Annotated in this window: 113 protein-coding genes and 2 riboswitches (2 of these 115 only partly in view); of the genes, 58 read left to right on the forward strand and 55 right to left on the reverse strand. The window is 71.5% G+C overall.

Features of this window, described 5'->3' with window-relative positions:
- A protein-coding gene (gene aspS / locus ACP7BP_RS00785) for an aspartate--tRNA(Asn) ligase (RefSeq protein ID WP_426241561.1) crosses the window boundary here: on the forward strand, positions 1-1,033 show its 3' portion. It extends 266 nt beyond the left edge of the window; 1,033 of the gene's 1,299 nt are visible here — the last part of the coding sequence; its start codon lies beyond the left edge, outside the window; the stop codon is at positions 1,031-1,033.
- Positions 1,034-1,093: 60 nt separating this feature from the next.
- On the opposite strand, the gene ACP7BP_RS00790 is transcribed toward aspS, so the two are convergent.
- Genes ACP7BP_RS00790 through ACP7BP_RS00810 form a run of 5 tightly spaced genes read right to left on the reverse strand, consistent with a single transcriptional unit; the run spans position 1,094 to position 5,541 of the window.
- On the reverse strand, positions 1,094-2,842 hold the full coding sequence (locus ACP7BP_RS00790) for a VanW family protein (RefSeq protein WP_426241563.1): 1,749 nt from the start codon (positions 2,840-2,842) through the stop codon (positions 1,094-1,096).
- A gap of 10 nt (positions 2,843-2,852) precedes the next feature.
- Positions 2,853-3,209, reverse strand: coding sequence for a DUF6113 family protein (locus ACP7BP_RS00795; protein ID WP_426241564.1), 357 nt, complete (start codon positions 3,207-3,209; stop codon positions 2,853-2,855).
- Positions 3,209-4,120: an N-acetyl-1-D-myo-inositol-2-amino-2-deoxy-alpha-D-glucopyranoside deacetylase gene (mshB, locus tag ACP7BP_RS00800; RefSeq protein ID WP_426241566.1), complete on the reverse strand. Its 912-nt coding sequence runs from the start codon at positions 4,118-4,120 to the stop codon at positions 3,209-3,211. The genes ACP7BP_RS00795 and mshB overlap by 1 nt, the downstream gene beginning before the upstream one ends.
- A 30-nt stretch (positions 4,121-4,150) precedes the next feature.
- Positions 4,151-4,429, reverse strand: a complete 279-nt coding sequence (locus tag ACP7BP_RS00805) for a hypothetical protein (protein ID WP_426241568.1) — start codon at positions 4,427-4,429, stop codon at positions 4,151-4,153.
- Positions 4,426-5,541, reverse strand: coding sequence for an NUDIX domain-containing protein (locus ACP7BP_RS00810; RefSeq protein ID WP_426241570.1), 1,116 nt, complete (start codon positions 5,539-5,541; stop codon positions 4,426-4,428). Before ACP7BP_RS00810 ends, ACP7BP_RS00805 begins: the two co-directional genes overlap by 4 nt.
- Before the next feature lie 26 nt (positions 5,542-5,567).
- Here ACP7BP_RS00810 and ACP7BP_RS00815 point away from each other — a divergent pair, with 26 nt between their 5' ends.
- On the forward strand, positions 5,568-6,680 hold the full coding sequence (locus ACP7BP_RS00815) for a hypothetical protein (protein ID WP_426241571.1): 1,113 nt from the start codon (positions 5,568-5,570) through the stop codon (positions 6,678-6,680).
- Between the two features lie 21 nt (positions 6,681-6,701).
- On the opposite strand, the gene ACP7BP_RS00820 is transcribed toward ACP7BP_RS00815, so the two are convergent.
- The 3 genes from ACP7BP_RS00820 to ACP7BP_RS00830 all read right to left on the reverse strand — a co-directional run bounded on the left by ACP7BP_RS00820 (position 6,702) and on the right by ACP7BP_RS00830 (position 8,784).
- Positions 6,702-7,271 carry an NADPH-dependent FMN reductase gene (locus ACP7BP_RS00820; protein ID WP_426241573.1) on the reverse strand — a complete coding sequence of 190 codons (570 nt, stop codon included), beginning with the start codon at positions 7,269-7,271 and terminating at the stop codon, positions 6,702-6,704.
- On the reverse strand, positions 7,268-7,927 hold the full coding sequence (locus ACP7BP_RS00825) for a class I SAM-dependent methyltransferase (protein WP_426241575.1): 660 nt from the start codon (positions 7,925-7,927) through the stop codon (positions 7,268-7,270). Before ACP7BP_RS00825 ends, ACP7BP_RS00820 begins: the two co-directional genes overlap by 4 nt.
- Before the next feature lie 143 nt (positions 7,928-8,070).
- Entirely contained in the window at positions 8,071-8,784 is a 714-nt protein-coding gene (locus ACP7BP_RS00830) for a DUF305 domain-containing protein (protein WP_426241577.1), read from the reverse strand.
- A 140-nt stretch (positions 8,785-8,924) separates the two neighbouring features.
- Here ACP7BP_RS00830 and ACP7BP_RS00835 point away from each other — a divergent pair, with 140 nt between their 5' ends.
- Positions 8,925-10,460 carry an LVIVD repeat-containing protein gene (locus ACP7BP_RS00835; RefSeq protein WP_426241579.1) on the forward strand — a complete coding sequence of 512 codons (1,536 nt, stop codon included), beginning with the start codon at positions 8,925-8,927 and terminating at the stop codon, positions 10,458-10,460.
- 77 nt (positions 10,461-10,537) lie between these two features.
- Here the strand turns inward: ACP7BP_RS00835 and ACP7BP_RS00840 are convergent, their stop codons facing one another.
- The 3 genes from ACP7BP_RS00840 to ACP7BP_RS00850 are packed head-to-tail and all read right to left on the reverse strand — an operon-like array spanning position 10,538 to position 12,881.
- Positions 10,538-11,329, reverse strand: a complete 792-nt coding sequence (locus tag ACP7BP_RS00840; RefSeq protein WP_426241581.1) for an HAD-IIA family hydrolase — start codon at positions 11,327-11,329, stop codon at positions 10,538-10,540.
- Complete coding sequence (locus ACP7BP_RS00845) at positions 11,326-12,486, reverse strand: cysteine desulfurase-like protein (RefSeq protein WP_426241583.1); 1,161 nt, start codon at positions 12,484-12,486, stop codon at positions 11,326-11,328. Before ACP7BP_RS00845 ends, ACP7BP_RS00840 begins: the two co-directional genes overlap by 4 nt.
- 26 nt (positions 12,487-12,512) lie before the next feature.
- Positions 12,513-12,881, reverse strand: coding sequence for a DNA polymerase ligase N-terminal domain-containing protein (locus ACP7BP_RS00850; protein WP_426241585.1), 369 nt, complete (start codon positions 12,879-12,881; stop codon positions 12,513-12,515).
- Positions 12,882-13,168: 287 nt separating this feature from the next.
- Between ACP7BP_RS00850 and ACP7BP_RS00855 the strand changes: the two genes are divergently transcribed.
- From ACP7BP_RS00855 to ACP7BP_RS00875, 5 genes are all read left to right on the forward strand, one after another.
- Positions 13,169-14,122, forward strand: a complete 954-nt coding sequence (locus tag ACP7BP_RS00855) for an acyl-ACP desaturase (RefSeq protein WP_426241586.1) — start codon at positions 13,169-13,171, stop codon at positions 14,120-14,122.
- 11 nt (positions 14,123-14,133) lie between these two features.
- Entirely contained in the window at positions 14,134-14,667 is a 534-nt protein-coding gene (locus ACP7BP_RS00860) for a flavin reductase family protein (RefSeq protein ID WP_426241588.1), read from the forward strand.
- 55 nt (positions 14,668-14,722) lie between these two features.
- Positions 14,723-14,866: a hypothetical protein gene (locus tag ACP7BP_RS00865; RefSeq protein WP_426241590.1), complete on the forward strand. Its 144-nt coding sequence runs from the start codon at positions 14,723-14,725 to the stop codon at positions 14,864-14,866.
- A gap of 116 nt (positions 14,867-14,982) precedes the next feature.
- Positions 14,983-15,495, forward strand: a complete 513-nt coding sequence (locus ACP7BP_RS00870) for a sigma-70 family RNA polymerase sigma factor (protein ID WP_426241592.1) — start codon at positions 14,983-14,985, stop codon at positions 15,493-15,495.
- Positions 15,492-16,205 (forward strand): anti-sigma factor family protein, encoded by a 714-nt coding sequence (locus ACP7BP_RS00875; RefSeq protein ID WP_426241594.1) that lies wholly within the window; start codon positions 15,492-15,494, stop codon positions 16,203-16,205. Before ACP7BP_RS00870 ends, ACP7BP_RS00875 begins: the two co-directional genes overlap by 4 nt.
- Here ACP7BP_RS00875 and ACP7BP_RS00880 read toward each other — a convergent pair.
- Both ACP7BP_RS00880 and ACP7BP_RS00885 read right to left on the reverse strand, forming a co-directional pair.
- On the reverse strand, positions 16,140-16,559 hold the full coding sequence (locus ACP7BP_RS00880) for a hypothetical protein (RefSeq protein WP_426241595.1): 420 nt from the start codon (positions 16,557-16,559) through the stop codon (positions 16,140-16,142). The genes ACP7BP_RS00875 and ACP7BP_RS00880 overlap by 66 nt on opposite strands.
- A gap of 121 nt (positions 16,560-16,680) precedes the next feature.
- On the reverse strand, positions 16,681-19,014 hold the full coding sequence (locus ACP7BP_RS00885; protein WP_426241597.1) for a CDP-alcohol phosphatidyltransferase family protein: 2,334 nt from the start codon (positions 19,012-19,014) through the stop codon (positions 16,681-16,683).
- An 81-nt stretch (positions 19,015-19,095) separates the two neighbouring features.
- On the opposite strand from ACP7BP_RS00885, the gene ACP7BP_RS00890 reads away from it, so the two are divergent.
- The 6 genes from ACP7BP_RS00890 (at position 19,096) to ACP7BP_RS00915 (ending at position 23,915) form a co-directional block, all read left to right on the forward strand.
- Positions 19,096-20,076, forward strand: a complete 981-nt coding sequence (locus ACP7BP_RS00890) for a zinc-dependent alcohol dehydrogenase (RefSeq protein ID WP_426241599.1) — start codon at positions 19,096-19,098, stop codon at positions 20,074-20,076.
- Positions 20,073-20,477 (forward strand): 6-pyruvoyl trahydropterin synthase family protein, encoded by a 405-nt coding sequence (locus ACP7BP_RS00895; RefSeq protein WP_426241601.1) that lies wholly within the window; start codon positions 20,073-20,075, stop codon positions 20,475-20,477. Before ACP7BP_RS00890 ends, ACP7BP_RS00895 begins: the two co-directional genes overlap by 4 nt.
- Positions 20,474-21,511, forward strand: coding sequence for a glycosyltransferase family 4 protein (locus ACP7BP_RS00900; protein ID WP_426241603.1), 1,038 nt, complete (start codon positions 20,474-20,476; stop codon positions 21,509-21,511). Before ACP7BP_RS00895 ends, ACP7BP_RS00900 begins: the two co-directional genes overlap by 4 nt.
- A 103-nt stretch (positions 21,512-21,614) precedes the next feature.
- The gene (locus ACP7BP_RS00905) at positions 21,615-22,535 is read left to right on the forward strand and encodes a lysylphosphatidylglycerol synthase transmembrane domain-containing protein (RefSeq protein ID WP_426241604.1); all 921 of its coding nucleotides are present in this window, start codon (positions 21,615-21,617) and stop codon (positions 22,533-22,535) included.
- The gene (locus ACP7BP_RS00910) at positions 22,528-23,217 is read left to right on the forward strand and encodes a RibD family protein (RefSeq protein WP_426241606.1); all 690 of its coding nucleotides are present in this window, start codon (positions 22,528-22,530) and stop codon (positions 23,215-23,217) included. Before ACP7BP_RS00905 ends, ACP7BP_RS00910 begins: the two co-directional genes overlap by 8 nt.
- Entirely contained in the window at positions 23,217-23,915 is a 699-nt protein-coding gene (locus ACP7BP_RS00915) for a GTP cyclohydrolase II (protein WP_426241608.1), read from the forward strand. The genes ACP7BP_RS00910 and ACP7BP_RS00915 overlap by 1 nt, the downstream gene beginning before the upstream one ends.
- A gap of 6 nt (positions 23,916-23,921) precedes the next feature.
- Here the strand turns inward: ACP7BP_RS00915 and ACP7BP_RS00920 are convergent, their stop codons facing one another.
- The 13 genes from ACP7BP_RS00920 to ACP7BP_RS00980 all read right to left on the reverse strand — a co-directional run bounded on the left by ACP7BP_RS00920 (position 23,922) and on the right by ACP7BP_RS00980 (position 36,728).
- Positions 23,922-24,287 (reverse strand): hypothetical protein, encoded by a 366-nt coding sequence (locus tag ACP7BP_RS00920; RefSeq protein ID WP_426241610.1) that lies wholly within the window; start codon positions 24,285-24,287, stop codon positions 23,922-23,924.
- Between the two features lie 47 nt (positions 24,288-24,334).
- Positions 24,335-24,766: a VOC family protein gene (locus tag ACP7BP_RS00925; RefSeq protein ID WP_426241612.1), complete on the reverse strand. Its 432-nt coding sequence runs from the start codon at positions 24,764-24,766 to the stop codon at positions 24,335-24,337.
- Between the two features lie 25 nt (positions 24,767-24,791).
- The gene (locus ACP7BP_RS00930; protein WP_426241614.1) at positions 24,792-26,216 is read right to left on the reverse strand and encodes an amidase; all 1,425 of its coding nucleotides are present in this window, start codon (positions 26,214-26,216) and stop codon (positions 24,792-24,794) included.
- A gap of 4 nt (positions 26,217-26,220) precedes the next feature.
- Positions 26,221-26,433 carry a hypothetical protein gene (locus ACP7BP_RS00935; RefSeq protein ID WP_426241616.1) on the reverse strand — a complete coding sequence of 71 codons (213 nt, stop codon included), beginning with the start codon at positions 26,431-26,433 and terminating at the stop codon, positions 26,221-26,223.
- Positions 26,434-26,465: 32 nt separating this feature from the next.
- A complete protein-coding gene (locus ACP7BP_RS00940; protein ID WP_426241618.1) occupies positions 26,466-27,170 on the reverse strand; it encodes an ABC transporter ATP-binding protein in 705 nt (234 codons plus the stop codon).
- Entirely contained in the window at positions 27,157-29,037 is a 1,881-nt protein-coding gene (locus ACP7BP_RS00945) for an ABC transporter permease subunit (protein WP_426241620.1), read from the reverse strand. Before ACP7BP_RS00945 ends, ACP7BP_RS00940 begins: the two co-directional genes overlap by 14 nt.
- Positions 29,034-29,900 (reverse strand): ABC transporter permease subunit, encoded by an 867-nt coding sequence (locus ACP7BP_RS00950; RefSeq protein WP_426241622.1) that lies wholly within the window; start codon positions 29,898-29,900, stop codon positions 29,034-29,036. Before ACP7BP_RS00950 ends, ACP7BP_RS00945 begins: the two co-directional genes overlap by 4 nt.
- A gap of 36 nt (positions 29,901-29,936) precedes the next feature.
- Positions 29,937-31,133, reverse strand: coding sequence for an ABC transporter substrate-binding protein (locus ACP7BP_RS00955; protein WP_426241624.1), 1,197 nt, complete (start codon positions 31,131-31,133; stop codon positions 29,937-29,939).
- A 59-nt stretch (positions 31,134-31,192) separates the two neighbouring features.
- Positions 31,193-32,932 carry a class I adenylate-forming enzyme family protein gene (locus ACP7BP_RS00960; protein WP_426241626.1) on the reverse strand — a complete coding sequence of 580 codons (1,740 nt, stop codon included), beginning with the start codon at positions 32,930-32,932 and terminating at the stop codon, positions 31,193-31,195.
- Between the two features lie 11 nt (positions 32,933-32,943).
- Complete coding sequence (locus ACP7BP_RS00965; RefSeq protein WP_426241628.1) at positions 32,944-34,917, reverse strand: helix-turn-helix domain-containing protein; 1,974 nt, start codon at positions 34,915-34,917, stop codon at positions 32,944-32,946.
- A 504-nt stretch (positions 34,918-35,421) separates the two neighbouring features.
- Positions 35,422-35,796: a YciI family protein gene (locus ACP7BP_RS00970; RefSeq protein ID WP_426241629.1), complete on the reverse strand. Its 375-nt coding sequence runs from the start codon at positions 35,794-35,796 to the stop codon at positions 35,422-35,424.
- Positions 35,797-35,871: 75 nt separating this feature from the next.
- Positions 35,872-36,582 (reverse strand): GNAT family N-acetyltransferase, encoded by a 711-nt coding sequence (locus ACP7BP_RS00975; RefSeq protein ID WP_426241631.1) that lies wholly within the window; start codon positions 36,580-36,582, stop codon positions 35,872-35,874.
- Entirely contained in the window at positions 36,579-36,728 is a 150-nt protein-coding gene (locus ACP7BP_RS00980; RefSeq protein ID WP_426241633.1) for a hypothetical protein, read from the reverse strand. The genes ACP7BP_RS00975 and ACP7BP_RS00980 overlap by 4 nt, the downstream gene beginning before the upstream one ends.
- A 282-nt stretch (positions 36,729-37,010) precedes the next feature.
- Between ACP7BP_RS00980 and ACP7BP_RS00985 the strand changes: the two genes are divergently transcribed.
- Positions 37,011-39,773: an ATP-binding protein gene (locus ACP7BP_RS00985; protein ID WP_426241634.1), complete on the forward strand. Its 2,763-nt coding sequence runs from the start codon at positions 37,011-37,013 to the stop codon at positions 39,771-39,773.
- A 38-nt stretch (positions 39,774-39,811) separates the two neighbouring features.
- Here the strand turns inward: ACP7BP_RS00985 and ychF are convergent, their stop codons facing one another.
- Together ychF and ACP7BP_RS00995 are read right to left on the reverse strand one after the other, a co-directional pair.
- On the reverse strand, positions 39,812-40,888 hold the full coding sequence (gene ychF, locus ACP7BP_RS00990) for a redox-regulated ATPase YchF (RefSeq protein WP_426241636.1): 1,077 nt from the start codon (positions 40,886-40,888) through the stop codon (positions 39,812-39,814).
- Between the two features lie 230 nt (positions 40,889-41,118).
- On the reverse strand, positions 41,119-41,946 hold the full coding sequence (locus tag ACP7BP_RS00995; RefSeq protein ID WP_426241638.1) for a hypothetical protein: 828 nt from the start codon (positions 41,944-41,946) through the stop codon (positions 41,119-41,121).
- Between the two features lie 124 nt (positions 41,947-42,070).
- Between ACP7BP_RS00995 and ACP7BP_RS01000 the strand changes: the two genes are divergently transcribed.
- Both ACP7BP_RS01000 and ACP7BP_RS01005 read left to right on the forward strand, forming a co-directional pair.
- The gene (locus ACP7BP_RS01000; protein ID WP_426241640.1) at positions 42,071-42,589 is read left to right on the forward strand and encodes a PH domain-containing protein; all 519 of its coding nucleotides are present in this window, start codon (positions 42,071-42,073) and stop codon (positions 42,587-42,589) included.
- Entirely contained in the window at positions 42,586-44,091 is a 1,506-nt protein-coding gene (locus tag ACP7BP_RS01005; protein ID WP_426241641.1) for a PH domain-containing protein, read from the forward strand. The genes ACP7BP_RS01000 and ACP7BP_RS01005 overlap by 4 nt, the downstream gene beginning before the upstream one ends.
- Here ACP7BP_RS01005 and ACP7BP_RS01010 read toward each other — a convergent pair.
- The gene (locus ACP7BP_RS01010) at positions 44,048-44,791 is read right to left on the reverse strand and encodes a CDP-alcohol phosphatidyltransferase family protein (protein ID WP_426241643.1); all 744 of its coding nucleotides are present in this window, start codon (positions 44,789-44,791) and stop codon (positions 44,048-44,050) included. The two genes, ACP7BP_RS01005 and ACP7BP_RS01010, sit on opposite strands and share 44 nt — an antisense overlap.
- 44 nt (positions 44,792-44,835) lie before the next feature.
- Between ACP7BP_RS01010 and ACP7BP_RS01015 the strand changes: the two genes are divergently transcribed.
- Positions 44,836-45,624 (forward strand): exodeoxyribonuclease III, encoded by a 789-nt coding sequence (locus ACP7BP_RS01015; protein WP_426241645.1) that lies wholly within the window; start codon positions 44,836-44,838, stop codon positions 45,622-45,624.
- Positions 45,625-45,858: 234 nt separating this feature from the next.
- On the opposite strand, the gene ACP7BP_RS01020 is transcribed toward ACP7BP_RS01015, so the two are convergent.
- Positions 45,859-46,461, reverse strand: coding sequence for a TIR domain-containing protein (locus ACP7BP_RS01020; protein WP_426241646.1), 603 nt, complete (start codon positions 46,459-46,461; stop codon positions 45,859-45,861).
- A 71-nt stretch (positions 46,462-46,532) separates the two neighbouring features.
- On the opposite strand from ACP7BP_RS01020, the gene ACP7BP_RS01025 reads away from it, so the two are divergent.
- The 4 genes from ACP7BP_RS01025 to ACP7BP_RS01040 are packed head-to-tail and all read left to right on the forward strand — an operon-like array spanning position 46,533 to position 49,225.
- Complete coding sequence (locus ACP7BP_RS01025) at positions 46,533-47,429, forward strand: DUF4231 domain-containing protein (protein WP_426241648.1); 897 nt, start codon at positions 46,533-46,535, stop codon at positions 47,427-47,429.
- 25 nt (positions 47,430-47,454) lie between these two features.
- Positions 47,455-47,580: a hypothetical protein gene (locus tag ACP7BP_RS01030; RefSeq protein ID WP_426241650.1), complete on the forward strand. Its 126-nt coding sequence runs from the start codon at positions 47,455-47,457 to the stop codon at positions 47,578-47,580.
- 46 nt (positions 47,581-47,626) lie between these two features.
- Positions 47,627-48,790, forward strand: a complete 1,164-nt coding sequence (locus ACP7BP_RS01035; RefSeq protein WP_426241652.1) for a DNA recombination protein RmuC — start codon at positions 47,627-47,629, stop codon at positions 48,788-48,790.
- Positions 48,791-48,811: 21 nt separating this feature from the next.
- Positions 48,812-49,225, forward strand: a complete 414-nt coding sequence (locus tag ACP7BP_RS01040) for a DUF6542 domain-containing protein (protein WP_426241653.1) — start codon at positions 48,812-48,814, stop codon at positions 49,223-49,225.
- Here the strand turns inward: ACP7BP_RS01040 and ACP7BP_RS01045 are convergent.
- Complete coding sequence (locus ACP7BP_RS01045) at positions 49,185-49,808, reverse strand: L-threonylcarbamoyladenylate synthase (RefSeq protein ID WP_426241655.1); 624 nt, start codon at positions 49,806-49,808, stop codon at positions 49,185-49,187. The genes ACP7BP_RS01040 and ACP7BP_RS01045 overlap by 41 nt on opposite strands.
- A gap of 13 nt (positions 49,809-49,821) precedes the next feature.
- Positions 49,822-50,817, reverse strand: coding sequence for a 4-hydroxy-3-methylbut-2-enyl diphosphate reductase (locus ACP7BP_RS01050; protein WP_426241657.1), 996 nt, complete (start codon positions 50,815-50,817; stop codon positions 49,822-49,824).
- Between the two features lie 88 nt (positions 50,818-50,905).
- Here ACP7BP_RS01050 and xseA point away from each other — a divergent pair, with 88 nt between their 5' ends.
- Positions 50,906-52,156 carry an exodeoxyribonuclease VII large subunit gene (xseA, locus tag ACP7BP_RS01055; RefSeq protein ID WP_426241659.1) on the forward strand — a complete coding sequence of 417 codons (1,251 nt, stop codon included), beginning with the start codon at positions 50,906-50,908 and terminating at the stop codon, positions 52,154-52,156.
- Positions 52,149-52,364: an exodeoxyribonuclease VII small subunit gene (locus tag ACP7BP_RS01060; RefSeq protein ID WP_426241661.1), complete on the forward strand. Its 216-nt coding sequence runs from the start codon at positions 52,149-52,151 to the stop codon at positions 52,362-52,364. The genes xseA and ACP7BP_RS01060 overlap by 8 nt, the downstream gene beginning before the upstream one ends.
- Before the next feature lie 55 nt (positions 52,365-52,419).
- Here the strand turns inward: ACP7BP_RS01060 and ACP7BP_RS01065 are convergent, their stop codons facing one another.
- The 3 genes from ACP7BP_RS01065 to ACP7BP_RS01075 are packed head-to-tail and all read right to left on the reverse strand — an operon-like array spanning position 52,420 to position 53,866.
- Positions 52,420-52,878 carry a pyridoxamine 5'-phosphate oxidase family protein gene (locus ACP7BP_RS01065; RefSeq protein ID WP_426241663.1) on the reverse strand — a complete coding sequence of 153 codons (459 nt, stop codon included), beginning with the start codon at positions 52,876-52,878 and terminating at the stop codon, positions 52,420-52,422.
- Positions 52,879-52,890: 12 nt separating this feature from the next.
- Positions 52,891-53,283: a DUF5709 domain-containing protein gene (locus tag ACP7BP_RS01070; protein WP_426241665.1), complete on the reverse strand. Its 393-nt coding sequence runs from the start codon at positions 53,281-53,283 to the stop codon at positions 52,891-52,893.
- 31 nt (positions 53,284-53,314) lie between these two features.
- On the reverse strand, positions 53,315-53,866 hold the full coding sequence (locus ACP7BP_RS01075; protein WP_426241666.1) for a DUF4245 domain-containing protein: 552 nt from the start codon (positions 53,864-53,866) through the stop codon (positions 53,315-53,317).
- A 108-nt stretch (positions 53,867-53,974) separates the two neighbouring features.
- Between ACP7BP_RS01075 and ACP7BP_RS01080 the strand changes: the two genes are divergently transcribed.
- The 10 genes from ACP7BP_RS01080 (at position 53,975) to ACP7BP_RS01125 (ending at position 63,396) form a co-directional block, all read left to right on the forward strand.
- Positions 53,975-54,370 (forward strand): TOBE domain-containing protein, encoded by a 396-nt coding sequence (locus tag ACP7BP_RS01080; protein WP_426241668.1) that lies wholly within the window; start codon positions 53,975-53,977, stop codon positions 54,368-54,370.
- Positions 54,367-55,122, forward strand: a complete 756-nt coding sequence (modA, locus tag ACP7BP_RS01085; protein ID WP_426241670.1) for a molybdate ABC transporter substrate-binding protein — start codon at positions 54,367-54,369, stop codon at positions 55,120-55,122. The genes ACP7BP_RS01080 and modA overlap by 4 nt, the downstream gene beginning before the upstream one ends.
- 7 nt (positions 55,123-55,129) lie before the next feature.
- Positions 55,130-55,933: an ABC transporter permease gene (locus tag ACP7BP_RS01090; protein ID WP_426241671.1), complete on the forward strand. Its 804-nt coding sequence runs from the start codon at positions 55,130-55,132 to the stop codon at positions 55,931-55,933.
- Positions 55,930-56,970, forward strand: a complete 1,041-nt coding sequence (locus ACP7BP_RS01095) for an ABC transporter ATP-binding protein (protein ID WP_426241673.1) — start codon at positions 55,930-55,932, stop codon at positions 56,968-56,970. The genes ACP7BP_RS01090 and ACP7BP_RS01095 overlap by 4 nt, the downstream gene beginning before the upstream one ends.
- Positions 56,967-57,986, forward strand: a complete 1,020-nt coding sequence (gene glpX / locus ACP7BP_RS01100; RefSeq protein WP_426241675.1) for a class II fructose-bisphosphatase — start codon at positions 56,967-56,969, stop codon at positions 57,984-57,986. The genes ACP7BP_RS01095 and glpX overlap by 4 nt, the downstream gene beginning before the upstream one ends.
- Before the next feature lie 47 nt (positions 57,987-58,033).
- A complete protein-coding gene (locus tag ACP7BP_RS01105; RefSeq protein WP_426241677.1) occupies positions 58,034-58,963 on the forward strand; it encodes an alpha/beta fold hydrolase in 930 nt (309 codons plus the stop codon).
- A 67-nt stretch (positions 58,964-59,030) separates the two neighbouring features.
- Positions 59,031-60,332 (forward strand): extracellular solute-binding protein, encoded by a 1,302-nt coding sequence (locus ACP7BP_RS01110; protein ID WP_426241679.1) that lies wholly within the window; start codon positions 59,031-59,033, stop codon positions 60,330-60,332.
- Complete coding sequence (locus ACP7BP_RS01115; protein ID WP_426241681.1) at positions 60,329-61,270, forward strand: carbohydrate ABC transporter permease; 942 nt, start codon at positions 60,329-60,331, stop codon at positions 61,268-61,270. Before ACP7BP_RS01110 ends, ACP7BP_RS01115 begins: the two co-directional genes overlap by 4 nt.
- 1 nt (position 61,271) lies before the next feature.
- Positions 61,272-62,111: a carbohydrate ABC transporter permease gene (locus ACP7BP_RS01120; RefSeq protein WP_426241683.1), complete on the forward strand. Its 840-nt coding sequence runs from the start codon at positions 61,272-61,274 to the stop codon at positions 62,109-62,111.
- 4 nt (positions 62,112-62,115) lie between these two features.
- Positions 62,116-63,396: an ABC transporter ATP-binding protein gene (locus ACP7BP_RS01125; RefSeq protein WP_426241685.1), complete on the forward strand. Its 1,281-nt coding sequence runs from the start codon at positions 62,116-62,118 to the stop codon at positions 63,394-63,396.
- A gap of 37 nt (positions 63,397-63,433) precedes the next feature.
- Here ACP7BP_RS01125 and ACP7BP_RS01130 read toward each other — a convergent pair whose 3' ends face one another.
- Both ACP7BP_RS01130 and ACP7BP_RS01135 read right to left on the reverse strand, forming a co-directional pair.
- Positions 63,434-64,084 (reverse strand): DUF1707 SHOCT-like domain-containing protein, encoded by a 651-nt coding sequence (locus ACP7BP_RS01130; RefSeq protein WP_426241686.1) that lies wholly within the window; start codon positions 64,082-64,084, stop codon positions 63,434-63,436.
- 29 nt (positions 64,085-64,113) lie between these two features.
- Complete coding sequence (locus tag ACP7BP_RS01135; RefSeq protein ID WP_426241688.1) at positions 64,114-66,489, reverse strand: bifunctional salicylyl-CoA 5-hydroxylase/oxidoreductase; 2,376 nt, start codon at positions 66,487-66,489, stop codon at positions 64,114-64,116.
- A 58-nt stretch (positions 66,490-66,547) separates the two neighbouring features.
- Here ACP7BP_RS01135 and ACP7BP_RS01140 point away from each other — a divergent pair, with 58 nt between their 5' ends.
- Genes ACP7BP_RS01140 through ACP7BP_RS01155 form a run of 4 tightly spaced genes read left to right on the forward strand, consistent with a single transcriptional unit; the run spans position 66,548 to position 69,676 of the window.
- Positions 66,548-67,717 carry an acyl-CoA dehydrogenase family protein gene (locus ACP7BP_RS01140; protein ID WP_426241690.1) on the forward strand — a complete coding sequence of 390 codons (1,170 nt, stop codon included), beginning with the start codon at positions 66,548-66,550 and terminating at the stop codon, positions 67,715-67,717.
- Positions 67,714-68,541 carry an enoyl-CoA hydratase family protein gene (locus tag ACP7BP_RS01145; protein WP_426241692.1) on the forward strand — a complete coding sequence of 276 codons (828 nt, stop codon included), beginning with the start codon at positions 67,714-67,716 and terminating at the stop codon, positions 68,539-68,541. The genes ACP7BP_RS01140 and ACP7BP_RS01145 overlap by 4 nt, the downstream gene beginning before the upstream one ends.
- Positions 68,538-69,290 (forward strand): SDR family NAD(P)-dependent oxidoreductase, encoded by a 753-nt coding sequence (locus ACP7BP_RS01150; RefSeq protein ID WP_426241694.1) that lies wholly within the window; start codon positions 68,538-68,540, stop codon positions 69,288-69,290. The genes ACP7BP_RS01145 and ACP7BP_RS01150 overlap by 4 nt, the downstream gene beginning before the upstream one ends.
- On the forward strand, positions 69,287-69,676 hold the full coding sequence (locus tag ACP7BP_RS01155) for a RidA family protein (protein WP_426241695.1): 390 nt from the start codon (positions 69,287-69,289) through the stop codon (positions 69,674-69,676). Before ACP7BP_RS01150 ends, ACP7BP_RS01155 begins: the two co-directional genes overlap by 4 nt.
- Before the next feature lie 421 nt (positions 69,677-70,097).
- On the opposite strand, the gene ACP7BP_RS01160 is transcribed toward ACP7BP_RS01155, so the two are convergent.
- The 5 genes from ACP7BP_RS01160 to ACP7BP_RS01180 form a co-directional block, all read right to left on the reverse strand.
- Entirely contained in the window at positions 70,098-70,517 is a 420-nt protein-coding gene (locus tag ACP7BP_RS01160) for a hypothetical protein (protein ID WP_426241697.1), read from the reverse strand.
- Positions 70,518-70,558: 41 nt separating this feature from the next.
- Positions 70,559-71,359, reverse strand: coding sequence for a PaaX family transcriptional regulator C-terminal domain-containing protein (locus ACP7BP_RS01165; RefSeq protein ID WP_426241698.1), 801 nt, complete (start codon positions 71,357-71,359; stop codon positions 70,559-70,561).
- A 1-nt stretch (position 71,360) separates the two neighbouring features.
- Positions 71,361-72,962, reverse strand: a complete 1,602-nt coding sequence (locus ACP7BP_RS01170; protein WP_426241700.1) for an AMP-binding protein — start codon at positions 72,960-72,962, stop codon at positions 71,361-71,363.
- A 65-nt stretch (positions 72,963-73,027) separates the two neighbouring features.
- Positions 73,028-74,068, reverse strand: coding sequence for an NAD(P)-binding domain-containing protein (locus tag ACP7BP_RS01175; protein ID WP_426241702.1), 1,041 nt, complete (start codon positions 74,066-74,068; stop codon positions 73,028-73,030).
- Between the two features lie 27 nt (positions 74,069-74,095).
- On the reverse strand, positions 74,096-74,770 hold the full coding sequence (locus tag ACP7BP_RS01180; protein WP_426241703.1) for a hypothetical protein: 675 nt from the start codon (positions 74,768-74,770) through the stop codon (positions 74,096-74,098).
- Positions 74,771-74,908: 138 nt separating this feature from the next.
- Here ACP7BP_RS01180 and ACP7BP_RS01185 point away from each other — a divergent pair, with 138 nt between their 5' ends.
- The 3 genes from ACP7BP_RS01185 to ACP7BP_RS01195 are packed head-to-tail and all read left to right on the forward strand — an operon-like array spanning position 74,909 to position 79,260.
- Positions 74,909-76,903 (forward strand): histidine kinase, encoded by a 1,995-nt coding sequence (locus ACP7BP_RS01185; RefSeq protein WP_426241705.1) that lies wholly within the window; start codon positions 74,909-74,911, stop codon positions 76,901-76,903.
- Entirely contained in the window at positions 76,891-77,538 is a 648-nt protein-coding gene (locus ACP7BP_RS01190; RefSeq protein WP_426241706.1) for a response regulator, read from the forward strand. The genes ACP7BP_RS01185 and ACP7BP_RS01190 overlap by 13 nt, the downstream gene beginning before the upstream one ends.
- A 24-nt stretch (positions 77,539-77,562) precedes the next feature.
- Positions 77,563-79,260, forward strand: coding sequence for a fumarate hydratase (locus ACP7BP_RS01195; RefSeq protein WP_426241707.1), 1,698 nt, complete (start codon positions 77,563-77,565; stop codon positions 79,258-79,260).
- A gap of 162 nt (positions 79,261-79,422) precedes the next feature.
- Here ACP7BP_RS01195 and ACP7BP_RS01200 read toward each other — a convergent pair whose 3' ends face one another.
- The gene (locus ACP7BP_RS01200; protein ID WP_426241709.1) at positions 79,423-80,265 is read right to left on the reverse strand and encodes a hypothetical protein; all 843 of its coding nucleotides are present in this window, start codon (positions 80,263-80,265) and stop codon (positions 79,423-79,425) included.
- A gap of 191 nt (positions 80,266-80,456) precedes the next feature.
- Here ACP7BP_RS01200 and ACP7BP_RS01205 point away from each other — a divergent pair, with 191 nt between their 5' ends.
- Both ACP7BP_RS01205 and ACP7BP_RS01210 read left to right on the forward strand, forming a co-directional pair.
- A complete protein-coding gene (locus ACP7BP_RS01205; protein ID WP_426241710.1) occupies positions 80,457-80,753 on the forward strand; it encodes a zf-TFIIB domain-containing protein in 297 nt (98 codons plus the stop codon).
- Positions 80,754-80,808: 55 nt separating this feature from the next.
- Positions 80,809-81,501 (forward strand): spermidine synthase, encoded by a 693-nt coding sequence (locus ACP7BP_RS01210; protein ID WP_426241711.1) that lies wholly within the window; start codon positions 80,809-80,811, stop codon positions 81,499-81,501.
- Here the strand turns inward: ACP7BP_RS01210 and ACP7BP_RS01215 are convergent.
- Entirely contained in the window at positions 81,480-81,998 is a 519-nt protein-coding gene (locus ACP7BP_RS01215) for an SRPBCC family protein (RefSeq protein WP_426241713.1), read from the reverse strand. The genes ACP7BP_RS01210 and ACP7BP_RS01215 overlap by 22 nt on opposite strands.
- Complete coding sequence (locus ACP7BP_RS01220; protein ID WP_426241715.1) at positions 81,995-82,357, reverse strand: ArsR/SmtB family transcription factor; 363 nt, start codon at positions 82,355-82,357, stop codon at positions 81,995-81,997. The genes ACP7BP_RS01215 and ACP7BP_RS01220 overlap by 4 nt, the downstream gene beginning before the upstream one ends.
- 52 nt (positions 82,358-82,409) lie before the next feature.
- Between ACP7BP_RS01220 and ACP7BP_RS01225 the strand changes: the two genes are divergently transcribed.
- Positions 82,410-83,795, forward strand: a complete 1,386-nt coding sequence (locus ACP7BP_RS01225; RefSeq protein WP_426241717.1) for a class II fumarate hydratase — start codon at positions 82,410-82,412, stop codon at positions 83,793-83,795.
- Entirely contained in the window at positions 83,792-84,502 is a 711-nt protein-coding gene (locus ACP7BP_RS01230; protein WP_426241719.1) for a class I SAM-dependent methyltransferase, read from the forward strand. The genes ACP7BP_RS01225 and ACP7BP_RS01230 overlap by 4 nt, the downstream gene beginning before the upstream one ends.
- Before the next feature lie 3 nt (positions 84,503-84,505).
- Here the strand turns inward: ACP7BP_RS01230 and ACP7BP_RS01235 are convergent, their stop codons facing one another.
- The 5 genes from ACP7BP_RS01235 to ACP7BP_RS01255 all read right to left on the reverse strand — a co-directional run bounded on the left by ACP7BP_RS01235 (position 84,506) and on the right by ACP7BP_RS01255 (position 91,018).
- Complete coding sequence (locus tag ACP7BP_RS01235; protein ID WP_426241721.1) at positions 84,506-85,138, reverse strand: class I SAM-dependent DNA methyltransferase; 633 nt, start codon at positions 85,136-85,138, stop codon at positions 84,506-84,508.
- A 25-nt stretch (positions 85,139-85,163) separates the two neighbouring features.
- Positions 85,164-87,536 (reverse strand): ATP-binding cassette domain-containing protein, encoded by a 2,373-nt coding sequence (locus ACP7BP_RS01240; RefSeq protein ID WP_426241723.1) that lies wholly within the window; start codon positions 87,534-87,536, stop codon positions 85,164-85,166.
- 197 nt (positions 87,537-87,733) lie between these two features.
- A complete protein-coding gene (locus ACP7BP_RS01245; protein ID WP_426241724.1) occupies positions 87,734-88,381 on the reverse strand; it encodes a lytic transglycosylase domain-containing protein in 648 nt (215 codons plus the stop codon).
- A gap of 193 nt (positions 88,382-88,574) precedes the next feature.
- The gene (locus tag ACP7BP_RS01250; protein WP_426243367.1) at positions 88,575-89,816 is read right to left on the reverse strand and encodes a PhoH family protein; all 1,242 of its coding nucleotides are present in this window, start codon (positions 89,814-89,816) and stop codon (positions 88,575-88,577) included.
- A 425-nt stretch (positions 89,817-90,241) separates the two neighbouring features.
- A complete protein-coding gene (locus ACP7BP_RS01255) occupies positions 90,242-91,018 on the reverse strand; it encodes an isoprenyl transferase (RefSeq protein WP_426241725.1) in 777 nt (258 codons plus the stop codon).
- Between the two features lie 67 nt (positions 91,019-91,085).
- Here ACP7BP_RS01255 and ACP7BP_RS01260 point away from each other — a divergent pair, with 67 nt between their 5' ends.
- The 3 genes from ACP7BP_RS01260 (at position 91,086) to trhA (ending at position 92,878) form a co-directional block, all read left to right on the forward strand.
- Positions 91,086-91,604 carry a hypothetical protein gene (locus ACP7BP_RS01260; RefSeq protein WP_426241726.1) on the forward strand — a complete coding sequence of 173 codons (519 nt, stop codon included), beginning with the start codon at positions 91,086-91,088 and terminating at the stop codon, positions 91,602-91,604.
- Positions 91,604-92,065: a DUF421 domain-containing protein gene (locus ACP7BP_RS01265; protein ID WP_426241727.1), complete on the forward strand. Its 462-nt coding sequence runs from the start codon at positions 91,604-91,606 to the stop codon at positions 92,063-92,065. Before ACP7BP_RS01260 ends, ACP7BP_RS01265 begins: the two co-directional genes overlap by 1 nt.
- Before the next feature lie 72 nt (positions 92,066-92,137).
- Positions 92,138-92,878, forward strand: a complete 741-nt coding sequence (gene trhA / locus ACP7BP_RS01270) for a PAQR family membrane homeostasis protein TrhA (RefSeq protein WP_426241729.1) — start codon at positions 92,138-92,140, stop codon at positions 92,876-92,878.
- A gap of 18 nt (positions 92,879-92,896) precedes the next feature.
- On the opposite strand, the gene ACP7BP_RS01275 is transcribed toward trhA, so the two are convergent.
- Both ACP7BP_RS01275 and ACP7BP_RS01280 read right to left on the reverse strand, forming a co-directional pair.
- Positions 92,897-93,811 (reverse strand): DUF1353 domain-containing protein, encoded by a 915-nt coding sequence (locus ACP7BP_RS01275; RefSeq protein ID WP_426241731.1) that lies wholly within the window; start codon positions 93,809-93,811, stop codon positions 92,897-92,899.
- 33 nt (positions 93,812-93,844) lie between these two features.
- Positions 93,845-95,788, reverse strand: a complete 1,944-nt coding sequence (locus ACP7BP_RS01280) for a thioredoxin domain-containing protein (RefSeq protein ID WP_426241732.1) — start codon at positions 95,786-95,788, stop codon at positions 93,845-93,847.
- A gap of 435 nt (positions 95,789-96,223) precedes the next feature.
- On the opposite strand from ACP7BP_RS01280, the gene ACP7BP_RS01285 reads away from it, so the two are divergent.
- The 4 genes from ACP7BP_RS01285 to ACP7BP_RS01300 all read left to right on the forward strand — a co-directional run bounded on the left by ACP7BP_RS01285 (position 96,224) and on the right by ACP7BP_RS01300 (position 101,190).
- Complete coding sequence (locus tag ACP7BP_RS01285) at positions 96,224-97,165, forward strand: DUF2510 domain-containing protein (protein ID WP_426241734.1); 942 nt, start codon at positions 96,224-96,226, stop codon at positions 97,163-97,165.
- Positions 97,166-97,331: 166 nt separating this feature from the next.
- Entirely contained in the window at positions 97,332-97,922 is a 591-nt protein-coding gene (locus ACP7BP_RS01290) for a helix-turn-helix transcriptional regulator (protein ID WP_426241736.1), read from the forward strand.
- Positions 97,919-98,632 (forward strand): ABC transporter ATP-binding protein, encoded by a 714-nt coding sequence (locus ACP7BP_RS01295; protein WP_426241738.1) that lies wholly within the window; start codon positions 97,919-97,921, stop codon positions 98,630-98,632. The genes ACP7BP_RS01290 and ACP7BP_RS01295 overlap by 4 nt, the downstream gene beginning before the upstream one ends.
- A complete protein-coding gene (locus ACP7BP_RS01300) occupies positions 98,629-101,190 on the forward strand; it encodes a hypothetical protein (protein ID WP_426241740.1) in 2,562 nt (853 codons plus the stop codon). The genes ACP7BP_RS01295 and ACP7BP_RS01300 overlap by 4 nt, the downstream gene beginning before the upstream one ends.
- 38 nt (positions 101,191-101,228) lie before the next feature.
- Here the strand turns inward: ACP7BP_RS01300 and ACP7BP_RS01305 are convergent, their stop codons facing one another.
- Positions 101,229-101,828, reverse strand: a complete 600-nt coding sequence (locus ACP7BP_RS01305) for a histidine phosphatase family protein (RefSeq protein WP_426241741.1) — start codon at positions 101,826-101,828, stop codon at positions 101,229-101,231.
- 126 nt (positions 101,829-101,954) lie between these two features.
- Positions 101,955-102,165, forward strand: a riboswitch (cobalamin riboswitch).
- A 52-nt stretch (positions 102,166-102,217) separates the two neighbouring features.
- Here ACP7BP_RS01305 and ACP7BP_RS01310 point away from each other — a divergent pair.
- The 3 genes from ACP7BP_RS01310 to ACP7BP_RS01320 are packed head-to-tail and all read left to right on the forward strand — an operon-like array spanning position 102,218 to position 105,245.
- Positions 102,218-103,078 (forward strand): nitrite reductase, encoded by an 861-nt coding sequence (locus ACP7BP_RS01310; RefSeq protein WP_426241742.1) that lies wholly within the window; start codon positions 102,218-102,220, stop codon positions 103,076-103,078.
- Positions 103,075-103,743, forward strand: coding sequence for a precorrin-8X methylmutase (locus tag ACP7BP_RS01315; RefSeq protein WP_426241744.1), 669 nt, complete (start codon positions 103,075-103,077; stop codon positions 103,741-103,743). The genes ACP7BP_RS01310 and ACP7BP_RS01315 overlap by 4 nt, the downstream gene beginning before the upstream one ends.
- Positions 103,740-105,245 carry a precorrin-2 C(20)-methyltransferase gene (locus tag ACP7BP_RS01320; RefSeq protein ID WP_426241746.1) on the forward strand — a complete coding sequence of 502 codons (1,506 nt, stop codon included), beginning with the start codon at positions 103,740-103,742 and terminating at the stop codon, positions 105,243-105,245. Before ACP7BP_RS01315 ends, ACP7BP_RS01320 begins: the two co-directional genes overlap by 4 nt.
- Before the next feature lies 1 nt (position 105,246).
- Here the strand turns inward: ACP7BP_RS01320 and cobM are convergent, their stop codons facing one another.
- Together cobM and cbiE are read right to left on the reverse strand one after the other, a co-directional pair.
- On the reverse strand, positions 105,247-106,014 hold the full coding sequence (gene cobM, locus ACP7BP_RS01325) for a precorrin-4 C(11)-methyltransferase (protein ID WP_426241748.1): 768 nt from the start codon (positions 106,012-106,014) through the stop codon (positions 105,247-105,249).
- Entirely contained in the window at positions 105,996-107,213 is a 1,218-nt protein-coding gene (cbiE, locus tag ACP7BP_RS01330) for a precorrin-6y C5,15-methyltransferase (decarboxylating) subunit CbiE (protein WP_426241749.1), read from the reverse strand. Before cbiE ends, cobM begins: the two co-directional genes overlap by 19 nt.
- Before the next feature lie 26 nt (positions 107,214-107,239).
- Positions 107,240-107,408, forward strand: a riboswitch (cobalamin riboswitch).
- A gap of 21 nt (positions 107,409-107,429) precedes the next feature.
- Here cbiE and ACP7BP_RS01335 point away from each other — a divergent pair.
- The 3 genes in view from ACP7BP_RS01335 to ACP7BP_RS01345 are tightly spaced (each overlapping or abutting the next) and all read left to right on the forward strand, a layout consistent with a single transcriptional unit that may run on beyond the window.
- Entirely contained in the window at positions 107,430-109,427 is a 1,998-nt protein-coding gene (locus ACP7BP_RS01335) for a magnesium chelatase subunit D family protein (RefSeq protein WP_426241751.1), read from the forward strand.
- Positions 109,427-110,041 carry a cob(I)yrinic acid a,c-diamide adenosyltransferase gene (cobO, locus tag ACP7BP_RS01340; RefSeq protein ID WP_426241752.1) on the forward strand — a complete coding sequence of 205 codons (615 nt, stop codon included), beginning with the start codon at positions 109,427-109,429 and terminating at the stop codon, positions 110,039-110,041. Before ACP7BP_RS01335 ends, cobO begins: the two co-directional genes overlap by 1 nt.
- A protein-coding gene (locus ACP7BP_RS01345) for a cobyrinate a,c-diamide synthase (RefSeq protein ID WP_426241754.1) crosses the window boundary here: on the forward strand, positions 110,038-110,523 show its 5' portion. The gene runs 1,917 nt beyond the window's last position; only the first 486 of its 2,403 coding nucleotides appear in the window; its start codon is at positions 110,038-110,040; the stop codon falls past the right edge of the window. Before cobO ends, ACP7BP_RS01345 begins: the two co-directional genes overlap by 4 nt.

A 110,523-nucleotide genomic window follows, 5' to 3' on the forward strand; every position in this document is an offset into this window, starting at 1 on the left:
CGAGGCGACGGTGACCGCACTGGGCGAGCCGGCCGACACGCCCGCGGTGGAGCTCTGGCGCCCCACCCTCGACACCGGCCTGCCGACCCAGCTCGACCACGCCGCGACCACCTGGCGACACCCGGTGCAGCGGGCGAAGTGGGAGCTGGCGGCCGCGTCGCTGTTCGGCTTCCGCGCGTCGCTCGACGCCACCGGCTTCACCGAGGTGCACTCCCCCAAGCTCGTCGACTCGGCGACCGAGAGCGGGGCCAACGTCTTCGAGGTCGACTACTTCGGCCGGCCGGCGTACCTCGCCCAGAGCCCGCAGTTCTTCAAGCAGCAGTTGGTGGGCATCTTCGAGCGCGTCTACGAGGTCGGCCCGGTCTTCCGCGCGGAGCCGCACGACACCGTGCGCCATCTCGCGGAGTACGTCTCCCTCGACGTCGAGCTGGGCTTCGTGCGCGACCACCGCGAGGTGATCGCGTGCCTGCGCGACACCGTCGCCGGCATGGTCGCGGGCATCCACGAGCGCGCGGGCGACGCCGTCGAGCGGCTGGGCATCACCGTGCCCGAGGTGCCCGCGGAGCTCCCGTTGCTGCACTTCCGCGAGGCCCTGGAGATCGCCGGCGCGCCTGCCGACGAGCCGGACCTGAGCCCGGCCCACGAGCGGGCGCTGGGCGAGTGGGCGATGCACGAGCACGACAGCGACTTCGTCGTCGTGGAGGGCTACCCGACCGCCAGCCGCGCGTTCTACAGCCATCCCGACCCCGACGAGCCGCACTGGTCGCGCAGCTTCGACCTGCTCTTCCGCGGGCTCGAGCTGGTGAGCGGTGCTCAGCGGCTGCACCGGTACGCCGACTACGTCGCCGCGCTGGAGCAGCGCGGCTACCCGCTGGAGGCCTACGCGTCGTACGTCGAGGCGTTCCGGCGCGGCATTCCCCCGCACGGCGGCTTCGCGATCGGCCTCGAGCGCTGGGTGGCGCGCCTGGTGGAGGCCGCCAACATCCGCGAGGCGACCCTCTTCCCGCGCGACCTGCACCGGCTGGCGCCGTAGGTCTGGTGCGCCCTTGGTTTCGAGGCTCGCCGCGCTCGCACCTCAACCGGCGGGCGCGGCTCAGCCGGCTGGGGGCGTCTCAGGCGGCGGCTTGCAGATCACCGTGTCCGAGGGGGTGTACGTCGTGTGGAAGTTCTCCGAGTGGTGGAGCTCGCTCTGCCCGGGCCGGCGGAAGTAGCGCTTCACGTCGACCTCGAAGCCGCCGTAGCCCGTGTTCGGGTAGCAGTCCTCGGTGGTGAGCGTCCGCGTCTTCGCGGGGGTCAGGTTGTAGCGGTCGGAGGTGCTGGTGGTGATGTCCCACGTCTTGGTGGAGTACATGCTCACCGTCACGACCCCCGACGAGCTGGGCGTGGCCGGGGTGACGTTGGCGTAGATCAGCACGCCGTGCGGGGTGTCGTTCTGGAACCTCAGGTCCACCGAGCCCCAGACCACCGTCGCCTCGCGACCCACGGGGTAGCGGTCGATGTAGAAGCTGTGCGGCTTGTGCTCGATGTCCTTGAGGCCGGCGAAGAACATCGCGTTGAACGTCGTGGTGGCCATCTGGGAGACGCCGCCGCCGAGGTCCTCCTTGAAGATGCCGTCGCTGATGACGAAGCCCTTGGTGAAGCCGTTGGCGACGGTGCGCTCGCCGACGGTGTCGTTGAGCGAGAACGTCTCACCCGGCTTGAGGACGGTGCCGTTGACGAGCTCGGCGGCGCGGCCGATGTTGATGTTGCGGTACTCGGCGTACGGGTAGTAGGTCGTGAACGTCGAGATCCGCTCCTTGATGTTCAGCCGGCGCGCGTCCCCGGTGGTGAAGTCGGGCTTGGCGACCGTCGCTGTCACGGCCAGGCTGCGCTGGCCGGACGGAGCCGCGACGAGGCCCAGGAAGGCCGAGTCGATCTGCGCCTGGTCGAAGGTGACGCCGGGCTTCGCGGGGATGACCTTGGGGCGACCGCCGACCAGCGCGACGGTCGCGTCGACCGGGGCGTCGGCCTCGCCCACGCGGCTCTTGACGAGCTCGGCGAGCCGCGCGGCGTCGAGCTGGGGCACGAGCACACCGTCGGCCGGCGCCAGGGACAGCGCTGCGGTGTAGTCGCGCGGGGCGAGCTTGACGACGGAGTCGTCGAAGGTCAGGGTCACCGGCTCGGAGACGGCGGGGTTGGCGAAGGTCGTGAGGGCCTGCTGCACGTCCGCCTCGTCGATGTCGGGAGGTACGTCGACCAGCTCCAGCTCGGCGGTCCCGCCGTCGTCCAGGTAGGCGCCCGTCAGCGCCTCGCGCACGGCGGCCGGGTCGAGCCCGGAGCCGACGCGTGGCTGGCGGGTCCTGACCTCGGCCTCCCGGAACCGCACCGTCCCCTCCCGGGGCTGGGTGCCCATCTCGGCGTTCAGCGTCTCGACCAGCGCGGTCATGGCCGTCTCGTCGACGGTGACCACCGCCTCGAGCTCGTCGCCGCCGGTGAAGTAGTCCCAGAGCCGCGCCGGCGCCCAGCTGTCGCCACCGCCGGCCTCGGCCACCGACGCGTCGTAGTCGACGCCGAGACCCGCCTCGGCCGGCGTGACCGTGCGCGACTGGCCGCCGACCGTGACGGGGATCGGCGCCAGCGCCCGGTCGGCGAGGCCGCGCTCGAGCACGGCGGCGGCCTCCGCCTGCGGGTGGCTACCGATCCGGACCCCGGAGACCGTGGTGCCGCGCGGGACCTTGTCGCCCGTCATCTCGTGCGCGAGCGCGTAGGCGCCGCCGGCGAGGACGGCAAGACCCAGCAGGAGCAGCACGACGACGCGAGCTCCGGCTCTCTCCTTGGCGGGCGCGGGCGGGGTCTCCAACACGCCCGAGAGTCTAGGTGGGCGGGTGCCGATCCTCTGGATCGGCGCGAGGCCTGGCGCCGGGCCTCCCGAGCGTCACCAGCGAGCCGATCACCACCACCAGCGTCGCCACCAGGAGGGCGTAGCCCGGGGTGTCGGAGGCGACCAGGTAGTCGCCCTCGGGCCGCTGCAAGGACGCTGCGCCGACGACGGCGGTCCAGCCGAGCGCGAAGGCGAGACGACCCCACCACCGCCCGGGCAGGCCCACCAACACGCAGGCGCAGGCGGCGAGACCGAGCGCCAGCCCCCACCACCTGGAGTGCACCAGCACCGCGGCGTACGCCGTCGCGGCACCCAGCACGGCCACCGGTAGCGCCAGCAGGCGCACCATCACAGTCCTGCGAAGAGATCCGTCTCGAGACCGTCGTCACCGACCGGGCCGGTGGCCCCCTTGGCGATCCTGAAGAACTCGTCGCCCCAGAAGGCGTGGCCGCTCTCCCTGCCGGAGAAGAAGAAGCCGTCCTGCTGGATCTGGGAGCGGTGGGCCGCGAGCGCCGCCATCTTGCGGTCGACCGCCGAGGAGCCGTCGACGCGTGCGCTGAGCAGCTTGTCAGGGGTGACGAAGGGACCGAGCTCCCCTTCGGGCTCCATCCCCTTGAACGTCTCGGTGTCACCCTTCCCGCGGAGCTCGCGCAGGCTGTCGCGCATCCGGCTCTCGCTCATGGCGGTCCAGTAGACCTTCGCGATGTCGTGCGGCTCGCCGAGGTCGAGGCGGTAGGAAGGTACGGCGGCCAGCTGGGCGGCGTAGGTCGCGACCCGGTGGGCCTGGATGTGGTCGGGGTGGCCGTAGCCGCCGAACTGGTCGTAGGTGACGAGCACCTGGGGGCGCACCTCGCGGATGATGGCGACCAGCAGGTCGGCGGCCACCGTCAGGTCGGCGTTGGCGAAGGCGTTGGGACTGGTCTCGTCGGCGGCGATGGCGTAGCCGTCGGCATGCCACTTCATCCCCGAGTCGCGGAAGTGGCCGGGACCGCCGAGGAATCGGTGGTCGGTGACACCGAGCTCCTTCATCGCGACCTCGAGCTCCCCGCGGCGGTGCTCGCCGAGGGTGTCGTCGCGGTCGGCGGCCATGTGCTCCCACTCGGGCACCAGGATCTCGCCCATCTCCCCGGACGTGCAGGTCACCAGCGTCACGCCGACGCCGCGGTCGACGTAGGTCGCCATTGTGGCGCCCGTGCCGATGGACTCGTCGTCGGGGTGGGCATGGACCAGCAGCATCCGCTGCGCAGGGGCTTCGCTCATGTCGCCAAGCCTAGTGAGGCCTCCCGACGGTCAGCGCGGCCGCTCCGTCCGGCGCGGGGCGGCCGGCAGGTCGAGCGGCACGGCGGCGGCCGGCGGGGCGCCGTCGTCGGCGTCGAGCCACCCGTCGTACTCGTCGACGAGGAGCTCCAGCACGAGCCCGGGCGCATCGCTCAGCACGGCCCAGGGATGGCCCTCGTCGTCGTCCTCGCCGGCCAGCCGCTCGCGGACGGCCGCGGCGTCGTAGCCGTCGCCCGTGAGGCGGGCGACCACCGCGCGGGCGTCGTCCTCGTCGAAGAAGATGCCTCTCACCGGGCCAGTATCTCCTCGATCCGGGGGCGCCTCTCGCGCATGCCGGCCAGGGCCCGGAGCGTGCGTCCCGGCTCACCGACCGCCGCCAGTCCGGCGCCACCGGGGTCGCCGGACTCGATCATGGCGCGGACGCCCTCGGCCGCGGCGGTGACCCGGCTGTCCACGTTGTCGAGCACCTCTCGTCCGGTGAGACCGCCGTAGCCCCCGGCGAGGGCGGTCAGCCGCGCGGCCGCCACGTCGGCGGGGATTGCGCGGAAGAGCGGCACCGCGTTCCATGCCTGGTGGGCCAGCTCCGTGGCAGCTGTCGTGGGGCCTGCCAGGTCCCAGTCGAAGACGCCGCCGACGCGGTCGCCGACGAAGGCGACGTTGTAGGGCGCCAGGTCGTTGTGCCCGATCCGGTCGGTGTCACCGACCGGGAACATCCGCCACGGACCCGGATGGTCGAAGCCGGCCGCGGCCTCGTGGAACTCCCGCGTCCAGGCGGCCAGGTCGCGCAGCCGCGCCGGCGACAACAGCTCGGAGTCGACGTCGATCACCTCGCCGGGCATGAAGTCGAGAACCTCACGACCGCGCTCGTCGATGCCGTGCACCCGGGGCACGCCCCGCAGCCCGGCCTGCGCCAGGTGGTCGAGCAGGGCGTGCACGGCCGGCGTCCACGGGCCGGTGGGACGGCGTACGGTCGAGCCGATCCGCACGACCTGTCCGACGTTGCCGCCGTCGAGCGGCTCACCGTCGAGCAGTCGCTCGCGCACGTCGTCCAGGAAGGGCCGGTCGGCCTCGAGCCAGTCCACGTCGCCGAGCTCCTCGGGCGCCAGCCAGCGGACCTGGTCGTGCTCGGTGGGCACCGGCTCCCCGTCGCCAGGGCGACAGATCGCGACGCGCAGCGTGTACTCCGCGCTGATCCGCACAGTCTGGTCGAGCCACGCTGCGACGGCGACCGCCAGTCCCAGCTCCTCGGCGACCTCGCGCACCAGCGCGCCGTCGGGCGTCTCCCCCGGATCGACCTTGCCGCCCGGGAACTCCCAGCGCCCGGCCGCCTCGGGCGGCGCCGTACGCCGTGCGGCGAGCACGCACCCGTCGCGGATGACCGCCGCGCCCACCACCGTCTGCACGGTTGCACGCTACTAACGTGGCCACCATGTCCGAGCCGGCACCGACCGACGACAGGCCCGAGCCGCCGTTCGGGGTGCACCTGGTGCGCACCGAGGAGAACGTCGCCGAGATCGATGCGCTGGCCGGGGTCCTGGGCCCCCGCGTCGGGGTGGACGGCGTGCTGGACGACCTGAAGTGGCAGGCGAAGGAGTCGCTGCTCGGCCGGCTCCTCGGGCGAGCCGTCTCGCGCGCGATCACCTGGGACGCCTACGACCGGCGCGATCCCCGCTGGTGGCCGCAGGGCATCTCCACCTCCGCCGACGCCAGCGACACCGAGGACATCGCAGGCCGCCGGGTGCTCGTCACGACGTGGTACTCAAAGGCGATCGACGGGGCGTCGTACGGCTCACGCGTGACGTTCCTCGACCTCGAGACGCTGAGGTACCGCCACGTCCTGCTCGTCGTCCCCCGCCTCGACCAGAGCGGCGCGCTGGTGCTCGAGCCGCTGCGGATCCACGCCGGCGGCGTGGTGTGGGCGGGTCCGTACCTCCACGTGGCCGCCACCGCACGCGGCTTCGTGACGTTCCGGCTCGACGACGTCATGCGGGTGCCGGGCGACGACGACCATCCCGACGAGTTCGGCTTCGACGGCCAGCGCGTGGCGTCGTACGGCCACCGGTACGTGCTGCCCCTGCGCTTCGGCTACCGCGCCGAGACCGACGAGGGGCACCTCGGGCTGCGCTACTCGTTCGTCTCGCTCGACCGGCGCAGCGATCCGCCGACGATGATCGCCGGCGAGTACGGGCGCGGCGACGCGTCCACGCGGCTGGCCCGCTACCACCTCGACCCGGAGACGTGGCTCCTCGCGACCGGCGAGGACGGCTTCTCGCGGCCGACCGGGATCGACGACGGCGGCGTGGCGCAGATGCAGGGCGGGGTCGTGGCCGGGGGCCGCTACCACCTCACGGTCTCGAAGGGGCCGTTCGCACCGGGATCCGTGTACGTCGGCCAGCCCGGCCGCTTCCGGCGTCGGCGGTTCGCCACGCCGATGGGGCCGGAGGACATCGCCTACTGGCCGTCGACGGACGAGCTGTGGTCGGTCAGCGAGCATCCGCGGCGCCGGTGGATCTTCGCCATGCGGCGATCGTGGTTCGACTAGGGCGGCTCGCCGCCGGAGCGGTCAGGCGCGGCTGCGCATGCCCAGCATCGTGGTGGTCATCGCGGTGAGCTGGTCGAGCAGCCTGGTGAGCTCCTGGGGGCGTCGCTCGGACGGCGAGAACGTCTCGCCGGCGAAGTCGCCGAACGTCGAGAGCGCGACCTGGCTGCGCACGTCGACCATGTGCACGTTGGCGACGATGGCGCGCCAGTGCTCGACCGCGCGGACGCCGGCGTCGGCGCCGTAGGACACGAAGGCCACGGCCTTGTGGCCCCACTCGGGGTAGAGCACGTCGAGGGCGTTCTTCATCGCCGCCGGCACCCCGTGGTTGTACTCGGGCGTCACCCACACGAAGCCGTCGAACGTGTCGATGCGCTGGCTCCACACGCGGGTCTGCGGAGTCTCGTAGTCGCGGTTGGCGTCACCCGGGACGACCGCCTCGCGCAGGAGCGGCAGGTCGTAGTCGGCGAGCTCGACGAGCTCGAACGTCGCGTCGTCCCGGCCGCTCGCGTGATCGAGGACCCATCGACCGATCTGACTGCCCTTGCGGCCAGGACGGGTGCTCCCGACGAGGATGCCGATGTGTGGACTCATGCGCCGATTCTGGCAGCCCCACGTGCCCTTGCGACGTAGACCCATTCCCGGCCGGGCCGGTCGGGCGCGTCGCGCACCTCCTCGACGTCGAAGCCCGCGGCGGCGAGGGAGCGCTCGATCTCGTCCTGCGTGCGGAAGCGCAGGGTCGAGTCAGAGGTGAGCAGCGCCCCGTCGCTCTCGAAGCGGACGGAGCCCCGGAAGGAGACGTACGGCGGGTCGACGGCGAGCAGGTCGATCCACGACTCGACGCGGCCGACGCCCTCTACGTCGGTCGTTACGCGGGAGTGCTCGGGTGTCCAGTCCTCCCAGGCGCGCCGCGCGGGGTCGCGCGTCTCGAAGACCAGACGCCCGCCCGACCGGACCGCGGCGCGGACGTGCCGCAGGGTGTCGGCCCAGGCTTGATCGGTGAGGAACACCTGCGCGACGTTGCCCGTCATCACCGCCAGATCGACCCGCAGGTCCGCTGGCAGGGCGGCGGCGTCGCCGTGGATCCAGGTCACCCGGTCTGCGCCCAGCTTGCGCTGCGCCACGTCGAGCGAGGCCAGCGCCGGGTCGACGCCCACCACCCCGATCCCCCGCCGTGCCAGCAGGCAGGCGAAGGTGCCGGTGCCGCACCCGACGTCGAGCACCGAGCGGGCGCCGTACTCGTCGACCATGGCGGCGTACGCGTCGAGGTCGCTCCGGTCTGGGTCCAGCGGGTCGTAGACCTCGGCGAACCGGGGCAGGGCGAAGGCCGCGTCGGGCCCGTGGTCGGTGGTCGGGCCGACCGCGACTCGATCAGTGCGCCGGCGCGATGGGCTCAGCGGAGCAGGTCCCGCATGCGCGAGATCTCGGCGAGCTGGGAGGCTCCGACGTCCCCGGCGAGCTCGGCGACGGTGATGTTCTCACCCGATGTCCCCGCGGTCGTCGCCATCTGCAGGGCTCCCTCGTGGTGGCGGATCATCCCCTCGAGGAAGAGCCGGTCGAACCGCTTGCCGCGCGCGGCCGCCAGCTGGGCCATCTCCTGCTCGGTCAGCATCCCCATCATGGGGTCGTGGCCGTGCTCGCCGTGGTCGAACTCGTGCGGGTCGTCGTCGCGCTGCGGGACGTCGAGGTTCCGGTCGGCCAGCCATCCCGACATCATCACGATCTCGGGGCCCTGGGCGGCCCGGATGCGCGCCGCCATGCGGCGTACGCCGGGATCCACCGCGTAGCGGGACGCCAGCTTGGCCATCTCCAGGGCCTGGGCGTGGTGCGGGATCATCATCTGCATGAAGGCGATGTCGGAGTGGTTGAACCCCGACTCCGGCAGCTCGGGCACCGCCGTCGCCGTCTCGGCCGGGTCGCCGGGCGCCCCGGGCAGCAGGATCACCGGATCGTCGGGTGAGCCGGACGCCGTGGGCTTCTCGGAGGATGCAGCGGCCTCCTCGGACGCCCCGGATCCCGCAGCACGGTTGTCGGAGTCGGGTCCGTCGTCGGAGCACCCGCTCACGCCGGCACCCAGCATCACGACGAACGCGGCGAGTGCCGCCACGCAAGGTCGTGCGCGGCGCGGCCGCGACCACACGTTTGGTTGTATTTCATCCCGAGACTTGTATTTCATGGTGGCCGCAGGATACGACATGTCCGTAACATGCGTCACTCGCCCCATTCTCGGAAGGACCAGTGCTGCCCATGTCTCATCCACGCCCCCCCAGCCTCCGCCGGAGGCTCACCCTCGCCCTGTCGGCCGTCGGACTCTCGGTGGCGCTCCTGCCCGCCGTGGCGATGGCCCACGACGGCCACTCCCACGACGCCGAGGAGCAGTCCACGGCCTGCCCGCCGGGGCTCGCCAAGAGGCTCCAGGAGGCGGGCGACCGCTTCGGTCAGGGCTGCGCCATCCCCGGTGGCCCGACCGCGCAGCTCGACGACAGCGACACCACCCTCGAATCCGGGGAGACCGCGAGCAGCCGCAACCTCGACCTGATCGCCAACCTCCCGAAGCGCGGCGCCTTCGCGCCGGAGAGCGCCTACAACTCCGACCTCGCCTTCTCGGGCGACTACGCGTACGCCGGCAACTACGAGGGCTTCACGGTCTACAGCATCAAGCACCCGAAGAAGCCGGTCGAGGTGGCCCAGGTGGTCTGCCCCGGCTCGCAGAACGACGTGTCGGTGTACGGCGACATCCTCGTGCTGAGCGTCGACTCGGGCAGGAGCAACGACAGCTGCGCCAACGAGCCGCTGAGCGCGAGGGACCCGGCGTCGTGGGAGGGCATCCGGGTCTGGGACATCTCCGACCCCGCCGCCCCGCAGTACGTCGCGGCCGTCGAGACGGCATGCGGCTCGCACACGCACACGCTCGCACCCTCGAAGGACGGCGCGAACCTCTACGTCTACGTCTCGTCGTACGGCCCGAGCGCCACGTACCCCGACTGCCAGCCGCCGCACGACAAGATCAGCGTGGTGAAGGTGCCGGTCGACGCGCCTGAGACGGCCTCGCTGGCCAGCACCCCGGTGCTGTTCCCGGACGGCGGCAACCCGGGCGGCAACGGCTCCTCGACGACGAGCGGCTGCCACGACATCACCGCCTACCCCGAGAGGGACATCGCGGCGGGCGCCTGCATGGGCGACGGCATCCTGATGGACATCTCCGACCGGGAGAACCCCGTCGTCACCGAGACGGTGCGCGACACCACGAACTTCGCGTTCTGGCACTCCGCGACCTTCAACAACGACGGGACCAAGGTCGTCTTCACCGACGAGCTCGGCGGTGGCGGTGCGCCGACCTGCAACCCGACCGTCGGGGCGACCAAGGGCGCCAACGGCATCTACGACATCGTCGGCGGCCAGCTTGAGTTCCGCAGCTACTACAAGATGCCGCGGACCCAGGCGAACACCGAGAACTGCGTGGCCCACAACGGCTCGCTGATCCCGGTCAAGGGGCGCGACGTCATGGTCCAGGCGTGGTACCAGGGCGGCATCTCGGTGTTCGACTTCACCGACTCCGCCAACCCCACCGAGCTCGCCTGGTTCGACCGCGGCGCGCTGTCGGACGAGAAGCTCGTGCTCGGCGGCGCGTGGTCGGCGTACTGGTACAACGGCAACATCTTCGCCAACGACATCCAGAAGGGCTTGGACGTGCTGGACCTGAACGACCCCCGCACGAACGTCGCCAAGCGGGTGAAGATGAACGAGTTCAACCCGCAGTCCCAGCCGTCCTACAACGGCTGAGCGAGCACCACGCCAGCACCACCACGGCGTGACGCAAGCGGCCGGGCCCCTCGGGGCCCGGCCGTTCTGCGTCCGCCTCAGCGCCAGTCGACGTCCAGGTCGACGACGTCGGCGATGGAGTCGATGACCAGGGTCGGCCGGTAGGGGAACATGCCGATCTGCTCGGGCCGGGTCGAGCCCGTGCTGACCAGGATCGTGCGCAGGCCGGCCTCCAGGCCACTGACCACGTCGGTGTCCATCCGGTCGCCGACCATCACCGTGGTCTCGGAGTGCGCCTCCAGCTGGTTGAGCGCGCTGCGCATCATGAGCGGGTTGGGCTTGCCGATGTAGTAGGGCTGGCGCCCCGTCGCTGTGCTGATGAGCGCCGCCACGGAGCCCGTGGCAGGCAGCGTGCCCTGTGGGCTCGGGCCGCTCGGGTCGGGGTTGGTGGCCAGGAAGCGGGCGCCGTTCTCGATCAGGCGGATCGCCCTGGTGATCGCCTCGAAGGAGTAGGTTCGGGTCTCCCCCAGCACGACGTAGTCGGGGTCGCGGTCGGTCATCACGTAGCCGATGTCGTGCAGCGCGGTGGTCAGCCCCGCTTCCCCCACGACGTACGCCGTGCCGTTGGGGCGCTGGTCGTCGAGGAACTGCGCGGTGGCCAGCGCGGAGGTCCAGATCGCCTTCTCGGGCACGTCGATGCCGCTGCCGAGCAGGCGTGCGCGCAGGTCTCGCGGGGTGAAGATCGAGTTGTTGGTCAGCACCAGGAAGGACAGCCCCGATGCCTTCAGCGCCTCCACGAACTCGTTCGCGCCGGGGATCGGCGTCTCCTCGTGGACCAGCACGCCGTCCATGTCGATGAGCCACGTCTCGATGGCGCGGTGCGAGGTCATGGGCCCAGTGTGACGGAGCCGAGCGCCGCGAGCAGCCGGTCGACGTCGGCGTCGTTGGTGTAGGCCGCGAGACCGGCCCGCAGCCCGCCCTCGTCGCCCAGCCCCACGTGCCTCGAGGCCTCGACCGCGTAGAAGCTGCCCGCGGGCGCGACCACGCCCTCGGCCGCCAGCGCGCGCTGCACCTCCGCGGGGGCCATCCCGTCGACGGTGAGCAACGCCGTGGGAGTACGCCGTGCGGGCCGGCTGTGCACCGTCACGCCGGGCAGCCCGGACAAGCCGTCGAGTAGGCGGCCCAGGAGCCGCGCCTCGTGCTCCTCGACGGCGGCCATGCCGCCTGGGAGCGCCTCGATGAACGCCACCGCCGCGCTCACCCCGGCCAGCAGCTCGTAGGGGAGGGTGCCGAGCTCGAACCGCTCCGGGACCGCGTCGCTCGACGGCAGCAGCTTGGCGGGACGCAGCGTCTCGAGGAGGGCGGGCGACGCGGCGACCACGCCGAGGTGCGGACCGAAGAACTTGTACGGCGAGCACGCGAGGAAGTCGGCACCCAGCGCGGCCAGGTCGACCGGCGCGTGCGGCACGAGGTGGACGGCGTCGACGTACGCCAGCGCACCGGACTCGTGCGTCGCGCGCACCACCTGGGCGATGTCGGGTCGCGTGCTGAGCAGGTTGGACGCGGCCGTCACGGCGACCAGCCGGGTGCGCTCGCTCAGCAGGGGACCCACGTCGTCGAGCTCGCCCGTGACGGGGTCGAAGCCCAGCCAGCGCACCGTCGCGCCGGTGCGCTCGGCCGCGGTCACCCAGGGCCGGACGTTGGCGTCGTGGTCGAGCCGGGTGACCACCACCTCGTCACCCGGTCCCCATCCCGCGGAGATCGTGCGCGCGAAGTCGAACGTCAGCGCGGTCATGGACCGGCCGAAGACGATCCCGTGGGGGTCCGTCCCGAGCAGCCGGCCCATCGCGGCGCGGGCTCCGGTGGCGGTCTCCTCGGCCAGCCGGTCGGGTGCCGAGACCGACCCGCGCTGGCACAGGCCGGCCGCCATCGCAGCGGCCACCGCCTCGATCACCGGGGTCGGCACCAGGGAGCCTCCCGGCCCGTCGAAACGGGCGAGTCCGCTGGCCAGCGCCGGGAACGAGCGTCGTACTGCCTCAACGTCCATGGCCCCCATGCTCGCACCAGCCGCTGTCATCGTGCGCCGCTTCCCGACGGCTGCTCCTTCGTGCGGTGCACCAGCCAGTCCCGGCCGGTGTCGATCAGGGCGTAGCGGACCGACCCGGCGCGCCCGTGCAGGACGAGGAGCCGGCGTCGTTCGTTGCTGCCGACGTCCTCCCACCAGCCGATGTCGGCGATGGACTTGTGCTCGTCCTCGTAGGTGAGGTGGTCCAGGGCGTGGTCCCCCACAGCGATGGCGAGCCGGTCCTCCGTGCTGCTTGTGGGCAGCCCCCGGGGCACCGCCCACGAACGCAGCACGCCGTCCTCCTCGATGCGGAGGTCGAAGTGCGGACTCGGCTTGCGATGGTCGTGCAGCACGAACGCCGGTCGGTGGGACGCCATGGCGCTCAACCTAGCGACGGGGGCGGGGTGGGGGGCTTGGAGTCACCGGATATCCGGTGACTCCCGGGGTTCGTGCCCTTCGCAAAGGTCACGAACCCCACGACTCGCCCACGAAGGTCGAGCCGGGTTCGCGGTCACCGGATATCCGGTGACTCCCGGGGTTCGTGCCCTTCGCAAAGGCCACGAACCCCACGACTCGCCCACGAAGGTCGGCGCAGAGAGAGGGCGAGCCAGCCCGAGGAGCCGACAGGCGTAGGCTCGACACCAGTCGATATCGAGGAGCCGATGTGCCCAGTTCACCGCACCTGCTCGAGGAGCTCGAGCCCGTCGTGGCCGAGAACCTCGACCGTCATCTGGCGATCGCGCAGGAGTGGCACCCCCACGACTACATCCCGTGGAGCGAGGGCCGTGACTTCGCCTTCCTCGGCGGCGAGGACTACGCGCCCGAGCAGTCCCGGCTCTCGGACACGGCCAAGGCGGCGATGTTCACCAACCTGCTGACCGAGGACAACCTGCCGTCGTACCACCGCGAGATCGCCACCCGCTTCGGCCGCGACGGGGCGTGGGGCACCTGGGTCGGGCGCTGGACGGCGGAGGAGAACCGGCACGGCGTCGCGCTGCGCGACTACCTCGTGGTGACCCGCGGCGTCGACCCGGTCGAGCTCGAGCGGGCCCGGATGGACTACATGACGTCCGGCTACGACTCCGGCGACAAGACCGCCCTGGAGACCGTGGCCTACGTGTCCTTCCAGGAGCTCGCCACCCGCGTCTCGCACCGCAACACCGGCAAGGTGACCCACGACCCGGTCGCCGACAAGCTGCTCGCCCGGATCTCGAAGGACGAGAACCTGCACATGGTCTTCTACCGCAACATCGGCGCCGCGGCGCTCGACATCGCCCCCGACGAGACCATGCGCGCCATCACCGACGAGGTCGTCGGCTTCGAGATGCCGGGCGCGACGATGGCGGGGTTCCGCCGCAGCTCGATGATCATCGCCAAGGCGGGGATCTACGACCTGCGCCTCCACTACGACGAGGTCCTCATGCCCGTGCTGCGGCACTGGAAGGTCTTCGAGCGGACCGACCTAGGCCCCGACGGCGAGCAGGCGCGCGAGGAGCTCGCCGCCTTCCTCGCGGAGCTGGACGCGCAGGCGACCAGGTTCGTCGACCGCCGCGCCGAGAACCGCGCCCGCGTCGCCGCCCGCGCCGACAGCGACGCGACCCCCGACATCGCGTCCTGAGTCGCCGGTCGATGGGCAACGACGCCTTCGACACGCTCATGGGCTCGATGGACAACCCGCTGATCGTCGTCACCGCGGCTGCCGGCGAGGAGCGGGCCGGGTGCCTGGTCGGCTTCCACACGCAGTCGAGCATCGATCCCGAGCGCTACTGCGTGTGGCTCTCGAAGGCCAACCACACCTATCGGGTGGCGCTGCGCGCGACCCATCTCGGCATCCACTTCCTGACGCGGGACGACCTCGCCCTGGCCGAGCGGTTCGGCACCCTGACCGGGGACACCACCGACAAGTTCGCCGGCCTCCGTACCGAGGCCGGGGCCGGGAACGTCCCCCTGCTCAGCGACTGCGGAAACCGGCTCCTGGTGCGCCGGACCACGCTGGTCGACGAGGGCGCCGACCACGTCTGCATCGCCACCGAGATGCTCACCGCTGAGACCGCCGGACCGTTCGAGCCGCTGCGGCTCTCCGAGGTCGGTCACCTCACCCCGGCACACGAGGCCGACGAGCGTCACGATCCGCCGACCGAGCGCGCCGTACCGACCGGGTGAGCGACGCCGAGCCGACATCCTGATCGCAAGTTGGGCGACTGGGTACCGTCCTGCCATGGGCATTCTGCGGAAGGTGGCGATCGTAGGCATCGCCAAGAAGCTGTACGACGAGTCGCGCAAGCCTGAGAACCAGCGGCGGATCAACGAGGCGGTGGCGTCGCTGAAGGAACGACGCGAGCGCTCGCGTCGCCCGCGCTGACCCGGCACCCGACCTGCCGCGGCCGTTCTGGGCGGGCACACCCCTGCCGCGCGTCCCGACGGCGAGGACACTTGAACCGAGACACCCGGCTGCCCGTGTCATGTGCAGGAGGTTCGATGCCCGAGAGCCCGGCCGTCGTGATGCGGCAGCTGCACGACGAGCACGCTGCTGCGCTGTGGGGCTTCTGCCTGCGCCTGACCAGCAACAACCACGCCCAGGCGGAGGACGTCGTGCAGGAGACGCTGCTCCGTGCCTGGCGCAACGCCGCGGTGCTCGAGAAGTCGCGGGGCTCGGTCCGGGCCTGGCTCTTCACCGTCGCCCGCAACATCGTGATCGACGAGTGGCGCACGAAGCGCGCGCAGAGCGAGTTCTCCATGGCCGAGGTGCCCGACGTGGCCCGTACCGGCGACCAGACCGACCAGCTGCTGCTCTCGTGGCTGGTCGCCGAGGCCCTCACCAAGCTCTCCGCCGACCACCGTGCGGTCCTGCTGGAGTGCTACTACCGGGGGCTCTCGGTGGCTGAGGCCGCGCAACGGCTGGGCGTGCCCGCAGGCACGGTGAAGTCACGCACCCACTACGCGCTGCGCGCGCTGCGGCTCGCGCTCGAGGAGATGGGGGTGGGCGCATGAACGCCCCACGGAGCTGCGAGTTCGCCCACCACGACGGGGCCTACGTCCTGGGTTCGCTGTCGCCGGCCGAGCGGTCCGAGTTCGAGCGTCACCTGGCAGGCTGCCAGGACTGCGCGCGCGCGGTGCGCGAGCTGGCCGGGCTGCCCGGCCTCCTCGCCAAGGTCTCGCCGGACGTGCTGGAGTCGAACCACGCTCCGGAGCCGGTGCCGGCGACACTCCTTCCCGCGCTCGTCGGCGAGGCACGCCGCTCCCAGCGACGCCGTACGACGATGCTCGTCGGTCTCGCCGCAGCCGCCGCCCTGATCGTCGCCGGTGGCTCGGCCGCCGTCCTGATCGCCTTCGACAGCGGCTCGCAGCCGGTGGGCCAGTCCGCACCCCCGAGCGCGGCACCGACCGAGGCCATGGACCCGGTCGGGTCGGCGCCCGTGTCGGGACGCCTCGCGCTGACCAGCGTGGCCTGGGGCACGCGGATCGACCTCCTCTGCACCTACGCCCCGACCGAGGAGCCGGAGTACGGCGCGACGTACGCCATGGTCGTGCGCACCCGCGACGGCCGGGCCGAGCAGGTCGCCACCTGGAAGGCGCTCCCGGGCAAGTCGATGCGGCTCCCCGCCGCCACGGCAGCCACGCGCGACGACATCGCCTCAGTCGAGGTGCTGACCGGCGACGGGGTGCCGGTCCTGCGACTGGCCCCGAAGCCGGCGGAGTGAGCGCAGGTAGCCCTCGGCGTGCGCCGCGAGCAGGCCGGCGACGATCGTGACGACCTCTGCGATCGCCGCGGCCCAGGTGTAGAAGCCCGTCCACGACGCGTGCACCCCGAACAGGCCGACGGTCGTGGAGACCACGAACGCCCCCAGCGTGGACGCGCCGAACCCGACCGCGAGCAGCAACGGCACCCAGTGCCGCCAGGTCAGCAGGAGCACCGCGATCACCAGGCCGGCGACCGCGTTGACCATGAACGCCGGCCCGACCACGTCGAGGTCCCGGCTGCCGTCGAACCACAGCTTCAGGTGCACGACGGCCGAGACGAGTGCCCCTGCTGCCGCCAGTAGTCGCATGCGCATGCCGATCTCCGATCCACCACGGGCACCCCGGCCGTCGGGGCTCCACTCGCTACACGGCTGGGATCGACGCGCGGTTCACCGCGCGGTTGATTGGGCGGCTGATTGGGCGGTTCGGGCGCACCTACTGAGGGCGGCCGCCGAAGGCAGAGAAGAAGCGGTCACGGAACGTGTCCATCCGCCAGACCGGGGCGTCCGGGGCTGGCAGCAGGCCGTCCTGCCAGTCCCACGACGAGATCCGCCGCACGACCGCGGGGTCCTGGGCGATCACGCTGACCGGGACGTCGTGACCGGGGTCGGCGCCGCTCACGTAGCTGTGCGGCTGGTGGTCGCCCAGCACGACCAGCACCAGGTCCGGGTCGGGCTGCTGCTCCAGGAACGAGACCAGGGTGTCCATCGTGTACTCGACCGACTCGCCGTAGACGCGGCGCACCGCGTCGGGGTCGCGGAACACGTCCTCGGACTGCTCGCCCTGCTCGGGCATCCCGTTGAAGACCGAGCCGTCCCCGACCTGGTCCCAGGGCACGGGGTGCGGGAGCGGGGTCCACGGGTGGTGGCTGGAGACCAGGTCGATCTCGGCCATGACGGGCTTGCGGTTGCTCGGCGCGAGCTCCGTCCGGCGGAGGTGCTCCAACGTGTACTGGTCGGGCATCGAGGCGTAGCCGAACTTCGGGCCGGCGTAGCCGACGTTGCGGGCGTCGTACATCTGGTCGAAGCCGTAGAAGCGCTTACCCTCCGGCCAGTCCCTCGTGTCGGCAGGGACGTCGGAGACCGTCCGCCAGCCGGCGCTGCCGAACGCCCGGGTGAGTGTCAGCCGGTCGGCGCCGAGCAGCTGCTCGTAGCGCCGCTGGCTGTCGACCCACAGGCCCGACTGCATGGTCGCGTGGGCGAGCCAGCTGGCGGCCCCGAACGTCGGTGAGGTCAAGAAGGCGCTGCGCGAGGAGTAGCCGGCGGCGTGCAGGCGGCGGGTCCCGTCCTGGAGCACGGCGTCGATGCCCGGGGAGAAGGACGAGTCCTGCACGGCGACCCGGCCGTAGCTCTCGACGAAGACCAGCAGCACGTCCTTGCCCCGGAGCCCCTCGAGCAGCTGCCCGGCAGGGGTCGCGCGAGCGTGGTCGGTGGCGATCTCACGAGCGAAGGTGTGCCGGTCACGGAGGTCGGCACGCACGGCCTGCACCTGGTCGACCGCCAGGCCGGCGGCGCCTGTCGAGGCGACCTGGCCGACCGGGCCCACCACCAGGCCCGACACCGCGCACAGGACCCAGACGGTGGTCAGCGCGGTGAGCGCCCGCGCGGTCCCCCGCCGGTGCTCCGCAGCTGCCCGGGTCAGCCGCCGTGCCGACAACGTCAGCACCACGAGGAGCACGACGACCAGGGCACTCGCCACGACGGCGGTCGCGATCGCGGCCGGACGGCCGATCGAGTCGGCCAGGACACCGATTCCGGGCCCGAAGTAGACCCAGTCGCTGACCGGGCTGAACGGCCTGTCCAGCACCGCGAGGAACCCGGCGTCCAGCACCTTCACCACGACCAGGAGCCCCAGCAGCAGCCCGAACACGGACGCCACCCACCGACGCGGGCCGGCCGGCAGCAGCAGGGTCACCCCGACCAGCACGATGCCCTCCAGGGGCAGCCGGACGAGGACACCCGGTGTCATGTCCTGCACGCGGTCGGGCAGCACCAGCGCGAGCCAGACCAGTGCCACGGAGAGGACGGTGACGGTGATGCCGGCACGTGGGCGCCGGAGGGGGGCGACGGCCGGGGCGTCGCGGCGATGGCGGCACTGCCACCACACGTCCCGGCCGAACGACTCCAGGAGCAGGGCGAGTGCGACGGCCAGCGCGGCCTGCGCCCACGCCCGGGGCAGCAGGTCCGCAGCCGCCACGGCGAGCACGACGCCCTGCACCGCCGCGACCACCTTGGCCCAGTAGCGCGGCGGCGTGGGTCGCCGCAGCGAGCGGAGGACCCAGCCGGCGGCGACGTAGGCGTACCTCATCGCGCCGATGGCGAGGACCCAGGCGCCCACCTCCGGGGCGACGTACACGCTGAGGACGGCGATGAGGAAGGCGTCGACCTCCATGTCGAAACGGGCTCCGAGCGGGGTCACCGTCCCGGTCCGCCGCGCGACGTGCCCGTCGACCGCGTCGAGCAGGAGGCCGACCCCGCTGAGCGTGACCAGGGTCGCCACCGGCGTCGGTCTGACGAACGAGTCCGCCGTCAGGGCCGCGACGGAGCAGGCGATCACCGCGCGGACCAGCGTCACGCGCCCGGCCGGCCCGATCCCGAGGACGCCCCTCCGGACCAGGGCAGAGCCGAGGGTCGTGGCGAGGACGGCGCCGCTGAGGACGCCGACGAGCCACCCGACGGCGCTCAGGCCGACCGTCGCCGTCAGGCCCCCGAGCAGCGCGAGGAGGCCCGCGAACCCGATGAGCGGACCGCTGGCTTGAACCCGATGCACCGCGCCTCCGTGTGTAGTAGTACGACGTTTGATACGACGAGGGACCGGTTTCGGTTCATCCGGTCAGGAAGAGGGGGCGCCGTGCCAGCAGAGTTCGCGTTCTGGGTGGCCGAGCCGGGCCGTGGCGAGATCAGGCCGGCCCTTCTGGACGAACCGGGAGCGGGCGAGGTGCGGGTGCGCGCGACCAGGTCCGCCATCAGCCGGGGCACGGAGACGCTGGTGTTCCGGGGTGGCGTGCCCGTCGACCAGTACGCCGCGATGCGAGCGCCCTTCCAGGAGGGCGACCTCCCAGGCCCCGTGAAGTACGGCTACCTCAGCGTCGGCGTCGTGGAGGCGGGTCCTCCGGAGCTGCTCGACCGCACCGTGTTCTGCCTGCACCCGCACCAGACGGCGTACGTCGTCCCGGTCGCAGCCGTCACGGTCGTGCCCGACGGCGTGCCTGCCGAACGGGCCGTCCTCGCCGGCACCGTCGAGACCGCGCTGAACGGCCTGTGGGACGCAGCGCCGCTCCTCGGTGACCGGGTGGCGGTGGTGGGCGCGGGCATGGTCGGGTGCTGCGTGGCCCGGCTGCTGGCGGGCATCCCCGGCACCCGCGTCACCCTCGTCGACACCGACCCGTCCCGGGCGACGGTGGCGTCCGCGCTCGGCGTCGGGTTCGCGGCGCCCGAGGAGGCACCGGACGGCTGCGACCTCGTGGTGCACGCGAGCGCGACCGCCGCCGGCCTGCAGTGCTCGCTCAACCTGCTCGCCCCGGAGGGTGAGGTCGTCGACCTCAGCTGGTACGGCGACACCCGCGTCGAGCTCTCCCTGGGCGGGGCCTTCCACTCCGGGCGGCTGGCGATCCGCTCCAGCCAGGTGGGGGCGGTCGCCCCGGCCCGGCGAGCCCGCCGCTCCCACGCCGACCGGCTGGCCCTGGCCCTGGACCTGCTGGAGGACCCGGCCTTCGACGCCCTGCTGACCGGTGCCTCGCCGTTCCACGAGCTGCCCGAGGTGATGGCTCGCCTGTCCGACGGCACCCTGCCCGCGCTGTGCCACAGCATCACCTACGACGAAGGGGAATGACCGTGTTCCGTGTCAACGTCCGCGACCACATGATGATCGCCCACAGCTTCCGGGGCGAGGTGTTCGGGCCGGCGCAGCGGCTGCACGGCGCGACGTACGTCGTCGACGCGACCTTCGCCGCGCCCGAGCTCGACGCCGACGGGGTCGTGGTCGACATCGGGCTGGCGACCGAGCAGCTGCACGCCGTGCTCGCCGACCTGAACTACCGCAACCTCGACGACGAGGCGGCGTTCGCCGGCACGAACACGTCGACGGAGGCCCTGGCCCGCGCGGTGGCCGACCGGCTCGCCGAGCGCGTGCACGCCGGCGAACTCGGTGCCAGCGCGCAGCGCCTGAGCGCGATCACGGTGACCCTGCACGAGTCCCACGTCGCGTGGGCGAGCTACGAGCGGGGGCTGTGAGAGTCCACGTCGTCGTCCCTCAGGGGGTCGACGACCCCGAGCATCCCAGCGGTGGCAACGTCTACGACCGCCGCGTCTGCAAGGAGCTGGTCGCCCTCGGGTGGGCCGTCCACGAGCATCCGGTGGCCGGTGACTGGCCGACGCCGGCCCCTGTCGCCCTGGCCGCTCTGTCAGGCATCCTGGCCGCCGTCCCCGACCACGAGGTGGTGCTGCTCGACGGGCTGATCGCCTCGGCCGCCCCGGACGCCGTGCTGCCCGAGGTGGAGCGGCTGCGGGTGGTCGTCCTGCTCCACATGCCGATCCGCGACGCCCCCGAACGTGCGGTCCTCTCCGCGGCTGCCGCAGTGGTGACGACGAGCCGCTGGGCACGACGCCAGGTGGTCGAGTGGCACGGCGTCCCCGAGCGACGCGTGCACGTCGCGGAGCCGGGCGCCGACGTGGCCGCGCGCACAGCCGGGTCCCGGTCCGGTGCGGAACTGCTCTGCCTCGCGGCCGTCGTACCGCCCAAGGGGCACGACACGCTGATCGACGCGCTGGCCCGGATCAGCCACCTGGACTGGCGCTGCCGGTGCGTGGGCGCCGTGGACCTCGACCCGGCGTTCGTCGACGGGCTCCGCGAGCGGGCTCGAGACGCCGGGATCGCGGAGCGGGTGGTCTTCACCGGACCGCTCACCGGATCGCTGCTCGACGAGGCGTTCGCGACGACCGACCTGCTGGTGTCGGCCTCGCGGCGAGAGTCCTACGGCATGGCGGTGACCGAGGCCCTCGCCCGCGGCATCCCCGTCGCGGCCAGCACCGTCGGCGGGCTGACCGAGGCCGTCGGCCTGGCCGCCGACAGCTCCCGTCCTGGCCTGCTGTTCCCCGCGGACGAACCGCACGCCCTGGCAGCGCTGCTCGAGCGATGGCTCGGCGACGCCGTCCTGCGGCAGCGGCTCCGCAGATCCGCGGCCGGGCGCCGAGCAACACTGGGGTCCTGGGCACGGACGGCCGGGCAGGTGGCGGACGTCCTGGCCGACGTACGCGTCTCTTGTTGAACCACCCTGCACATAACCACCCTGGACTTGAACCACCCTGCACTTGAACCACCCTGCACTTGAACCACCCGGCAGCCCCGCACGTATCTCAGGCATCCACACCGTGACGAGAGGAGTGGCCATCAGCAGGACGTTCTGGATGTGGACCCGCCTCCTCGGCGGCGCCGCGATCCTCGTCGCGCTCGTGTGGCGCCAGGGCACCGGCCCATTCCTGGACGGGCTGCGGCTGACGACGCCGGCAGCGCTGCTGGCAGCGCTCGTCGTCACTGCCGCGACCACGCTCTGCTGCGCCTGGCGATGGAGCCTGATCGCAGGACGTCTCGACGTGGGCGTGCCGGTCCGGACGGCTTTCGCGGCGTACTATCGCTCGCAGCTCCTCAACGCCACCCTGCCCGCCGGAGTGCTCGGCGACGTGCACCGGGGGGTGCGCCACGGCCGTGAGACGGGCGCGCTGGGCCGCGGGCTGCGGTCCGTTGTCTGGGACCGCGCCGCCGGTCAGGCGGTCCAGGCCGTCCTCGCGCTGGGCGCGGTCGCCTTCCTGGCCCCCGCCCTGCGCACACCCGTCGTGCTCGTCGCCGTCGTCGGGCTGGTCGTGCTCGTCGTCGCGTGGGTCGTCCTGCCGCGCCGCCCGCGGCTGGTCCTCGCCGACGACGTACGCCGCCTGGCGCCGCTGTGGCCGCGCCTGGTCCTGGGCTCCGCGGTCGCCGCGGCCGGCCATGCGGTCGTGTTCGTGGTGGCCGCCCGCACCGCCGGCGTCACCGTACCGCTCTCCCAGGTCGCCCCGCTGGCCCTCGTCGTGCTCCTCGTGTCCGCGGTGCCGGTCAGCATCGCGGGCTGGGGCATGCGTGAAGGCGCCGCCGCGTGGGTGTTCGGCGCCGTCGGCCTGGGCGCCGCGCAGGGCGTGACGGTCTCGGTCGTGTACGGCGTGATGGCGCTCGTCGCGACCCTCCCCGGCGCGGTGCTGCCCGTGCCCCGCGGCGACGGCGCGCCCGCTCCCCGACTCGAGGACGCGGCCCATGGCTGAGCGCCCGTACATCCTGCTGAGCTGCGGGATGTCGCTCGACGGCTATCTCGACAGCGCGACCGACGAGCGCCTGCTCCTCTCGAACGCCGCCGACTTCGACCGCGTAGACGGGGTCCGAGCCGGATGCGACGCGATCCTGGTCGGGGCGTCGACGGTCCGGAAGGACAACCCGCGGCTGCTGGTCCGCGCCCCCGAACGCCGGCAGGAGCGGGTGGCGGCCGGCCGGCCGAGCTCCCCGCTGAAGGTGACGTTGAGCAGGGAGGCCCGGCTGGACCCGGCCGGGGACTTCTTCGCCACCGGCGAGGGCCCGAAGCTCGTCTACTGCCCGGCCGACTCGGTCAGCCGTGCCCGGGACCGGCTCGGGGCGGTGGCCACCGTCGTCGACGGTGGCCGCACGGTGCGGATGCGCCGGGTGAGTGAGGACCTGCACGCCCGCGGCGTACGGCGGCTGATGGTCGAGGGCGGCGGGACCGTGCACACCCAGTTCCTCACCGAGGGCCTCGCTGACGAGCTGCAGCTCGTGGTGGCTCCGTTCTTCGTGGGCGACTCGCGCGCCCGGCGCTTCGTCGGCGACGGGCTGTTCCCCTGGGGTCCCGACCACCGCGCGAAGCTGGTGGAGACCCGCACCCTGGGCGACGTCGTGCTCCTCCGCTACGCCCTCTCGACCAGGTTCGAGGGCTGATGCTCCCCCACGTCCCCGAGGCGGGCATCCGCACCCGGATCACGGTGCCGATGCGCCTGGGCGACGGGTTCGCCACGGTTGCTCGCGTCTTCACCTTCGACGGCCTGGTGGACGGCCGGGAGCACATCGCACTCGGGCTCGGGGCCGATCCCGGCCCTGACGGCACCCCGCTGGTCCGCCTGCACAGCGAGTGCCTGACCGGCGACGTCCTCGGCAGCCAGCGCTGCGACTGCGGCCCCCAGCTGCGCGAAGCGGTCGAGCGCATCACCGAGACCGGCGGGTTCCTGCTCTACCTGCGCCAGGAGGGGCGCGGCATCGGCCTGTACGACAAGCTCGACGCCTACGCCCTGCAGGACCTCGGCCTCGATACCTACGAGGCCAACCTCGCGCTGGGCCACGGCGCCGACGAGCGTGACTACACCGCCGCCGCCCAGATGCTCGACGCCCTCGGCGTGCACCGCCTCCAGCTGCTGAGCAACAACCCCGACAAGGCCGCGCAGCTCGTCGCTGCCGGGCTGACCGTGGCCGCCCGCGTGCCGACCGCCGTACACGTGTCGCCCGCCAACGCCGGCTACCTGGCGACCAAGGCCGGCCGCGGCGCGCACACCCTCGACGTCCCGGGACACGTCAGCCCGACAGAGCGGCCAGGCGCGGTGGGCGTGGTCTCCGACCAGCTCGCCGGGGGCCGCCCGGCCTGAGCCGGGTCAGGCCTCGTCCAGCACCGCCTGGAGGATCTCGGCCTCCTGCCGCAGCGCAGCTGCCCGCTCGGTGTGCGCAGCGGCGTACTCCTCGGACGCGGCCCGGCGCTCAGCGACCTCAGCCACCACGATGTCGCGCACCTGCACCTCCGTCAGCTCCCGGCGGGCCGCGTCGGCGGCCCCCACCCCCAAGCGTGCGCCTTCGACGGCCCCGGCGGCCGGCATGTCGGTCACCGGCTGCGCCCCTGCGTTGTCGATCGCGGCCAGGGCCGAGCGGTAGACGGACACGGCGGCCCTGTCCCTGCTCTTCATCGCCGCCGTCAGGGCAGCGCGGAGCGCCTCGCGGACCGGACTCTCGTGCGACGTCGACATGCGCGTCATTGTGGCGGTCCCGGCCGACGAGCCTCGACCCCGCCTCGTTAGTCGAGGTCGTACGCCGTGGCGTGATGCGGGCGGTAGAGGAGCATGTCGTCGGCTCCCGGGACGTGCATGACGACACCTCGGCCGAACCCCATGTCCTGGGCCGCGCCCGCGAACTCCGCGCCGCGCCCGGCGAGCTCGGCCACCGTGGCGTCGACGTCGTCGCACATGACGGCGATCCAGTGGTGCTTCGGGGCACTCCACTCCCCGCCGTCCCCGTCACCGGAGGTCGGGTGGACACCCAGCTCGCTGCGCCCGGTCCCGAAGATGAGCCACTCCGCCGGATCGTCGCCGCCGGTGCCGGCGCCCCCGACCGCTCCGTCGCCCTGGGCTCCTTCGGACACGAAGGGCCACCGCAGGACGTCCTTGAAGAAGGCCCGGGTCGCCGTCGGGTCGTCGGAGTAGACCATGGTGTGGATCGCGGTGATCATGCCGGCCACGCTAGCGCCACCGGCGTCAGAGGCGGTCGAGGTCGGGACTGCGGTCGTGGAAGTCGGTGCGCGCCTGGTAGGCGGCGCCGACGCGGAACAGGGTGGCCTCCTGGAAGGGGCCGCCGATCACCTGCATGCCGATCGGGAGGCCGTCGTCGTCGAAGCCGCAGGGCACGTTGAGCGAGGGCAGGCCGGTGAGCGAGGGCACTCCCGTGAACTGCATGATCGCCGACAGCATGTCCTCGGGTGCGCCCTCGTCGATCTCGACGAGGACCTCCCCGATGGCCGTCGCGGTGAACGGCAGCGTGGGGCATAGGAACACGTCGACGGACTTGAAGGCGTCGAGGAACTCGGCTCGCAGCAGGGCCCGGTAGCGCTGGGCCTGGATGTAGTGCGTGGCGAGCAGCGTCTCGCCCACCTCGAGCAGCAGGCGGACGTCGTCGCCGTAGTCCTCGGGCCGCTCCCGCAGCCATCGCTGGTGGTAGGCGCTCGGCTCGGCCGCCTCGATGGTGAGCTGCGCCGAGATGTTGCCGTGGATGTGCTTGGCCTCCACCTCCACAACCTGCGCGCCGGCCTCCTCGAGGACCTTCAGGGCCTCGCGGACGGCGTCGTGCACGGGCTTCTGCAGGTGGGCGAAGAAGTAGTCGGGGATCACGCCGATCCGCAGTCCCTCGACCCCGCGGTGCAGGTCGGCGGTGTAGTCCTCGACCGGCGCCCGCGCCGAGCCGGCGTCCTGCGGATCGTGCCCGGCGATGACGTTGAACATGATCGCGCAGTCGGCCACCGTGCGGGCCATCGGCCCGACGGTGTCCATGCTCCAGGCCAGGGGGATGACGCCGGCGTTGCTCACCCGGCCGATCGTGGGCCGCAGCCCGGCGATCCCGTTGATCGCGGACGGGAGCCGCACCGACCCACCGGTGTCGGTGCCGAGCGCGCCGTAGCAGGTGCGGGCCGCCACCGCGACGCCGGAGCCGCCGCTCGAGCCGGCCGGGAAGCGCTCGGGGTTCCACGGGTTGCGCACCGCGCCGAAGTGCGGGTTGGCGGAGGTGCCGCCCCACGCGAACTCGTGCATGTTGGTCTTGCCGAGGATGACGGCGCCCGCACCCTTGAGCCGGCTGGTCACCATGGCGTCGGCGTCCGGCTCCCAGTCAGCGAGGATCTTGCTCCCTGCGGTCGTCACACGGCCGGCCACGGCGATGTTGTCCTTCAGCGCGATCGGGATGCCGTGCAGTGGGCCGAGCCGGTGCCCCGCGGCGATCATCGTCTCCGCGGCCCGCGCGACCTGGAGCGACTCGTCGGCGTACACGGAGATGTAGGCGTGCAGCGGGTCGATCCTCTCGATCCGGCGCAGGCACGCCTCGACCAGCTCCACGGGCGAGAGCTCGCCGGAGGCGACGGCCTCCGACGCCGTCGCGAGGGTGAGCTCGGCAAGGTCGTCATGGGTGCTCATCGGGTCACTCCTGCCCGTCGGTGTGCGGCTGGGTGAAGACCGTGATCGGCATCAGGCGGTCGTGCTCGGGCTGCGACATCTTGCGCGAGAGCTCGTTCGCGGCCGGCAGCCAGGCCGACAGCAGCTCCGCCATCGGAGCCAGCCGGTCGTCGCCCAGCGGGAGGTCGGCCGCGTCGGCGAGGGCGCGCACCTGGTCGTGCGAGATGGCGTCGGTCATGGAGGTCTCCTGTGGGTCTCGGCGGAGGGCGGTCAGACGCCCAGGTACTCGTGCTGCAGGTCGCGGTCGGTGAGCAGGGTGTCGGTGGCGAGCTCGCGCACCACCTGGCCCTTGTCGACCAGTACGGCGCGCTCGGCCACCCGGCCGGCGAACTCGAGGTTCTGCTCGACGATCACGACGGTGATGCCGCGCTCCTCGTTCACCCGCCGGACGTGCTCGGCGATCTGGTCGACGATCGATGGCTGGATGCCCTCTGAGGGCTCGTCGAGCAGCAGCAGGCGCGGGCGCATCACCAGCGCCCTCGCGAGCGCCAGGATCTGCTGCTGTCCGCCGCTCAGTCCGGCGCCCGGCAGCTTGGCCTTCTCGCGGAGCACCGGGAACTCGTCCATGACTCCCTCGACCAGCTCGGCGACGTCCTTGGCGCCCGTGCCGTAGACCGCGACGCGCAGGTTGTCGAGCACGCTGAGTCCGGGGAAGATGTCGCGGCCCTGCGGCACGTAGGCGATGCCGCGGCGAGCGCGCCGGTGCGCCGGCTCCCGGGTCACGTCGACGCCGTCGAGCCGGATCTGCCCTCGCTGGGCCTTCACCTCGCCCACCAGCGCGCGCAGCAGCGTGGTCTTGCCGACGCCGTTGCGCCCGAGGATGGCGACCCGGTCGCCGTCCTCGACCGTGAGGCTGAGGTCGTTGAGCACGGCGCCTGCGCCGTACCCGGCCGTGAGGCCCTCAACGTGCAGCATCGCTCCGCGGCCCTCTTCCCAGGTAGGTGTCGAGCACGCGCTCGTCGCGGCGCAGCTCCTCGATGCTGCCACTCGCGAACAGCATGCCTTGGTGGAACATGGTGACAGGGGCGTCGAGCTGACGCAGGAACTCCATGTCGTGCTCGACCACCACGACCGTGGTGTGCTCGCCTACGGCCCGGATCAGGTCGACCGTGCGGCTGGTCTCCTGCCGCGACATGCCTGCCGTGGGCTCGTCGAGCAGCATCACCGCGGGCGCCCCGGACACCACCATGCCGATCTCGAGCCACTGGTGCTCGCCGTGGGAGAGCTCGGAGGCGTCCAGTCCCGCCTTGCCCTCCATGCCCAGCCAGGCGAGCGCCCGATCGGTCTGCTCCTCGGCCTCCCGGACGTCGCGGGTCATCGCGTACGCCGCGAGCCACAGGTTCTCCCGGACCGTCAGCTGGCCGTAGTAGCTCGCCACCTGGAGCTTGATGCCCAGCCCGCGCCGGGCCCGGGCGTCGGGGCGCAGCCGGGTGACGTCCTCGTCACCGAGCAGCACCCGCCCCGCCGTCGGCGCGTAGCGGCCCGCGAGCAGGTTGAAGCAGGTGCTCTTGCCGGCGCCGTTCGGCCCGATCAGAGCGCCCACCGAGCCTGCCGGCACCTCCAGCGACACGTCCCGCAGCGCGTGCACCCCGCCGAACCGCTTGGCCAGCGCGGTCCCGGTGATGCTCTTGGCGACACCGTCCGGCCGCGCTGACATCAGGGCCTGTAGGTGGTCCTCGCGGGAGCCGGCGCGCGGGGCGGGCGCAGGCGTTGGGCCGGCCAGCCGGATCCGGTGCACCAGCTGCGTGAGCAACCGGACGAGCGCGGGGACGACGCCGCCGGGCAGCAGGAGGACCACCGCGATCATCACTCCACCTAGCACGATCGGCGTCCACGAGCCGCCGGCACCACCCAGCGTGGTCGAGAGCCCCTGCACCAGGATCACGCCCACGAACGCGCCCAGCAGCGAGCTGCGGCCGCCGACGAGCACCCAGATGGCCACCAGCGCGGCCTGCGAGAGCGTGAACACCGACGGGTTCACGAACAGGCCCCACGCCGCGTAGAGGCCGCCCGCGAGGCCGGCGATCGCGCCGCCGATCGTGAAGGCGACCAGCTTGTAGCGGCGTACGTCGTAGCCGAGCAGCTGCGTGCGGAGCTCGTTCTCGCGGGTGCCGGCGAGCACCCGTCCGAACGGGCGGCGGAGCAGCACCCGGATGCCGAGCGCGACCGCCACGGCGAGGATGGAGGTGAAGACGAACATCTGCTTGCTGCCCAGCCCGATCGGGTCGCCGAGCATCATCGGCGGGATGCCGGTCATGCCGTTGTAGCCGCCGAGCAGCGCGTCGCCGACGTGGTACTTCGGGTCGGCGGTGCCCGACATGACGGTGAGCAGCACCAGGGTCACCGCCAGGGTGATGATGGCGACGTACACGTCGCCGACGTTGCCGTAGAAGATGAAGTAGCCGAGCACCGCCGCGACCAGGGCGGCCACCGCCGCCGCCACGACCAGCGCGCTCACCGTCTCCCCTGTGCTGGGCGAGATGTTGATGGCGGCCGCGCCGAAGGCGTAGGCGCCGATGCCGAAGAACGCCGCCTGGCCGAAGCTGAAGATGCCGCCGTGACCCCACACGAAGGTGAAGCTGAGCGCGAGCAGCCCGTAGACCGCCCAGAGCGTCCACTCGTAGGCGCGGTAGTCCGGCACCACGGCCGCGACCACCAGCACTCCGGCCACCAGCGCGACCAGCCAGCCCAGCTCGGACGGCAGGCGACGCAGCACGCCGGGGCGACCCCTGCTGCCGGTGTCGCTCTCCACGTCACCGGTCACCGGCGTCGCGCCGCTCACAGCTGCCGTCCGGTGCGGCCCGAGATGCCCGTGGGCAGCACCCGCAGGAGCACGATCGCGACCAGCAGCAGGGCGGCCGTGCCCAGGAACGCCGTCATCGTGTTCGAGACGACGGAGTCCACGGTGCCCAGCAGGCCGGCCGACGCCGCGGTGCCCGTGAGCACGCCCGGCCCGCCGACCACCACGGTCATGAAGGCCCGGCCGACGTAGGCCTGGCCCATGCCCGGTACGACGCCCGCCACCGGCGCGAGCAGCGCGCCCGCCGCGCCGGCGAGCATGGCACCGAACGCGAAGGTCAGCATGTTGGTGACCTTGGCGTTGATGCCGACGGCCGCCGCCATGGCCGGCAGCTGCGTCACCGCGCGCGCCTTGGTGCCGTAGCGCGTGCGCGTGAACACGAGGTACACCAGCGCCAGCATGAGCACCGCCACCGCGATCAGGACGAGGTTGTACTGCGAGATGGAGTAGTCGCCGACCCGGGTGCTGCCGAGCGGGGTCGGCAGCCCCTGGGTCGCCGGGCCGTAGATCAGGACCACTGCCTGCACCAGGATCAGGCTGAGGCCCCAGGTGGCGAGCATGGTGGCGGCCAGCCGGCCGTAGAGGAACTGGATGAGCAGCCGCTCGACCACCAGCCCCACCACGCCCACGCCGAGCGCGGCCGCCACCATCGCCAGCCAGATGTCCAGACCCGCCCGGTAGCCGGTCAGGGTGAAGAAGGCGCCGAGCATGAGGAACTCGCCGTGGGCCAGGTTGATGATGCCCATCATCCCGAAGACGACCGCCAGGCCGATCGAGATGATGACCAGCACCGACACGGTCGTCAGCAACGACACCGCCATGTTGGTGAGTTGGTCTGCGTGCATCGACGAGCTCCTCGTTCTCCAGCAGTCAGGCGGTGGTCAGGGGGTGAACTGCTCGTTGGTGTCGGGCTCGCTCACCAGGTCGCACACGCTCTGTTCGAACGACGGCGGCACGGCCTCCTCGGTCGACAGCACCTTGAACGAGTGCTCGCTGGTGGCCTCGCCGATGCTGATGTTCTGGACGACGTGGTGCGAGGGGCCGTCCATGGTCACGGTGCCACCGGGGCCGTCGTAGGAGATGCCCGACTCCAGGGCGTCGATCACCTTGTCACGGTCGAGCGTGCCCGCCTTCTCCACCGCGGCTGCCCACAGGTGCCAGCCGTTCCACACGGCCACGGCCGAGTCGGTGATGTAGGGGTAGTCGTCGCCGTACTCCGCGTGCCAGGCGTCGACGAACGTGGTGTTCGCCTCGGACTCGATCTCCTGGAAGTAGGGGAAGGCCACCGTGATCCCCTCGGCCTCGCCGGCCAGCACGACCTGCTCGTTGCCCAGCCCGAAGGTGGGCGAGGCGATCTTGATGGTGTCGTTGAGCCCCGACGAGGCGAACTGGCGGTAGAAGGCGATGTGGTTGCCGCCGACCAGCAGCGAGATCACCACGTCGGGCTTGGCCGACTGGATGCCGTTGATGATCGACCCGAACTCCGAGCTCTCCAGCGGCACGAACTCGGTGCCGACCACCGTCGCCCCGGCCTCCTCGGCGTACTTCTTCACCCAGGAGGCGGAGATCTGGCCGTAGTTGTAGTCGGCCGCCACCACGTAGACCTTCTTGCCGAAGTTCTTGACCGCGTAGGGGATCAGCGCCGCCAGCTGCTGGGAGGGCACCACACCGGCGTTGAAGGTGTTCTGGTCGCAGACGCCGCCCTCGTACTGCTCGTTGTAGAAGTACAGCGTCTTGGTGCGGTCGACCACGGGCCGGATCGCCTCGCGGGCAGCGCTGGTGACGCCGCCCATCAGCACGGAGACGTGCTCCTTCTGGGCAGCCTCGTTCGCGAACTGCGTGTACTTGGCGTTGTCGGACTGGGCGTCGTACGACACGAGGTCGAGGTCGCGGCCGAGCACGCCGCCGTTGTCGTTGATGTCGTCGATCGCGAGCTTGGTGGCGTCGGACATCGCGGTGCCGTAGATGTTCAGCGGTCCCGTCTCGTCCAGGATGCTGCCGACCTTGATCGGGCCGTCCCCGTCGTCGGCGGCGGAGCCGCCTCCTCCGCACGCGGCGGTGAACAGCAGTGCTGCCACGGCCAGTGCTGATCCGGTCCCGCGAAGCAGGCCTCTACGGCCGGCCGGTGTCGATGTCCTCATGGCTGGGTCCTCTCGGTTGTCTCTTCGGTCTCCGTGGTGATCGACCGGCTGTCGGCCTCACCGTCGTCGTGCTTGTCTCGGTCCCGGACTCCGAGGGGAGGTACGTGGTGTGCCTGCACGCCGGACCGGGAGCGACGGAACTGCTGCTCGCGGTACGCCGCCAGCTGTGGCGCCAGGCGTTGCTTGAGCTCGAGCCGCTTGGCCTTGCCCGTGACGGTGAAGGGCACGTCGTCGCCCTGGATCACGACCTTGGGCGTGCGCGCGTGGTCGAGGTAGCGCGCACAGTGCGCGAGGATCTCCTCGTCGCTGACCGGCGCGCTGGCCACTACGTAGGCGGCCACCTCCTCGCCGTAGTAGCGGTTCTCGAAGGGGACGGCGAGGGCGAAGTCGACGGCCGGGTGACTGCGCAGCACCGCGTCGATCTCGAGCGGGGAGATGTTGGTGCCGCCGCGGATGATCAGCTCCTTGATTCGCCCGGTGATGAAGAAGTACGGCGGCTGCTCGCCGTCGCGGATCCAGAAGCCCTCGTCGCCGCTGCGGAACCAGCCCCCGCGGAATGCCTCGGCGGTCGCGTCGGGCAGCCCGGCGTAGCCCTCCATGACGACGGCGCCCCGCATCACCAGCTCCCCGCGCTCGCCCTCACCGACCGGCGAGCCGTCGAGGTCGTGCACCTCCACCTCGACGTGCGCGAGAGCCGGGCCGATCGAGGGAGCGCCGTACGCCCGGTGCCAGTGGCGCCGCGCGTCATCGTCCATCCGGTCGGTCAGGGTAACCACCGCGGTCGTCTCCGACAGGCCGTAGAGGTGGCGGACGGGCACGCCGAACCGCTCCTCGAACTCCATGACCGTGTCGACCAGCAGCGGACCAGCACCGCAGAGGACCTCGGCGAAGTCTTCCGGTGCCGTGCCACCCGCGCTCAGCAGGAACTCCAGCAGCGAAGGCACCATGCTGGACACCGTGGCCCCCTCGGCCTCGACGTCCTCCCAGAACCGCTCGCTGCGGAACCGGTCGCACAGCACCGTCGTGAGGCCGGCGTACCACGGCAGCAGGCTGCTGATCACGAGCCCGTTCACGTGGTGCACCGGCAGCACCGTGAGCACCCGGGTGTCGTCGGACCAGCCAAGGCGACGGTGGAGAGCGTCGCAGTCGGTCAGCAGGTTGCGTGCCGTGAGCACGACGCCCTTCGGCTGCCCGGTCGTGCCGCTGGTGTAGACCCGCAGGGCCGGCACGTCGAGCCCGGCCCCCGCCGGGGCGGCGACGTGCACGGGGCCGGGCTCGGTCTCGGGCTGGGGCAGGTCGTCGGTGCTCCGCAGCGGCACGGCCGTGGCCTCGGCCAGGGCGCCTGCGTGGTCGAGAGCGGCCGCCGAGTGCACGAGCAGCCGGGCCTGGGAGTCCTTGATGATGAACGACTGCCGCTGCACGTCGTCACCGGGGTTCAGCGGCACGCAGCAGGCCCCCATCACCCAGGCGGCGTAGGCGACGCGGAGCGCCCCGGCCGTGTTGCCGGCCAGGGTGGCGACGGTCTCGCCCTCACGGACGCCGCACGACGACAGCCAGCCGGCCGTGGCCAGCACGCTGTCTCGCCACTCCCCCGCCGTCCACTCCCGGCGGGTGCCGGCGAGGTGGTCGAGCTCGACGAGGAAGACCCGGTCCGCCGCGCCGGTCCGGTCGAGGAAGAAGTCGGCGAAGCCGGCCCACGGGGGGGCGAAGTCGTCGACCTGGTCTCTGGCGCTCACAGGCGCTCACGCTAGGAGTCAGGGGTGGCCCACGACACGTGAGAACTCCCAGCATCCTGAGGTTCGGGTGGAGGGATCTCCACATGAGCCTCGGGCGCGGCGCGCAGACGCTCCATGCGCAGCGCGAGGCGCAGCTCCAGCGTGCGGTCGCCGGTGCGCCAGTCGTCGCCGAGGATCCGGTCCAGCCGGAGCAGCCTCTGGTACAGCGTGTTGACGTGCACGAACAGCCGCTCGGCCGCGGTCGCGACGTTGGACTCGGACGCGAAGTAGACCTCGAGCGTGTGCAGCAGCGAGGTGCCGCGCTTCGCGTCGTAGCGGCGCACGGCGCCGAGCTGGGTGTCGATGAACGCGCGGGCGTGCTGCTCACCGGCCTCGCTGAGCAGCAGCCCGTAGATGCCCAGGTCGTCGGTGGAGGCACCCTCGCCCGCCCGGCCCAGCGCCACCAGCAGGTTGGCCACCCGCCGGGCCCGGTCAGCGTGGTGGGCCACCTCCCGCAGGTCGGTCAGCATGCCCGAGGTGCCGACCGTGACCTGCAGCGGCCGCAGGCGTGCGGCCACCGTCGCCGCCCACTCGTCGGAGCGCTCACCCGGCAGCAGCATGACCACCCGGTCGGCGTAGGAGGTGACCAGGCCGCCCCAGGACCGTACGGCGCTGCCCGCCTCGGCCTGCAGGCGGTGCGACACCGAGCCGCTCGCGGGCACGGCCGCGACCACCACCATCGGCTGGTCGAGGTCGACCGCCAGCAGGCCCGCTCGCCGCCGGATGGCCTCGAGATCGTGCGGGGAGGAGATCAGCAGCTCGGCGAGGATCTCTCCCCGCACCCGGTTGTCGGCCTCGTCGATCGCGCGCCGGTTGAGCAGCAGGAGCGACATCACGCTGGCCGTGCGCTCGAGCGCGCGCAGGTCGTCGTCGAGCGCCTCCCCGCCCGCGAACACGATCCACCCGAACCGCTCGGAACCTGCCACCACCGGGAGCAGCACCCCGGTGCGCCCGGCCAGCTCGAGGCTGGTGGAGGGGTACGGAGCGTTGCCGGACTCCACGAGTCGCAGGGCCTCGTCGAAGATCGGCGCCGGGTCCTCGCCGCCGGCGGACGCCCGCGCCAGCTCGCGCGCCTGGTCGTCGATGACGAGCAGCCCGCCGCCGATGACGCTGACGACGGCGTCGGCGAGGTCCTGCAACAGGCCACCCCGGACCACCAGCGCCATCAGCCGCTCGTGGAGCTCGACGGCCTTCTCCAGGCGGAGGTTGTTCGCCTCGATCACGCCGTGGGCGCGCGAGAGCGCGCCGAGGGCCTCCTGGGTCTCCTGGAACAGGGAGGCGTTCTCGATGGCGATGGCGGCGTGATCTGCCAGCGACGACAGCAGCGAGACCTCGCCCTGGGCGAAGTCTCGCTCCCCGCGCTCGGCGGCGAAGAGGACACCGAGCAGCCGGTGGCCCACACGCAGCGGCACGCCGAGGATGGCCACCAGCTGCTCCTCGTCGACGATCCCGTCGATCACGTGCAGGAAGCGCTCGTCGAGCAGATAGTTCCGGGTCCAGTGCGGTGCCAGCCCCTGCGCGACGCGACCGCCGAGACCCACCCCCAGGGGCAGCCGGATCTCCGGGAAGTGCGGGCTGATCGTGCCCTCGGTGACGCGCATGAACGTGTCGCCGCGCTCGGGATCGACGAGCATCAGGTAGGCGACGTCGGTCTGCAGCAGCTGCCGCCCGCGGCGCACGATGGCCTGCAGCACGCCCTCCACGTCGCGCACCGACGACAGGTCGCCGGCGGTCTCGAAGAGCGCCTGGAGCTCGCGGGCGCGTCGCCGGTGCCGCTCCACCATCACCCGCAGCTCACGCAGGGTGTCGAGCTCGGCCCGCGCGGACTCCCGTTCCTCCTCCGGAAGAGTCTCCACCGCCCGCGCGCAGGCCAGCACCGCGCCGTCGAGCTCTTCGGCGCCGGCCTCGTCGAGCAGCCTCTCCAGGAAAGTCTGGACCGGTCGCATGATCCGTCAGCCTAGGCGTCGCCCCTGACCGGGTCGACCTGCGGCGGCGTCGTGGAACGCGGGGCCCGCGGCGGCAGAGCGTCCACCCTCTGCGGCCTCACAGGGCGGCCTCACAGGGCGGCCTCACAGGGCGGCCTCACAGGGCGGCCTCACAGGGCGGCCTCACACAGGAGAGCGGGGCTCCCGCGATCTCGTGCTTCCGCCGAGGTCGACGGTCGGCTGCACGGGCGGCGCGCAGTGGCCCGCCCCCGACCGACGCGGCGGAGGTCCCCTTGGGGCAAAGACCTGTCCTCACAGGTGGACGCTCACATCCATGCGGTGCCACTCGAGATTGAGCGCGTCGCTGCCCACCAGCTGCTCGCCCTGGGCGTCCGTCAGCCAACTGCTTCGTGCGTCCAGGTCGGGCCGGTTGCCCAAGCCCAGAGGCCAACCCCAGGCAGCGACGCGCCCTCAGGCCGACGTCAGTGCGTCACATGAGGATGCCGCTCGGCCCCGGCCAGTGCCTCACCCGCCGAGCACGAGCGCCTGCAACGATCCGGCCTTGAAGCGGCGTACCTCCTGCGGCCAGCCGCACCCTTCCGCCACCCTCCCCGCCCACATGCGAGCGGACTCGTCGTCGGGCACGTCGACGATGGTCAGCCCACCGAGCCACTCCTTGGTCTCCGCGAAGGGCCCGTCGGTGATGACCAGCTCGCCACTGGTGGCGTCCGCGCTCGCCGCCTCCTCGAGCTCCTCGACCAGTCCGCCGGCGTAGAGCAGGACGCCTTGGTCCTGCATGTCTCGGACTACGGCAGTGGACGGCTCGACGCGGCCCTCGAACCACGCCTCGTCGTGGTCGCCGACCCACTGCTGGTTGAAGTAGATGAGGTACTGAGGCATGTGCTCCCCTTCGTCGGGGCAGACCTGATGTCCGCCACTACCTACGCTACGAACGGCAGTGGGCCGATACGACACCTACGTGGGAGCAAGTTCGGCGTCACGCGCCTCCCTCGGCTTGCTTGCTTCATGTCCCGATCCCCCGGCGACCTCGTCGTCCTCGATCGCACCAGCGTGCTGGATGGCCGCAGCACGGACGGCGCCTCGGTCGACCCCGGACGGCGGGTCGAGCGGGCGGAGTCTCCCGCGACCCTCGAGCAGGCCGTCGTTCAGGTGCAGCCGGATGCCGAGCCTCGTCAGCAACACCACGGATGCTGCGTTGTCGGGCTCGACGACGACCTCCAGCCACTCGACCCCGCTCGCCCGCGCGACCGTGGTGACGGCGTCGACGAGGACCGACCCGACTCCGCGCCCCTGCTCGGCGTCGACGACCTCGAAGGCCAGCTCGGCCGTGTCGCGGCCGGTCCGGACGTACCGGCAGATGCCTGCCGGTCGCCCTGCGACGAGAGCCAGCCAGGCCACGTGATCGCGGGCGTCGACGTTGGCGAGCACTCGTCGGGCGTAGCCCGGCAGCCGCGGCATCGACGTCAGGTACCGCTGTCGTCGCGACCGCGGCGACAGACCGTCGAACACGGCTTCGAGGGCCTCAGTCTCACCCGGGCGGAGCGGTCGCAGGACGACCGCTCCACCGTCAGGAAGCCGGGCGTCGAGGTGGCTCCACGCTCGGGTGGAAGGACCCGACAAGGTCATGAGCATCGACGTCACCTCGATCCGTCCAGTCGAGCTCATCGAGGTGTCCCTCGTAACCTCCAGCGCGACGTGCGCGCACGCGCCAGCTCCAGCTCGCGTGCCATCAGCCGCTCGGGATGGTGCGCGATGGTGTGGAGCTCCCGCCCACGGGAGCTGGCGAGTACGGCGTTCAGGTTGTTGTGCATCAGGACCTCCAGGTCGATCGGTTCGTGACCAGAGGTTCGACGACGATCCTTCCCGGAGCCTTCCCCGGGATCGGGACCGCGCGGAAGGATCGAGGCAGCCCGGGGAAGGTGCGATCGCCCTCCCCTCGAGGCGGCGAGCATCTCGACGACCTTGACCGCTCACGCGCGGGGCGTCACCGTGAGAGTGCGGGCCCTCCGGGTCCACCCGCTCGGACCCCGGAAAGCGGTCGAGCCCGGGCGACTCGCGAGCGTAGAGTCGCCGCGCAGGCGCTGGGAGGCGGGATGCAGGTCGCCATCAACCTTCTCGGTGGGTTCTCGGTCGTCGTGGACGGCCGGCCCGTCCCCGCCCAGGCATGGACCCGGCGTCACGCGGCCGCCCTGGTGAAGGTGCTCGCGCTGCGCCCGGGACGGCGACTGCCCCGCGAGCAGCTGATGGACATCCTGTGGCCGGAACTGCTCCTCGACCAAGCGGCGCCGCGCCTCCACAAGGCCACCCACTACGCCCGGACGGCGCTGGGCGTGCAGAGCGCTGTGGTGCTCTCCGGTGACGCCGTCACGCTCCTCCCCGAAGCCCAGGTCGTGATCGACGCGGAGCTCTTCGACCGGGCCGCGGCGGCCGTCGACCCCTCGGCTGCCGCACCGGCGATCGAGCTCTACACGGGCGACCTGCTGCCCGACGACCTGTACGAGCCCTGGGCGGACGCGGAGCGTCAGCGCCTCCGGATGCGCTACCTCGGTCTGCTGCGGGCGACCGGCCGATGGTCCGACCTCCTCGCTGCGGAGCCATTGGATGAGGAGGCACACCTGTGTGTCGTCCGCCAGTACGTCGCCGACGGTGACCGGGGCCAGGCCCTGCGCCACCTCGACTCGATGGCGCAGCTGTGGCGCGACGAGCTCGGTGTCGAACCAGGAGCCGCGGCCCGAGCACTGCTGGCGCAGGTCCGGGCCATGCCTGCGGTCGATCCCGGCAGGCTCACCCCCAACCGGAGGGCCACGCGCGTGCCTCGCCCCCCGACCCGCACCGTGGGACGCGATCGCGACGTGGGTCGGGTCCTCGCCCTGCTCGACCGGCACCGGCTCGTGACGCTGCTCGGCATCGGAGGAGTCGGCAAGACGAGGCTGTCAGCGGAGGTCGCCCATGCCTACGTCGACTCGACGTCGCAGAGAGCCTGCTACGTCGACCTCACGAAGGTGCAGGACCCGAGCCTGGTCCCGGAGCTCATCGTGCGGGAGCTCGGCATTCGTGCCGGCGAGAACCAGAACGTCGTCCAGATGCTCGAGGAGGCGCTGCACCAGCAGTCCCTGCTGCTCGTGCTCGACAACTTCGAGCACGTCGTCGAGGCAGCGGACCTCGTGGGCGAGATGGTCAGCTGGTCCGGCGACCTGCGGGTACTGGTGACCAGCCGCGCACGCCTCCGCGTTGCCGGCGAGCAGGTCTTCGAGGTGCAGCCCCTTTCCGTCGACCCTGGCCGCGATCGGCATGGTCTCGCTGATGCGGTGGCTCTCTTCGAGCAGGTGGCGACGGCCGTCGACCCGCGGTTCGAGCTCGAGGAGCACCTCCACGACGTCACGGCGATCTGCAGGTCCGTCGACGGTCTTCCGCTCGCTATCGAGATCGCCGGCGGGCACCTCCGCACCCTCCCGCCGCCGCTCCTCCGTCAGCGCCTCGCCAGCCGGCTGGGCTCTGCGACAGCGGTGGGACGGGACCTTCCGGACCGCCAGCAGACGATCCCGGCGACGATCGACTGGAGCCTCCAGCTGCTCGGGCCGGCCCAGCAGCGTCTGTTCGCCCGCTTCGCCGCCTTCAAGGGCGCGGTGCCGCTCGAAGCCGTCGAGGCGGTGTGGGACGACGGCGACGTGGTCGATCCCCTCAGCGTGCTGGTGGACCACAGCCTCGTGCGCCGGACGACCGGCAACCGCAACGAGCCGCGCTTCGCCATGCTGGCGCTCGTGCGTGAGCACGCCGCCAGGCTGCTCGAGGAGGACGAGCGGAAACTGGTCGCAGCGGCGCACGCTGCGTACGTCGCGGCGTTCGTCGAGGACCTGTACGAGCGCCGGTGGACCGACGCGGCCGGTCGGTGGCTCGACGACATCACCGAGATGCTCCAGGAGGTGCGCGCCGCCCACGACTGGGCACGGCGCACCGGCGACCGGCCGCTGACCGCTCGCATCACGGCCGCGCTGGGCGCCTACTGGTTCCTCGAGGGCCACCACGCCGAGGGCCAGCACTGGGTGGGCGAGATGCTGTCGGGCGAGGAGGATCTCGATCCCGCGGTGACGGCCCGCATCCGCCTGGCGGCAGGGTTCCTGGCCTTCCCACGGAGTCAGCCCGAGGCCCGGGACCACTGGCAGCGTGCCACCGAGCTGTTCCGCGCCCTCGGCGAGACCCGGCTGCTCGCCTACGCACGTGCCGTCGAGTCCGCGACGTACCTGGCGGAGCCCGACCAGTACGAGCTGGCCATGCAGATCAACGACGAGGCGCTGGCGCTCGGGCGCAGCGTCGGAGGCCCAGCCCTCATCGCGCAGGTCCTGAACATCCGTGGCGAGCTCACCCGCGTCGCCGGCGAGGACCGGCTCGCGCAGGCGGCGTACGAGGAAGGGCTGCAGATCTCCAGCGCCCTCGACGACGAGATGTACGTCAGCGTGTTCCTCTCGAACCTCAGCTATCTCGCCGACCACCGTGGCGACTTCGAGGAGGCACAGCGACTGACCCGCCGGGCCCTCCGGATCTGCTGGTCACTCGGTCGGCGACTGATGGCGGCCTGGACGATCTCGCAGCTGGCCGGCCCCGAGCACGGCTTGGGCCGGTCGGAGCGCGGAGCAGTCCTCATCGGGGCCTCGGACGAGGCGCTGCGGGTCCTCGGTGCTCGGCGCCACCCCGGCGACGTGCCCGAGCACGCCCGAGTCGTGAGCGAGATCAGGACGGCGGTCGGTGACGAGCGGTACGAGCAGCTCTACGCCGAGGGCGCCCGGTTGTCACTCGACCAGGCGCTCGAACTGGTCCTCGACGAGCAGGACGACCGGCAGACGTCGCCCGCGCCCTGACGTCCCTGGCCCGGACTGAGCTCGGAGGGCGCGCCGGTTCACACGTTGAAGCGGAACTCGACGACGTCGCCGTCGGCCATGACGTAGTCCTTGCCCTCCATGCGCACCTTGCCGGCCTCCTTGGCCTTGTTCATCGAGCCGGCCGCCATCAGGTCGTCGAAGGAGACGATCTCGGCCTTGATGAAGCCGCGCTGGAAGTCGGTGTGGATGACCCCGGCGGCCTCGGGCGCGGTGGCGCCCTTCTTGATCGTCCAGGCCCGCGTCTCCTTGGGGCCGGCGGTCAGGTAGGTCTGGAGGCCGAGGGTGTCGAAGCCGACGCGGGCCAGCGTCTCGAGGCCGGGCTCGTCGACGCCCATCTCGGCCAGCATCTCGCGGGCCTCTTCGTCGTCGTCGAGCTCGACCAGCTCGGCCTCGAACTTCGCGTCGAGGAAGATCGCCTCCGCAGGGGCGACCAGCTCGCGCATCCGCTCCTTCAGGGCATCGTCGGAGAGCTCGTCGGCGTCGCAGTTGAAGACGTAGATGAGCGGCTTGGCGGTCAGCAGGGAGAGCTCGCGCAGGAGCAGGCGGTCGATCTTGGTGGAGCTGATCGGCGTACCGGCCTCGAGCGCGGCCATCGCCTCCCGGGCGGCCTCGAGGTTGGCGACGAGCGACTTGTTGCCGCGCGCCTCCTTCTCCAGCCTCGGGATCGCCTTCTCCACGGTCTGGAGGTCGGCGAGGATCAGCTCGGTCGAGATCGTGGAGATGTCGCTGGCCGGGTTGACCTCGCCGTCGACGTGGGTGACGTCCTCGTCACGGAAGACGCGGGTGACCTGACAGATGGCGGCCGACTCACGGATGTGGGAGAGGAACTTGTTGCCGAGCCCCTCGCCCTCCGAGGCGCCGCGGACGATGCCGGCGATGTCGACGAACTCCACCGTCGCGGGCAGCACCTTCGCGGACCCGAACACCTCCGCCAGGCGCGGCAGCCGGTCGTCGGGCACGCCGACGACGCCGACGTTCGGCTCGATGGTGGCGAACGGGTAGTTCGCCGCGAGGACGTCGTTCTTGGTCAGCGCGTTGAAGAGGGTCGACTTGCCCGCGTTGGGGAGTCCGACGATGCCGATGGTGAGTGCCACGGGCGGTGAGTCTAGGTCTGCTGGCGACCCGCGACCCAATCACCCGGACGCCGAACGACCCCGCGGCATGGGGTCCGCGGGGTCGGTTCGGTGATCACGTCCGGTTCCGGGATGGGGCCAGGACTCGGGTCTTGGGCCAAGCCAAGCCGAGGAGCGACCGCGTGTACGCCGAACGCTGCCTCATGTCTGTGCACTGCAACTATTGGCAGAAGCGTGCACCGGGTCGCACCTCAGGGGCCGTAGAGCGCCCGGACCCCCGTGCCGTCCGTGGCACTGAAGGTCAGGTCGGCGCTCGACCCGTTGCACTGCGGGTAGTGCATGATCGAGGCCGAGTCATACGGCGTCAGGGGGCGCCAGCTGTAGTCCTCGAAGCAGGCGCCGGCCTCGGGCCGGGTGTGCTCGTGCCGGAAGCCGAGCGCATGGCCGAGCTCGTGGCCCAGCACGTTGCCCGGCGACCAGCCCGAGAAGAAGATCGAGTCGTCGACCAGCACGTTGCGCTCGAAGTCGCCGCTGCTCGGGAAGAAGGCCCGGGCGATGTACTGCGACGTCTGCACCGGCTCGACCGGGAAGAGCACCGAGTTGTTGCTCGTCACGCAGTTGCTGTCGGCCGACGGGACGTAGGTGAAGTTCACCCCGGACGAGGCGCTCTCCCACAGTCCTGCGCCCTCGGCCATCGCCGCGACGATCGCGTCGTGGTCGGCGTCGAACGCCGTGCTGACGCAGTAGGTGAGGTTCTGGGCCTGGCCCGCGCTCCAGCGGTCGTCCGCGCCAGCGACGGTGTTGACGACGAGACCGCGCACCTTGTGCCGGTTGGTCTTGCCGGGCTTGTCGAAGACCTGCCGGTAGAAGGTGCGCAGCGAGTGCGTGCTCGAGATCGGCTCGTCACCGTTGACGAGGTACTGACCGTCGGTGTCCTGGTAGGTCGACCGCTCGAACTTCTTGAACGAGGGCGCCTTGTCCTTCGCCGGGGCCGCATCCGCGACCGTCGCCCCGCTCAGCGCCAGGGCCGAGACCCCGACCAGGGCGGTGACGATCCTGCTGATCCTGCTACGTGTCATGAGAGTTCCTCCGGTTGCTTGCGGACACCGCCGATACAACTGGTCCAGACCAGTGGTACGCCACCGTTGACACGGGCCAGGTTCGTGCGATGCGACAACATGCAAGTTCTGGAAGGCTCCAGCCATGACCGACTCAGCGGCCGCGACGACCTTGCGAGAACCAGCCCACCAGGTGAGCCCCCGGGCGGTGCCCTATTGGCGCCTGGGGGCGGCGATCGGCGCGCTGGTCCTCGTCGCGCTCGCGGTGGCGGCGTACGTCGTGCTGCCGATGGTCCTGGACGACGACCGGCCGTGGTGGGCGACGCTGCTGCTGGTGGTGCTGGTGCTGGTGCAGGTGGCGTACGTCGCGGTGATGCCGAGCATCCGGTTCCGCGTGCACCGTTGGGAGGTCACCGGGACCGCGATCCACACCCGCTCCGGCTGGATCAACCGGGAGACGCGGATCGCGCCGCTGTCGCGCGTGCAGACCGTCGACTCCCAGCAGGGCGCGCTGATGCGGTTCTTCAAGCTCTCCACCCTCGTGGTCACGACCGCCTCCGCCGCCGGGCCGCTGACCATCGTCGGCCTCGACCAGGAGGAGGCCAAGCGGGTGGTGGCCGACCTGGTCGCGATCACCGGCGCCGGCGAGGGCGACGCCACGTGAGGTCCGAGTGGCAGCGCCTCGACCCGCGGCTGCTGGTGATCGGGCCGGCACGCGCCCTGCGCCAGTTCCTCGTGCCGGCCGTCATCGCCATCTTCGGCGTGAGCAGCTCAGGCGGGCTGGACTGGTGGTGGTCGGTGCCGATCGCGCTGGTGCCGGTGGCGATCGGACTGCTGCCCTGGCTCACGACCCGCTACCGGATCACCGAGACGGCCCTCGAGCGCCGCTCGGGCTGGCTCAACAAGAAGGAGGTCACCGCTCCGCTCGACCGCGTACGCAGCGTCGACCTGGAGAGCTCGCTCCTCCACCGGATCCTCGGCGTGACGACCGTCAGCATCGGCACCGGTGTCGACGAGACCCGCATCAAGCTCGACGCCATCGCCCAGGGCGACGCGGCCCAGCTGCGGCACCAGCTCCTGGCGGAGGGCCGGGTCACCACTCCAGCAGACCCGGCGGAACACGTGGTCCCGACTCCCCCGGACCGGCCGACCCCGCCGGGCCAGGAGCCGGAGGTGCTGGCCACGATCGACTGGTCGTGGCTCCGGTTCGCGCCCTTCAGCCTGTCCCGGCTCGTCATCGTCGCCGGTGCGCTCGGCGCGCTGTCACAGTTCGCCGACGACCTGCCGTTCCTCGACGGCGAGCATCTGTCCAGCGCCTGGGAGTGGGTCGTCTCGTTCGCCATCCCGCTGGTCGCCCTCGCGCTGTTCGTCGGCGCCCTCATCGCCTGGGTCATCATCTCCGTGACCGGCTACGTCGTGCAGTGGTTCGGCCTGCGCCTCACCCGCGAGCACGGCACGCTGCACCTCACCGCCGGCCTCCTCACCACGAAGTCCATCAGCGTCGAGGAGGCTCGCGTGCGCGGGCTCGTGCTCGACGAGCCCCTGCTGCTGCGCCTGGTCGGCGGCGCCGAGCTGTCGACCCTCTCCACCGGGGTCGCGAACGGCGTGACCGAGATCCTGCCCCCGGCTCCGGTCGAGGTCGCGCGCCGCGTCGGTGCCGACGTTCTCCCAGGGGCGGAGCCTCTCGACGTGCCGCTGCGTCGGCACGGTCCGCTGGCCCGGCGACGCAGCTACAGCGGCTCGCTCTACCTCCCCGCGCTCCTGGTCGTCGCCGCGGTGGTCGCGACCGTCGTCCTCGACCTGCCCTGGTGGCCCGCGGTCGTCCTGGCCGTGGCCGTCGTGGGCCTCGGCGTCGTGCTCGGCGAGTCGGCGTACCGCCACCTCGGGCACGCGCGTACGACGCAGCACCTGGTCTCGGGGGACGGGACCACGACGCGACGGCGCACGGTGCTGGACGCCGACGGCATCATCGGCTGGGTCGTCGCCCAGACGTGGTTCCAGCGGCGCCTCGGGCTCGCCACCCTGGTCGCCACGACGGCGGCCGGCGCCGAGAGCGTACGGATCGTCGACGTGCCGCTGGAGCGGGCGATCGAGGTCGCCGACGCGGCGACCCCGGGGGTGCTCAGCGCGTGGCTGCCGGGTCTGCAGGACGATCCGACGAGCTGAGCCGGCGCGAGCGGTGGGCCGTCTTCGCGGTCAGCCACAGGCTCACCACGACGTAGTAGACCGGGTAGGCCAGCGAGACCAGGATCAGCGCCGTCGACGGGTCGGGCAGCTGCGCGACGATCACCCCGAAGACCGCCAGCCAGGCCGCCGAGAAGGTCATGTTGAGGTACCACAGGTCCTCGGTGCGCGACGGGTAGAGGTACTTCACCGGCACGAACACCAGCACCGTGAACACCAGCAGCAGCACGGTCGTGGTGGTGACCGACATGGCGGCCACCACGACGTAGAACGCGACGACGTTCCAGTAGCTGGGGAAGCCGAGGAAGAAGTGGTCGTCGGTCTTCGCGTCGGAGCGGCAGAACTGGTAGCACGACGCCACCAGGGGCAGTGACGCCACGACGCCGCCCCACGCACCGTCGGGAAGGTAGCCGTTGGCCCACAGCAGCACCATCGGCGCGAACGCGTAGGTGAGGTAGTCGACGATGTTGTCGAGAAGGGCGCCGTCGAGCTGCGGCACCACCTGCTTCACCCGGAAGTGCCGGGCCATGAAGCCGTCGGTGCCGTCGACGAACATCGCGACCAGGAAGAGCCACAGCACGGTCTGCTCGTCGCTGCGATAGGCGTAGTGCACCATCAGGAGGGCCAGCACCGAGCCGACGGCGGTGTAGGCGTGCACCGACCAGGCGGCGAGCTTCTCCATGGGCACCACGCTAGTGGTCTGCCGGCCGTCGTTAGGGTGACCGGGTGCGTCTCGCCACCTGGAACGTCAACTCCCTCCGCTCTCGCATCGGCCGCGTCGAGGCGTTCCTGCAGCGGCACGACGTCGACGTGCTCGCCCTGCAGGAGACCAAGGCGCGCGAGGACCAGCTGCCGCTGATGGGTCTGCAGTCGATGGGGTACGACGTCGCGGCGGTCGGGACCAACCAGTGGAACGGCGTGGCGATCATCAGCCGGATCGGGCTCGACGACGTCCGTGTCGGCTTCGACGGGATGCCGGGGTACGGCGACCCGGTGGCGGCCGAGTCGCGAGCCGTCGGGGCGCTCTGCGGCGGCGTACGCGTCTGGTCGGTCTACGTGCCCAACGGCCGCAAGCCCGCCGACCCGCACTACGTCTACAAGCTCGACTGGCTCTCCCGGCTGCGGGAGGCCTCGGGGTCCTGGCTGGGCGAGGACGCCGCGATGGCCGGCGACTGGAACGTCTGCCCGACCGACGAGGACGTCTTCGACCCGGCGCAGTTCAGGAACTCCACGCACGTCACGCCACCCGAGCGCGCGGCCTTCCAGGCCTTCCTCGACGAGGGCTGGGCCGACGTGGTGCGTCCCTTCGCGCCCGGACCGGACGTGTACACGTACTGGGACTACTACCGGCAGCGCTTCGAGCGCAACCGCGGGCTGCGGATCGACTTCGTCCTGGGCTCGCCGTCGTTCGCGAGCCGGGTGACCGGCGCGTTCATCGACCGCGACGAGCGGGACCCTGACAAGTACGCCGGAGCACCCTCCGACCATGCGCCGGTCGTCGTAGACGTGACATGACAAACCCCGGCACTCTCGGGGAGTTGCCGGGCAGGCACCTTCCAGGGTTCCGGGGCCGGTGGACCTCATGGAGTCGGTGCAGGTCAGGCACACCGGTGGAAAGTTCCGGGGGCATCCGGACATGACAAAGCCCCGGAGGCTCTGAGGCTCATCCGGGGCCTAGTCAGGCTATGGCAATACCTGGGACCGGTTCATTTGGAAGAGACGTTCGTGCAGGTCAGACCGGCCGCCCGCTCATGGGCAGCTGGCGCTCCTCACGCGACGAGCCCGCGTGTTGTCGATGAGTGATGCCCGCGCGGTCCGCGCGCGGAAGGCGTCGTCAATCCAGGAGCGAAGCGACGCCTTGGACCCCGGGTGCACGTAGTACCGGGCGTAGCCGATGTCGTTGCTGTTGGAGTCGCGTTCGATGTTGTCGTTGACCCGCGCCTGCAGCGTGATCGACTTGCCCGAAACGCTGGGCAACTGAACGGCAAGGAGGCCGTTGACCTTGCTGTGTTTGCTACTCCGCAGTGACGAGTAAACCTCCCAGTCCACGTAGCGTCGAGCCCACGTGCAAGAGCCGAGCAGGACGAGCGTGACACTGGAGTCCCCCAGGTACTTGGTCCGAATCTGGTCCATGATGTAGCCCGTGTCCTCGCTGTCGATGAAGTCATCTTCATCGGTTACACCAATGGTCTTGGCGATGAACTCGGTCCCGAAGTCGTCGAGGAACTGCGTTACCTCGTCGGTGTCTGCAGCGTGGTAGGACACGAAGCACTTGTGTCGCGTGCTGTCGACCTTGCGTGCTGCGGCCTTAAGAGCAACCTCCTGCACTCGCTGCTGCTGCCAATGACCCATCCGAACCCCCCTTGTAGTTGGTGGTGGCACGGTAGCGCCCCGCGCCGACACTCTGCGTGCATGATGTGGACATGCCCGCCCTCCGCAAGGTGACCGACGACGACATGCCGCAACTGTTTCAGGCTGCCGACAAGTCATCGCTCAACGCGCAGACCGCTTTCGTGGACGGAACCAGACTGCGCCTCGGGTTGGTCGTCCTCGCTGCCGCCCTCGGAGTGACCGCCTGGCGAGTAGGGGCATCGAACATCGACGTTCTCGCAGTCGCGTCCACGCTTCTCTTCGTTGGGGCACTGCTAGTCGAAGGGTTTCTCTGGAAGAGTCGCCCAGACAAGACATGGTATGACGCGAGAGCAATCGCAGAGTCTGCAAAGACATTGGCTTGGAAGTATGCCGTAAGGGGGGAGCCTTTCAACGACCCGGACATGTCGGAGGAAGACACGACGCGAAGTCTTCTCGACAGGCTAAATGGAATCCAGAGGCAGTACAGCCACGTTGGCCTAGAAGCCGTCAACGTACCTGCCGTAAGTCAGTGGATGAGGGAGCAGCGTCAGGATTCTTGGAGCGAGCGCAAGGAGGTTTACCGAAGACTACGATTGGTTGACCAGAAGGATTGGTACGCAAAGAAGGCCAAGTACAACAAGGAGCGCTCTACACAGTGGCGTGTCGCTCTCGTCGCGACTGAGTTCTTGGGAGTCGTCGCTTCGCTTCTTTCTGCGTTCTCGGAGTCCGTGCCCCTCTTCGGACCCGCTTTAGCGGCACTCGTGGTGGCTGTTGTGGCGTGGCTGGAGACGAAGCAGCACGACTTCAACGCACGTGCGTACTCCGCAGCAGTGTCCGACCTCGCACAGGCAGAAGCCAGGTTGGACATTGCCGAGGACGAGGCCGCGTGGGCCCAGGAGGTCGAGAACGCCGAAGAGGCCATCAGCCGCGAGCACACGCTGTGGCTGGCATCCCGCAACGAACCATGAACCACGCCCGCTTCGCCTCTTCGGCATGACGAAGCCCCAGCGCTCTCGGGGAGTCACCGGCGCGTTCATCGACCGCGACGAGCGGGACCCCGCCCAGGGCACCGGGTCCCCGTCGGACCACGCGCCCGGGGTCGTCGACCTGTCGGACTGAGCAGACTGTCGGGCCGACTGTCGGTGGGCCCGGTCATGCTCGGGCCATGGAGATCGTGACGCTGTTCCTCACCCTCGCCGTCGGGCTCGCCCTCGGGGTGCTCGTCGGCCACCTGTGGACCCGCAGCCGAGGCGTCGACCAGGCGACCACGGCGCTCGAGGCGCGGGCGGCCGACCAGGCCGTCGTCGCGCAGGGGCTCGACCGGCTGCAGCGCCAGCTCGGCGACCTCGAGCGCGAGCGGGCGCAGTGGCAGGGCCACTTCGACGCGCAGGTCGACAGCATGCGCCTGAGCACCGACACGCTGCGCCGCGAGACCTCCTCGCTCTCGACCGCCCTGCGCAAGCCCCAGGTGCGGGGCCGGTGGGGCGAGCTGCACCTGCGCCGGGCCGTCGAGCTCGCCGGCCTCGTCGACCGGTGCGACTTCACCGAGCAGGCCCGGCTCGCCGGCGGGGCGCTGCGTCCCGACCTGGTGGTCCGGCTGGCCGGCGGGCGCTCGATCGTCGTCGACGCCAAGGTGCCCCTCGACGCCTTCCTCGACGCCACGGCCACCGACGACGAGCTCCGCGCCCACCACCTCACCCGGCACGCCGCCCAGCTGCGCCACCACGTCAACAGCCTGGGCGACAAGGCCTACTGGAAGGCGCTCCCGGAGTCGCCGGAGTTCGTGGTGATGTTCGTGCCCGCCGAGGCCTTCCTCTCGGCGGCACTCGACGCCCAGACCGACCTGCTCGAGTACGCCGCGGAGCGGCGCGTCATCCTGGCCACGCCCACCACCCTGATCGCCCTGCTCCGCACGGTCGCGCACGGCTGGTCCCACGAGCGGCTGGCCGACCAGGCCGCCGAGGTGCAGCGCCTCGGCCGCGAGCTGCACGAGCGGCTGGCCACGATGGGCGGCAACCTCACCCGCCTCGGCCGCTCGCTGACCGCCGCCGTGGGCGCCTACAACCAGGCCGTCGGCTCCATCGAGGGCCGCGTGCTGGTGACCGCCCGCAAGTTCAGCGAGCTCGGCGTGACCGACGACGCCCTCGAGGAGCCGGCACAGGTCGAGGTGACCACGCGCAGCCTGGCCGCGACGGAGTTCTCCCGGGACCTCCGGGCGCTGGGGCGCGACGCCGACCCCCTCGACGACTCGCTGGACCTGTCGTGGGGCGATCGCGACCACCCCGAGGCATCAGGCGACGACACGGCGCGGCGTGCGAGCGGAGCCTGAGCCCCGCCGTACGGTGACCGCGTGAGCCAGACCCGCTCCTTCCCGACCGCCGGAGTCGAGCCGGGACGCCACGTCGTGGCCCTCGGACTCGCCGCCGTCCTCACCGTGGTGGTCGTCAACGTGCTGCTCGTGGGCGAGCTGTCGCTGTTCTTCGACCTGTGCTTCGTGGTGCTCTGCCTGGCCCTGGCGCTCGCCGTCCGGGCCCGAGACTTCTTCACCGTCGGCGTGTTCCCGCCACTGATGATGGTCGGGGTCTTCACGCTGATCGGTCTGACCGTGCCCCGCGCGATCGCCGAGGAGCACGACGGCGTCGTCCAGGCCGTGGTCAGCGGGCTGGCCCACCACAGCGGTGCGCTGGTGGCCGGCTACGCGCTGTGCCTGGCCACGCTCGCCTTCAGGACTCGAAGCGAGAGGGATCCCCGGCCCCGACCCTGAGCACCTGGGGCTCGCCCTCCGACCAGTCGACGACGGTGGTGGGCTGTGCGGAGGTCTCCCCCGCCTCCACCACGATGTCGACCTGGTGGTCGAGGTCCTCCTTGATCTCCCAGCCGATGGTCCGCGCCTCCTCCTCCCCGGGCAGGATCAGGGTGCTGGTGAGGATGGGCTCGCCGAGCTGCTCGAGGATCGCGCAGACGACGACGTGGTCGGGGATCCGCACTCCGACCGTCTTCTTCTTGGGATGCATCAGCCGGCGCGGCACCTCGCCGGTCGCCGGCAGGATGAACGTGTAGGGGCCGGGCACCGCCGCCTTGATCGCCCGGAACGCCGAGTTGTCGACGTGCACGAACTGACCGAGCTGGGCGAAGTCCCTGCACATCAGCGTGAAGTGGTGGCGCTCGTCGAGGTCGCGGATGCGGAGGATGCGGTCCCGCCCGTCGCGGTTGCCGAGCTGGCAGCCCAGGGCGTAGCCCGAGTCGGTGGGATAGGCGATCAGCGCGTCGTCGCGCAGCGCCTCGACGATCTGGGCGACCAGGCGCGGCTGCGGGTTGTCGGGGTGCAGGTCGAGGAAGCGGGCCATGGCGTCGAGTCGGTCAGGCCCGCTGGGCCAGGCGCAGGTCGCGACGCAGCTCGGGCGGCAGGGCGAAGATGAGGGACTCCTCGGCGCTGTGCACGGCCTGGGCGTCGGGGTAGCCGCGCTCGGCGAGGTAGGCGAGCACCCCCTGCACGAGCTCCTCCGGCACGGAGGCTCCCGACGTGACGCTGACCTTCGCGACGCCGTCGAGCCAGGCCTCGTCGATCTCCGAGGCGTCGTCGACGCGGTACGACGCCTTGGCGCCGGCCTCGAGGGCCACCTCGACCAGCCGCACCGAGTTGGAGGAGTTGCCGGAGCCCACGACGATCACCAGGTCGGCGTCGTGGGCGATCTCCTTGACGGCGAGCTGGCGGTTCTGGGTGGCGTAGCAGATGTCGTCGCTGGGCGGGTCGAGCAGAAGCGGGAAGCGCTCACGGATCGCGGCGACCGTCTCGAGCGTCTCGTCGACCGACAGGGTGGTCTGGGAGAGCCAGGCGACCCGGGCGGGGTCGCGGACCACGATGGAGGCGACGTCGTCGGGCGACTGCACCAGCTGGATGTGCTCGGGCGCCTCGCCGGCGGTGCCCTCGACCTCCTCGTGGCCCGCGTGCCCGATGAGCAGGATGTCGTAGTCATCGGACGCGAACCGCCTGGCCTCGTGGTGGACCTTGGTCACGAGCGGGCAGGTCGCGTCGATCGTCTTGAGGTCGCGGGTCTCGGCCTGCCGGTGCACCTCGGGCGAGACGCCGTGGGCGGAGAACACCACGGTGGCACCCGTCGGCACCTCGTCGAGCTCCTCGACGAAGATCGCCCCCCGTGACTCGAGGTCGGCGACGACGTGCTTGTTGTGGACGATTTGCTTGCGCACGTAGACCGGGGCGCCGTACAGGTCGAGCGCCTTCTCCACGGTGATCACGGCCCGGTCGACGCCGGCGCAGTAGCCCCGGGGCGCGGCGAGCAGCACGGCCTTGGCCTGTTCGGCGCTGAGGACGGCGGGCACACCCAGGTCGGTCATGGATCCGAGTCTAGGTGGGCATGCCGGCCCGGCGAAGTCGAGACCGTGCCGCGGCCGGGTGTCCTCGCCCACCCGTAGGCTCACCGCCGTGGCCCTCGAGACCTCTCCGACGCAGCCGGCCCCGGTCCGGCAGATCGCCAGCGCGATCTCGTCGTGGATCGACCGGTTGGGCAGTGTGTGGGTCGAGGGCCAGATCGCCCAGGTCACCCGCCGGCCCGGCGTGCAGACCGTGTTCATGACCCTGCGCGACTCGGTGGCCGACATCTCGGTCACCGTGACGTGCGCGCGCAGCCTGCTCGACAGCCTCGACCCGCCGCTGGTCGAGGGCGCCAGCGTGGTGATCCACGCCAAGGCGTCCTACTACCCCAACCGCGGCACCCTCTCCCTGCAGGCCCGGGAGATCCGGATGGTCGGCCTCGGCGAGCTGCTCGCCCGCCTGGAGCGCCGGCGCCAGCTGCTGGCCGCCGAGGGCCTCTTCGCCCCCGAGCTAAAGCGCTCACTGCCGTTCCTGCCCGGCTGCGTCGGCCTGGTCACCGCACCGAAGTCCGCGGCTGAGCGTGACGTCATCGACAACGCCACGCGCCGCTGGCCCGCGGTCCGCTTCGAGGTGGCGTACGCCGCCATGCAGGGGCCGCGGTCGGCGAGCGAGGTGATCGAGGCGGTGGAGCGGCTCGACCGGCACCCCGAGGTCGACGTGATCGTCATCGCCCGCGGCGGCGGGTCCCTCGAGGACCTGCTCCCCTTCTCCGACGAGGCCCTGATCCGGGCCGTGCACGCGATCCGCACCCCCGTGGTCTCCGCGATCGGCCACGAGCCCGACCAGCCGCTGCTCGACCTGGTCGCCGACGTACGCGCCTCGACCCCCACCGATGCGGCCCGACGCCTGGTGCCCGACGTGGTCGAGGAGCTCCAGGGGGTCGTCTGGGCGCGCGGTCGCATCCGCACCCTGATCGGCCAGTGGCTCGACCGGGAGCAGGGCGGTCTCGACGTGCTGCGCTCGAGGCCGGCGCTCGCCGACCCGCGCACCCTGCTCGATGCCCGCGTCGACGAGCTCGGCGCGCTGCGCGAGCGGGCTCGGCGCTCGCTCTCCCACCGCCTCGACCGGGCCGCCGACGACATCGACCATCACCGGGCGCGGGCCCGCTCGCTGTCCCCGCTGGCCACCCTGCAGCGGGGGTACGCCGTGCTGCAGGACGCCGACGGTCACGTCATCACCTCCATCGCCGGCGTCGCCGCCGGCCAGGCCGTATCGGTGCGCGTTTCCGACGGCCGCGTCCACGCCACCACCGACCGGGTCGAGACGCTCGACCACCCATCCGAGGGAGACACCCATGGCTGACACGTCCGCACCCGACCAGCTCTCCTACGAGGACGCCCGGGAGCAGCTGGTCGAGGTCGTGCGCACCCTCGAGGCGGGCGGCACCACCCTCGAGGAGTCGCTCGCGCTGTGGGAGCGCGGCGAGAAGCTCGCCACGGCGTGTCAGGCCTGGCTCGACGGCGCGCGCAAGCGCCTCGACGAGGTCGTCGAGGGCGACGCGGGCGACTGAGGAACGGTCGCGCTCGGCGCTACCGGGCCGACGCGGGCGCTCCCCGACCTTCGGGTCACGGGCGGACGTCGACCCGCTCGTCGTACGGCGAGTCGGGGTCGAGGATGGAGTGCTCCCGGACCCGCGCCCGGTACAGGCGGAGGCGGGCCTCGCCGGACACCCGCTCCGTTCCCCAGGCGGGCATCCCCTGGCGCTCCGCCTTCCGGGAGAACACCGCCATCCCGCTTGCGAGCGACGTCGGGTCCTGCACCTGCTCGCAGTCGGCTCGCATGTAGACGGCCTGCCCGGCTCCCGGGGTGGCGGTCGAGTCGAACACCACCATGCCGATCTGCGGGCGCGCCGCGATGTTCTGCGAGTGCCGCGCCCCGGGGAAGGAGACCCAGAAGAGCTCTCGGTAGTCCTCCTGCGCGAACCACACCGGCGAGGCCCACGGCATCCCGGTCGCGTCAGCAGTCGCGAGCACCACGTAGGAGGAGTCGTCGAGGATCGAGCGCGCGAGGTCGACGTTCGTCATGCTCGGGACGCGCTACTCCGGCTCGTCGATCGTGTGCATCGCGGCCTCTTCGGCGCTCGCGCCGGCGCCGTCGATGCCCTCGTCCTCGGCGTACAGGTCGTTGTAGGGGCTGTCGCCGCCCTGGTCGGGCGACGCGAGCCGACCGGTGCGCTGGGTGCCGACCTCACCGCCGACGTCGCCGTCGAGAATGTCGGCGTCCGCCTCGGCGTCGGCGTCCTCCCAGACCTCGGGCTCCTCCTGGGCCATCCGCTCGTCGAGGGTCTCGCCCTCGATCTGCTCGGCGGTGGTCACGCCCTTGGCGGTGACCCCGCGATACCGCTCCGGGGGCGAGATGCCCTCGTCGAGGATGTCGTCGACACCCCGGTCGTCGAGCGTGTCTTCGGGCTGCAGCTGGTCTCCGCTCATGTTCGAGACCGTACGCCGCCGGCGGGCGCCGTCAACCGGCGAGCGCGTCCTGGGTGAGCCGCTCGAGCAGCTCGCGCACGTCGTCGACGCCGGCCGACCCGTAGACGAGGACCGTCTCGCCGTCGACGTCGGCGGCGTACCCCACGTCGCCGCCCTGGTCGGTCCAGGTCTCCCACGACGGTGCCAGGCTCCCCGGCGCCGAGACGGGGTCGCCCTGCGTGGCCTCCTCGTCGACGTAGGCCTCGACCAGGTCGTCGGCCGACTCGTCCTCCTGCCGTACGCCGACGAAGTCGCCCCGGTCGGTGAGCATCCCCAGCCCCCAGACCGGGTGGTCACCGGGCACCGAGTCGATGCTGGTCACCCGCCACCCTCCGGGCAGGGAGGGCGGGTAGGCCACCTGGCGGCCGGCCCCCTGGAGGTTGCGCACCGCCTCGAGGTAGTCGACCGTCTCGGGGCTGGCCTCGAGGTCGTTGCGATTGAGCGCGCGCAGGCCCACGAACCCCAAGATGGCGATCACGGTGACCAGCAGGGCACCGACCATGCCGGCGGCTGAGCGCTGGTACCGACCCGGCTTCTCACTCACGCCGGCCATCCTCTCAGGACGGTCCCGCCGGCCGACCGGGAGCCCGGGAGTCCGTCTTCGCGGGGGGCCGCTGCGGGAAGTGTTCCGCACATGCGGAATACTTCACGCGTGCCCACCTACAGAATTGCGGAGGCAGCAGACCTCCTGAGCGTCAGCGACGACACCGTCCGCCGCTGGCTCGACAACGGCCGGCTGCCGGTGCTGCCCGGCGACGGCCCCTCCCGCATCGACGGCATCGCGCTCGCCGAGCTGGCCACGTCGCTGGCCGACTCCCCCGACCGCGAGCGCACCCGCGCGGCAGCCGTCAGCGCTCGCAACCGGCTGCACGGCATCGTCACGGCCGTCCGCAAGGACACGGTGATGGCGCAGGTCGAGCTGGTCTGCGGGCCCTACCGGATCGTCTCGCTGATGAGCAGCGACGCCGCCACGGAGCTCGGTCTCGAGCCCGGGGTGCGCGCCTACGCATCGGTCAAGTCCACCAACGTGATCGTGGAGGTCCCGTGAAGAGGCTCGCTGCCGCCCTGGCCCTGCCCCTCGTCTTCGGCCTCCTCTCCGGGTGCTCCGGTGACGACGGCGGCGACGACGGGAGCGGGAGCGGCAGGCTGACCGTGCTCGCGGCGGCATCGCTGACCGACGTCTACGAGGAGATGGCGACCGGCTTCGAGAAGGCCACGGGCGCCGAGGTCACCTTCTCCTTCGGCTCCAGCACCGACCTCGCCCAGCAGGTCGCCGACGGCGCACCCGGTGACGTCCTCGCCACCGCCGACCAGACCTCCATGCAGGTTGCCGAGGACGCCGGGGTCACCGGGGACGTCGAGACCTTCGCCACCAACGTGCTGACGATCGTGACCCCGCCCGACAACCCCGCGGGCATCAGGAGCCTCGACGACCTCGAGGGCGCTACCTGGGTGCGGTGCTCCGACGAGGCGCCCTGCGGCCGGGTCGCCCTGGCCGTCCTCGAGGCCAACGGCGTCACCGCCGAGCCGGCGAGCCTGGAGGACGACGTGCGCGCCACCCTCGACAAGGTGACGTCGGGCGAGGCCGACGCGGGCCTGGTCTACGCCAGCGACGCGGTCGCCGCGGGCGACTCGGTCGCCACCGTCGAGATCCCGGGCGCGGAGCACCAGCTGACGTCGTACCTCACGACCACGCTCGAGCAGGGCAAGGACGCCGACCTGGCGCAGGAGTGGGTCGACTACGTGCTCTCGGACAAGGGCCAGGCAGCGCTCGCCGACGCCGGGTTCTCCGCGCCGTGAGGCACCGATGAGGGACAACCTCGGCCGGGCGCCGGCGCTGCTGGTGGTGCCGGCCGCCGTCGCGACGCTGCTGCTGACCGTGCCGCTCGTGGCGATGGTGGCCGCGACCGACTGGCCGGACCTGCCCAGCCAGCTCCGGTCGGAGCCGTTGCGCGAGGCGCTGTGGCTGTCTCTGGTGACCTCCACGGCGGCGGTGTCCATCTGCCTGGTCTTCGGCCTGCCGCTGGCCTGGGTGCTGGCGCGGGTCGACTTCCGGGGTCGCGGCGTGCTGCGCGCGCTCGTCACCGTGCCGCTGGTGCTGCCGCCGGTGGTGGCGGGGGTGGCACTCCGGACGGCGTTCGGCCGGACCGGCTTCCTCGGGGAGCCGCTGCTCGACGCCACCGGCTTCGGCTTCCCGTTCACGACCTGGGGAGTGGTCCTGGCCCACGTGTTCGTCTGCATGCCGTTCGTCGTGATCAGCATCGAGGGGGCGCTGCGCTCGACGAACCCGGAGTACGACGCCGCCGCGGCGACGCTCGGCGCCACCCGGTGGACCACCTTCCGCCGGGTCACGGTGCCACTGGCGCTGCCCGGCATCGTGGCCGGCGCGGTGCTCGGCTGGGCGCGTTCACTGGGAGAGTTCGGTGCGACCATCACGTTCAACGGCAACTACCCCGGGACCACGCAGACCATGCCCACCCTCATCTACGTCAAGCGCCAGTCCGACCAGGACGCCGCGCTGGCGCTGAGCCTCGTCATGCTCCTCGTCTCGGTCGTCGTGCTCCTCGCGCTGCGCGACCGCTGGCTCGGCACCCGGATGGCCGGCGCGTGAGCGACCACCCGACCGGCACCGGCCTCGACGTCCGCGTCGAGGTGCCGGGCCGGGTGCGTGCGTCCTTCACGGCCGCGGCCGGTGAGGTGATCGCCGTGATCGGGCCCAACGGCGCCGGCAAGTCGTCGCTGGTGCGCGCCCTCGCGGGCCTCGCGCCGGCCGAAGGGCACGCGCGGCTCGACGGCACCGACCTCCTCGCCGTCCCGGCCCGGGAGCGCAGCGTCGGCCTGGTCTTCCAGGGCCAGCTGCTCTTCCCGCACCTCAGCGCCCTCGACAACGTCGCCTTCGGGCCCCGGGCCCGCGGCGTGCCGCGCGCCGAGGCAGACACCGACGCCCGGGTCTGGCTGGACAGGTTCGGGGTGGGCGAGCTCGCCAGCCGCAAGCCGCGCCAGCTCTCCGGCGGCCAGGCGCAGCGCGTGGCGATCGCCCGCGCGCTGGCCACGAAGCCCCGGCTGCTGCTGCTCGACGAGCCGCTGACCGGTCTCGACGTCAAGGTCGCGATGGCGCTGCGCATCGAGCTCGGCCGCCACCTGTCGTCGTACGACGGTGTCACGCTGCTGATCACGCACCACGCCATCGACGCGCTCACCCTCGCCGACCGGGTGGTGGTGCTCGACGGCGGCGAGGTGGCCCAGGTCGGTACGCCGGCCGAGGTGTCGCAGCGTCCCCGCACCGAGCACGTCGCCCGGCTCGTCGGCCTCAACGTGGTGCGTCACGAGGACGAGCTGATGAGCTTCACGCCCGACGCGGTGGCGATCTCCCTCGAGGAGCCCGTCGGATCCCCTCGCCTGCGCTGGCGCGGCGTGGTCGCGGACGTGTCGCCCCACGGCGACGCCGTACGGCTGCTCGTGCATGCCGAGCCTGACCTGATCGCCGACGTCACGCCAGCCGCTGCGACCGAGCTCGGGCTGACCCCGGGCCGTGCGGTCTGGCTCTCGGTCAAGGCGACCTCGGTGCGCCGCTACCCGGCGTCGGCCGGGGTGTCGCCGGACGGGCCCTCCACCAGGCCGCAACCCGGCGATAGCATGCGGCCATGAGCCCTAAGGACCTCACGGTCGCCCCCCAGTCGCCGGACCGCAACCTGGCCCTCGAGCTGGTGCGGGTCACCGAGGCCGCGGCCATGGCTGCCGGCCGCTGGGTGGGGCGGGGCGACAAGAACGACGCTGACGGCGTGGCCGTCCACGCCATGCGCGTGATGATCTCGTCGATCGGCATGAACGGCACCGTGGTGATCGGCGAGGGCGAGAAGGACAACGCCCCGATGCTCTTCAACGGCGAGAACGTCGGCGACGGCACCGGTCCCGACTGCGACGTGGCGGTCGACCCGATCGACGGCACCACCCTGACGGCCAAGGGCATGGCCAACGCCATCTCCGTGCTGGCCGTCGCGCCCCGCGGCACGATGTACGACCCCTCGGCCGTGTTCTACATGGAGAAGCTGGTGACCGGGCCGGAGGCGGCCAGCGTGGTCGACATCCGCTACCCGGTCGCCGAGAACATCCACCAGGTCGCCAAGGCGAAGGGCTCGCGCCCCGAGGACGTCACGGTCGTCGTCCTCGACCGGCCGCGGCACGCTCGGCTCGTCGAGGAGATCCGGGCCACCGGCGCCCGCATCAAGTTCATCACCGACGGCGACGTGGCCGGCGCCATCATGGCCGCCCGACCCGACACCGGCATCGACCTGCTGCTGGGCGTCGGCGGAACCCCGGAGGGGATCATCTCCGCCTGCGCGATGAAGTGCCTCGGCGGCGTGATCCAGGGCCGCCTGTGGCCCCAGGACGACGCCGAGCGGCAGCGGGCCATCGACGCCGGGCACGACCTCGACCCCGAGCACGTCCTCGCCACCGACGACCTCGTCACCGGCGACGACTGCTTCTTCGTCGCCACCGGCATCACCGACGGCGAGCTGATGCGGGGAGTGCGCTACCGCCCGGACGGCGCCACGACCCACTCGCTCGTGATGCGCTCGCGCAGCGGCACCATCCGCTCGATCACCTCCGAGCACCAGCTCAGCAAGCTGCGCAGCTTCTCCGCGATCGACTTCGACAGCTAGTCCGGCGGGAGGGTGCCCCGCCCGGCGCCGTCGTGTTGACTGGCTCCATGTCCTCGACGTCCTCCCGGCAGCCGGACACCACGGTCTCCGAGGAGCTGTTCGCCCCGGTGAGCGCCGCCGTGGAGCTCTGCTACCAGACCTACGGCGACCCGGACGCCGATCCCCTGCTGCTCGTCATGGGTCTCGGCGGGCCGATGACCTGGTGGGACCCGGAGCTGTGCCGCCGGCTCGCCGGCCACGGGTTCTTCGTGATCCGCTTCGACAACCGCGACACCGGCCGCTCCACCAAGGTTCCCGGCCGGGTCACCCGCGCCCAGCTGGTGCGGGCGTTCGCCGGCCGCCCCGTGCGCGCGCCGTACTCCATGAGCGACCTGGCCGACGACGCGTTCGGCCTGCTCGACCACCTCGGCATCGAGTCGGCGCACGTGGCCGGCGTCTCGATGGGCGGCATGGTGGCGCAGACGATGGCGGTCGAGCGACCCGCCCGAGTGCGCTCCCTGACGAGCATCATGTCGACGACCGGGCGGCGCACCGTGGGCTGGCAGAGCCCGCGTCTGCTGCCGATGCTCATCGGCAACAGGAGGGCCGGGCGCGAGGCCTACGTCGCGTCGAGCGCGGCGACATGGGCGATGATCGGCTCGCCGGCGTTCCCCGTGGACCAGGCCGACGCCAGGGCGCGCGCCAAGGAGACCTTCGACCGCGGCTTCTCGGCCGCCGGCGTGCTCCGCCAGATGCTGGCCGTCCTCACCCAGCCGAACCGCACCCGGCGGCTGGGTGAGGTGCGGCTGCCGACCCTGGTCGTGCACGGAGCGGCCGACCGCATGGTGCACGTCTCCGGGGGCCGGGCGACCGCCGCGGCGGTGCCGGACGCGGAGCTCGTCCTCATCGACGGGATGGGCCACGACCTGCCGCCCGAACTCTTCGACACGTTCAGCGACGCGATCCGGCGCACGGCCGACCGCGCCGCACCCGGGTGATGCGCTCATGGTTGCCAAACGTCCCAACTAGGGATAGACGTGACCTAGACCACAGGAGGGAGTTGGCATGAGTAGACCCATGCACCGAGGAGGGGTACGGCGCTCGTTGGCGGCCGGCCTGAGCCTGATCGGCATGGCCGGACTGCTGGCGGCGTGCGGAGGCGACGGCAGCGGCAAGCCGGTACTCAACTGGTACATCAACCCCGATGGCCAGGAGACGCTCGGCCAGCTCGCCGACCAGTGCAGCACCGACAAGTACGACGTGGAGCTGCAGCTTCTCCCCACGAGTGCGACCGACCAGCGCACCCAGCTGGCCCGCCGGCTCGCGGCCGAGGACAGCTCGACCGACCTGATGAGCCTCGACCCGGTCTTCGTGCCCGAGTTCGCCAACGCCGGCTGGCTAGCCGAGCTCGACAGCTCGATCGTCGATGACGACGTCCTGTCGGGCGCGGCCGACACGGTGATGTGGGAGGACAAGGTCTACGCCGCCCCGCAGTGGGCCAACACCCAGCTGCTCTGGTACCGCAAGTCGCTCGCCGAGGCCGCCGGCCTCGACATGTCGCAGCCGGTCACCTGGGACCAGATCATCGACGCGGCCGACTCCGAGGGCGGCACCGTCGGCGTCCAGGCCAACCGCTACGAGGCCTACGTCGTGTGGATCAACGCCATGGTGATGGGCGCCGGTGGCGACATCATCAGCGACACCGAGGCCGGTCGCGACGCGAAGGTCGACATCGACTCCGACGCCGGCAGGGAGGCGGCGGCGATCATCAGCAAGCTCGCCGACTCCAGCGCCGCCCAAGCCGACTTCACCGTCTCCAACGAGGGCACCAGCCTCGGCCAGATGTTCCCCGAGGAGGGTCCCGGCGAGTTCATGACCAACTGGACCTTCGTCTACAAGAACTACGAGGGCCTGGTCGGCGACTCGCTCGACGAGGAGCAGTTCAAGGACCTCGGCTTCGCCCGTTACCCCGCCACCGTCGAGGGCGAGCCCTCGAGGCCGCCGATCGGCGGCATCGACATCGGGGTGGGTGCCTACTCCGAGGATCTCGACTTCGCCAAGGAGGCGGCTGCCTGCATCACGAGCCCGGAGGCGCAGTCGGCGCTCGCCGTCAACGAGGGCCTGATGCCTGCACGTGGCTCGGTCTACGACTCCCCCGAGCTGGCCGAGGCTTACCCGCCCGAGCTGCTCGAGCTCTACCGCACCAGCATCGAGGACGGCGGGCCGCGCCCCAAGAGCGCGTTCTACAGCCAGATCTCGAGCGCGGTCCAGTCGGTGTGGCACTCGCCCACAGCCGTCGATGAGGACACCCCTGCGGAGTCTGCGAAGTTCCTGAAAGACGTGCTGAGCGGAAGGAGTCTCCTGTGAGCACGACCGTGACGGCCCCCAGGAAGAGCGAGAAGGCGCCGAGGGTCGATCCCAGCGACCGGACCCGGGCCGAGAACAGGCTCGGGATGAAGCTGGTCGCCCCGGCGATCGTCCTGATGCTGCTGGTGACGGCGTTCCCGATGCTTCGGGCGCTGTACCTCAGCCTCTTCAACTACAGCCTCACCGCTCCCGACGACCGTGAGTTCGTGGGCCTCTCCAACTTCCTGACGGCACTCACCGACAGCCTGTTCTGGCGAGACACCGCCAACACCGTGCTGATCATGGTGGTGACGGTGGCGATCGAGCTGGTGATCGGCTTCGCGTTCGCCATGGTGATGCACCGGGTGATCTTCGCCCGGGGCATCATCCGTACGTCGATCCTCATCCCCTACGGCATCATCACCGTGGTCTCCGGCTTCGCCTGGCAGTTCGCCTTCAGCAACTCCAACGGCTTCGTCAACAGCTGGCTGCCACTCATCGGGAACGACTTCAACTGGTTCGGCGAGTATCCCAGCGCGATGATCGCCATCATGGTCTCCGAGATCTGGAAGACCACTCCGTTCATGTCGCTGCTGCTGCTGGCCGGTCTGGCCCAGGTCTCGGAGGACATGATCGAGGCCGCCCAGGTAGACGGTGCCTCCTGGTGGCAACGGCTGTGGAAGGTGATCCTGCCCAACATGCGGTCGGCGATCATGGTGGCCGTCCTCTTCAGGGCCCTGGACGCCTACCGGATCTTCGACAACATCTTCGTGATGACGGCGGGTGCGCAGGGCACGGAGTCCGTGTCGTTCCTGACCTACCGGCAGGTGATCGAGCAGTTCCAGCTCGGGATCGGCTCAGCGCTCTCGGTGCTGCTGTTCCTCTCGGTGCTGGTGATCGCGTTCGTGATCGTCAAGGTGTTCCGCGTCGACCTCGCCGCGGCCCGACAGGAGGGATGACATGAGCACGAAGAACCGCGTCGGCACCGTGATCGGCGCCATCTTGATTCTCGTGTGGTGCCTGCTGCCGGTCGCCTGGATCATCTCGCTCTCCTTCAAGTCGCCGGAGGCCATCACCACCGGCAGCCCGGGCTTCCTCCCGAGCGACGGCGGCGGTGCGGGGTGGCAGAACTACTCCGACGTCCTCGCCGACGACCAGTTCCGAAGGGCGATCATCAACTCCATCGGCATCTCGCTGATCGCCACGCTGCTGTCGGTCATCATCGCCACCCTGGCGGCGTACGCCATCGCCCGGCTGGAGTTCACCGGCAAGAAGTTCGTGCTCACGCTGGCCCTGGTGATCGCGATGTTCCCGGTGGTGTCGCTGGTGGGCCCGCTGTTCGACATGTGGCGCACCTTCGGCATCTACGACACCTGGCCCGGCCTGATCATCCCCTACATGTCCTTCACGCTGCCGCTGGCGATCTGGACCCTCTCCGCCTTCTTCCGCGAGATCCCGTGGGAGATGGAGCAGGCCGCCCAGGTCGACGGCGCCACGTCGTGGCAGGCGTTCCGCAAGGTCATCGTCCCGTTGGCCGCGCCGGGTGTCTTCACCGCCGCGATCTTGACCTTCTTCTTCGCGTGGAACGACTTCGTGTTCGGCATCTCGCTGACCTCGACCGAGGCAGCACGACCCATTCCGGCAGCGCTGTCGTTCTTCGTCGGCGCTGACCCGTTCAACCGGCCGGCGTCCCTGCTGGCCGCGGGAGCCGTCGTCTCGACCATCCCGATCATCATCATCGTCCTGCTGTTCCAGCGAAAGATCGTCGCGGGTCTCACCAGCGGCGCAGTGAAGGGTTGAGGTCATGGCTGCCATCACCATGCAGAACATCGTCAAGAAGTACGGCGACGGATTCCCGGCCGTGAATGACGTCAGCATCGACGTGGCCGACGGGGAGTTCATGATCCTCGTCGGGCCGTCGGGCTGCGGGAAGTCCACGCTGCTGCGGATGATCGTGGGGCTCGAGGACATCACCTCGGGCGACATGGTCATCGGCGACCGGAAGGTGAACGACCTGGCTCCGCGCGACCGCAACCTCGCGATGGTGTTCCAGAACTACGCCCTCTACCCGCACCTCACGGTCTACGAGAACATCGCGTTCCCGCTCCGGCTCGCGGGTGCCTCCGACAGCGAGGTCGACGAGAAGGTGCGCAAGGCATCGAAGACGCTGGAGCTCGACGAGCACCTCGATCGCAAGCCCGGCAACCTGTCGGGCGGTCAGCGGCAGCGGGTGGCGATGGGTCGGGCGATCGTCCGCGACGCCGACGCGTTCCTCTTCGACGAGCCGCTGTCCAACCTCGACGCCAAGCTCCGCGGCCAGATGCGCACCGAGATCTCGCGGCTGCAGAAGCGGCTCGGCATCACCACGGTCTACGTCACCCACGACCAGACCGAGGCAATGACGCTCGGTGACCGGGTCGCTGTGCTCAAGCGGGGCGTGCTCCAGCAGCTCGCGTCGCCGCGCGAGCTCTACGAGAACCCCGGGAACCTCTTCGTCGCCGGCTTCATCGGCTCCCCGCCGATGAACTTCGTGCCCGCGGAGGTCGACGGCACGTCGGTCAAGCTGCCGTTCGGCACGGTCACCATCCCGGAGGAGCGGGCCAAGAACGCCCAGGGCAAGGGCCTGCTGATCGCCGGCATCCGCCCCGAGCACTTCGAGGACGCCTCGGTGGTCACGGGGGGCAAGCCGGGCTCGACGTTCAAGGCCAAGGTCGACGTCGTCGAGTGGCTGGGCAACGAGGCCTTCGCCTACATCCCCTTCGAGGCGCCGCCGGAGGTGCAACAGCAGCTCGACCAGCTCGAGAAGGACCTGGACGGCGAGGCGATGCGCACGCAGGTCGTCGTCAGCCTCGACGGTGCCAGCAAGATCAGCGAGGGTGACGAGGCGGAGATCTGGGTGGACGCCACCAAGATCCACCTCTTCGACCCGACGACGGGCGAGAACCTCACCGTCGACCGCGAGCGGGCCGGGCGGATCCCCGGCGAGGAGGACCCGCAGGCGAAGGAGCACGCCGAGAAGATGGCCGACCAGGGCGAGCAGGTGCACTCGGCGGCCGAGGAGTCGAACCCCGACGCGACACGCTGATCGGGGAGGGACGACGTCCCTCGCGAGCTGACGAGGCCTACCGATGGCCGCCGTGCAGGAACCTGCGCGGCGGCTTCGGTGGGCCCTTCCGCAGCACGGTGACGGCGCCCATCAGGGCGATCCCGCGCACCCGCACGATGGGCGAGTCGGGGGTGATCTCGGGCGGGACCTTGTCACGCGCCTTGTCGAAGGCGCCCATGATGCCGACTCCCTCGACGATCACGTGGGTGTGGGCGTTGACGATGATGTCGATGCCGCCCCACACGGTGCTCGCGGTGATCACCGTCTCGTGGCTGGTGAAGACCGCCTCCCGCAGGTCGATGTCGACGCCGCCCATCAGCGCGAGCGCCGTGTGGGTCGGCCCGACGGTCCAGGCACCTCGCCGCGCCACGCCGCTCATCACCGCGAACGACGTGGAGTACGTCGGCGCGGCCAGGCCCCCGGGGACCGGTCGCGGCACCGGCGCGCTCGCCGGCCGGGGCACGACGTGGTGCGGGTGGGTAGGGAGGTCCAGGGTAAGCGGCACGAGGTCGCCGTACGTCTTGGCCGACCACGTGGCCTCGAGCCGCTCGTCGAGCTCGTCGAAGTCGAGCCGCCCGTCGCCGGCGGCCTCGCGCAGCACCTCGGCCACCCGCTGGCGGTCGGCGTCGGAGATGCGCATCTGGGACGGTTCCGGTGTCTCCCCCATGGCGTCAGGGTAGTACCCGCGTTCACCTCTCACAGCGGTTGCCAGCGCCGGTGCCGGGTGCCCTGTCCGCCCTCCCGGATCAGCTGCAGGCGGGGGCGGGGTCCGTCGGTGCGCCCGGTCTGCGGCTTGCGGCGGCCGGGCAGCCACGGCAGCGGCCACGGTGCACCGGGTCCGTCGTAGTCCTGCTCGACGGCGGCGTGCAGGGTCCAGGAGGGGTCGTAGAGGTGCGCCCGGCCGATCGCGCAGAGGTCGGCGCGGCCGGCCATCAGGATGGAGTTGACGTCGTCGAAGGAGGAGATGACGCCGACCGCGAGGGTCGGGACCCCGAGGCGGTTACGGATCGCGTCGGCGTACGGCGTCTGGTAGGACCGCCCGAACTCCGGGCGCTCGCGCGAGGTGACCTGGCCCGTGGAGACGTCGATCGCCGCCGCGCCCGCGTCGACGAAGGCCCGGGCGACCTCGAGCGACTCCTCCAGGGTCTGGCCGTCGTCGACCCAGTCGGTGGCCGAGATTCGCACGGTCATCGGCCGCTCCCGCGGCCACACCTCGCGGACCGCGCTGAACACCTCGATCGGGAAGCGCAGCCGGGAGTGCACGTCGCCGCCGTACTCGTCGCTGCGCCGGTTCGTCACCGGCGACAGGAACGCCGAGAGCAGGTAGCCGTGCGCGCTGTGCAGCTCCAGCAGGTCGAACCCGGCGTCGGCGCCGCGCCGGGCGGACTCGACGAACTCGTCGCGGATGGCGTCCATCTCGGTGCGGGTCAGCTCTCGCGGCACCTGGTTGACCCCCTCGCGGTAGGGCACGGGGGACGGCGCGACCACCTCCCAGTTGCCGTCGTCGAGCGGCTGGTCGATGCCCTCCCACATCAGCCTCGTCGAGCCCTTGCCGCCGGAGTGGCCGAGCTGCAGGCCGATCTTCGCGGCAGAGTTGGTGTGCACGAAGTCGGTGACGCGGCGCCAGGACGCCTGCTGCTCGTCGTCCCACAATCCCGTGCAGCCAGGGGTGATCCGGCCCTCCGGGGACACGCACACCATCTCCGTCATCACCAGCCCGGCGCCGCCGAGCGCCTTGCCGCCGAGGTGTACGAGGTGGAAGTCCGACGGCAGGCCGTCGACGGCGACGTACATGTCCATCGGGGAGACGACGACCCGGTTGACGAGGTCGAGCTCCCCGATCCGCGCGGGCTGGAACATCGGTGGGCAGGGGTCGGGGCTGCCGATGTGCCCGGCGAACCACTGGTCGCAGCGGGCCACGAACTCCGGGTCGCGCAGCCGCAGGTTGTCGTAGGTGACCCGCCGGCTCCGGGTCATGATGTTGAAGGCGAACTGCAAGGGCTCCTGGTGGACGTACTGCGGAAGGTTCTCGAACCACTCCAGGCTGGCCTGCGCGGCACGCTGGGTCGAGAGGACGACCGCCTTGCGCTCCGCCTCGTACGTCGCCAGCGCGGAGCCGAGGTCGCCGTCACCCTCCTGGGCAGCCTCGTGGAGGCAGGCCGCCAGGGCGAGGGCGTCCTCCATGGCGAGCTTGGTGCCGGAGCCGATGGAGAAGTGCGCCGTGTGCGCGGCGTCGCCCATGATCACCACGTTGTCGTGCACCCAGCGCTCGTTGCGGACCGTCGTGAAGCTGATCCAGCGGGAGTTGTTGGCCTTCACCTGGTGGCCCTCCAGCACGTCGGCGAAGAGCTCGCGGATCCGGTCGATCGAGGGCTCGTCGGACTCGCCCGGTGACCACGTGCGGTCCGCGAGCTCGGCGAAGCCGGCCTTCTCCCACACCGCCGAGGTCATCTCGACGATGAAGGTGCTGCCCGTGGCGTCGTAGGGGTAGCCGTGGATCTGCATCACGCCGTACGGCGTCTGCGCGACGTAGAACTTGAACGCGTCGAACACCTTGTCGGTGCCGAGCCAGATGTACTTGGCGTCGCGCTCCTCCAGCGTCGGCTCGAAGACGTCGGCGTACCTGCTCCGGACCGCGGAGCCGAGCCCGTCGCAGGCAACCACGAGGTCGTGGGTGTGGGCCAGCTCGTCGACGTCGGGTGCCTCGGTGCGGAAGTGGATGGACACGCCGAGCTCGCGACATCGCGCCTGCAGGATCTCCAGCAGCCGCTTGCGCGACATCGCCGCGAAGCCGTGCCCGCCGCTGGAGACGACCTCCCCCTTGAAGTGCACGTCGATGTCGTCCCAGATCGCGAATTCACGCTTCATCTGGGCGTAGACGTGCGGGTCGGCGTGCTCGATGCCCCCGAGGGTCTCGTCGCTGAAGACGACGCCGAAGCCGAACGTGTCGTCGGCGGCGTTGCGCTCCCAGACGGTGATCTCGTGCCGCTGGCCCAGCTGGCCCGCCAGCTGCTGGGCGAGGGCACCGAAGTAGAGGCCGCCCGGCCCGCCACCGATCACCGCGATGCGCATACGGATCAACATATTGCGTTCTTGACGGAAGTTGTCAAGGCGCAATACGGTCGCAGACATGAGGAGCGGCCTCACCGGCGAGCAGGAGCAGTACGTCGCCCGGATCCGCGCCGTCGCCACCGGCCACCTCCTCGCCGTGCCACCCGTGCACGGCGCCGTCAACCGGCCGCTCCTGCGGGCACTGGGCGATCACGGCCTGCTGCGCGGTCTCTTCGGTGGTGCGCCGAACGAGCCTCCCCGTGACGCCGCCGCCCTCCAGCTCTGCTTGCTGCGCGAGACCCTGGCCGCGATCACCACGGAGGCCGAGACGGCGCTGGCGCTGCAGGGGCTGGGCAGCTACCCGATCCTCCAGTCCGGCTCCCCCGAGGTCGTCGAGCGCTGGATCCCGGGGGTGGTGGCAGGCACGACCGTGCCCGCCTTCGCGCTCTCGGAGCCGGGCGCCGGCTCCGACGCCGCCGCGCTGTCGCTGCGGGCCGAGCCCGACGGCGCCGGCTGGCGATTGCGCGGCGAGAAGACGTGGATCTCCAACGCCCCCGACGCCGACGTCTACTCCGTCTTCGCTCGCACGACCGAGGCAGCAGGCGCCCGCGGCGTCACCGCGTTCGTGGTCGCCGGCGACACCGAGGGACTGTCCGGCGAGCGCCTCGAAATGGTGGCGCCGCACGCGATCGGCCGGCTGGTCTTCGACGGGGTCAGGGTCGGCCGCCAGGACGTTCTCGGCGAGGTCGACCGGGGTTTCGCCGTGGCGATGCGCACCCTCGACCTCTTCCGGCCCAGTGTCGGGGCCTTCGCGGTGGGCATGGCGCAGGCCGCTCTCGAATCGGCGCTCGACTGGGCGCTGGCCCGCGAGGTGCACGGAGACCTGCTGATCCGCCAGCAGTCCGTCGAGCACACCCTGGCGGAGATGGCCACCCGCATCGAGGCGAGCCGGCTGCTCGTGCGGTCCGCCGCCACGACGTACGACAGCGGCGCACCGGCCGCCGAGATCACCCAGAGCGCGGCGATGGCGAAGCTGTTCGCGACCGAGAGCGCCCAGTGGGTGGTCGACCAGGCCGTGCAGCTGCACGGCGCGCGCGGGCTGCAACAGGGCCACCTGCTCGAACGGCTCTATCGTGAGGTGCGGGCGCCGCGCATCTACGAGGGCGCCTCCGAGGTGCAGCGCACCATCATCGGCCGAGGACTGGTCCGGGCCCGTCAGCAGGCCCGTCAGCAGGGAGGACAACCGTGACCCGCTACCGGGGCAGCGTGCCCATCACCGACGAATGGCAGCACTTCCGCTTCGAGGTGGGCGACCGGGTCGCGACCGTTACGCTCGACCGGCCCGAGAAGATGAACCCGCTGACCTTCGAGTCCTACGCCGACCTCCGCGACCTGCTGCACGAGCTTCCGCACCGCGGCGACGCCGACGTGCTGGTGATCCGGGGCGAGGGTCGGGGCTTCTGCGGCGGCGGTGACGTCAACGAGATCATCGGCGAGCTCATCAAGATGGACCCGCGGGACCTGATCGGCTTCACCCGGATGACGGGCGACGTCATCAAGGCGATGCGCGAGTGCCCGATCCCGATCGTGGCCGGCATCCAGGGCATCGCGGCCGGCGCGGGGTCGGTCATCGCGATCGCCAGCGACTTTAGGGTCTGTTCCACCTCGGCGCGCTTCGCCTTCCTCTTCACCAAGGTCGGGCTGTCGGGCGGCGACATGGGCGCGGCGTACCTCCTCCCCCGGCTGGTCGGGGCCGGCCGCGCGACCGAGCTGCTCATGCTGGGCGACACCATCGACGCGGAGACCGCCGACCGCTACGGGCTCGTCTCGAAGCTGGTCTCCGACGAGGAGCTCGACGACGCGGTGACGACACTGGCGCGCCGGCTGGCCGACGGGCCGACGCTCGCCTACGCACAGACCAAGTCGCTCATCACCCGCGAGCTCGACATGCCCATCGGGGCGGCGATGGAGCTCGACGCGATGACGCAGGCGCTGCTGATGACGACCAGCGACCACGCCGAGTTCCACGCCGCGTTCAACGAGAAGCGGCCACCCGACTGGACCGGTCGATGAGCCCGGTGGCCATGGTCACCGGGGCCTCCCAGGGCATCGGCCGGGCCTGCGCGGAGGCGCTCTCCGCGGCCGGCCACCGGGTGGCGCTGGTCGCCCGGTCGGAAGGCGCGCTGCGCGAGGTGGCCGGCGTACTGCCGGGAGAGTCGCTGGTCCTGCCCACCGACGTGACCTCGCCCGAGCAGCTGGACGCCGCATTCTCCGCAGTCGAGGAGGCGTGGGGACCCGTCGAGGTCCTGGTCGTCAACGCCGGCGCGGCCATGTCGGCACCGCTGGTGAAGACCTCCGACGACGACTGGCAGCGGATGCTCGACCTCAACCTCACCGCGCCGTTCCGGTGCCTGCGCCGGGCCCTGCCGTCGATGACGGCGACCGGGTGGGGCCGGGTGGTCGTGATCGCCTCGACCGCCAGCAAGCACGGCGGTGCCCGCATCGCGGCGTACACCGCCAGCAAGCACGGCGTGCTCGGCCTCGTGCGCACGGCGGCCTCCGAGGTCGCGCGTTCGGGGGTCACCGTCAACGCCGTCTGCCCGGGCTACGTCGACACCCCGATGACCGACGAGTCGGTCGCACACATCGCGTCCGGGACCGGGCGCAGCCCCGAGGACGCCCGCGCGCTGCTCGCCGACATGCAGCCCATCGGCCGACTCGTGACGCCCGAGGAGGTGGCGGCGGCGGTGCTGCTGTGCGTCGACAACGGGGCGATCAGCGGCCAAGGCCTCAACGTCGACGGAGGAGCCGTGCAGTCATGAAGCGTGTCAACCCGCCCCAGCTCGCCACCCCGTCGGGCTTCTCGCACGCCGTGGTCGCCACCGGCACCACCGTCTTCCTGGCCGGCCAGACCGGCATGGCCGCCGACGGCACGATCGTCCCCGGTGGCGTGGTGGCCCAGTTCGAGCAGGCGCTGACCAACCTGCTCACTGCGCTCGACTGGGCCGGCGGGTCACCGGCCGACCTGACCTCGCTCACGATCTACATCGTCGACATGGACGACTACCGCGCCCACGCCCGGGACATCGGCGCCGTCTGGAAGCGGGTTGCCGGCGCCGACTACCCGGCGATGGCCGGCATCGGGGTCGCGCGGCTCTGGGACGCCGACGCGGTGGTGGAGGTGCAGGGGTTCGCGGTGCTTCCGTGATCGTCCGCGACGGCAGCGGCCGTCCGACGCGCCCGGCAGGCCCTCGCGGGTTGATCACTCGTCCGACCATCCGCGGTGTTTGATCAAACGCTCGGCCATCCTGGTTGAACGCCCGTTCGCGGTGGCTCCGTGTTCGTCCGCGACGGCAGCGGCCATCGGACACACCTGGCAGGCCCTCGCGGGTTGATCACTCGTTCGATCAACCACGGTGTTTGACCAAACGCTCGACCATCCTGGTTGAACGCCCGTTCGCGGTGGCTCCGTGTTCGTCCGCGACGGCAGCGGCCATCGGACACACCTGGCAGGCCCTCGCGGGTTGATCACTCGTTCGACCAACCACGGTGTGTGTTCAAACGCTCGACCATCTTGGTTGAACGACCGTTCGACCACCCGCGTCTTGGTCGAACGATTGATCACCGCGCTAGGCCTGGTCCTCCGGTGCCGACGGAGGCGCGGGCGGATAGGCAAACCAACCGACCGAACCAGGGTGCTGCCGTGCCCGCTCGGCCAGGTAGGCGACCCGCTGCTCGTCCATGGGCTCCACAGGCAGCCGTTCGGTGGTCGACGGATGAAGGTCGTACGTGTCGTAGACCAGGAAGGGCACCCCCGGCTCCAGAGCGAGCAAGGCATGCTGCACATGCCGGGCAGCACCAGAGAAGGCGCCGTACGGGATGGTGACCAGCTCGTCCCACTCATCTCGCGTCATCACGATCTGCACGGCCCGGCTCGGGCCGTCGGAATCCGGGAGAGTGACCTCGAGCCGGCCAGGGGCCACCTCCCTCGCGGTCCCGAGCGCGTTGAGGAACTCCAGCAAGCGCTCCCACAGCCGGTCGTACTTCATCCGTCCAGTGTCACCCAGACGGCGAGTGCCGGTCGCCTGAGTCATCCGTGCACGATCGGATGCGCATGGTCATGCGCGTCCTCGCGCAGCCGCGCGTCGAGCCCGGTGAAGAGCTCGCCCGCCTCGATGCCGGGCCAGTCGGCGGGCAGGTGCTCGAGCGGCAACCCGGGGTCGAGATAGGGCAGCCGGCGCCACGCGGTGAGCATCGGCACGTAGGTGGCGAAGGCCTCGGCCGGTGGCAGCTGGCTGCGCCTGCGGAACGCAGGTCGCCAGGCGGCGACGAACTCGGCGTACAGCGCGGTGAGGGCGTCGACGTCCCACCACTCGCGCATCCGGGCCGCCACGTCGCCGGCACCGAGGTAGTCGCTGCGGAACAGCTCGGTGTACGCCGTCAGGCCGGCACGCTCGAGCGCGGCCACCGCCTCGTCGTACAACGTCGCGGGGGCGACCCAGACCCCGGGGGCGACGGTGCCGAAGCCGAGGCTGGCCAGCAGGGATCGCAGCGCGTGGCGGCGTTCGCGCTCCGACTCCGGCACCGAGAACACCAGCACCAGCCAGCCGTCCGCCGCAGTGGCCCGCGGACGCGACCAGATCCGGTGGTCGCCCTCGCGCAGCACCTCCAGCGACGACGGCGAGAGCGCATAGCCGGCTTGGCCGTCGCGCCGCGACGACTCCAGGACGCCCCGTCGCTTGAGCCGCGACACCGACGACCGCACCGCCGCGGAGTCGACGCCGAGGTCGGCCATCAGCGCGATGAGCGAGGCGACCGAGAGCCAGTCGCCCTCCTCGCGCGCGTAGAGACCGTAGAGCGACAGGATCAGCTGCCGTGGAGGAGCGTCCACCTCAGCCGCCGGTCCGGAGCCGGAAGCGCTGTAGCTTGCCGGTCGCCGTACGCGGCAGGGCGTCGACGAACGCGATGGCGCGGGGGTACTTGTACGGCGCGATCTCGGCCTTCACGAACGCCTGCAGCTCGTCCACCTTCTGCTCGTCCCCCGCCACCCCCGCGGCGAGGACGACGAACGCCTTGACCAGCGAGCCGCGGGCCTCGTCGGGCACGCCGATCACCGCGCACTCGGCCACCTCGGGATGCTTGAGCAGCGCCTCCTCCACCTCCGGAGCGGCGATGTTGTAGCCCGACGAGACGATCATGTCGTCGCTGCGGGCCTGGTAGAAGAAGTAGCCCTCGGCGTCGCGGGTGAAGGTGTCGCCGGTGACGTTCCAGCCGTCCTGCACGTAGACCCGCTGCCGGGGGTCGTCGAGGTAGCGGCACCCGGTCGGCCCCTTCACCGCCAGCCGCCCCGGCTCCCCCGGAGCCGCCTCCCGGCCGTGCGGGTCGAGCACGGTCGCGGTGTAGCCCGGCACCGCGCGGCCCGTCGACCCGGGCACGATGTCGTCGCCCGCCGCGGACACGAAGATGTGCAGCATCTCGGTCGCGCCGATGCCGTCGATGATGCGCACCCCCGTGGCGTCGAGGAAGGCCTGCCAGACGGCCGCGGGGAGGTGCTCCCCTGCCGACACAGCTGCCTTCAGCGACGGCAGCGTCGCACCGGCCACGAGCATCGCCTTGTACGCCGTCGGCGCGGTGAAGCAGGTCGTCACACCGAAGTCGTCGATGATCCCGGCGAGCTCGGCAGGCGTCGCCCTCTCCACCAGGACCGTCGACGCGCCCGCGTGCAGCGGGAACAGGAGCACCCCGCCCAGCCCGAAGGTGAACGCGTACGGCGGCGTGCCGGTGAACACGTCGTCGGGCGACGGCCGCAGCACGTGCCGGGAGAAGGTGTCGCAGATCGCCAGCACGTCGCGGTGGAAGTGCATCGTGGCCTTGGGGCGCCCGGTCGTGCCGGAGGTGAACGCCAGCAGCGCCACGTCGTCGGAGGAGGTGGCCACGTCGTCGTACGTCGCGGGCTTGCCGGCCATGAGGGCAGCCAGCCCCTCGGCGCCGCCGTACCCCACCACCCGGACGTCCGCGCCGGCCAGGCCCTCGGTGCCGTCGAGGAACCGCTCGTCGACCAGCGCCAGGTCGAGGCGGGCGATCTCGTGGATGGTGGCCAGCTCACCGGGACGCAGGAGGGGCATCGTGGTGACCGCCACCGCCCCAGCCTTGAGCACGCCGAACCAGCACGCCGTCAGCCACGGGTTGTTGGGTCCACGCAGCAGCACCCGGTTGCCCGGCACGATCCCGAGGTCCTCGACGAGCGCCCGGGCGACGCGGTTGGCGGCGGCCAGCAGGTCGGCGTAGGTCCAGGTGGTCGCGCCCGGCGCGTGCAGGCACGGACGGTCGGCGCCGTGCCGGGCGATGACGTCGTCGAGCAGGGCCGTCGCGCAGTTCAGCCGGTCGGGGTAGTGCAGCTCGGGCAGCTCGAAGACGAGCTCCGGCCACTGGTCCGCCGGCGGCAGGTGGTCCCGGCAGAACGTGTCGACATGGGCGGACGGCAGCAGGTCCATCCCGGCAACGTATGGTGCCTGTCCAACGACCGTCAAGAGCGCGACATACCGCGACGTGGTGTCGCTCAGGCGACGCGTGCCGGCAGCTGCCGGGAGACCGCGAGCGCCGCCGCGCGACCGGCCCGGTTGGCGCCGATCGTGCTCGCCGAGGGGCCGTAGCCCACCAGCTGCACCCGGCGGTCGGCAACCGCGGTGGTGCCGTCGAGCTGGATGCCGCCGTGCACGGACCGCAGGTGCAACGGACCCAGGTGCGCGACTGCCGGCCGGAAGCCGGTCGCCCACAGGATCGCGTCCAGCGGCTCGAACGAGCCGTCGGCCCAGCGGACCCCGTCGGGCTCGATGCGGTCGAACATCGGCCGGCGGCGGTAGGCCCCGAGCCTCTCCGCCTCGCGCTCCTGCTCACGCAGGGCCAGTCCGGTGACGCTGACGACGCTCGCCGGCGGGAGGCCGCGGCGTACCCGCTCCTCCACGAGAGCCACCGCGGAGCGACCGGCCTCGGGATCGATCTCGTCGGTGCGCCACACGGGAGGCCTCCGCGTCACCCACACCGTGTCGGCCACCGGGGCGAGCTCGCCGAGGAACTGCACCGCCGACGCCCCGCCGCCGACCACCAGCACCCGTCTGCCCGCGAAGTGCTGCGCGCCCGGGTAGTCGACGGTGTGCAGCTGCTCACCGGCGAACGTCTCGATGCCCGGGTAGTGGGGCAGGAAGGGCCGGGTCCAGGTGCCGGTCGCGTTGACCAGCGTGCGGGTGGTCCAGGTGCGGTCGCCGGCGCGCACGACGAGCAGCTCGCCCTCGCTGGTCACCCGGTCGACCGCCACCGGGCGCACCACCGGCAGGTCGTAGTCACGTTCGTAGGCGGCGAACCACTCGGGCACTGCCTCGTTCGCGCGACGCCGGCCGCGGTCCGGTGCGGGGCCGTCGGGCAGATCGGCGACGCCGTGCACGTCGTCCATCGTGAGCGAGTCCCACCGGTGCTGCCAGGCCCCGCCGGGCGTCTCGTTCGAGTCGAGGACCACGTGGTCGACGCCGAGCCGTCGAAGGTGGAACGACGTCGACAGACCGCCTTGACCCGCTCCGATGACGATCGACTCGTACGTCTCCACATGGGGGCAACGCCGCGTCCAGCCCGGCTATGCCCGGGCCGGCCGCGCGGCCAGGGCCACCCAGCCCAGGCCGATGAGGGACACCACGGCAGCACCGGCGATGAACGAGGTGAGCGGTCCGGGCGCAGTGAGCATCACCGCCGCACCGCCGACACCCGTCAGCACCGCGGCGGCCCGAGGCACGATCCGGCCCCGGTAGAGGCTGAAACCCAGGAGCGCCCAGCCGGCGGCCCCGAGAATGAGCATCAGGTAGGAGACCCCGCTCTGGGGTGCGCTGTAGGCCTGGTCGAGGAGCTCGACCATGGCGGGGCGCTGCCCGTGGAGCCGGGCTGCCTGTCCCACGATCACCAGCTGGTCCGCGAACATCGCCAGGCCGAAGGCCCCGGCGGTGGCGAGACCGGTCCCGACCGCGGCGACCCGCGGCAGGTGTTGCCGGGCCAGCAGGCCCACCACCATCGCGGCACCGGCGAAGAGCACCGCGCTGGCCAGGGTCAGCATCGCCCCGATGTCGTTGCGCAGCGTGGAGCCCGCGATCTCGCCGAGGAAGCGAACGTTGTCCGGCTGGTCACTGTCGTCCTGGTACCACGGGGTCAGCAGAAGGCGGGCGAATACCGCGACCGCTGGTGCCGCCACCAGCAGGGCGGTCTGCCACCCGGTGAGAGGTCGTACGACGCTCCTGGGCGTCTCTGTCGTCTGCAGCATGGCAGTGCCTTTCGTGAGGGAGAACCGTCCCGATCCACTGTCGGCGCGACGTGACACAGCCACATCGGGGCGGTCCCCACGAACGTGATCAGGGCAGACCCTGAGGCGGATCCCGGCCATCGGTGCCACCATCGGTGAGTGGCCGCACCGGCGCGCAACGTCATCGCCGTGGCGGCGATCCTCGCCGCCACCGGGACGCTGCTCGCCGTGGTCCTCTGGCTCGAGCGTGCACTCGACCGCGCCGGCCGCCCCGATCTCCTCAACATCGACCTCGAGGCGGTCCCGCTGCTCGCCACCGTCGCGAGCGCGGCGGTGGTCGGCGCGATCCTCGCGATCCGTCGCCCGGAGCACCCGGTGGGCTGGCTCTTCCTGGTCCTGGGCGCCAGCATCGTGGCGAGCGGCGTCCTCGACGGCTATGCGTTCTACGGGGCGGTCGCCCGCCCCGGCGCACTGCCTGGGGCCGACATGGCGGCCGTCGTGGGCGACGGCGCCTTCATCGCCTGGTTCGCCCTGCTGACCTGGATCCTGCACCTGACGCCCACCGGCTCGGCGATCTCGCCACGCTGGCGTCGGGCTGCGATCCTCTCGACGGTCGCGTCGGCGCTGTGGTTCGCGAGCTCACTGGCCTGGCCCGAGGAGCTCGAGCCGCCCATGAGCGGAGTCCGCAGCCCATGGGCCCTGGGCGACCAGGCCGCGCCCGCCCTGGAGGTGGTGCGCGGTCTGCTCGGCGCGATGAGCGCCGCGGGGTTCGCGCTGGCCGGGATCTCGCTGCTCGTGCGCTTCCGACGCTCACGGGGCAGCGAGCGGCGGCAGCTGCTCTGGTTGGCGGTCGTCGTGGTGCCGCTGCCCGCCTTCGTGGCCCTGGCCTTCTACGCGTCGCCCGACCATCCGCTGCTCCTGAGCCTGGCGGTCGGCGGGTTCATGGGCCTGCTCCCGATCGCGACCGGGCTCTCGGTGGCGCGCTACCACCTCTACGACGTCGAGCGAGTCCTCAGTCGTGCCGTCGCCTACCTGTTGTCCTCGGCCGTGCTGGCGCTCACCTTCGTCGTGGTCGTCGTGGCCACCGGCCGCTTCTTCGGCGAGCGAGCCGGCGACTCCTCGGTCCCGGCCGTGGTCGCGACACTCGCCGCGGTCGTGGTGGCCGCGTCGGCGTACCGCGGCTTCCAGGAGGCCGTCGACCGGCGCTTCGACCGCCGCCGGTTCGACGCGCTCGCGCAGGTGCGCGACTTCGTCCGCGACCCGGACCCGGACACGACCGTCGAGCAGGTGCTCCGGCGGGCGCTGCGGGACCCCACCCTCACGGCGGCCTTCTGGGTCGAGGACCGGACCGCCTGGGTACGACCCGACGGTGCGACTCTCGAGCCGGGTCCCGATCAGGTCGAGGTACGCCGCCAGCAGCGGCCGATCGCCCGCATCGCCTACGACGCCGGCCAGGTGGCTCGCGGTCTGGCGGAGTCCGTGTGCGCCGAGGCGACCCCTGAACTGGAGAGCGCGATGCTGCGGGCCAGGATCAGCCTGCAGCTCGCCGAGGTGCGCGAGTCCCGCGCGCGCATCGCGGCCGCCCACGTCACCGAGCGCCGCCGCCTGGAGCGCAACCTCCACGATGGCGCGCAGCAACGGCTGCTCGCACTCGCCTTCGAGCTGCGGGCGGCACAGGTCAACGGACACCGGGACCGACTCGCGCAGACGGTGGACGCCGCGATCGACGAGCTGCAGGCGGCCGTCCTGGAGCTGAGGAGCCTGGCCAACGGGCTGAACCCCGCGGTGCTCGACCACGGCGGCCTGCCCGCGGCCCTCGAGGAGCTGGCCGGCCGGTTCCCGGTGCAGCTGAGCCTGGACGGCGTCACCCGGCGCTTCCCGGCCGAGATCGAGGCCACCGCGTGGTACCTCGCCTGCGAAGGCGTCACCAACGCGGTGAAGCACTCCGGGGCCGGTCGGATCTGCCTGCTCCTGGCCGAGACGGACGGCGCGCTGCGCATCCGCGTCAGCGACGACGGACGCGGTGGGGCCGACGCCGACGGGCAGGGCCTGCGCGGCCTGGCCGATCGCGCCGAGGTGGTCGGGGGCACGTTCCTGGTGCGGTCCGGGCCGGGCGGGACCACGCTGACGGGAGACCTGCCGTGCGGGTCGTGATCGCCGACGACTCGGTGCTGCTTCGCGAGGGGCTGGCCCGGCTGCTCGCCGAGGCCGGCATCGACGCCGTCGAGCTGGTCGGAGACGGCGAGCAGCTCGAGCGCGCGGTCGCGGAGCACCGGCCCGACGTGGCGATGATCGACATCCGGATGCCGCCGACGTATACCCACGAGGGCGCGCGGGCAGCCCAGGCGATCCGCCGGACCGACCACCGCGTGGGCCTGCTGCTCCTGTCGCAGTCACTGGAGACCAGGTACGCCGCCGAGCTCGCCCGCGAGCACCCGCGCGGCTTCGGCTACCTGCTCAAGGACCGGGTGCTCGACGTCGCGGTCCTCGTCGACGCGGTCGAGCGGGTGGCCACCGGCCAGACGGTGCTCGACCCCGACGTCGTCGCCCACCTGCTGGGCCAACGGACCCGCAGCGGCCAGGTCGCGATGCTGAGCCACCGCGAGCGGGACGTGCTGGCGCTGATGGCCGAGGGCTGCTCCAACGTGGCGATCGGCACGAGGCTCGCGCTGACACCCAAGACCGTCGAGAGTCACATCGGCAGCATCTTCAGCAAGCTCGGCCTCGCTCCGCAGGACGCGGGCCACCGCCGGGTGCTCGCTGTGCTCGCCTGGCTCCAGCAGGAGTGACGCCACCGCGTACGCTGACCCACCGTGACCGCACCTGTCTCCGGCCCCGAGTTCCGCTATTCAGACCTGCTGCCGATCGGCGCCGACGACACGCCGTACCGGCTCGTCACGGCCGAGGGCGTCTCGACCTTCGAGGCCGACGGGCAGACTTTCCTCAAGGTCGACTCCGAGGCGATCCGGCGGCTGACGGCGGAGGCGATGCACGACATCAGCCACTACCTGCGGCCCGCCCACCTGGCCCAGCTGCGCAGGATCATCGACGACCCCGAGGCCTCGGGCAACGACCGGTTCGTCGCGCTCGACCTGCTCAAGAACGTCAACATCTCCGCGGGCGGCGTGCTGCCGATGTGCCAGGACACCGGCACCGCCATCGTGATGGGCAAGAAGTCCGAAGGCGTGCTCACCGGTGCCGACGACGGAGAGGCGATCAGCCGGGGCGTGTACGACGCCTACACGAGGCTCAACCTCCGGTACTCGCAGCTCGCGCCGCTGACGACGTACGACGAGAAGAACACCGGCACCAACCTGCCTGCGCAGATCGAGCTCTACTCCACGCCGCAGACGTCCGGGAAGCCGGAGTACAAGTTCCTCTTCATGGCCAAGGGCGGCGGGTCGGCCAACAAGTCCTTCCTCTACCAGGAGACGAAGGCCGTCTTGAACCCGACGCGGCTGATGGAGTTCCTCGACGAGAAGATCCGCTCGCTCGGAACGGCCGCGTGCCCGCCGTACCACCTGGCGGTCGTCATCGGCGGCACGTCGGCGGAGTTCGCCCTGAAGACGGCGAAGTACGCCTCCGCGCACTACCTCGACAACCTGCCGACCTCGGGGTCCATGAGTGCCCACGGGTTCCGCGACGTCGAGCTGGAGCAGCAGGTCTTCGAGCTGACGCAGTCGTTCGGGATCGGCGCGCAGTTCGGCGGGAAGTACTTCTGCCACGACGTGCGCGTGGTGCGGCTCCCCCGGCACGGCGCCTCCTGCCCGGTCGCCATCGCGGTGTCGTGCTCGGCCGACCGGCAGGCGCTGGGCAAGATCACGCCGGAGGGGGTCTTCCTCGAGCAGCTGGAGACGGACCCGGCGCAGTACATGCCCGACGCCGGCCTCGCCCACGACATCGCGGGCGGCGAGGTGGTGAAGATCGACCTCAACCAGCCGATGGCCGACATCCTCGCGGAGCTGAGGAAGCACCCGGTCAAGACCCGCCTCTCGCTCACCGGGCCGCTCGTCGTGGCCCGCGACATCGCGCACGCCAAGATCAAGGAGCGGCTCGACGCGGGCGAGGAGATGCCGTCGTACCTCAAGGACCACCCGGTCTACTACGCCGGCCCGGCGAAGACGCCCGAGGGCATGGCGTCGGGGTCGTTCGGCCCGACCACGGCGGGCCGGATGGACTCCTACGTCGAGCAGTTCCAGGCCGCCGGCGGCTCGATGGTGATGCTGGCCAAGGGCAACCGCAGCAAGCAGGTCACCGAGGCGTGCCACGCCCACGGCGGGTTCTACCTCGGCTCCATCGGCGGACCGGCCGCGCGGCTCGCCCAGGACTGCATCAGGTCGGTGTCGGTGCTGGAGTACGAGGAGCTCGGCATGGAGGCGGTCTGGAAGATCGAGGTCGAGGACTTCCCGGCCTTCATCGTGGTCGACGACAAGGGCAACGACTTCTTCACCGACCCCGGCGGCGCGGTGACCGTGCCGATCACTGGGATCCGGGTGCGCTCAGCCCAGTAGCCCACGGGGCGTCATACGGTGGGAGCCGCCGGTGGCTCCGTCCGTATGACGTCGTGGGGGCACGCGATCACGCGGCTCCCGTCAGGCCGCCGGCACGCAGGGCCGCCTCGATCTGGGCGAAGAACTCGTCGGGCTGCAGTCTCAGGCCCAGCAGCGGAAGCCTCAGAACAGTGTCGCCGGCGAGGGCGAGAGAGTCTGGCGCAGCGCGTCACCGACGACGTTCTCGGCCCAGGCGTGGTGAATGCCGTCGATCTCGACCACCACTCCGAAGGCCGGCCAGTAGAGGTCGAGGTAGTAGCGCCGTCGGGCGTCGCGCCTCAGCACCTGTCGCTCGAGGGCCGGGAGACCACGCCGACGCAGCTCGGCGCCGACGTCGAGCTCGCCGAGGGCGCGGCCCCCGTCGAGCAGGTCGTTGACGACGGCGTGCAGCAGAGCCCGCCGCCTGTCACGCCTGATGCGCAGCAGCTCGGTGCCGATCTCTGGCGGAGTGGCCAGCCCCTGCTGCACGACGAGCGTCACGACGTACGTCGCCTCCCGGTCTGTGCGCGCCCAGAGGCCGGCGCACACGGCGGCGACGGCGACACGGGTGCGGGGAATCCCGAACGGCACCAGGTCGTCCGACGACCAGCGCCGTGTCTGTCGGATGTCGTAGCGGCGGTTGCGACGAACCCTCGCGCCACGGGGCACGCTCACCCGGACGCGCTCGGACTCGAAGCGCGCGAGACCGCTGGCCAGGAGCGAGCTCACGCCGTCGAGACACGCTCGCGGGCCACCCTGGAACACCGCTGCCCAACGATGGCCCACCGCATCGATCCGGTGGTTGTGCAGGCACACGGACTGGTCGCCCACGAGCTGCCATCGTCCGGCGCGCACGTGACCGCGGATCTCCCAGCGGGTGATGCCCAGGGCGTAGAGCTGGCGTCGCGACGCCAGGTGGCCTTGGTCGCCGGCCAGCCGATGTGCCGCGCGGTGGCGGGCATCGCGATGGCGCGGTGTCGTCGACATGCACGTCACGGTGGCGCGCCGGCACGGCGATCACCACCGCCGAACTAGCGCCTGTGGATAACCCGCGCCCGCAACGTCATACGGACGAAGCCACTCGCGGCTCCGACCGTATGACGTCCGCGGGCGGCCAGCTCAGGGAACCTGGTCCGGTCGCGCGTCGTTGGACCGGGAAACTCCCAGGAGGACATCTGATGCAGTGCCCGACCGACGGAACCACCCTGACCATGAGCGAGCGCAGCGGCATCGAGATCGACTACTGCCCGCAGTGCCGCGGCGTGTGGCTCGACCGTGGGGAGCTCGACAAGATCCTCGAGCGCTCGATGGACCAGGCACCCGCCGCGCCGGCCCCCGCGGCGCCGCCCGCCCCGTCGTACGAGCGGGAGCGCGACGAGCGGCGTCACCAGCAGGACCGGCGCTACGCCGACCCCTACCAGCAGCCCTACCGCAAGAAGAAGAAGGAGAGCTGGCTCAGCGAGATCTTCGACTGAGCCGGCCGGCGGGACCCACGTCGCCGGCGCGGGGGCGTCCCGATAGCGTCGGAGCATGTCTGTGGAGTACGCCGAGATCGCGCGCGCGGAGTCCGAGCGCGGCGAGCTCGTACTGCGATCGCGCCGTGAGGACGACGGTCCGGCCGTGCTGGAGCTGCGCGCCAACGGCGTCTTCGTGATGGACACCGCCGAGACCACCAGCGAGGTGGCGCTGGCGACCGCCGCGCTCGAGCTGGTGGACGACCCGGGCCAGGTGCTCGTGGGCGGCCTCGGCCTGGGGTACACCCTCCAGGCCGTGCTCACCGACCCGCGCGTCGAGAGGGCCACGGTCGTCGAGATCGAGCAGGCGCTCGTCGACTGGATGCGCGACGGCACGATCAGGCACGGCCAGACGATCCTGGCCGACGCCCGCGCCCACGTGGTGGTCGCGGACGTGTCGATCGCGCTGGCGGAGGCCGCGGAGGCGTCGTACGACCTGGTGCTCCTCGACGTCGACAACGGTCCGGGATACCTCGTGCACGAGACGAACGCCGCGCTGTACGAATCGCCCTTCCTGGGCCTGCTGCGGCGCATCGTGCGCCCCGGCGGAGCCGTGGTGATCTGGTCGGCGTCCGAGGCGCCCGATCTGGAGCACAACCTCGGCGAGGTGTTCGACGACGTCGAGACGCACTCCTACGCGGTCGACCTGCAGGGCCGCGAGGACTGCTACTGGCTCTACGTCGCGCGTCAGGAGAGCTCGGCGCGGTAGTGCTCGGCGAAGGCCGGGTAGTAGTCGCCGAAGTCGACCGCCGTGACCTCGCCGCCCGTCTCGGCCGTCACCAGCCGGTCGAGGTAGTAGTCCCAGCCGGGGCCCACGCTCTCGGCCACCTCGACCGTGGTGACCTCCTGGCCGAACACCAGCGTGGTCACGCCGTCGGTCTCGGCCAGGTCGAGGATCAGGTGCCACACGGTGCCGCCGACCTCGGTCAGCGACCTCAGCTCGAGACGGCTCGGCGCCTCGCACGCCTCGATCACGTAGGCCTCGGCGCCCACGTCGTCACCCTCCGCGGTCATGAAGAAGTCGACCCGCCCGTCGGCCGGCTCGCCCGACCAGGTGCCGATCCAGCGCTGGAGGCGCTCCGGCTCCGTGACCGCGGCCCAGACGTCCTCGATCGGCGCGCGGAAGACGCGCTCGAAGACGATGTACGCCGTGCCGTCGCGCTCGTCGCGGCGGCCGGTGGCCCTCGGGGTGATGGGGGTGCTCATGCCGACTCCTCGGTCGATGCGGTCGCGTGCTTCTCGGTGGAGCGCTCACGCACGGTGCGGCGTACCTCGAGGTCGAGACCGTCGAGCGCCGACTCGCCGAACCGCGGCTGCTGGCCGAGCCCCGCCAGCCAGGCCGATACCGGAGCCAGCCCGGACGGTGCGAGGCGGTAGTGCCGCTCGCGGCCCCGCTCCTCCGCAGCCACCAACCCGGCCTCACCGAGCACCCGGAGGTGGCGGCTGATCGCCGGCCTGCTGATCTCGTGGTCGGCCGCGAGGTCGACCACGCGGGCGGGACCGCGGGCGAGCCGCTGCACCAGCTCCCGGCGGACCGGGTCGCCCAGTGCTGCGAACGCATCCATGCGCTATTGGTAACCGTTCAGTTACCAGTATGTCAAGGGTAGCCTCGGCGAGATGAGCGACGACTTCCGCACCGAGCACGACAGCATGGGCGAGGTCCAGGTGCCCGCCGCCGCCCTCTGGCGGGCCCAGACCCAGCGCGCCGTGGAGAACTTCCCGATCAGCGGCACCACCCAGGAGCCCGCACTCATCCACGCGCTGGCCCGGGTGAAGGCCGCCGCGGCGCGGGTGAACGCCGACCTCGACGTGATCACCGCCGAGCGGGCGCGCGCCATCACCGACGCGGCGGCCGAGGTGGTCGCCGGCGACCACGACGCGGAGTTCCCCCTCGACGTCTTCCAGACGGGGTCCGGCACCAGCACCAACATGAACATGAACGAGGTGCTCGCCTCCCTGGCCGCTCGGGCGGGCACGGAGGTCCACCCGAACGACCACGTCAACGCGTCCCAGTCGTCCAACGACACGTTCCCGACCGCGATCCACGTGGCTGCCGCGCTGTCCGTGCGCGACGAGCTGTGGCCGGCGCTGGAGACGCTCGAGCGCTCGCTGTCGGCGAAGGCCGAGGAGTTCGCAGGGCTGGTGAAGTCCGGCCGCACCCACCTGATGGACGCCACGCCGGTGATGCTCGGCCAGGAGTTCGGCGGGTACGCCGCCACGGTGCGCTACGCACGGGAGCGACTGGACGCCGTACTCCCCCGGGTGCGCGAGCTGCCCCTCGGCGGCACCGCCGTCGGCACCGGCATCAACACCCCGCCCGGGTTCGCGGCCGCGGTCATCGACGCCCTGAACGCCGACACCGGCGAGAGCTTCACCGAGGCCCGCAACCACTTCGAGGCGCAGGGCTCGCGCGACTCGCTCGTCGAGCTCAGCGGCGTGCTGCGCACGATCGCCGTGGGCCTCACCAAGATCTGCAACGACCTGCGCTGGATGTCGTCGGGCCCGACCACCGGCCTCGCCGAGATCCACCTGCCCGACCTCCAGCCGGGGTCGAGCATCATGCCCGGCAAGGTCAACCCGGTGCTCCCGGAGGCGACGCTGATGGTGTGCGCCCAGGTGGTGGGCAACGACGCGACCGTCGCGTGGGCCGGGGCCGCGGGCAACTTCGAGCTCAACGTGATGATGCCGGTGCTGGCCCGCAACCTGCTCGAGTCGGTGCGCATCCTGGCCACCACCTCGACGCTGCTCGCCGAGCGGTGCGTCGACGGCATCACCGCCGACGCCGACCGGATGCGCACCTACGCCGAGTCGTCGCCGTCGGTCGTGACGCCGCTCAACAAGCACATCGGCTACGAGGCGGCCGCCAAGATCGCCAAGCAGGCGCTCGCCGACGGTGCGACGATCCGCGAGACCGTGATCGCGCTGGGCTACGTCGAGCGCGGCGAGCTCACCGAGGCGCAGCTCGACGAGGCCCTCGACGTGGAAGGGATGACCCACCCGTGAGCATCAGCGATCCCGCGCACGTGCGCGAGCAGTACGCCGACGAGAGCAGGCTGCAGACCCGGCGGTCCGTCTGGCAGCCGTCTGCAGACGGCCGGGACCCGATGGTGGAGGCGCTGGCTGCGGTCGAGCGAGCACTCCCCGGCGGCACCGGCGACGTGCTCGACGTCGGCTGCGGCACCGGCGAGCAGGCAGAGCGGATCGCCGCGCTGCACGGCGTCGGGCTGAAGGCCGTCGACTTCTCCGACCGGTTCGTCGAGCTGACGGCGGCACGCGGCGTGGACGCCCGCCAGGCCGACATCTCCTACCTCCCCTTCGACGACGACACCTTCGACGTCGTCTACGCCGGCTGGATGCTCTACCACGTCCGCGACCTCGACCGGGGGCTCGCGGAGGTACGCCGCGTGCTCCGGCCGGGCGGCACGTTCGTGGCGGTCACCAACGGCGACGATCACCTGGCCGAGCTGCGGATCGAGGCGGGCGGACGCCCCGCCGTGACGGGGTTCAGCAGCGAGAACGGCGAGGAGATCCTCTCCGGCCGCTTCGGCGACGTACGTCGGCAGGACATCGAGACCCGTGCGGTCTTCCCCGACCATGCGGCGGCGCAGGCCTACCTCGACTCCTCCGGTGAGGGGTTCGAGGGCCGGCTCCCGCACTTCGAGGGCGAGCGGGAGTACGCCGGGCACGTCACGGTGTTCGAGGCCCGCTGAGGCTCAGGAGCGTCGCGCCATCAGGCTCCCGTGCGGGAACCTCTCCCCCTCGTCCGCCTGCCTCGACAGCCGCGCCGTCTCCACGATCCCGGCCGTGCGCAGCAGGTCGGAGACGAGTCCGACCGGCCATCGGTACGCCGTCGTCACCTTGTGGTCGAAGGCTTGGGTCGCGTCGTCGTCCGCGGCCTGGAACGCGATCAGCAGCCGGCCGCCCGGCCGCAGCACCCGGCTGATCTCGGCGAAGACGAGGCGCACGTGCTGCGGCGGCGTGTGGATGATGGAGAACCACGCGAGCACTCCGTCCAGGCTCCCGTCCTCGATGTCGAGCGCTGTGAGCGTGCCTTCGTCGAAGCGCACGCCCGGGTGCCGCCGGCGTGCGGTGGCCACGAAGACGGGAGACAGGTCGACGCCGAACGCGTCGAGCCCGCGCCCGTGCAGGTGCGCGGTCCAGTGCCCGGGACCGCAGCCGAGGTCGGCGACGCGGCTCCCGCCGTCCGCCACGACGAGGTCGGCGAAGGCGGTGACGACGGCCCGGTCGACCGGATGCGCGGCGGACACGTCGGCGAACAGCTCGGTGTAGGCGTCGGCCAGCCGGTCGTAGGCGTCCCGGACGACGGGCTCGTGAGGAAGCGGCACCGCGGCACCGTACCCGGCGCGCCCCTCAGGCGCCGACGTACGCCGCGAGGTGCTGGCCGGTGAGGGTCGAGGAGTCGGCGACGAGCTCGGCGGGCGTGCCCTCGAAGACGATCCGGCCACCGTCGTGTCCGGCACCGGGCCCGAGGTCGATGATCCAGTCCGCGTGCGCCATCACCGCCTGGTGGTGCTCGATGACGATGATCGACTTCCCGGACTCGACGAGGCGGTCGAGCAGGCCGAGCAGGTTCTCCACGTCGGCGAGGTGGAGACCCGTCGTCGGCTCGTCGAGGACGTAGACGTCGCCCTTGCCCGCCATCTGGGTCGCCAGCTTGATGCGCTGCCGCTCGCCGCCCGACAGCGTGGTGAGGGGCTGGCCGAGGGTGAGGTAGCCGAGCCCGACGTCGGCGAGGCGGTCGAGGATCTTGTGCGCGGCGGGCGTCTTCGCCTCGCCGTCGGCGAAGAACCGCTCGGCCTCGTCGACCGACATCGCCAGCACCTCGGCGATGTTCTGGCCGCCCAGGGTGTACTCCAGCACGGAGGCCTGGAACCGCTTGCCGTCACACTCCTCGCAGGTGGACTCGACGGTGGCCATGACGCCCAGCTCGGTGTAGATGACCCCGTTGCCGTTGCAGCTGGGGCAGGCGCCCTCGGAGTTGGAGCTGAACAGCGCCGGCTTCACGCCGTTGGCCTTCCCGAACGCCTTGCGGATCGGGTCGAGCAGTCCTGTGTACGTCGCCGGGTTGCTGCGCCGCGAGCCGCGGATCGCACCCTGGTCGATCACGACCACGCCCTCGCGGCCGTCGACGGAGCCGTGGATCAGTGAGCTCTTGCCGGAGCCGGCCACACCCGTGACCACGCAGAGCAGGCCGAGCGGGATGTCGACGTCGACGTCCTGCAGGTTGTGCGTCGACGCGCCGCGGATCTCCATCGAGCCCGAGGCGGGCCGCACCGACTCCTTGAGGGTCGCCCGGTCGTCGAAGTGCCGACCCGTCGTGGTGTCGCTTCCCCGCAGCTCCTCGACCGAGCCCTCGAAGGAGACGGTGCCGCCCCCGGTGCCGGCGCCGGGACCGAGGTCGATGACGTGGTCGGCGATCGCGATGGTCTCGGGCTTGTGCTCGACGACGAGCACGGTGTTGCCCTTGTCCCGCAGCTGCAGCAGGAGCTGGTTCATCCGCTCGATGTCATGGGGGTGCAGGCCGATCGTCGGCTCGTCGAAGACGTAGGTGACATCGGTGAGGGAGGAGCCGAGGTGGCGGATCATCTTGGTGCGCTGTGCCTCGCCGCCCGAGAGCGTCCCGGCCGGGCGGTCGAGCGACAGGTAGCCCAATCCGATCTCGGCGAACGAGTCGAGGACGTGTTGCAGGCCCGTGAGCAGCGGCGCGACCGACGGCTCCTCGAGCGCCCTGATCCATTCGGCCAGGTCGCTGATCTGCATCGTGCAGAGGTCGGCGATGTTCTTGCCCTTGATCCTCGACGAGCGGGCCTCCTCGCTCAGGCGGGTGCCGTCGCACTCGGGGCAGGTCTGGAAGGTGATCGCGCGTTCGACGAAGGCACGGATGTGGGGCTGCATCGCGTCGACGTCCTTGGAGAGCATCGACTTCTGGATCTTCGGGATCACGCCCTCATAGGTGAGGTTGATGCCCTCGACCTTGATCTTGGTGGGCTCCTTGTAGAGGAGGTCGTGCATCTCCTTCTTCGTGAACTTGCTGATCGGCTTGTCCATGTCGAAGCCGGCGCCGCTGAAGATGCGGCCGTACCAGCCGTCCATGCTGTAGCCCGGGATCGTCAACGCACCCTCGCCCAGCGACTTGGAGTCGTCGTACAACGCGGTGAGGTCGAAGTCGGAGACCGAGCCCATGCCCTCGCACCGCGCGCACATGCCGCCCAGGTAGACCTGGTTCTGCACGACGGCCTTCTCGACCCGGCCGCCGGCCTTCTCGGTGCTCATCACGCCGCTCGCCTTGCGCGTCGGGACGTTGAAGGAGAAGGCGGTCGGGGGCCCCACGTAGGGGTCACCCAGTCTGCTGAACAGGATCCGCAGCATCGCGTTGGCGTCGGTGGCGGTGCCGACCGTCGAGCGGGGATTGGCACCCATCCGCTCCTGGTCGACGATGATCGCCGTCGTCAGGCCCTCGAGCAGGTCGACGTCCGGCCGCGCCAGGTTGGGCATGAAGCCCTGCACGAAGGCGCTGTAGGTCTCGTTGATCATCCGCTGCGACTCCGCGGCGATCGTCGCGAACACCAGCGAGCTCTTGCCGGAGCCGGAGACGCCGGTGAACACCGTCAGCCGGCGCTTGGGGATCTCGACGCTGACGTCCTTGAGGTTGTTCTCACGCGCGCCCTGCACGCGGATCAGGTCGTGGGTGTCGGCAGGGTGCGGGCCGGTCGCCGTGCTCATCGGGTCTCCATCCGTCTCGTGGCCTCGTCGGGCGGAAGCTCGCGGTCGCCCGTGCTGAGGGTGGCGTCATGGTAGTGCTCGCCACCCCCGGGCATGGCCGCATCCGCGCCACCACGATCACGCTACGGGCGACCCGAGGGCAGGCGCTTCTCGATTCCTGACCGGTCTCGGAACGTCACGAGTGACGTCCAGCCGGGTCAGTACCAGCCGTTGCCCTGCTTGAAGCCCCACGCGTTGCAGGGGGTGCCGTAGCGAGAGGCGATGTAGTCGAGGCCCCAGCGGATCTGCGACTCCGCCGACGTCATGTAGTCGGGCGGCAGGTCGTGGGTCGCGGTGAGCGCCTGGGGGATGCCGTACGCCGACGAGCTGGGGTTGTCGGCCGTCACGCGCCAGTTGCTCTCGCTGACGTAGAGCGAGTCGAGGCAGGAGAACTGCGAGTCGTCGAAGCCGTACTCCGCCAGCAGCGCGCGGCCGATGTCGCGCGGGTCGGCGTCGGACAGGTCCTCTGTGCGGGTGGTCACCGGGCCCTGGACCCGCGAGAGGGCGGCCTGCTTGGCCGGGACGGCGGCCGCGCGACGGTCGGAGCGGGTCACCACGCCGTGCGTGGCGCGCTCGCTGAGGCGATCAGCGGTGGCGGCGTCGGGGACGGCGTCGGTGGCCGCCAGGTCGGCGGAGGCCCGCGAGACCGCGGGCTGCTGGGCGAGCACCCCGCTGGCGACGCTGATGCCGGTGGCGACCACGGCAGCGCCCGACAGGACGGCGGTGGTGCGGACGACGCGGGCGCGGGCGTTCTTGGCAGAGGAGCCGGGGGCGCGGTGCTTGGGAACGTACTTCGTGGACGACACGACTCTCACAGGGGTTGACGACGTGCGGAGGAGACCGGGTGTGCAGCCGAACGGACGCCGAGATCACGAAACGGTCACGGGCCACCATGCATGAGACCCGGGGTCCGTGCAAACCGAACACCACGATTCGGCCTGGGAAGTTCGTCCCAGGCGTCGCACGGTTCACACGGACCACACGGGCCTCAGGTGTCACTCAGAGTGTGACGTTCTCCAACATCTCGGTGACCAGGGCGGCGATGGGCGAGCGCTCCGACCGGGTCAGCGTCACGTGCGCGAAGAGCGGGTGCCCCTTGAGCTTGTCGACGACCGCGACGATCCCGTCGTGGCGGCCGACCCGCAGGTTGTCGCGCTGCGCGACGTCGTGGGTGAGCACGACCTTGGAGCCGGCGCCGATCCGCGACAGCACGGTGAGCAGCACGTTGCGCTCCAGCGACTGGGCCTCGTCGACGATCACGAACGCGTCGTGGAGCGACCGGCCCCGGATGTGGGTCAGCGGCAGCACCTCGAGCATGCCGCGGTCCATCACCTCGTCGATCACCTCGCGCGAGGTCAGCGCCCCGAGCGTGTCGAAGACCGCCTGGGCCCAGGGCGACATCTTCTCGTTCTCCGAGCCGGGCAGGTAGCCGAGCTCCTGACCGCCCACGGCGAAGAGCGGGCGGAACACCACGACCTTCTTGTGGTGCCCGCGCTCCATCACCGCCTCCAGGCCCGCGCACAGCGCCATGGCCGACTTGCCGGTGCCGGCCCGGCCACCCAGCGAGACGATGCCGACCTCGGGGTCGAGCAGCATCTCCAGCGCGATCCGCTGCTCGGCGCTCCGGCCGTGGATGCCGAACGCCTCCCGGTCGCCGCGCACCAGGTGCACCCGCTTGTCGGGTCCTACCCGCCCCAGCGCGGTGCCACGGTCGGAGATCAGCACCAGCCCGTTGTGGCAGGGCAGGTCGCGGGCCTCGGCCAGGTCGGCCACGCCGTCGTCGTACAGCTCGTCCAGCACGTCGGAGCCCACCTCGAGCTCCGCCATCCCGGTGTAGCCCGTGTCTGAGTCGCTGATCGACTCGGCGCGGTACTCCTCGGCGTCCAGGCCCACGGCCGACGCCTTGATGCGCAGCGGGAGGTCCTTGGAGACGAGGGTGACCACGTGGCCCTCGTCGGCGAGGTTCTTGGCGACCGCGAGGATGCGGGTGTCGTTGTCGCCGAGCCGGAATCCCGACGGCAGGGACGCTGGGTCGGTGTGGTTGAGCTCGACGCGGACCGAGCCGCCCTCGTCGCCGATGGGGACGGGCTCGTCGAGCCGGCCGTGGATGATGCGCAGCTCGTCGAGAGCACGCAGGGCGGAGCGGGCGAAGAACCCCAGCTCAGGATGGTGCCGCTTGCCCTCCAGCTCGGTGATCACGACCACCGGGAGCACCACCTCGTGCTCGGCGAACCGGCGCATGGCACCGGGATCGGCCAGCAGCACGCTGGTGTCGAGGACGTACGTGCGGCTCTTGCGAGAACTGCGCTTGACCTGCTTGGTGGCAGCCACGACTCTCACCCTCACGGCACCGTGCGCGCACTCCTCGCCCGGCCCTAGTTCACGCTGACGGACCGGGAGCTTCCCCTACACGATGACCTGCACGATGACCTGCGGGACACCAGGTGGGACGAGACCCGAAAGCCGGAGTGCCGGCTCCCCCAGGACGCATGGGAACGGCTGCCCCAGCGGCGTCCTGCGTAGTCGTGAGCTTTCACGAACGAGCCTCCCGATGAGGCGAGCTTCCCCACTCGCCGTTGGCCTGAACGTACGCCGGGGGTGGTTGGAATTCGGGCGACACGCCCGAACCCGAGGTGAACGGGGGAGGTCGGTTCGACGGGGTGCTCTCAGGAGCCGAAACGGCGCTCCCGCTCGGCGTACGCACGGACGGCACGGAGGAAGTCGACCCGCCGGAAGTCGGGCCAGTAGGCCTCGCAGAAGTAGAACTCGCTCTGTGCGCTCTGCCACAGCAGGAAGCCGCCGAGCCGCTGCTCCCCCGAGGTGCGGATCACCAGGTCGGGGTCGGGCTGGCCCTTGGTGTAGAGGTGCTGGGCGATGTGCTCGACGTCGAGGGTCTCGGCCAGCTCCTCGATCGGGGTGCCCCGGCCGGCGTGCTCCTGGAGGAGGGAGCGTACGGCGTCGGCGATCTCGCGCCGGCCGCCGTAGCCGACCGCCACGTTGACGAGCATCCCGTCGACGTCCTGGGTGGACTCGGCCGCCAGCTTGAGGCGCTCGGCGATCGGTGCCGAGAGCAGGTCGAGCGCACCCATCGGGTGCAGCCGCCAGCGGCGCTGCTCGGCGAGGGTCTCGACCGCGTCGGCGATGATCGGCAGCAGCGCGTCGAGCTCGCTCGCTCCCCGGTTGAGGTTGTCGGTGGAGAGCAGCCACAAGGTGACGACGTCGACCCCGACCTCCTCGCACCAGCCGAGCAGGGGCTCGATGTTGGCCGCCCCGGCCCGGTGGCCCTGCGCGGTGTCGGCGCCGACCGCCCGGGCCCAGCGCCGGTTGCCGTCGAGCATCACCCCGATGTGCTTGGGCATTCGGTCGGCGGGGAGCCGCCGGACGACGCGAGCCTCGTAGGCCGGGTAGAGCACCCGTCGTACCGCGTCCTTCCAGTTCGCCACAGGTCGATGGTAGAGGAACACGGCGCGCCGCCGACGCCGTCACCGGACCACGCGGCAGGCTGCGGCCGTGGACGACGACACGACCAGCGACCTGCCAGACACCCCACCCGGTCGGCGCAGCCGCTGGGCGAGGCGGGTCGGGCTCACCCTGCTGGCGCTGATCCTGCTCGCGGCAGCGGTCGGGTTCCTCGGTCCGCGGTCGGCGGACAGCTCCGACAGCGCCGGCGGGCTGACCCTCGACGTCACCTATCCGCAGATCACCCGCGCCGGTCAGCCGTCCCCGTTGAGCGTCACGGTGACCGACGAGGCCGGGTTCGGCGACACCGTCCGGATCCGGTTGTGCGACGAGTTCTTCGACGAGCTGGACTTCCAGGCGTGGTACCCCTCGCCGTCGGCCGAGACCGCGGACGGTCCGTGGCTCTACTACGAGTTCGACCCGCCGCCGAGCGGCAACCGCTTGGAGGTCACCCTGGACGCCCGCACGGCCCCGGGCCACCTCGGTGGGCGGCTGCCGTGTGACATCGCCGTCCTCGAGGGCGACCAGCCGGCGGCCGAGGTCTCGTTCACGGCCTGGAGGCTGCCCTGATGGACCTGGTCATCCGCTCCCTCATCGTCTTCGCGTTCCTGTGGCTGGTCGTCCGCATCTCCGGTCGGCGCGAGGTCGCCCAGCTCTCCGCCTTCGACATGATCCTGCTCGTCACCCTCGGCGACCTCGTCAGCCAGGGCGTGGTCCAGGAGGACTACTCCGTCACGGCCGCGCTCATCGCCGTCACGACGTTCTCGGTGGCGAGTATGGCGCTCGCCTGGCTCGGCATCCGGTTCCCGTTCACGGGTCCGGCGCTGGCTGGCCGCCCACGCGTGGTGGTCAGGGACGGCGAGCCGCTGCTCGACGTGCTCAAGGGCGAGCGGATGACCATCGACGACCTCCACGAGGCCGCCAGGGAGAAGGGCATCCGTCGCCTGCGCGACATCGAGCTGTGCGTGCTCGAGACCGACGGCGCGTTCTCGTTCTTCACCTCCGAGCCCAGCGACGACTCAGCCGGCTGACACCACGACCACGAGACGAGATGCCTTCGGCGTACTGCTGACTCCCTGGGTCCGCTCCCGTACGTTGGCGAGATGAACGACTCGTTGCGCAACCGGCTGGACGGCGTCCACGGGCGCGTCGACGACGCAGCGGACGCGCTCGGCGAGGCCCTCGCCGAGATCAAGCCCCGGCTGCGTGGCTGGTCCCACGCCGTCGTCGCACCGCTCGCCATGGCGGCCGGGATCGTGCTTGTGGTGCTCTCCCCCAACGCCACGACCCGGCTCGGGTCGGCCGTCTTCGCGGGCACGGCGATGGTGCTGTTCAGCGTCTCCGCGATCTACCACCGCGGCAACTGGTCACCGCGGGTGCACGAGCTTCTGCGGCGCTTCGACCACTCCAACATCTTCATGCTGATCGCCGGGACGCTGACGCCCTTCGCCCTGCTGCTCCTCGACGGCGCGGAGCAGTGGACCATGCTCGCGATCTCCTGGGGTGGAGCGTTCGCCGGAGTCGGGCTCAAGGTCTTCTGGGGCACCGCACCACGCTGGCTCGACGCGCCGATCTACATCGTCCTGGGCTGGGCGCCGGTGTTCTTCTTCGGCGACTTCCTCGCCGGTGCGATGGACTACGGCGACACCGTGGGCACTGCTGTGATCACCCTGGTCATCGTCGGCGGCGCGCTCTACACCCTGGGTGGCGTGGTCTACGGGACGAAGTTCCCCGATCCGTCACCACGCTGGTTCGGCTTCCACGAGGTGTTCCACACGTTCACCATCCTGGCGTTCGTGACGCACTACGTCGGCGTCTCGCTGGCGACGTACTCCCTGCGCTGACGCCCGCCCCGGGACCGGCTAGCTGCTCAGCGCGACGGTGACGCCGACGGCCACCACCACGACCACGGCCGCGAGCGCGGCGGTCGCAGCCGGCCAGCGCGTGGCCGCCCGCTCCACCACGACGTAGGCACCCGCGACGACCGCCAGGGCGAGCGTGACGTGCAGGAGCACCGCCAGCAGGACCCCGACGATCGCCCCTGCCTTCCAGAAGCGGCCCCACAGCAGACCCAGCGCGACCGGGATCGCCACGGCGCCGGCGAGGCCGCCGAGGAGCTCGGCCCACCACGGCCGGTCGCCCATCCACGGCAGCGCGAAGGTGCCGGGCCAGCTGACGTCGAACAGGTCGGCCGTGGCGCTGTATCCCAGCACCGCGATGCAGACCACGGTGACCGTGACCGCCGCGCGATGGCGCCAGGTCGTCGCCGACGACCAGGGCAGGTCGCGACCCACCATGAGCGTGGCCAGGGTGACCGCGGACCACACGATCCAGCGGCGTACGAGGCCGGTGCCGGTGTCGGCCATCGCGTCCCGGAAGATCCGGTCGGCCTCGACGCGGTCGACGTGGTGGCCCTGCGTCGAGACGTAGGACTCGGAGCCGGCGTCGCCGTCCACGACGAGCCCGTCGTGGAGGAGGGCGGCGGGAAGGTGCGCCCCGGTCTTGGGCACCAGCCAGGTGAAGAGCGCGGGCACCGAGGTGAGGTCGGTGCGGAAGGTGCGGGAGTCGGCCGGCACCAGCAGCTCGCCAAGATGGCGGTCGTCGTAGGCGATGCGGCGCTCCATGGCGAACGACTCGAGCCCTGCGTCGGTGTGTCTCTCCAGCACGATGCGCGGACCGCGGCGGCGGTCGGGCGGCAGCTCCGAGGTCTGGGCGTCCCCCGACGCGCCCCCGTCGTAGAAGCGACCCACCTGCCGTTGCACCCGAGCGATCAACACCCGGTCAGCGTGGCACAACCGACCGACAGCGGGTCAGCCGAACAGGTCGTCCGCCTCGGTGACGGGTCGCTCGCAGACCATGCCCCGGCAGACGTACGCCGCGGGCCGGCCGTCGACCTCCACCCGGCCCTCGAGGAGTGGGATGCCCGGCGTGCCGGGCTCGGCGACCACCACCACGGCGCCGGGCCGGCGCAGGGCCCGCTCGGTCAGGGCGTCCCGCGTGGGCCCGGGACGCCCGACGACCGCGATCTCGAGCGGGCCGTCGAGCATGCTCTGGGCAGCGGCGAGCGACCAGCCGGCGAAGCGCGGCGCCCGTTCCATCAGCACGGCCACGCTCGCCAGCGCCTCCTCGGCGGCCTGCCGGTGCCGCCCCGACCCGGTGAGCGCGGCGTACGTCGACAGCGCGTGCACGGTGCTTGAGAGGCCCGACGGGCTGGCGTTGTCGGAGGGGTCGCGGGGCCGGGCCACGAGCGCCTCGGCGCCGGCCGCGGTGTCGTGGAACCCGCCGTCGTCGGCCCGGAAGTCGCGCAGCGCCACCTCGAGCAGCCCTCCGGCCACGTCCAGCCACTCCGACTCGGCGGTCGCGGCGGCCAGGTCGAGGAGGCCGTGCGCCAGGGCGCCGTAGTCCTCGAGGACGGCGGCGTGGCGTCCGACCACACCGTCGCGGGAGACCCGGCGCAGGCCGCCGTCGGTGAGATGCACGTCGACGAGCAGCCGGGCCGCGGCTCGCGCGGCGTCGACGTACTCCTCCACGCCGAGCAGGCGTCCCGCGGCGCACAGCGAGCTGATGGCCCAGCCGTTCCAGGCCGCCACGACCTTGTCGTCCCGGGCGGGGCGGACCCGGGCGGCCCGCGCCTCGAAGAGGGCGCTGCGCACCCGCTCGAACCGCTCGGCGTCGTCAGGGTCGCGCAGCAGCTGAAGGGTCGACGCGCCGTGCTCGAAGGTGCCTGCCGCGGTGACCTCGAAGGTCGCTGCCGCCCACTCCGCGTCGTCGGGGGCCAGCGCCTCGGCGAGCTGGGCCGGGGTCCACGCGTAGAACCTGCCCTCCACCCCCTCGCTGTCGGCGTCGAGCGCGGAGGCGAAGCCGCCCTCGGCGGTGCGCAGCTCGCGGAGCAGGAAGTCGGCGGTCTCGCGGGCGACCCGCTCCCCCAGCGGCCCGCCCCAGCGGGCGTAGACGCCGAGCAGCAGGGCGTTGTCGTAGAGCATCTTCTCGAAGTGCGGCACCACCCAGTCGCGGTCGACGGCGTAGCGCGCGAAGCCGCCGCCGAGCTGGTCGTAGATCCCCCCGCGCGCCATCGCCTCGCACGTCGCGTCGAGCATCGGCGAGCCGCCCCTGCGCAGCAGGAACTCCAGCACCATGCTGGGTGGGAACTTGGGTGCGCCGCCGAACCCGGCCGACTGCGTGTCGAAGTCTCCCGACAGGGCGGCGTGGGCCCGGTCGAGCACATCGGCGTCCACCGCGCCCGGCGCCATGGCCGACTCGCGGCGCAGGTGCTCGCGGATCTGGTCCGCCGTGCGGCGTACGTCGTCCCCGCGGTGGGCCCACGCGTCGGAGAGTGCCTCCAGCACCTGCCGGAAGGACGGCTGACCGTGCCGCGGCCGGTCGGGGAAGTAGGTGCCGGCGAAGAACGGAGTGCCGTCGTGGCCGAGCACGCAGGTCATCGGCCAGCCGCCGTGGCCCGTCATCGCCGTGGTCGCCGACATGTAGACCGCGTCGACGTCGGGACGCTCCTCGCGGTCGACCTTGACGCTGACGAAGTGCTCGTTGAGGTACGCCGCGGTGGCGTCGTCCTCGAAGGACTCGTGAGCCATCACGTGGCACCAGTGGCAGGCTGCGTACCCGACGCTCAGCAGCACCGGCACGTTGCGGCGCCGGGCCTCCTCGAACGCCGCGGGCTCCCACTCCCACCAGTCGACGGGGTTCTCCGCGTGCTGGAGCAGGTACGGGCTCGTTGCCGAGGCAAGGCGGTTGGCCATTCCTGTGACTCCTCATGAGTGGCACGTGCATCAGATTGTCTTGAGGGATGCACGCAAGTTATGTGCATTGCTGCTACGGGTCTCTCTGCGGCCCAATGGCACCAGCCTAGGAGGCGGTCTTGTGGCCGCACGCTCTCAACCGAAGCTGCTCGCTCAGGACGTGAGCGTCACCGACTTGCGCACCCAACCCAAGCGACGGCGGCGTGCCGGTTGAACGGGCTACGCCCACGCCGTGAGCGGCGTCGAACCGGCGCTCCGGGTACGCATCGGGCATCACCAGCACTGTGCCGACTTCGACCGTGTCGCCAGGTGGAACCCCTTCAGCGGTTCGGCGGTTGCGGGCGACATGGCGGTTCTGCAGCTCAAATCAGACTGTTGACCACCATTTCCATGGAAGCCCTCAGTTCTGTCGAGTCCCGATGTCAAAATGCCGCCATGAGCGAGCAGACCCCCGCGGGGTGGTACCCGGACGCCCAGGGCACGACGCGGTATTGGGACGGAAGCGCGTGGACGGAGCACACCCACGACCGTGGCGCGGGTGCCGCCGTCCCGACGGCCGACAAGAAGGACGGTGCGTTCGCCAAGCTCAAGAAGGCTGCCGCCGATCGGTCAGCCGAGAAGAGAGAAGCAAAGGAAGCTCGGGACCGGAAGTGGGCTGAGGACGTAGCCGCAGCCGGCGCGCTCGTCACCAGCGGCACCTTCGGGATGTCGACTGTCGAGATCTATGAGGGTGGCTACGTCCGCGTTGCGTCTGGTGAGCAACCCGAGCGGCCGACAGCCGCGAATGTGCGGTCGCAGATGGCCGCGAATCTGAGCGGCGGTGGCATCAACGCGAAGAGGCCGTACGAAAAGTTGCGGTCGATCACGTTCACGCCAGCCGATTCGGATCAGGGCTCATACGGCGGCTCCGGTCTCGAGAGTGCGGTCGGCCCTGCCGTTGCGGGCCTCCTCAAGGGCACGAAGCATCTGATGAAGACCAGTGCACCTGGATTGGCGGCTGCCGGGATCGCACACATCGCGAGCGCCGGGTCTCGAACCTCGTACTTGACGATCGCGACGGACCGTCAGATCTACACGCTCTCCAACCAGATCCCGAACAGCGTGGGGCTCAAAACCGCCAAGAAGGGCCACGTCGACGTCGGATTGGCGCTCGAAGCCGCGGGCAACACCGCTCTCGGCATCGACAGTTCCTCGACCGCGGACACTGGAGCAGCTGCGCTTCCGCCAGCGACCCAGCCTGAGGCAGCAGTTGCGGCTCAGCCATCCGCTCCGAGTCTGGCGGACCGCCTCCGCGAACTCGCCACCCTCCACCAGGAAGGGATCCTGTCTGAGGAGGAGTTCGCGAGCGCCAAGGCCAAGCTGCTCAGCGGACTCTGATCGCCGGCTCCACGGGGCCCGGGTGACGACCGACAAGTGAGCCCGGCCACGGCCCGTTCAGGAAGTTTGCCGCGACATGGGGAGTGGCTGACACGAGGCCAGGAGAGCAAGGGTGCGAATCCCGCGCCCCTTGCCACCGTGATACTCGGTATGCATACTCAGTATCATGAGCATTCCGAACGGGCTCCTCGCCCTTCTCGACCAAGGCCCGATGCACGGCTACCAGCTCCGGGCGGAGTTCGAGCGTGCCACCGGCGCGACCTGGCCGCTCAACGTCGGTCAGGTCTACTCCACCCTCACGCGTCTCGAGCGCGACGGACTGGTGGTGGCTCAGACCACCGACGCGGAGGGGCGCCAGCGCTACGGCCTCACGGCACGGGGCCGCGAGTCGTTGGCCGCGTGGTTCGCGAAGCCCGTCACCATCACCGATCGACCGCGCGACGAGCTGGCGATCAAGCTGGCGCTGGCGGCGCTGTCTCCCAGCCTGGACGTCCGTTCGATCGTCCAGGTCCAGCGGGTCGCCACGATGCAGCGCCTGCAGGAGCTCACGCACCTCAAGCAACAGGGCGACCCGGACGACCCCGACGGCCTCGCCTGGTCGCTGGTGCTGGACAACCTGCGCTACATGGCAGAGGCCGAGTTGCGCTGGCTGGACCACTGCGAGGTGGTGCTCGTCAGGGCCGGACGCACGTCGGCAGGGTCGAGGACCGCGCAGGGCGAGTCCGCAGCCGCCACGGTCGAGAAGGCCGTCCGATGAGCGCTCTCGAGGTGGTGGACGTCGACCGGATCCACGGACGGGGCAACTCGGCCGTCCATGCGCTGCGCGGCATGTCGATCCAGGTCGAGCGCGGCGAGCTGGTCGCCGTGATGGGCCCCAGCGGGTCCGGCAAGTCGACGCTCCTGAACCTGGCAGGCGGCCTCGATCGCGCCACCGCCGGCAGCGTCAGGGTCGACGGGGTCGAGCTCGGGGAGCTGTCCCCGAAGGAGTTGGCCAAGCTGCGCAGGCACCGGGTCGGCTACGTCTTCCAGGACTTCAATCTGATGCCGAGTCTCACAGCGGCGGAGAACGTCGCACTCCCCCTCGAGTTCGACGGGTTGCGCCCCCGGGACGCTCGACGGGTCGCCGAGGAGGCACTCGCGGAGGTGAGTCTGCGCGACCTCGCGGACCGGCTGCCCGAGGACATGTCCGGTGGACAGCAGCAGCGGGTGGCCATCGCGCGGGCCATCGTCGGGGACCGGACGCTGATCCTCGCCGACGAGCCCACCGGCGCCCTCGACTCCGAGACCGGGGAGCAGGTGATGCGGCTGCTGCGCGAGCGATGCGCTCGCGGTGTGGCCGCCCTGCTCGTGACCCACGACGCGGGCCACGCCGCCTGGGCCGACCGGATCGTCTTCCTGCGTGACGGTGCCGCCGTCGACGACACCGGCACCCGGCCCCGGGTCGAGTCGCTGCTCACCGAGGCATGAGCACCCTGTTCCGCTGGCACCCGGCCCTGCGCATGGCCTGGCGCGAGATGCTGGCGCGCCCGCTCCGGGCGGTTCTGCTCACGGTGCTCGTGGCTCTGCCCGTCGGCATCGCCGTCGTGGCGTCCGTGGTCTCCGGCACCAAGGACTATCACTCCGCCAACTCGATCTATCCGGTGCTCGGCGATGCCGACGCCCGGCTCACGGTCACGGAGTGGCCCGCTGTGCGGCTCTCGAGCTTCGACCAGGGCCGGCAGGTCATGGCGTCCAAGGCCCGTGGCCTCGACTCGACCCAGAAGCGGGACCCGTCGGCGGTGGACGTCGAGGTGCTGCTGCCGTCAGGGTCCCGGACGACGCGCGTGGGCTCGTCGTACGTGGATCTGGCTCTGGGTGGACGAGTCAACGCGTTCGTCTTCGATCTCGACGACCCGCTCACGCGCGGTCTGGCCAGGCTCGAGTCCGGGCGGGCTCCTGCCAACGCCGACGAGGTCGGCATCAGTGCCCTCATGGCCGATGAGCTCGGCCTGCTCGACGAAGGAGTGCTTCGCGACGACGCGGTGCTTCGGCTCACCGATCGGGAGCTGCGGGTCGTGGGGCTGGTGGAGCTCCCCGGCCACAGTGGCTCCGCCGGCGCCGTGGTTCTTCCACCCGCGGCCTCAGCAGGTGCGCCGACCAGTGTCGAGTACCTCGTCGACCTGCCCGACCTGAGCACCCCTCAGGCGAAATCACTGCAACGCACGCTGGCCTCCGCCGGAGTCTCCGCCCAGATGCGCGACGCGATGCTGCATCCGAGCGCCTGGCCGAGCCGGAGTCACTCATCGCCGCCGGTGATCAACGCGACGGCCATCGCCGTGGGCGCGCTCGTGATCGGGCTCGGCCTGATCGAGGTGCTGGTGCTCGTCGGCTCGGCCTTCGCGGTCGGGGCCCGGCGCCAGAGTCGAGTCCTCGGGCTGGCCATGACGTCCGGCGGCACTCCGGCCGACGTACGGCGGATCGTGCTCGCCCAAGGTGTCTGGATAGGCCTCGCCGCGACCGCGCTCGGTGCCGGCCTCGGGGCTGCGCTCCTCGTCCTTGGCCGAGACCTGGTCGGGCGGCTGACGGGCGCTGTCATCTATGAGTACAATGTCTCGGTCGCCGCCGTGGTGGCCGTCCTCGTCCTCGGCTTCGCCTCGGCCGTCCTGGCAGCCGCCATCCCCGCCTGGGGAGCCGGACGGCTCACCGCGGCCGAGGCTCTCGACGGACACATCGCCGCGGGCACAGCCCGCAGCCACGGGAGGCGGCTCCGGGCTCCCGCGCTGGGCCTCATCGCAGGTGGGATCGCGGGTCTGCTCGCGTCGGGCTTCTGGATCGCCGACGTGTACGCCGACCAGCCGGCGTACGCCACGCCCGTGCCGATCGTCGCCGGCGGCCTGAGCGCCCTGGTGCTTCTCGTCGGCGTCGGTCTGCTGACACCTTTCCTCGTCGACTGGTGCGCCACCACCGCGAGCCGCGGTTGGCTGCCCTGGCGGCTGGCTTCCCGCGACGCGGGCCGGCACCGCGGGCGCACCACCGCCGCCGTGTTCGGCATCGGGATCGTCGTGGCCGGCGCCGTGCTCGCGGGCTTCGGGGTGTCCGCCAACGCAGCCTTGGAGGGCACCTACCGCCGCGGCATCCCTCAGGGCACGGCTTCGCTCGAACCGTCGCCCGATCAGCTGCGCGACCCGGCCGCCACCGCTCGGGTCATCCGGGCCATACGCGACGTCACCGGCGCCGAAGGCCTGGCCATGTACCGGGAGGTGCTCTTCGAGAAGAAGCCTGTCCTCGTGCGCCGAGTGGGAGCCGCGATCGTCGTCGACGAGGCCTATCTCGAGGTCGCAGACATCTCGGCTGCCGCGCGTCGGGCCTTCGCCGACGGCAGCGCACTGGTCGCCAGAGCGTGGGACAAGGGAGATCAAGTCACCCTGGTCGCTGGCCCCGGGCGTGCGCCGATCCTCGAGCGGGACGTGCCCGCCGTACGCGTTCGTCTCGGGTTCAGTCCCCCGGGCACGATTCTCATCTCGGCGCAGACGGCCACCCGACTCGGCCTCAGCACCCGGCCCGGGTACTCGGCGATCGTCTACGGCGACGAGCCGCTGACCCCGCAGGCGGTCGAGCGGCTCGGCTACTACGGGATCAACGCGTACACCGAGGAGTCCGACGTCGCCCTGAACCAGCGCGTGCTCCTCGGTGGTGTCGGCGGAGTCCTGGTGCTCACCTGCCTGGTGGTGGGCATGATGGTGGCCCTCGCCTCCTCCGAGAGCCGAGGCGATGCGGCCACCTTGTCGTCAGTCGGTGCGCCGCCCTGGGTCCGCCGGGCCATGAGCGCGGCCCACGCGCTGTTCGTCGGCTGCCTGGGCGCTGCCCTCGGCCTCTTCCTCGGCACGGCGGGAGGCGTGACCCTGTTCCAGGTGATCGGGACTCGCGGCACTCCCGGCCCCTGGCTGGCCCTCCTCGTGTTCGTGATCGGCGTGCCATTCTTCTCGGCGGTGGTCGGTTGGCTGGTCACGCCGACCCGCCTCACCCTCAATCGCCGCACGGGCTGAGAGACGACCGATCCCCGGGACGATGGCACTGGTGGGCCTCACGACCGAGAGCGATCGTCTCCCCGGGTCAGCTGCTCCCACCCGCCGTCTGCGTGCACCCGGAAGACCGCGCCGTTGGGCACGGTCACCCATGGAGCCGTCACCGGGCTCAGGCCCGCGACCTGAGCCAGTGCTGCCCGGATCGCGTCGCCGTGACTGACGAGCACGGTGGTTGGCCCGGACCCGACCTCAGCCAGTACGGCGCCGATCCTGGTGTGCAGCGCAGCAACGGACTCACCACCGGCCACGGGCAGAGTCGGGTCCGACCAGTCGTGCTCGGCCGCGACCGCCCACGTCTCGTCGTACCCGCGACCCTCGAGGCGGCCCAGGCCCTGCTCCCGCAACCGTGAGTCGGGTTGGGCGACGACACCCAGGCCGGCGCCGATGATCTCGGCGGTCTCGACCGCGCGCGCCAGGTCACTGGTGACGAGCCGCTCGATACGTTCCTCGCGGGTGGTGAGGTCGGCCGCGAGGATTTCGGTGGCAGCACGCGCGTGGTCGCGTCCGACGTCGGTGAGCCGCGGGTGCGGCGTCTGACCCTGGGTGAGCCGACGTACGTTCCACTCCGACTCACCGTGCCGGACGAGGTAGTAGGTCACCGGGGTCGATCCTCCGCGCGGGGTCGAGGAGCAGGGACGAGACCAGCCCGCCCGCGTCCGGCGCAGCACGTCACCGCACACCGTAGGCAGTGGCACGCCGCTGGCGGCGAGGGCCCCGCCGTTGGTTGGTACCCTCCTCACGCCAGTCGACCCGCACGAGCATGTGGGGGTCAGGGAACCCGGTGAGACTCCGGGACTGACGCGCAGCGGTATGGGTGACGGACGGAACGTGATCGCGGGGACGCTCTCGCGACAGCCACTGGACCGAGAGGTCCGGGAAGGCGTTCCGCACCGGATGATCCCGAGTCCGAAGACCTGCTGGCCCCTGCGGCGAACCGCCGCCGGGAAGCGAGGACTCCGCGTACGAGCCCTGACCCCGGAGGACAGCAGTGCCGACCACCTCGAGCCTTCGGTCCCGACCCGATCTCTGCCCCGGTGTCCTCCGCCCGTGGTCAGCCGACGACGGCGCCCTCGTCCGGCTCCGACTGGTCGGCGGGCGGCTGGCCCCGGAGTCGCTGGCAGCCCTGCGCGACGTCTCCGGTGAGTACGGCGACGGCGACATCCACCTCACCCGCCGCGCCAACCTGCAGCTGCGCGGCCTCCCCACTCGCGCCGGCGACCTGCTCCCCGACGTGGTGCGGTCGATCGAGGCCACCGGGCTTCTCCCCTCCAGGACCCACGAGCTCGTGCGCAACGTCATGGTCTCCCCCCAGACCGCGCTCAGCGGCGGCCGTGCCGACCTCCGACCGGTCGCTGCCGAGCTCGACGCCCTGTTGTGCGGGACCCCGCGGCTGGCCCGACTGCCAGGACGGTTCCTGTTCGTCCTTGACGACGGCCGGGGTGACCTCGTCACCCGACCGACCGACCTCGGCCTGGTGGCACTCGATGCCACGAGCGCACAGCTGCGCGTCGGGTCCACCGGTTGGGGGCCGGTCGTCGAGCTCGCCTCGGCCGCTCGAGCGCTGACCGACCTGGCCCTGCGCTTCCTGGACGAGCGGGGCGACGGTCCCCGGGCGCCCTGGCACGTGGACGAGGTCGCGCGACCCCTGGTCGCCCCCCGACCACCCGAGGCGGCGACCGCAGTCACCTGCCCGGCACTGCCGTTTGGATCCGTGGGAGGTGGCGAGCACGTCGCTGCTCCTGGAGGTGTCGTCGACAGCGCTCTCGCCCGCCTGCTCGTCGGGCATGACCGGGAGCTCGTCGTCACACCGTGGCGAGGCGTCCTGGTCCCGTCAGAGGAGGCCCGATGAGCGAGCTGGGGCGGCCCCCGCGCCGGTACGCCTACATCGACCACGGCCCATCGATCTACGTCGAGTCCTTCGCGACCATCCGGCGGGAGGCCGACCTCGAGGCGATCCCCGACGGCGCCGAGAAGATCGCGGTCCGGATGGTCCACGGGAGCGGTCAGGTGGACCTCGTGCCCGACCTGGTGATCCATCCGGGACTGGTCCCGGCCGCCCGACGGGCGCTCTCGTCGGGGGCGCCGATCCTCACCGACGCACGGATGGTCGCCATGGGCATCACCGCGGGGCGGCTGCCGGCCGACAACCAGGTCCTCTGCCTGCTCAACGACGAGCGCGTGCCCGGCCTGGCCGCTGCGTGGGACACCACGCGCACCGCAGCGGCCGTCTCGCTGTGGGAGCCCCACCTGGACGGGGCCGTGGTGGCGATCGGCAACGCCCCCACCGCGCTGTTCCACCTGCTGGAGATGCTGATCGCCGGTGCCCCCCGGCCCGCGGCGATCGTCGGCTGCCCGGTCGGGTTCATCGGTGCAGCGGAGTCCAAGGAGGCCCTCGTCTCCTTGCACGACGACCACGGCATCGACGTCCCGTTCGTGACGGTTCGCGGGCGCCGCGGGGGCTCGGCGATGGCGTCGTCGGCGGTCAACGCGCTGGCCCAGGAGGACGAGGCATGACCGGGCACTTCTACGGAGTCGGACTCGGCCCCGGAGACCCGGAGCTGATCACCCTCAAGGCGGCCCGGCTGATCGCCGCGGCCGATGTGCTCGCCTACCACGCCGGGGTCGGCAAGCAGTCCCATGCGCGACGCATCGCCGCGGGCCTGATCCCGGCCACGGCCGTGGAGGAGGAGCTGCGCTACCCCGTCACGACCGGGCGTACCGAGCATCCGGGTGGCTACGCCGGAGCGATGGCGGAGTTCTACGAGGAGTCGGCCGCGCGCCTGGCGACGCACCTCGAGGCGGGGCTGACGGTGGTGCTGCTGGCCGAGGGCGACCCGCTCTTCTACGGCTCCTTCATGTACATGCACGACCGTCTCGCGGATCGGTTCCCGACCGAGATCGTCCCCGGTGTGCCCGCGTTCGCCGCCGCCACGGCAGCCGTCGCGGCACCGCTGGTGCGGCAGACCGACGTGCTGACGATCTTGCCGGGCACGCTGCCAGAGGCCGAGCTCGCGCGACGGCTGGCCGACACCGACGGCGCCATCATCATGAAGCTCGGCCGCACCTTCCCGGCCGTCAGGTCGGCACTGGCGCAGGCGGGCCGGCTCGAGCACGCGCTCTACGTCGAGCGGGCCTCGATGCCCGAGCAGCGGTGGCTCCCGGTGGCGGACGTGGATCCGGCGAGCGTGCCGTACTTCTCGCTGATCGTGGTGCCGGGCGACTCGCTGCACCAGGAGCCGACGGGGCGACGAGGTGACGCTCAGCCAGCGCCGGTCGAGCGCCCCGCTGCGGAGCTGCTGGTGGTGGGGCTCGGTCCTGGTCCGGACGGGTGGATCACTCCCGAGGCGACCGCCGCCCTCAGCGAGGTGGACCACGTGGTCGGCTACGCGGCGTACGTGAACCGGGTGCCGCAGCGCGCCGGGCTCACGCGGCACGCCTCCGGCAACACCGTCGAGCTCGAGCGGGCCCGGCTCGCTCTCGACCTCGCACTGCGCGGGGAGAGGGTCGCCGTCGTCTCCGGCGGGGACGCCGGGGTGTTCGGGATGGCCTCGGCCGTCCACGAGGCCGCGGACGACCCGGCCTACGATGGGGTGACGATCCGGGTGCTGCCGGGGTTGACCGCGGTGCAGGCCGTCGCCTCCCGGGCGGGCGCCCCCATCGGCGCGGACTTCGCGGTCGTCAGTCTGTCGGACCGGCTCAAGCCCTGGCCGGTCGTCGAGCGCCGGCTGCGGGCCGTCGCCGAGGCCGACCTCGTGCTGGCGATCTACAACCCGGCGTCGCGCTCCCGCACCGACCAGATCGTGCTGGCCCAGAAGCTGCTGCTCGAGCACAGGTCCGCCGACACGATCGTGGTCGTGGGTCGCGACGTCGGTCGCCAGGAGGAGTCGCTCGTCGTGACGACGCTGGCCGAGCTCGACCCGGGGACGATCGACATGAAGTGCCTGCTCATCGTCGGTGCGTCCAGCACCCGTCGTACGGCGTCCGGGGGCGTGTGGACACCGCGGTTCGTCGACTGAGTCAGGCCGTGGTCGAGCGGTCCCGCGCCGGGTCGTAGAGGTAGGAGTCCCCACCACCACGAGGATCCAGGGCTCGCCCGACCATGATCACGGCCGCCTGACGGAGGCCCGCCTGCTCGACCTGCTCGACGATGTCGGCGACCGTGCCGCGGAGCACGACCTCACCCGGCTGGCTGGCCCGGAAGACCACGACCACCGGGCAGTCGTCACCGTAGTCGGCCCCCAGCTCGCTCATCACCTCGCGGATCCGGGTGATCGCCAGGTGGATCACCAAGGTGGCACGCGTCCGCGCGAAGTGCCGCAGGGCCTCGGTCTCGGGCATCGCCGTCGACCGGGCCTGGGCCCGGGTCAGCACGATCGACTGCGCTACCAGTGGCACCGTCAGCTCGCGACCCACGCGCGCTGCGGCGGCCGCGTAGGCCGGCACCCCCGGCGTCACCTGCCAGGCCACGCCGGCCTCGTCGAGGCGACGCGTCTGCTCGGCCAGGGCCGAGTAGACCGACGGGTCGCCCGACACCAGCCGGACGACGTCGAGCCCGTCGCGGTCGGCATCGACGAGGTGACGCATGATCTGGTCGAGGTCGAGGTGCTGGGTGTCGACGAGGCGAGTGTCCGGGGAGCAGTGCCCGAGGACCTCCTCGTCCAGGTAGGTGCCCGGGTAGAGCACCACATCCGCCCGGGCTAGGAGCCCCGCCGCCCGGAGGGTGAGCAGGTCCGCGGCACCCGGGCCGGCCCCGACGAAGTGCACGGTCATGAGGTCACCGCCCACTGCGTGACGGTGCGTGCCGGGGTCCAGCCGGTGAAACCCCCGATGGGCGCGGCGTGCTCGACCGCGATCCGGGTGAGCTCGCCGCCGTGCTCGGCGTACAGCCGCGCGAGGAGGGTCTCGGTCTCCAGCGTCACCCCGTGCACGACCAGACGACCGCCCGGAGCCAGCCGGGCGAGGCTTCCGCTCACCACCCCGCGCCGCGTCGCGCCGCCGCCGACGAAGACCGCGTCCGGGTCGGGCAGCTCGTCGAACGCCTCCGGTGCGCGGCCGGGGACGACCCGAAGGGTAGGTACGCCGAGGGACGCCGCGTTGCGGCCGATCCGCGCTGCCCGGTCGGGGTCGGCCTCGACCGCGACCGCCGTACAGGTGGGGTGAGCACGCATCCACTCGATGCTGACGGAGCCGGCCCCGGCGCCGACGTCCCACAGCAGCTGACCCGGCTGCGGTGCCAGGCGCGCCAGGGCGCTCGCACGCAGGTCGCGCTTGGTGAGCTGGCCGTCGTGCTCGAAGTCCTCGTCGCGCAGGCCCGTCGCCCAGGACCCCACCACCGGGCCGCGCAGGTCGAGCGCGACCACGTTGAGCCTCGACACCGGCCGGCTGGACGCCGTCCACGTCGCCGCCGTGCCCTCGACGCACGACTCGTCGGCGCTGCCGAGGTCGCCGAGCACGGTCATCCGGGTGTCGCCGTACCCCGTGGCCACCAGGAGCGCGGCGACGTCACCCGGGGTGCTCTCGTCCGAGGAGAGGACCAGGAGCCGATGCGCCGGCGCGAGATGACGGAGCACCGCATGCGGGTCACGCCCGACCAGGCTGACGACCTGCGTGCTCTCCGCCGACCAGCGCATCCGTGCCCGGGCCAGCGACACCGACGAGACCGCCGGGAGCACCTCGGTGACGTCGGCGCCGAACACCTCGGCCAGGGTCGTCCCGATGCCCGAGACGAAGGGATCACCAGAGGCGAGCACCACCAGCGGAGCACCGGCATGGCGCGCCATCAGCTCGACGAGCCCGGCGCGCAGCGGAGAGGGCCACGGCTCGCGCTGCTGCCCGTCGACCTCGGGCACCAGGTCGAGGTGGCGCCGGCCACCGACCAGCACGGCAGCGCTCCGGACCCGCGCCCTGGCGGGTTCGGGCAGGCCGGCCCAGCCGTCCGCACCGAGGCCGACGACCGTCACATGGGAGGGGCGGCAGGAGGACACGCACGCACGCTATCGTGACCGACGACAGGCACGAGGTGCCCCGAGGTGCCGGGCGTTCCCACACGGAGCGGCGGTCCGACGGGAGAATCTGGGAAGCCGGTGAGAATCCGGCACAGGCCCGCTGCGGTGGTCTGGACGGCGTCCCCGGACGTCGAGCCAGCAAGTCCGAAGACCGGCCCCGTGCCACGTATTCACTGGCGACGAGCGGGAGCCTCCATGCCACAGCACTACCCCTTTTCTGCCGTCGTCGGCTCCGACGACATGGCGCTCGCCCTTCTCCTCACCACCATCTCGCCCGACATCGGGGGGGTGCTGGTGCGTGGCGAGAAGGGCACCGCCAAGTCCACGATCGTGCGCGCGCTCACCACCGTCCTGCCGCCCATCGACGTGGTGGCCGGGGACCGGTTCTCCAGCGACCCCCGCGAGACCGCCACCCGCTCCCCCGACGGCCCGTTCGCCGCGGACGCGCAGACCGAGACGCGGCCGGTGCGCCTGGTCGAGCTGCCCGTCGGCGCCACCGAGGACCGCGTGCTCGGGTCGCTGCATCTCGAGCGTGCGCTCTCGGAGGGCCGCGCCGAGTACGAGCCCGGTCTGCTCGCCCGCGCCCACCGCGGGATCCTGTACGTCGACGAGGTCAACCTGCTCCACGACCACCTGGTCGACCTGCTTCTCGACGCCGCGGCCATGGGTCGTTCCACCGTGGAACGCGACGGAGTCTCGGTCGAGCACGCGGCCCGGTTCGTGCTGGTCGGCACGATGAACCCCGAGGAGGGGGAGCTGCGTCCCCAGCTGCTCGACCGGTTCGGCCTCACCGTCGAGGTCGCGGCGTCCCGCGACCCGGCGGTCCGCGTCGAGGTCGTACGCCGCCGGCTCGCCTACGACGCGGACCCGGACGCCTTCGCCGCGACGTACGACGACGCGGAGCGCGCCCTCACCGCGCGCATCGTCAAGTCCCAGGAGATCGTCGAGACGGTGCACCTGTCCGAGCAGGCGCTGTGGAAGATCGCGGAGGTCTGCGCAGCCTTCGACGTGGACGGCATGCGTGCCGACATCGTGACTGCCCGCACCGCCGTCGCCCACGCGGCCTGGCACGCGCGGACAGAGGTCACCCGCGAGGACATCCGGGCGGCAGCCCGGCTGGCGCTCCCCCACCGGCGCCGGCGCAACCCCTTCGACGCCCCCGGCCTGGACGAGGACCTGCTCGACCAGATCCTCGGCGACGACGAGCTTCCTCCGGAGCCGCCGCCGGAGGGCCATCCCGGCGACGGTGACCAGGAGCCGGGCACGCCCCACGACCAGGGACCGACAGAGGGATCAGAGGGCGGCACACCCGAAGCACCCGCCGGCCGGCCGGACCAGCCGGCTCCTGCGGCGACCGGGTCCCAGGACACGACGCAGACGACCGTCACAGCAGGCGACCCCTACCGGACCAAGGTGCTCACCGTCCGAGGGACCGGCACCGGCGCGGCCGGCCGCCGCAGCCGGGCGATCACGCAGCTCGGCCACCGGGTGGGCACGGCGCGTCCCGACGGGTCCGGCGGCTCCATCCATCTCATCGAGACCATCCGTGCCGCGGCGCCGCACCAGGCGCTCCGCGGTCGCACGGCCGGTGCCCTCCGGTTCCGTCCCGACGACCTCCGGGTGGCCAGCCACGAGGGCAAGGAGGCGAACCTGATCCTGTTCTGCGTCGATGCCTCCGGCTCGATGGCGGCACGCACGCGGATGGAGCAGGTCAAGACCGCGATCCTCTCGCTGCTGCTCGACGCCTACCGCCGGCGCGACAAGGTCGGACTGGTGACCTTCCGGGGCGGTGCCGCCGATCTCGCGCTGCCCCCGACCCACTCGGTCGAGATCGCGGCGCGGCGGTTGTCCGAGCTCCCGGCCGGAGGGCGCACCCCGCTTGCCGAGGGCCTGCTCGAGGCAGCGCGAGTGCTGGAGGTCGAGCGCGTCCGAGACCCCCGGCGTCGACCGCTGCTGGTGGTCGTCACCGATGGGCGCGCCACCGCCGGCGCGGACGCTGTCGCCCGCTCCCACCAGGCGGCCCGGCTGCTGGCGGCGCACGGTGTCGGCGCGGTCGTCATCGACTGCGAGGCCGGGCCGATGCGCCTCGGGCTCGCCCGCACGCTGGCGGAGCACCTCCTCGCCGAGCACGTGCCCGTCGCCGAGGTCAGCGTCGGCGCCCTCACCCACACCGTCCACGAGAAGGTCGCCTGATGCCCCAGGGAAAGCCCGCCGTCACGCCCGACGATGGCCTCACGACGCGAGAACGCCGCAACCAGCCGCTGCTGATGGTCCACACCGGTGACGGCAAGGGGAAGTCGACGGCGGCCTTCGGGCTCGCGATGCGCAGCTGGAACCAGGGCTGGAACGTCGGCGTCTTCCAGTTCGTGAAGTCGGCCAAGTGGCGCATCGGCGAGCAGACCGTGCTCGAGCGCCTCGGCCGGCTCCACGAAGAGACCGGCGAGGGCGGTCCCGTGGAGTGGCACAAGATGGGCGCCGGCTGGTCCTGGTCCCGCAAGGAGGGCGAGGAGTCCGACCACGCCGCCGAGGCCGCAGAGGGCTGGCAGGAGATCAAGCGCCGCCTCGCCGCGGAGACCCACGACCTGCTGGTGCTCGACGAGTTCACCTACCCGATGGAGTGGGGCTGGGTCGACGTGGACGACGTCGTCGAGACGCTGAGCGCTCGCCCAGGTCGCCAGTACGTCGTGGTGACCGGACGCCGGGCACACCCGAAGCTGATCGAGGCGGCCGACCTGGTCACCGAGATGACCAAGGTGAAGCACCAGATGGACCGAGGTCAGAAGGGCCAGCGGGGCATCGAGTGGTGAGGCTGCCGCGGCTGGTCGTGGCAGCTCCCGCAACGGGCCAGGGGAAGACGACCGTCTCCATCGGCCTGATGGCGGCGCTGACCCGGGCCGGACACGTCGTGAGCGGCCACAAGGTCGGGCCCGACTACATCGACCCCGGCTACCACGCCCTCGCCTGCGGGCGCCCTGGCCGCAACCTCGACCCGCACCTGGTCGGCGAGGAGCGCATCGTCCCGTTGCTCCTGCACGGTGCGTCGGGGGCGGGCGTGGCCGTCATCGAGGGCGTGATGGGCCTCTACGACGGCCGGATCGGCGGCCAGGGGTTCGCCTCGACGGCACACGTCGCGGCTCTCACCCGCAGCCCGGTCGTCCTGGTCGTGGACATCTCGCGGTCCTCCCGGTCGATCGGGGCGGTCGTGCACGGGATGGCGACCTTCGACGACTCCGTCGAGATCGCCGGTGTCATCTTGAACAAGGCCGGCTCACCACGGCACGCCGCCGAG

The organism is Nocardioides sp. LHG3406-4, assembly GCF_049897745.1.
In the GTDB taxonomy this organism is placed as follows: Bacteria; Actinomycetota; Actinomycetes; order Propionibacteriales; family Nocardioidaceae; genus Nocardioides.

Excerpts from the sequence above, each read along its gene's own strand:
- ACP7BP_RS00795 (WP_426241564.1), bottom strand. The coding sequence starts at position 3,209 with ATGGTGCGCCTGCTGGCGCTACCGGTGGCCGTGCTGGGTGCCGCGACG.
- mshB (WP_426241566.1), bottom strand. The coding sequence starts at position 4,120 with ATGAGCGAAGCCCCTGCGCAGCGGATGCTGCTGGTCCATGCCCACCCC.
- ACP7BP_RS00815 (WP_426241571.1), top strand. The coding sequence starts at position 5,568 with ATGTCCGAGCCGGCACCGACCGACGACAGGCCCGAGCCGCCGTTCGGG.
- ACP7BP_RS00820 (WP_426241573.1), bottom strand. The coding sequence starts at position 7,271 with ATGAGTCCACACATCGGCATCCTCGTCGGGAGCACCCGTCCTGGCCGC.
- ACP7BP_RS00825 (WP_426241575.1), bottom strand. The coding sequence starts at position 7,927 with ATGGTCGACGAGTACGGCGCCCGCTCGGTGCTCGACGTCGGGTGCGGC.
- ACP7BP_RS00835 (WP_426241579.1), top strand. The coding sequence starts at position 8,925 with ATGTCTCATCCACGCCCCCCCAGCCTCCGCCGGAGGCTCACCCTCGCC.
- ACP7BP_RS00840 (WP_426241581.1), bottom strand. The coding sequence starts at position 11,329 with ATGACCTCGCACCGCGCCATCGAGACGTGGCTCATCGACATGGACGGC.
- ACP7BP_RS00845 (WP_426241583.1), bottom strand. The coding sequence starts at position 12,486 with ATGGACGTTGAGGCAGTACGACGCTCGTTCCCGGCGCTGGCCAGCGGA.
- ACP7BP_RS00850 (WP_426241585.1), bottom strand. The coding sequence starts at position 12,881 with ATGGCGTCCCACCGACCGGCGTTCGTGCTGCACGACCATCGCAAGCCG.
- ACP7BP_RS00860 (WP_426241588.1), top strand. The coding sequence starts at position 14,134 with ATGGGCAACGACGCCTTCGACACGCTCATGGGCTCGATGGACAACCCG.
- ACP7BP_RS00865 (WP_426241590.1), top strand. The coding sequence starts at position 14,723 with ATGGGCATTCTGCGGAAGGTGGCGATCGTAGGCATCGCCAAGAAGCTG.
- ACP7BP_RS00870 (WP_426241592.1), top strand. The coding sequence starts at position 14,983 with ATGCCCGAGAGCCCGGCCGTCGTGATGCGGCAGCTGCACGACGAGCAC.
- ACP7BP_RS00875 (WP_426241594.1), top strand. The coding sequence starts at position 15,492 with ATGAACGCCCCACGGAGCTGCGAGTTCGCCCACCACGACGGGGCCTAC.
- ACP7BP_RS00880 (WP_426241595.1), bottom strand. The coding sequence starts at position 16,559 with ATGCGCATGCGACTACTGGCGGCAGCAGGGGCACTCGTCTCGGCCGTC.
- ACP7BP_RS00895 (WP_426241601.1), top strand. The coding sequence starts at position 20,073 with ATGACCGTGTTCCGTGTCAACGTCCGCGACCACATGATGATCGCCCAC.
- ACP7BP_RS00910 (WP_426241606.1), top strand. The coding sequence starts at position 22,528 with ATGGCTGAGCGCCCGTACATCCTGCTGAGCTGCGGGATGTCGCTCGAC.
- ACP7BP_RS00915 (WP_426241608.1), top strand. The coding sequence starts at position 23,217 with ATGCTCCCCCACGTCCCCGAGGCGGGCATCCGCACCCGGATCACGGTG.
- ACP7BP_RS00920 (WP_426241610.1), bottom strand. The coding sequence starts at position 24,287 with ATGTCGACGTCGCACGAGAGTCCGGTCCGCGAGGCGCTCCGCGCTGCC.
- ACP7BP_RS00925 (WP_426241612.1), bottom strand. The coding sequence starts at position 24,766 with ATGATCACCGCGATCCACACCATGGTCTACTCCGACGACCCGACGGCG.
- ACP7BP_RS00930 (WP_426241614.1), bottom strand. The coding sequence starts at position 26,216 with ATGAGCACCCATGACGACCTTGCCGAGCTCACCCTCGCGACGGCGTCG.
- ACP7BP_RS00935 (WP_426241616.1), bottom strand. The coding sequence starts at position 26,433 with ATGACCGACGCCATCTCGCACGACCAGGTGCGCGCCCTCGCCGACGCG.
- ACP7BP_RS00940 (WP_426241618.1), bottom strand. The coding sequence starts at position 27,170 with ATGCTGCACGTTGAGGGCCTCACGGCCGGGTACGGCGCAGGCGCCGTG.
- ACP7BP_RS00950 (WP_426241622.1), bottom strand. The coding sequence starts at position 29,900 with ATGCACGCAGACCAACTCACCAACATGGCGGTGTCGTTGCTGACGACC.
- ACP7BP_RS00965 (WP_426241628.1), bottom strand. The coding sequence starts at position 34,917 with ATGCGACCGGTCCAGACTTTCCTGGAGAGGCTGCTCGACGAGGCCGGC.
- ACP7BP_RS00970 (WP_426241629.1), bottom strand. The coding sequence starts at position 35,796 with ATGCCTCAGTACCTCATCTACTTCAACCAGCAGTGGGTCGGCGACCAC.
- ACP7BP_RS00975 (WP_426241631.1), bottom strand. The coding sequence starts at position 36,582 with ATGAGCTCGACTGGACGGATCGAGGTGACGTCGATGCTCATGACCTTG.
- ACP7BP_RS00980 (WP_426241633.1), bottom strand. The coding sequence starts at position 36,728 with ATGCACAACAACCTGAACGCCGTACTCGCCAGCTCCCGTGGGCGGGAG.
- ACP7BP_RS00985 (WP_426241634.1), top strand. The coding sequence starts at position 37,011 with ATGCAGGTCGCCATCAACCTTCTCGGTGGGTTCTCGGTCGTCGTGGAC.
- ACP7BP_RS00995 (WP_426241638.1), bottom strand. The coding sequence starts at position 41,946 with ATGACACGTAGCAGGATCAGCAGGATCGTCACCGCCCTGGTCGGGGTC.
- ACP7BP_RS01000 (WP_426241640.1), top strand. The coding sequence starts at position 42,071 with ATGACCGACTCAGCGGCCGCGACGACCTTGCGAGAACCAGCCCACCAG.
- ACP7BP_RS01010 (WP_426241643.1), bottom strand. The coding sequence starts at position 44,791 with ATGGAGAAGCTCGCCGCCTGGTCGGTGCACGCCTACACCGCCGTCGGC.
- ACP7BP_RS01020 (WP_426241646.1), bottom strand. The coding sequence starts at position 46,461 with ATGGGTCATTGGCAGCAGCAGCGAGTGCAGGAGGTTGCTCTTAAGGCC.
- ACP7BP_RS01025 (WP_426241648.1), top strand. The coding sequence starts at position 46,533 with ATGCCCGCCCTCCGCAAGGTGACCGACGACGACATGCCGCAACTGTTT.
- ACP7BP_RS01030 (WP_426241650.1), top strand. The coding sequence starts at position 47,455 with ATGACGAAGCCCCAGCGCTCTCGGGGAGTCACCGGCGCGTTCATCGAC.
- ACP7BP_RS01035 (WP_426241652.1), top strand. The coding sequence starts at position 47,627 with ATGGAGATCGTGACGCTGTTCCTCACCCTCGCCGTCGGGCTCGCCCTC.
- ACP7BP_RS01045 (WP_426241655.1), bottom strand. The coding sequence starts at position 49,808 with ATGGCCCGCTTCCTCGACCTGCACCCCGACAACCCGCAGCCGCGCCTG.
- ACP7BP_RS01050 (WP_426241657.1), bottom strand. The coding sequence starts at position 50,817 with ATGACCGACCTGGGTGTGCCCGCCGTCCTCAGCGCCGAACAGGCCAAG.
- ACP7BP_RS01060 (WP_426241661.1), top strand. The coding sequence starts at position 52,149 with ATGGCTGACACGTCCGCACCCGACCAGCTCTCCTACGAGGACGCCCGG.
- ACP7BP_RS01065 (WP_426241663.1), bottom strand. The coding sequence starts at position 52,878 with ATGACGAACGTCGACCTCGCGCGCTCGATCCTCGACGACTCCTCCTAC.
- ACP7BP_RS01070 (WP_426241665.1), bottom strand. The coding sequence starts at position 53,283 with ATGAGCGGAGACCAGCTGCAGCCCGAAGACACGCTCGACGACCGGGGT.
- ACP7BP_RS01090 (WP_426241671.1), top strand. The coding sequence starts at position 55,130 with ATGAGGGACAACCTCGGCCGGGCGCCGGCGCTGCTGGTGGTGCCGGCC.
- glpX (WP_426241675.1), top strand. The coding sequence starts at position 56,967 with ATGAGCCCTAAGGACCTCACGGTCGCCCCCCAGTCGCCGGACCGCAAC.
- ACP7BP_RS01105 (WP_426241677.1), top strand. The coding sequence starts at position 58,034 with ATGTCCTCGACGTCCTCCCGGCAGCCGGACACCACGGTCTCCGAGGAG.
- ACP7BP_RS01110 (WP_426241679.1), top strand. The coding sequence starts at position 59,031 with ATGAGTAGACCCATGCACCGAGGAGGGGTACGGCGCTCGTTGGCGGCC.
- ACP7BP_RS01120 (WP_426241683.1), top strand. The coding sequence starts at position 61,272 with ATGAGCACGAAGAACCGCGTCGGCACCGTGATCGGCGCCATCTTGATT.
- ACP7BP_RS01125 (WP_426241685.1), top strand. The coding sequence starts at position 62,116 with ATGGCTGCCATCACCATGCAGAACATCGTCAAGAAGTACGGCGACGGA.
- ACP7BP_RS01130 (WP_426241686.1), bottom strand. The coding sequence starts at position 64,084 with ATGGGGGAGACACCGGAACCGTCCCAGATGCGCATCTCCGACGCCGAC.
- ACP7BP_RS01135 (WP_426241688.1), bottom strand. The coding sequence starts at position 66,489 with ATGCGCATCGCGGTGATCGGTGGCGGGCCGGGCGGCCTCTACTTCGGT.
- ACP7BP_RS01140 (WP_426241690.1), top strand. The coding sequence starts at position 66,548 with ATGAGGAGCGGCCTCACCGGCGAGCAGGAGCAGTACGTCGCCCGGATC.
- ACP7BP_RS01150 (WP_426241694.1), top strand. The coding sequence starts at position 68,538 with ATGAGCCCGGTGGCCATGGTCACCGGGGCCTCCCAGGGCATCGGCCGG.
- ACP7BP_RS01155 (WP_426241695.1), top strand. The coding sequence starts at position 69,287 with ATGAAGCGTGTCAACCCGCCCCAGCTCGCCACCCCGTCGGGCTTCTCG.
- ACP7BP_RS01160 (WP_426241697.1), bottom strand. The coding sequence starts at position 70,517 with ATGAAGTACGACCGGCTGTGGGAGCGCTTGCTGGAGTTCCTCAACGCG.
- ACP7BP_RS01170 (WP_426241700.1), bottom strand. The coding sequence starts at position 72,962 with ATGGACCTGCTGCCGTCCGCCCATGTCGACACGTTCTGCCGGGACCAC.
- ACP7BP_RS01180 (WP_426241703.1), bottom strand. The coding sequence starts at position 74,770 with ATGCTGCAGACGACAGAGACGCCCAGGAGCGTCGTACGACCTCTCACC.
- ACP7BP_RS01200 (WP_426241709.1), bottom strand. The coding sequence starts at position 80,265 with ATGTCGACGACACCGCGCCATCGCGATGCCCGCCACCGCGCGGCACAT.
- ACP7BP_RS01205 (WP_426241710.1), top strand. The coding sequence starts at position 80,457 with ATGCAGTGCCCGACCGACGGAACCACCCTGACCATGAGCGAGCGCAGC.
- ACP7BP_RS01210 (WP_426241711.1), top strand. The coding sequence starts at position 80,809 with ATGTCTGTGGAGTACGCCGAGATCGCGCGCGCGGAGTCCGAGCGCGGC.
- ACP7BP_RS01215 (WP_426241713.1), bottom strand. The coding sequence starts at position 81,998 with ATGAGCACCCCCATCACCCCGAGGGCCACCGGCCGCCGCGACGAGCGC.
- ACP7BP_RS01220 (WP_426241715.1), bottom strand. The coding sequence starts at position 82,357 with ATGGATGCGTTCGCAGCACTGGGCGACCCGGTCCGCCGGGAGCTGGTG.
- ACP7BP_RS01225 (WP_426241717.1), top strand. The coding sequence starts at position 82,410 with ATGAGCGACGACTTCCGCACCGAGCACGACAGCATGGGCGAGGTCCAG.
- ACP7BP_RS01240 (WP_426241723.1), bottom strand. The coding sequence starts at position 87,536 with ATGAGCACGGCGACCGGCCCGCACCCTGCCGACACCCACGACCTGATC.
- ACP7BP_RS01250 (WP_426243367.1), bottom strand. The coding sequence starts at position 89,816 with ATGCGCCGGTTCGCCGAGCACGAGGTGGTGCTCCCGGTGGTCGTGATC.
- ACP7BP_RS01265 (WP_426241727.1), top strand. The coding sequence starts at position 91,604 with ATGGACCTGGTCATCCGCTCCCTCATCGTCTTCGCGTTCCTGTGGCTG.
- trhA (WP_426241729.1), top strand. The coding sequence starts at position 92,138 with ATGAACGACTCGTTGCGCAACCGGCTGGACGGCGTCCACGGGCGCGTC.
- ACP7BP_RS01280 (WP_426241732.1), bottom strand. The coding sequence starts at position 95,788 with ATGGCCAACCGCCTTGCCTCGGCAACGAGCCCGTACCTGCTCCAGCAC.
- ACP7BP_RS01285 (WP_426241734.1), top strand. The coding sequence starts at position 96,224 with ATGAGCGAGCAGACCCCCGCGGGGTGGTACCCGGACGCCCAGGGCACG.
- ACP7BP_RS01290 (WP_426241736.1), top strand. The coding sequence starts at position 97,332 with ATGAGCATTCCGAACGGGCTCCTCGCCCTTCTCGACCAAGGCCCGATG.
- ACP7BP_RS01295 (WP_426241738.1), top strand. The coding sequence starts at position 97,919 with ATGAGCGCTCTCGAGGTGGTGGACGTCGACCGGATCCACGGACGGGGC.
- ACP7BP_RS01300 (WP_426241740.1), top strand. The coding sequence starts at position 98,629 with ATGAGCACCCTGTTCCGCTGGCACCCGGCCCTGCGCATGGCCTGGCGC.
- ACP7BP_RS01315 (WP_426241744.1), top strand. The coding sequence starts at position 103,075 with ATGAGCGAGCTGGGGCGGCCCCCGCGCCGGTACGCCTACATCGACCAC.
- ACP7BP_RS01320 (WP_426241746.1), top strand. The coding sequence starts at position 103,740 with ATGACCGGGCACTTCTACGGAGTCGGACTCGGCCCCGGAGACCCGGAG.
- ACP7BP_RS01335 (WP_426241751.1), top strand. The coding sequence starts at position 107,430 with ATGCCACAGCACTACCCCTTTTCTGCCGTCGTCGGCTCCGACGACATG.
- cobO (WP_426241752.1), top strand. The coding sequence starts at position 109,427 with ATGCCCCAGGGAAAGCCCGCCGTCACGCCCGACGATGGCCTCACGACG.